The following is a 111,637-nucleotide window of genomic DNA, read 5'->3' on the forward strand; positions in this document are numbered from 1 at the left end:
GATGAACGTCCACGATTCCGAGCGCATCTCCGGCCTGCTCGAACAGGCTGGCTACGTACGCGCGGTGCCCGCCGACGACACCCCGGACATCGTCGCCAATCGGTTCGTGCTTGTGAGTCCTGGCTGCCCTGCGCGGCCGGTGACAGCGCCGACTTCGGCGCCCTCCCTCGACACGTGCCGCGTCGAGGAAGGCTTCCGCATGACCACAGTTATTCCTTCTTTCGCTCATACCGGTCTGGCGCCGGCGCTGCTCACCGCGCTGACCGCGCAGGGCATCACCGAGCCGTTCCCGATCCAGACGGCGACGCTGCCCGACTCGCTCGCCGGCCGGGACGTGTTGGGCCGGGGTCGTACCGGCTCCGGCAAGACCCTCGCCTTCGGGCTCCCGCTGCTGTCCCGCACCGCCGGCCGTAAGGCCCGGCCGGGCCGCCCGCTGGCCCTGGTGCTGGTGCCGACCCGTGAGCTGGCCCAGCAGGTCACCACCGCGTTGGCCCCGTACGCCCGCGCCGTCGGGTTGCGCTGCGCCACCGTCGTCGGCGGGCTGTCGTTGCAGCGGCAGGCGGACGCCCTGCGCGCCGGCGCCGAGGTGGTCGTGGCCACCCCCGGGCGGCTGCACGATCTGATCAACCGCGGCGACGCCCGGCTGGACCAGGTCGAGATCACCGTGCTGGACGAGGCCGACCAGATGGCCGACATGGGCTTCCTGCCGCAGGTCACCAAGCTGCTGGAGCAGGTCGCGCCGCAGGGGCAGCGGATGCTCTTCTCCGCCACCCTGGACGGCGGCGTGGACCGGCTGGTCCGCCGCTTCCTGAGCAACCCGGTCACCCACTCGGTCGACCCGGGCACCGCCACGGTCACCGCCATGACCCACCACGTGCTGCACGTCGACGCCGCGGACAAGCCCGACGCGCTGACCCGGATCGCCGCCCGTGAGGGCCGCACCATCCTGTTCATGGGCACCAAGCACCGCGCCGACCGGCTCGCCCGCCAGTTGCTCTCCAAGGGCGTCCGCGCGGCCGCACTGCACGGCGGCAAGTCCCAGCCGCAGCGCACCCGCATCCTGGAGCAGTTCCGCAACGGCCAGGTGACCGCTCTGGTGGCCACCGACGTGGCGGCCCGGGGCATCCACGTGGACGGCCTGGACATGGTGGTCAACGTGGACCCGCCGGCCGAGGCGAAGGACTACCTGCACCGCGGCGGCCGGACCGCGCGGGCCGGCGAGTCCGGTTCCGTGGTCACCCTGGTCCTGCCCGAGCAGCGCCGGGACGTGTCGCGGCTGATGGCGGTTGCCGGCATCCGACCCGAGTCGGTCCAGGTGCGTCCGGGTGACGGGGCGCTGGCCCGGGTGACCGGTGCCCGCGAGCCGTCCGGTGTGCCGGTGACCATCGTCGCCCCGCCGGCGCCGGCTGGTCGGGTCCGCACCGGTGGCGCAACGGTCGCCGACGGCGCCGGGCGTCCGGCCCACCGCGCGTCGGGTCGGTCGCGTCGCCCGCGTCGCCCGCGTACCGTCTGATCTTCTGCGCGTCGACCGACCCGCCCCGCTTCGGCGTGGCGGGTCGGTCTGTCTGCGGTGGGTGGCGCGGTGGCAGGCGCCCGGCCGGCCGGGCGCGAGCGACCGACACCTCCTGACCGCGCCTTTGCTCTGCACCCCGATAGGCACCGGTCGCAGACCGTAGCCGTCGCGTCCGCGGGTGCAGAGCAAAGGCGGCGAGCACGGTGTCCGCTCCTCCTGGCCGGCCACGCCGCTCATTCGATACGGCGACCACACCGCTCAATCGGTAGGCCGACCAAACAAACCGCTCAGTCGGTTATCAGCCTCGGCTGGGTCGGCTGGCCGATTGTGCCCCGGCTGTCCGTGCCCGAAGCTGTCCAGCGGGGGAGAGTCGGGCGGGGGGCTCGGCTCGGGAGGGGTGACCATGGCGGGCGAAGCCGGCTCGGGCGCACTGCGCGAACTGATCCTGGTGGTCGCGGTCGCGCTCGCCGGCCTGGTGCTCGCCATGGTCGCGGCCTTCGTACCCTGGCACGCCACCCCGGCGGGTAACGCTCCCGCCAGCCTGGTGGAGCTGCGCGGCCCCGAGGACCCGGGTCTCGGCCCGGTGGTCGTACACGTGGGCTGAGCGGTGGCCGGTCGACTGGTGCAGGCCAGCGGCAGGCCCGGTCAGGATCCGTACGAGGTGTGGTCGGGTCGGCGGGGCACCGACCCGACCACATCGCCTCCGCCGGTTCAGGTGGTGGGGGCGTGGTCGGTCGAGTGGTGGGTGAGCAGGTTGGCAAGGGTGGTGCTGTCGACCACCGTGGCGATCGCCCCGTGCACCGCCAGCCAGACGTCGGTCAGGCCCGCGGCCACTCCGTGGTAGCCGGCGCGCTCGGCCGGCAGACCGCGCACCGTGGTGAGCGAACCGCCGACCGCGCGCAACACGTCCCCGACGGTGATCTCGTCGGCTGGGCGGGTCAGGGCGTACCCGCCGTCGGCGCCGCGATGACTGTGCAGCAGACCAGCCCGGCGCAGGTCGAGCAGGATGCCCTGGAGGAAGCTGAGCGGGATGTCCTGCACCTCGGCCAGGCTGGCCGCCTTGACCAACTCGCCGCCACCACCACCGGCGGCGACGGCGAGCATCGCCCGGAGCGCGTAGTCGCTGCGCGCGGAGACGTACACCGCTCAGTTGCCCGCCTGGTCGAGCACGCCCCAGCGGCGCCGGATCGCCTTGTCCGCCGCGCCGAACGCGGCGTCCACGCCGAGACCGAGCACCAGGATGACGATCATCGTGGAGAGCAGCCAGGGTGCGTCGGACAGTTCGCGGGAGTAGGTCAGTTGGGCGCCGAGTGAGGTCTGCGAGATGCCGACCACGATCAGCTCACCGGCCATCAGGCTGCGCCAGGAGAACGCCCACCCCTGCTTGAGGCCGGCGACGATCGCTGGCAGGGCGGCCGGTGCGATGACGTACCGGTAGAGGTTGAGCCCGCGGGCACCCAGGTTGCGACCCGCGCGCAGCAGCAGCGGTGGCACATAGTCCACACCGGAGATCACCCCGTTGGCGATGGACGGCGCGGCACCGAGGACCACCACGAAGAAGATCGCCTTCTCGCTCAGCTCGAACAGCAGGATGGCAAGCGGGAACCAGGCGATCGACGGCATGGTCTGCAACGCTGTGATCATCGAGCCGATGGCGGCCCGGAGCACCTTGGAGCGGGCCACCGCCAGGCCCAGCAGCAGGCCGACGGCGACCGAGAAGACGTACCCGACGGCGGCCCGGCGCAACGTGGTGACCAGGCCCTCCCAGAGCTGTGGGCCCTGGGCCTGGGCGATCAGCTCACGGCCGACTGCCAGCGGCCCCGGCAGCGAGTACGGCGGCTTCCACCCGGACCAGACCACGAGCTGCCAGGCCGCGATGGCGATGGCGAGCGCCGCCAGCTTGGGCCAGGTGGCCGCCCAGAACCGGGCGCCCCGGGAGACCTCCTTGTCCCGGCCGGCGATGTCCAACGCGTCCAGGCCGGAGATCTGCGCGTCGGTACGCGCCGAGCCGGTGAGGATGTCACTGGCCATGGCGGCCCACCTCCGTACGGAGCCGCTCGGTGACCTCGGCGGCGATGGCGGCGACCTCGGGAGAGTCGATCCGTCGTGGGCGCGGGATGTCCACCTCGGCGGAGTAGATGATCCGACCGGGGCGGCTGGAGAGCAGGATGATCCGGTCGGCCAGTCGAGCGGCCTCGCGGACGTTGTGCGTCACGAAGAGCACCGAGAGCCTGCGTTCGGACCAGATCCGTTCCAGCTCGTCGTGCAGGATGTCCCGGGTCATCGCGTCGAGTGCGCCGAACGGTTCGTCCATCAGCAGCACCGGGGTGTCCAGGGCCAGCGTGCGGGCCAGCGCGACCCGCTGCCGCATGCCACCGGAGAGCTCGTGGGGGCGCTTGCGGCCGAAGTCGGCCAGGTGCACCGTGCGCAGCAGCTCGGCCACCCGCTCGCGGCGCTCGGCCCGGGGGAGTCGGCGTAGCTTCAGCGGCACCTCCACGTTGCCCTCGACGGTCAGCCAGGGAAACAGCGCCGGTTCCTGGAACATCAGCCCCGGGTTGGCGTCGCCGGCCAGCCCGATCTGCCCGCCGCTGGGCCGGTCCAGCCCGGCGACCAGGTTGAGCAGGGTGCTCTTGCCGCAGCCGGACGCGCCGACCAGGCAGACGAACTCGCCGGGCGCGACGTCCAGCGACACACCGTCGAGAGCCAGGACGGCGCTCGTTCCCCGTCCGTACACCTTGGTCACGCCGGAGAGCGCGACCGCGGTGGTCGCGCCCTGCGGCGTCGTCGTGGTCGACGTCATGGCTGGACGACCTCGGGCTTGCCCTGCGCCTTGAGGGCCTTGTTGAGGTACGTCAGATCGTAAAGGCCCTTGAGGTCGACCGGTTCGGTCAACTTGACCTCGACGGCGTGGTCGAGGCCCGCCTTCAGCGAGGAGGGGATGGGGTCGTTCGTGAATTCAAGCGTCGGCCACGCCTGCTTGATCAGCTTCAGGTCCAGCGGCTTTCCGGTGATCTTGCCGATCGCGTCGGAGATGGCCTGTTGGGCCTCCTCGGGCTTGCTGTTGACGAACTCGTTGGCGGCCACCTGGCCGTCGACGAGCTTCTGCACCACGTCCGGGTGCGCCTTGAGGAACTTCGTGCTGACCAGCAGGTTGGTGATGACGAACTTCTTGTCCGGCCACAGGTCGCGCTCGTCGACAAGCACCTTGCCGCCGGCGTTGAGCAACCGGGAGACGAACGGCTCGGGCACCCAGGCGCCGTCGATCGCGCCACTGTTGAACGTCTCGACCGTCTGGGCGTTCTCCTGCGGCACGATCTTGACGTCGCCGCCACCCTCCTTGGTGGTGGTCAGACCCTGCTGCTTGAGCCAGTAACGGATCGCCACGTCCTGGGTGTTGCCCAGTTGCGGGGTGGCGATCTTCTTGCCCTTCAGGTCCTGGGCGCCGGTGATGCCGGGCTTGACCACGAGCGCCACGCCGCCGGAGGCCGCGCCGGAGATGACCCGGACGGCTTCGCCCTTGGACTTGGAGAAGGCGTTGACCGTCGGGTTCGGACCGATGTAGGTGGCGTCCAGCGCGCCGGAGAAGATGGCCTCGATGGCGGCCGGGCCGGCGTTGAAGGTCTTCGGGTCCAGCTTGACGTCCGCGCCGAGCTTTTCGGCGAAGATGCCCTTCTCCACGCCGACGACCGCCGGCGCGTGGGTGATGTTGGGGAAGTAGCCGAGACGCAGCGTCACCGGGCCGCCGGAGCCGCCACCCGAGCCATCGCTGTCGTCGCCGCACGCGGCGGTGCTGCCCACAGTCGCCGCCCCGAGGGCGGCAAGAGTGGCCAGGGTGACCAACCGGCGCAAGGGGAGCCGTCTCATCGTCCATCCAATCCGCAGTATTCCTACTTAGTTGGTAGGAAGAGTGGGCCAGGCCGTGGTCAGCGTCAAGGGCCATCCACATGCCGGGATGCGGTGTCTCAGTTATGTCGGTATTTCCTACCAGCTTGCTAGGGTAATCGGCACTCGGTGATCGGCAGAGAGGCGACGACGCGATGACCTTCCACTGGTTCCTGCCCACCTCCGGCGACGGCGACCAGGTCGGCGCCGCCACCGTCACGGCGGGTGCCGCCCGGCACGACCGCGCCGCCACAGTGGCGTACCTGGCCGAGGTCGGCCGGGCCGCCGAGACGCACGGCTTCACCGCCGTCCTCACACCCGTGGGCGCCGGCTGCCCCGACCCGTGGATCGTCTGCGCGGCGATCGCCCAGCACACCGAGCGGCTCGGCATGCTTGTCGCCGTCCGGGCCGGCTTCGCGCTGCCCACCCTGATCGCCCAGCAGGCCGAGGCGTTCCAGGCCGTCTCCGGTGGCCGGCTGTCGCTAAACATCGTGACCGGCGGCGATCCCGCCGAACAGCGGGCGTACGGCGACTTCCTCGGGCACGACGACCGCTACGCGCGCACCGCCGAGTTCATCGAGGTGCTCCGCCGCGCCTGGGCCGGACGGCCCTTCGACTACACCGGTACGCACTACCGGGTCGACGGCGGCGGCCTGGCCACCCCGCTCGCCGAGCAGCCACCTGTCTACTTCGGGGGCGCGTCCCCGGCCGCCGAGACGGTGGCCGCCCGGCAGGCCGACGTCTACCTGATGTGGGGTGAGCCGCAAGCGTCGATAGCGGCCCGGGTGACCCGCATCCGGGGCCGCGCCGCCGAACACGGCCGCACCCTGCGCACCGGCCTGCGGCTGCACGTCATCGCCCGGCCCACGAGCGCCGAGGCCTGGGCGGAGGCCGACCGGCTGCTGGCCGGGATGAGCACGCAGCGGATCGTCGCCGCCCAGGCCAGATTCCGCCGGATGGACTCCGTCGGACAGGCCCGGATGACAGCGCTCAACGCCGGCCGCACCGACGGGCTCACCGTCGCACCGAACCTGTGGGCCGGTGTCGGCCTCGTCCGCGAGGGTGCCGGCACCGCGCTGGTCGGCAGCTACGCCGAGGTGGCGGCCCGGATCGACGAGTACGCGGCGCTCGGCGTCGACGAGTTCGTCCTCTCCGGCTGGCCGCACCGGGAGGAGGCCGAGCGGGTCGGCGCCGAGGTGCTGCCCCTCGTCACCGCCCCGGTTTCGGCGGCTCCGCTGAGGTCGCGGGTGGTGGGGGTGCCGACGCGCTAGGGTCGACTCCGTGCCTGCGCGGAGATCCAGAATTCCAGCGACGAAGTATCCGGTCGAGCGGTTCACCCTCGACAACGGCCTGCGGGTGGTGCTCACCCCCGATCGCAGCGCCCCGGTGATCGGGGTGGCGGTGGTCTACGACGTCGGCATCCGCTCCGAGCCGGAGGGACGCACCGGCTTCGCCCACCTCTTCGAGCACCTGATGTTCCAGGGCTCGGAGAATCTGGAGAAGCTGGCCCACTTCCGGCACGTGCAGGGGGCGGGTGGGACGTTCAACGGCTCCACCCACCTGGACTACACCGACTACTTCGAGACGCTGCCGAGCAACGCGCTGGAACGCGCGCTGTTCCTGGAGGCGGACCGGATGCGCGGCCCCCGACTGACCGAGGAGAACCTGCGCAACCAGGTCGACGTGGTCAAGGAGGAGATCCGGGTCAACGTGCTCAACCGGCCGTACGGCGGTTTCCCCTGGTTGACCCTGCCACCTGTCATGTTCGACACCTTCCCGAACGCGCACGACGGCTACGGCTCCTTCGACGACCTGGAGTCGGCGACCGTCGCCGATGCCGCGGACTTCTTCCGCCGCTACTACGCCAGCGGCAACGCGGTCCTCGCCGTCAGCGGCGACATCGACGTGGCGGAGGCGACCGAGCTGGTCACCCGGCACTTCGGCGACGTGCCGGCCCGACCGGCGCCGGTCCGGCCCGACTTCACCGAGCCTGAGCTGACCACCGAGCGGCGCACCTCGTACACCGATGCCCTGGCGCCGCTGCCGGCGGTCGCCGGGGCCTGGCGGGTGCCCGACCCGATCACCGACTTCGCCGGCTACCTGCCCTACGTGGTGCTGGCCGAGGTGCTCACCGACGGTGACGCGTCGCGGCTCGTCGAGCGCCTGGTGCAACGGGACCGCACGGTGACCAGCCTCGGCGGATACCTCGGCTTCATGGGCGACCCCTTCGACGTCCGCGACCCCACCGCGCTGCTGTTGCAGGCGCACCTGCCGCCCGGGGGCGACGTGGACAAGGTGCTGCGCACCATCGACGAGGAACTGGACAAGCTGGCCACCGACGGGCTGACCGACGGTGAACTGGCCCGCACCCAGGCCCGGATGGCGACCCACCTGCTGCGCGACACCGACGCGGTGCTCGGCCGGGCACTGCGCATGGCCGTGCTGGAGCAGCAACGCGGCGAACCGGGCCTGCTCAACGAGCTGCCCCGGCTGGTCGGCGAGGTCACCGAGGAGCAGGTCCGGGCCGCCGCGGCCACCCTGCGTCCGGAGCGCCGCGCCGCGATCGAGGTCATTGCCGGAGGCGCCCGATGAGCACGACCACCGTTCCCGCAGGGCCGCGTACGCTGCCGCCGCTCGGCCCGACCCGCAAGCTCAAGGTGCCCAAGCAGGCCGAGCGCACACTGCGCAACGGCCTCACCGTGATCGCCGTACGCCGGCCCGCCGTGCCGCTCGTCGAGCTGCGGCTCTGGGTCCCGTTCGGCCGGGTCCACCTGGCCCGCGGCGCGATGCTCTCGCAGACCATGCTGTCCGGCACCGAGTCGATGACAAGTGTGCAGATCGCCGCCGAGTTGCAGAAGGTGGGCGGCGGGCTCTCCGCGGGCGTCGACCCGGACCGGCTGATGCTCTCCGGGGCTGGGCTGGTCACCGGCCTGGACCGGATGCTGGAGCTGCTGGCCGAGGTGCTGACCGGCGCCAGCTACCCCAGCGACGAGGTCGCCACCGAACGGGACCGGCTCGTCGACCGGATCCAGGTGGCGCAGAGCCAGCCGGCGCACCTGGCCCGGGAGGCGCTGCTGAAGCGGATCTACGGCCGGCACCCGTACGCGACGCAGACCCCGGAGCCCGGCCAGATCCGCGCCGTCCGACCGGCGGCGCTGCGCACCCTGCACCAGGAGCGGGTGCACCCGGCCGGCGCGCAGTTGGTGGTGGTCGGCGACGTACAGCCGGAGAAGGCCCTGGACGCGGCCGAGCGGGCGCTCGGCAGCTGGGCCGGCGCCGGGCGCGTCGCCGAGCTGCCGGCGACTCCGCCGCTGGAGCCGGGGCCGCTGCTGCTTGTCGACCGACCAGGCTCGGTGCAGTCCTCGCTGCGGATCGCGCTCCCGGCGGTGCCCCGCACCGACCCGGACCACGCCCCGCTGCAACTGGCGAACCTGATCTTCGGTGGTTACTTCTCCTCCCGTTGGGTGGAGAACATCCGCGAGGACAAGGGCTACACGTACGGCCCGCACTCGGGCATCGAGCACTCCGTGGCCGGGTCGGTGCTCGTCGCGTCCGCCGAGGTCGCCACCGAGGTCACCGGGCCGGCGTTGCTGGAGACGACGTACGAGCTGGGTCGGCTGGCGTCGCTGCCGCCGAAGCCCGAGGAGTTGGAGCAGGCTCGCCAGTACGCCCTGGGCACGCTCCAGCTCGGCATGTCCACCCAGGCCGGGTTGGCGGCGTTGACAAGCGCGTACGCGGGCAACGGGCTGCGCCTGGACTTCCTCGCCGAGTACGCCGCGAGGTTGGCGAAGGCGAGCATCGACGACGTCGCGCGGGCGGCGGCCCGGTACCTGGCTCCGGCTCGGGCGGCGATCGTGGTGCTCGGCGACGCCGAGCGGGTCACGCCGGGGCTGGCCGCGCTCACCACGATCCGTACCGAGCCGCTGTCGTGAACGAGCGCAGCGGAGCGCTGGCGTGAGCGAGCGTAGTGAGCGAACCATGAGGCTCAGCAGCGGAGCGTTGGCGTGAGCGGGGAGGCCGCGCCGCCGTTGGCCCGGTCCACACTGGATCGGGCGGCACACCGGCGGGGCGACGCGCAGTGGTTGACCGAGGCGTGGCTGCGTGCCCGGGTGCTGGTGCTCGACTCGTCCGACGAGGGTCGGACGCTTGCCCGCGCCGACACCTCACCTCCGGCGCTCGTGCTGTTCGCCGCGGCCGACGTGCCGGCCGGGTCGGAGTCGACGGCGATGTTCCTCGGTGTCGAGCCGGACGGGGTGCCGGTCTTCGCGGTCGACGCACCGCTGCCGGAGCTGCCGGGGACCCGGGCGGTCCACCTGCGCGAGGTGGGTCACCTGCTCGCCGACCGGGAGGCCGGCATCTTCACCACCGCGTTGGCGCTTGTCAACTGGCACACCCGACACGGCTACTCGTCGGGCACCGGGGCGCCGACCGCCATGGACGAGGCCGGTTGGTCCCGGGTGGACCGCAACGGTGGGCGGATCTGGCCGCGTACCGACCCGGCGATGATCGTGCTGGTGCACGACGGCGTGGACGGCCCGGACGGGCGCTGCCTGCTCGGCAACAACGCGAGCTGGGCGGGCACCCCGGATGGCCGGCGCTACTCGTGTCTGGCCGGCTACGTCGAGCCGGGCGAGTCGGCGGAGGCCGCCGTGCTGCGCGAGGTCCGCGAGGAGGTGGGCATCGGGATCGAGCGCATCCGGTACGTGGGCAGCCAGGCCTGGCCGTTCCCCGGCTCGCTGATGCTGGGCTTCCTGGCCACCGCGAATCCGACAGATCCGGTGCGGGTCGATCCGTCGGAGATCGCGTATGCCCGGTGGTTCACCCGCCGGGAGATCGGGGCGGCGCTGGCCGGGCAGACGGTCGATGTGGGTGACGGGGCCCGGCTGATCCTGCCCCCACCGTCGTCGATCGCGTTGTTCCTCATCCACCGCTGGCTCGACGGTTGGGTGGACGACGCGGCCCGGTGAGCACGGTCCCGGCCTGTGGCCGCCGTTGCCGCGGCGGTCACAGGCCGGGAACACGGGCCGTCATGGTCGGCGGTGCGTGAAACGCGGCGGGGGAGCCGGTCCGACCACGACGGACGTCCGGTGGAATCAGGTGCTGGTGCGGCTCGGTCTGTTGCGGAAGGCGGGCCGGGGCTCGCTCAGCGGCAGGACCTTGACCCGTTGCCTGCCGGCGCGGACCGCGCCGACCGCGGCCAGGGCCCGGGCAAGCAGCAGTGCGGCGTCCCGGTCCTCGGCGTGCACGATCTGGCGTCGTGGCTCGGGCGCGGTCATCTCGTCGCGGAGTCGGTGGCCGTCCGCCCAGGCGGCGGCGATGTCGCCGTCGGCGACGGCGCGGATGTCGGTGCGAACGATCAGGAACCGCATGAGGGTCTCCGGATGAACCGCGACGGATGAGCCAGTGTGGAAGTTCCACGTTCTCGACGGCCATGTTACGCCGCGTGAACATCCCAGCAATGCAAACGCGCCTATCGGTTCTGAGCCTCGTCCGATCATCCGATACCTGCTCAGCGGGCTTGCGCCCGCAACGAGACGGGGCCGCCGGCAGTGTGCCGACGGCCCCGTCCCGGTCACCGGTCAGTTCAGATCGAACTGGCCGCCCTTCGCTCCGGCGATGAAACCGAGCCATCCGGCCCGATTGAACAGCAGCACCGGGCCGCCTCGGTCCTTGCTGTCGCGCAGCGCGACGGCGGACGGGCCGGTGCCCAGGGGGGCGACCTCGACGCAGTTGGAGGTCTGGCTGCGTGTGCTGGTACGCCACGGGGCGTCCGCCAACGAGCGGACGGAGGCGGACGGAGTGTTGCGCATGTCGTTCATGGTTCTGCTCCTGGTGTGAACCGATCCGATGGGACGAGTGGTGTCGCACGTCCCGACGGATGGGCCCCCGTGGATCACCGTTCCGTCAGCCGCCCCGAATCCCGACGGCGTTGGGTCGGCGCCGTTGCCGGCCCGAACGCCACTGTGGATGGGGGCACCGCCTCGGTCAGCCGTCCCGTCGACTCGATCAGCCAGGAGAGCGTTTCCGAGGCGGTTAGTGCCGCCGTGCATAGCCACTCGAACACCACTTTATAGCTATTTAGTGTGATTGCGTCGGTCGACATGACGTCGGTGAACCCCCCTTCGATGGCCAATGTCTCCGGATCGAGCGGATCGGCGAACCGGTAGACGGAGAAGGCGGTCGGCGGAAGGTACCAATTGCCGACCGGGGTGTCCCGCAGCAGCACGTGCAGCGTCACGTTGGGCAGCAGGGCCAGCTCGCAGAGCTGGACCAGTTGCTCGTGCAGCACCTCGGGTGGTCCGGCCCGGTTGCCGAGGGCCGCCTCCTCCAGGACCGCTGTGTAGCGCGGCGCGTGCGGCTCCCGGGTCAGCAGCAACTGACGGGCCATCCGGGCCTGCACCTCGGTGTCGGGCTCGTCGCTGGGCTCCGGTTCACCGGCGCCCGCGCCGACCTCGCGAGCCGAGACGATCCGGACCTTCGCGTACCCGGGGGTCTGCAACAGGCCCGGCACCAACACCGGGCTGTACTCGCAGATCTCCGCGCAGCCCGCCTCTAGCTCGGCCCAGCTACGCTGCTGCTGCGTCATCACCGGGAAGTTCTTCAACCAGCCCCGCATGTCGCCGGCCTCGCCGGCGATCCCGAGCAACTCGGTGTGCAGTGCCTCGTCGGCCCCGTACAGGGCCAGCAGAACGCCGACGTCCTGCGGGTCCGGTCGGCTGCGGCCGTTCTCCAGGCGGGACAGTTTGGACGCGGACGCCCAACCGATCCTCTCGATGACCTGGTCGCCGGTGAGGCCCGCAGCCTCGCGCAGGCGGCGCAGTTCCAGGCCCAACCGTCGGCGACGCATGATCGGGCTGGGTGCGGCAGGAGGCACAGTGTCCTCTTTCCCGTCGACCGCCGCAGACGCGACGGTAACTGTATGAAATTCGCCCCCCACGGCCAGTATGGACGGCGCGACCGGCGTCGGAGGTTCCGGCGGGGGCGTGTCTTACAAAATCGGACCACGGGATCGCCGGATGACGACGGACCTGCGGTCGCAGCCCCGCCGACCACGCCCACCCGGGCACGCCATCCCCGCCGGAGGGACCCATGCGCACGGTTTTGCGCCGACCCGACTTCCGCCTGCTCTTCGGCGGCCTGCTGGCCAGCATGACCGCCGAGTCGATCCTGCTGCTCGCGCTCGCCATCTGGGTCAAGGATCTGACCGGCTCCAACGGGCTCGCCGGCGGCACCATCTTCGCCGTCGTCGCGCCGATGACGCTGGCACCCGTGATCGGCTGGTTCGTCGACCGCTACCCACGCCGGCGGTTCTTCGTCGCCGCGAACGTGGTCACCGCGGCACTGCTCACCCCACTGTTCACCGTCGCGGACGCGGGTGATGTCTGGGTCGTCTACCTGGTGGCAGCCCTGTACGGGCTGTCGTCGATCACGCTCGGCGCGGCGCTCAGCGGGCTCATCCGGGAACTGGTGCCGGTCGAGCTGCTGGCGGAGGCGAACGGCGTGCTGCAGACCGTACGTCAGGGGATGCGGTTGATCGGTCCGCTGGCCGGCGCGGCGCTCTACGCGGCGCTCGGCGGGTGGGCGCTCGCCGGAATCGGCATGGTCGGATTTCTGACCGCGGCGGTGGTGGTGAGCGCGTTGCCCACCCCGCAGCAGGCGCCCTCGACCACGCGACTGCGCTGGCCGGCCGAGTTGGGTGCCGGGCTGCGGCACCTGGTCGGCGAGCCGGCCCTGCGTCGGGCCCTGCTCGGCTACGGGCTCGGGTCACTGGTGATGGGCTTCAGCGAGTCGCTCATCTTCGCCTACGTCGACCAGGGGCTGAACCGCGACGCCGCGTTCGTCGGTGTGCTGGTCACCGTGCAGGGCGTCGGCGGACTGCTCGGCGGGCTCTGCTCACCGGCGCTCGTCCGCCGGCTCGGAGAGGTCGGCACACTTGCCGCCGGGGTCGCCTTCTTCTCCCCAGCCGCGCTCGTGCTCTCGTACCCCGATCTGCGGCTCGCCTTCGCGGCCGTGCTGCTGGCCGGCGTCTCCCTCCCCCTGACGATGGTGGGGCTGCACACGCTCATCCAGCGCCGGACCCCGCCGACGCTCGTCGGCCGGGTCGCCGCGGCCACCCAGGCGGTGGTCAGCGGGCCGCAGGCGCTGTCCATCGGGGCGGGCGCCTTGCTCGTCGGTTTCCTGGACTACCGGATGCTGTTCGCGCTGGTCGGGATGGCCACCCTGGCGGCCGGCAGCTACCTCTGGCGCGGCCGGCACCTGAGCGCCCCGCCCGGCGCCAACCCGCTCACGCCGCCGACCCGTCCGACCGGCCCGAGGGTCCCCGCACCCCGGCGACCGGTCGAGGACGCCGAGGGGCCGGTGTCGACCGGCACCCACCGGCGACCGCCAGCGTGACGGATACCTGACACGACGAGCGGCCGCCCCGCAGGGGCGACCGCTCGTCGAGAGTGACAGGGCCGGTCAGGCGTCGAGGGTCTCCAGGTGTTGCTTGACCTGGGTGATCGAGGGGTTCGTCAGGGCGCTGCCGTCGGCGAAGCGCAGCGTCGGCACCGTCTGGTTGCCGCCGTTGACGCTCATCACGAAGTCCGCGGCCTTCGGGTCCTGCTCGATGTCGACCACCTCGTACCCGATGCCCTCCCGGTCGAGCTGCGACTTCAGCCGGTGGCAGTAGCCGCACCAGGGGGTGGAATACATCGTCAGCATCCTCGGATCCTCCAACTCCTCCGGCCGCGGCTTGCGGATCAAGCCGAGGCTGTTCGCTGCAACGCTCGGAGGAGCTGAGATGATTCCTGGTTGTGGTGGTTCACTCAGCGTCGGAACAGGTGCTCGCCGGGCTGGACCCGGAGCAACGCTCCGCGGTGACCGCTCCCGCCGGCCCGGTCTGCATCCTGGCCGGCGCCGGCACCGGCAAGACCCGGGCGATCACCTCCCGGATCGCCCACCGGGCGCTTTCCGGCGAGATCTCCTCCCGGCACGTGCTCGCGGTCACCTTCACGGCCCGCGCCGCCGCCGAGATGCGGAGCCGGCTCACCGTGCTCGGGGTGGGCGGCGTGCAGGCACGCACGTTCCACGCGGCGGCGCTGCGCCAGGTGCGGTACTTCGCGCCCCGGCTGCTGGCCGGCCGCGCCATGCCCGAACTGCTGGACAGCAAGGTACGGCTGGTCACTCTCGCCGCCGCCCGGGTCGGCCTGCGCACCGACCGGGCCGCCGCCCGGGACCTGGCCGGTGAGATCGAGTGGGCCAAGTCGTCGCTCGTCGAGCCGTCGGACTACGTGGTGGCCGCCGCCCGCGCCCTGCGCGACACACCGCACGAGCCGGCGAAGGTGGCCGACGTGTTCACCGCGTACGAGCAGCTCAAGCGCTCCAACGGGGTGATCGACTTCGAGGACATGCTGCGGGCCGCGGTGTGGGGCATCGAGGAGCACCCGGACGTCGGCGAGCAGATCCGCACCCAGTACCGGCACTTCGTGGTCGACGAGTACCAGGACGTCAACCCCCTCCAGCAGCGGTTGCTGGAGGCCTGGTTGGCCGGCCGCAACGACCTCACAGTGGTCGGCGACGCCAGCCAGACGATCTACTCGTTCACCGGGGCGACCTCGGCGTACCTGGTCGACTTTCCCCGCCGGCACCGGGGCGCCACGGTGGTCCGGCTGGTCCGCGACTACCGCTCCACCCCACAGGTGGTCGGGCTGGCGAACGCGGTGATCGCCCAGGCCCGGGGCACCGAGGCGCGGCTGCGGCTGGAGTTGAGTGGGCAGCGCCCACCCGGCCCCGAACCGGACCTGCGGATCTTCACCGACGAGCCAGCCGAGGCGAACGCGGTGGCCGCGCGCTGCCGGTCACTCATCGACTCGGGTACGCCGGCGAAGGAGATCGCCGTGCTGTTCCGGGTCAACGCGCAGTCCGAGGCGTACGAGAAGGCGCTCACCGAGGCCGGCGTGCCGTACGTCGTGCAGGGCGCGGAGCGGTTCTTCGAGCGGACCGAGGTGCGCCAGGCGATGGTCGCGCTGCGCGCCGCCACCCGGTCGATCCCCGGGGAGACGCCGCTGCCGGCCGCCGTCGTCGAGGCGCTCACCGCGGTCGGCTGGGCCCCGGACGCGCCTCCGGCCGGCGGCGCCGCCCGCGAGCGGTGGGAGGCGCTGTCCGCGCTGGTCCAGCTCGCCGAGGAGTACGCGGCCACCCCCGAGGTGGTGCCGATCGGCGAGGCCGCGTCGGTGGAACGCCCCGTCACCCTCACCGACTTCACCGAAGAGTTGGCCCGTCGGGCCGCCCAGCAGCACGTACCGACTGTGGACGGGGTGACCCTCGCCTCACTGCACTCGGCCAAGGGGTTGGAGTGGGACGCGGTCTTCCTGGTCGGTCTCGCCGAGGGCACCCTGCCGACCACCTACGCCAAGACCGTCGAGCAGGTCGAGGAGGAACGCCGGCTGCTCTACGTCGGCATCACCCGCGCGCGGCAGTGGCTCTGGCTGTCGTACGCCGCCGCGCGCTCGCCGGGCGGACGAGCCCGGCGGCCGTCGCGGTTCCTGCCCCAGCTCGACCGCTCCGGCGGCACCGAACGGGCCGGCGCCTCCACCGGTCCCGCGCGTCGCCCCGAGCGACGCCGGACGCAGATCGTGTCCTGTCGGATCTGTGGCGCCACCCTGCTCGCCGGCCCCGACCGCAAACTGGGTAGGTGCCCCACCTGCCCGTCCGACATCGACGATGAGCTGCACGAACGGCTGCGCGAGTGGCGGCAGCGGGTGGCCGGGGCGCAGAAGGTCCCGGCGTACGTGGTCTTCACCGACGCGACGCTCGTCGCGTTGGCCGAGCGGCGGCCCGGCCGGCCCGAGGAGTTGATCGCCATCGCCGGTATCGGCCCCCGCAAGCTGGGCCTCTATGGGGAGTCGGTGCTGGCCCTGGTGGATGGCGCGGGGGTGGACGACGTCTGCCCGGAGAAAACTTTCGAAATCGAGTCGTAAATTCGTTTGCCCTCGCCCCGGCGCGAGGAATAGCCTCAGAACACACCACGCGAGCGGCGCCATTCCGGCTGCTCACGGGGGTTGGTTCAGTCGATTCGAGGCACGTGAGGGAGGTGGTTCCCGTGAAGATCTTCACCTATGAGCGTCTGGCGGCGATGCCGTCTGTCCACGCTCCGCTGTCGGCTGTCCGGGTGGCCCTTGCGGCCGCACGACCGTCGGTTCCGCAGGTGCACCAGGTTCAGGCCGAGCTGACCCTGACCGTCGCACCAGTCGGAGTCGAGGGGACCAGTGGCTCCACCACGGGCAATGGCATCCAGGTCACGAAGAAGCGCATGGATGTCCGCGGCGTTCCACCTCGAGGTAAACCGGTCTGACCATCAGACACCGGCTCACCTCGAGGCCGCGGAACCCGCTTACCGGGATCCGCGGCCTCAGTTTTTTGCCCGTCGTCAGTACGTCGGAATGCGATCCACGAGATCGAAGTGAGAGAGAGGTGACCGGGAGATGAGTCTGGCGTTGGCCCCCCTCGACGTGAGCGTCGAGATGGAGGCGAACCTGCCCTGCCGGAAGTTCGACCCCGACCTGTGGTTCTCCGACTCGCCTGCCGAGCTCGAGCTGGCCAAGTCGCTCTGCGGGGACTGCCCGCTGCGCGTCGAGTGCCTGGCCGGGGCGGTGGAGCGAGCGGAGCCGTGGGGCGTCTGGGGCGGCGAGATCTTCGAGCGTGGCGCGGTGGTTCCGCGTAAGCGGCCCCGTGGCCGTCCACGCAAGGAGGACGTCGCCCGTGACGCCGAGCTTCGGGTCGAGGCCGAGGCGCGCCTGGCGGCCAGTGGGCTGTCCGAGGTGCGTGGCGCGGTCCGGCTGGCAGCCTGACATGTTCCCGACCCGTACCGACTACGCCGGTGGCACACCGGCAGTGAGCGAGAAGACGATGTTCAACCTTCCGACTGGAGCCTTCGAGATGCAACTACTCCACGAAGCGTTGTCCCGGGCTCGAATGCGTCGGCCTCAGGCCGGTCGTACCACCACGAGCACTGAGGCAACCCGATCCGCCCGTACCGTCGCCATGAACAGCCGCAACCAGACGGCTCGTGACCTGGGCGTTCTCTAGTACCACCCCACACGGAAGGGCGGGTGCCGACCGGCACCCGCCCTTCCTGACGTGGTCAGGCGACCGGCGCGAAGCCGGGCAGCCAGCGTTCCAGGATGCTGCGGTACGGGGCCTTCGCCTCCAACTGACAGAGCACCCCGATCGACCCGAGCGTCACCCGGTGGATCAGCAGGTACGACGGCGGCAGGTTGAGCTGCCTGCTCAGCTGGTAGGTGGGGGAGCGGGGGCTGGCGAGTCGGCCCGCCTCGCCCCGCAGCCAGGCCCGGGTGAACCGGAACCCGTCCGCCGCGATGGGCTCAAGCATCGGGCGGATGAAGTCGAGCACCCCCTCGGCGTCGATCTCGTCGGTGGCGCCGATGAAGCCCTCTGACCGCAGCCCGGCCACCACCCCGTCGGCGTCCCCGCGCAGGGCCAGCGCGGCGATGCGACCGATCGGCTCTGGGGTGCCCTCCGGCATCCGGGCCACCGCACCGAAGTCGATCACCCCGAGCCGGCCGTCGGGCAGCAGCCGGAAGTTTCCCGGGTGCGGGTCGGCGTGCAGCAGCCCGGCCCGCTGCGGCGCGGAGAGGTGCAGGGTGGCCATCAACCGGCCCGCCTCGTCCCGCTCCTCCTCGGTGCCCTCCCGGATGATGTCGGCCAGCGGGGTGCCCGTCACCCACTCGGTGACAAGCACCCGGGGCGCCGCGTTGATCACCTTTGGGATGTAGATCTCCGGGTCGTCGGCGTACGCCTCCGCGAAGGCGCGCTGCGACTCGGCCTCCAACTCGTAGTCCAGTTCCTCGGTGATCCGCTCCCGCAACTCGACAAGGAGCGGCTTGACGTCCAGGCCGGGCTGGATGGCCCGGAACATCCCGCCCAGGCGGGAGAGCTGCTTCAGGTCGGCGAGCAGCGCCTCCCCGGCGCCGGGATACTGGATCTTGACGGCCACGTCGCGGCTGTTCGGCGCGCCCGACTCGTCGAACCCCGGCTCACGCCACCGTGCCCGGTGCACCTGGCCGATGCTGGCCGCGGCAGCCGGGACGTCGTTGAACTCGACGAACCGGTCCCGCCAGTCCGGGCCGAGCTGCTCGGTCAGCACCTTGTGCACACTCGCCACCGGCAGCGGCGGCGCCGCCTCCTGGAGTTTGGTGAGCGCCTGGCGGTAGGGCGCGGCGATCTCCTCCGGCAACGCGGCCTCGAAGACCGACAGCGCCTGGCCGAACTTCATCGCCCCGCCCTTGAGCTGGCCCAACACGCTGAACAATTGCTCGGCGGTGCGCTGCTGGATCTCCGCGGAGATCACGTCGGAGGCGATCCCGGTGACGCGCTTTCCCATGCCGAGAACGGTCCGACCGGCGAAGCCGAGCGGCAGGGCGGCGAGCTTGGCGGTGCGGGACACGGCGCGGCGCGGGATGTCGGTCACCCGGTCATTGTTACCGACCGGAGGGCCCCCCTGCTGCTCTGCGGCCGGGCTGGTGCGGACACTCGCCCCCGGGAGCACTCACACGCCGGGTGCGGCGGCCAGCCCCGACGACGGAAACGGCCCGCCCCGGTGATCTCCATGGCCGCGCCAAGCGTCTCCGGCTGCCCGCCGTCGAGCTGCGTCAGTGCCTCGGCCAGCGCGTACCCGATGGCGGCGAGCAGCGTCCCGGTCGCGCCGGCGGCCACCGGGTCGGCGGCGGCGAGTTGGGCGGCGAGCCGCGGCCAGTCCGGGTCGCGGTCGGCCCGGTGCAGGTCGACGCAGTGCAGGCAGGGCCCGGCGGGCGGGCAGACCAGCGGCCCGATGACCGGTACGCCCTCGCGCAGGGTGACAAGCAGGTGTGGCTGCCGGCGTTGGGCGAGGCCGGCCGCGAGCAACGCGGGTGGGCGGTCCGTGCCGAGTTGGATCACCAGGTCCACCCGACCGGCCCGGACCGGCTGGGTGCTGGTGCCCGGCGCGACGCGGTCAACCGCGGCCCGCACCGCCGGTGCCAGCGGATGGCCCAGCTCGGCGGCGGAAATGCCGGTGCCGACCAGGTCGACGGGGCGCACCGGGCCGGTGAGGAGGGGGACCACCTGCCCGACGCCGGCCTGCGCCAACGCCACCGTGAGCGGCCCGCCGAGCGCGCCGGCGCCGGTGAGCACGACTCGGGCGGCCCGTCGTCGACGCAGGACCTGGGCGGGGGTGCCGGGCAGCCGAGCGGCGGCCAGGGCCAGCGCGCCGGCCTCCGCGGTGAGCCGGGCGCGGACTGGGCCGGCCAGGTCACGGGGGAGCAGGCTGTGCGCGGGCACCAGCAGGCCGGCCGCCCGTAGGGCGTCGAGCAGGGTGCGCGCATCGTCGCTGGTGACCTGGGCGGCGGCCGCCCGAGCCAGCACAGCACGCTCGCTGTGGGTGCCGTCGAGCAGGTCGAGCAGGTGGGCAGCGCGCGGGTTGGCCAGCTCCAGCAGCACCGCCGGCCCGGGGCCGACGCCGAGCTGGAGGGTGTGCCGGTCTCGCCAGAGCCGGTTGAGGCCGGGCAGCAACGTGGGGCGGGGCAGAACGGTGCGGCTCATGGTCACCAATCGTGATCGCATCTTCGCGTTCGGTCGATCGTTGTCCACAGGCGCGCAGGGCGCTGTCCAGCGTTGTCCACAGGGTTTGCCGGGTTATCCACAGCCTGCCGACGAGGCTGTCGGTCACCCGACAGCCCCTCGACCTCCGAGACGGCAACGGGGCGGGGTCGCCATCGGCCACCCCGCCCCCGCCACTCGTACAGGTCAGACCTTGGCCTTGCCCAGGATGCGGTTCACTGTTGTTCCGCATACCGGACACTTGCCCTTGGCCATGTTCATCCCGGTCTTCGAGACCTCCACGTGCCCCTCGAAGTCCCTCTTCTCCTTGCACTTCACGCAGTAACCGTTGTAGGTCGTCTGGGCCTGGTCGGCCACGGTGCCCTCCTCGTCTCGTCCGCCGGTCATTGCCGTCCCGGCGGGGTGCCCGGCGGCGGGCCACACGGGGCGCCGGCGCTGGGTCTCACTCCACGGCCACCTTCGTGACCGCTGGTCCGCGGACCCTACCCAGGTCTGGGCGGTTCCATGTCAGCTGTGCATCGACACTGTGAGCTAGTCGACGTCGAGAGTGTGCATGGCGAAATAGGTCGGATAAGTCAGTTTGGCGGGGACACGCCGACCAAACCCCCACAGACACCCGTGCGAGTGGCCCCGCGGGGGCATTCGGCACCGTGATCACCTACGGTGGGGAGGTGTCGCGTACCGACGCCCTCGGTGTTCACGAAGGGTGACGAGATGGCGCGATGGCGTTGTCGTCAAGAAATTTTCGGGACGCCGAGCGACCAATCACCATTTTCCGGGCGCGTGTCGTGTGGTTGACTCTTGCGGACCCCTGGTCAGTACGCATTAGCTTTCCTTCGTGACACGTAGCCGAGGCTGCGCGGGCCAGTGATGGCGGGGACGCGCAAGCCGGTCGTCGAGGTGCGGCGCAGTCAGCGCCGGCGACGCACGGTGTCCGCGTACCGTGACGGTGAGCGAGTCGTCGTCCTCATCCCGGACCAGTTCTCCCGGGCCGAGGAGAGCGAGTGGGTCGACCGGATGCTCGCCCGGCTCGCCGCCCGGGAGGGGCGCCTGGCCCGCTCCGACGCCGAGCTGCTGGCCCGCGCCACCCGGCTCATCGACCTCTACCTTCCGGGGTACGCCACGAAGGCGGTACCGGCAAGCGTCCGCTGGGTCACCAACCAGAACGGCCGATGGGGCTCCTGCACACCTGCCGACCGCAGCATCCGGATCTCGCACCGCGTCCAGGAGATGCCCGAGTGGGTGATCGACTACGTGCTGCTGCACGAGCTGGCGCACCTGATCGTGCCCAGCCACAACGCCCGGTTCTGGGCGTTGGTCGGTCGCTACCCCAAGGCCGAACGCGCCCGCGGCTACCTCGAAGGTGTCGCCGCCGCCTCCGGCGCCCCGGTCCCGACCTGATCCAGGCCCCCGCGCGATCGGGGTGTCGCGCGGCGAGCATGTCGGGGTGCCGCGCGGCGAGCATGTCGGGGTGTCGCGCGGCGAGCATGTCGGGGTGTCGCGCGGCGAGCATGTCGGGGTGTCGCGCGGCGAGCATGTCGGGGTGCCGCGCGGCGAGCACCTCGGGGTGTCGCGCCGAGACCCTGGGCGCCGAGCATCCGACCCCGGCTGAGGCGCGATCGGCCTAGATCCACTCGCCTTTCTGGATACCGCGCTATCGAGGCCGCCGGGACACCGCGACTTCAATGAGGCCGAGTCGATAATGCCGTCGAGCCGCGCCAGTGTGCTTCGGGCGGTGCCGCCGAACGGTCCGGCGCGGATGATTTGGGCTGGTTTGGGGTGGCTCAGGTAGATGGGTCGGGCCGGGTGGAGCAGCCGCGCGGGGTGGGGCGCTAGGGTCGAGGGATGGCGCGACGGGTGGTGGTGGCGTTGCTCGGGCCGGTGCACTGGTCGCCGCCCGGCGTCGACCTGGCGGAGTGGCGAGCGGCTCTCGCGGAAGACGTCATCGACCTGCTCGCCACGCTCAACGAGGTGGAGATCGCGGTCGCGGTCACCCCGGCCGACCGGGCCCTCGCCGACGCGCTGGTCTGGCCCGGCACGGCGGTCCACGAGGTGGCCGAGCCGACGCCGAACGCCGTGTTCGCCGCTCTGGACGGCTACGACCAGGCGGCCGTGCTCGTCGGCGACGTGCCTGACCTGCCCGCACTGACCGTCGGCAAGCTGCTGCGCCCGCTCACCACCCGACCCGTCGCGGTGGCTCCGGTCGACGGCGGCGGCCCGGGCCTGCTCGGGGTGGCTGTGCGGCTGCCCGTGCCGGGCTGGCTACCCCCGCTGAACCTGGACACGGCAACGCCGACGGACGTCCGTTCCGGTGCCCCTCGACCGGGGGATGTGGCGGTCACCGCCGGCTGGCGGCGACTGCGCGGCCCGGCCGACCTGGCCACGTTGGACCCGGCCTTCGAAGGTTGGGAGGCGACCCGCGCCCTGCTCTCCGGCTCCGGTCGACCCGCCTGACCAACACGCTTCCTGACCGAGGGCCGTCACCTGCTGCCCAGCCAAGGCCACCTGCACGCCGGGTGCCCGCCGTCGAGCAGTGCGGGCACCCGGTCTCAAGCGTCGCTGACCCAGGAGCGCGCGGCTCTAGGCGTCGCTGGCCCAGGGGCGCGGCTCCAGGCGTCGCGGGCCCAGGGGCGCGGCCCCGCGTCACGGGCTCAGGCGTCACGACCCGGGTCTCAGGGCTTGACGTCGCCCTCGCCATCGGTCTCGTCGGACGGACCCGACGGACCGGGCTGACCCGACTGGCCCGGGGCCTTCTCCTCGGCCCCACCGGGAGCGGTGAAGTCGAAGCTGTCCAGCTCGCTCAGGTCCATGTCGTTCATCGCGAAGGCGACCGGGTCGGCGAAGTCGTCGTCCGAGGGCAGCAGGTCCGGGTGGCCCCAGACGGCGTCGCGGCCCTCGATGCCGCGGTGCTCGGTGAGCGCGGCCCAGAGTGCCGCGGCCTCGCGAAGGCGACGCGGGCGCAGTTCCAGGCCGACGAGTGCGGCGAAGGTCTGCTCGGCGGGGCCGCCAGCGGCCCGGCGGCGGCGGAACGCCTCACCAAGCCGGACGACGTTGGGCAGCCGGTCGCTGGCGGCGCTGTCCACGACGTGGCAGACCCAGCCCTCGACCAGGGCGAGTGCGGTCTCCAGCCGGGCCAGGGAGGCCTTCTGCGCCGGGGTGTCCTCCGGGGTGAAGATGCCCTCCAGGGCGATCGCCTGCATGGACTCCGGGTCGGTCGGGTCGACCCGGCCCATCGCCTCCTCGATCGCCTCCCGGTTGACCCGGATGCCCGAGGCGTACATCTCGACGGCGCTGAGCACGTGCCCGCGCAGCCACGGGACGTGCTGGAACAGCCGCTGGTGGGCGGCCTCGCGCAGCGCCACGTAGAGGCGGACCTCGTCCTCGGGAAGTTCCAGGCCCTCGCCGTACGCCCGGATGTTGGCCGGGATCAGGGCGGCCGTGCCGGCCGGGCCGAGCGGCAGCCCGATGTCGCCGGCGGAGAGCACCTCCGCGGCGAGCGAGCCGAGCGCCTGGCCGAGCTGCCCGCCGAAGAGCGCGCCGCCGAGGGTGGCGACCATCGACTGCATCGGGCCGAGCTGGGCACGCGCCTCCGGTGGCACCAGGTCGCCCATCGCGCCGACCATCCGGCTGGCGACCGGGTCGCAGAGCTTGCGCCACACGTCGAGCGTCTTGAAGATCCACTCGTTGCGGTTCCAGGCCACCGGCGACTGGATGCCCGACGGCCACGCCGAGGCCGGCTCCAACCACAGATCGGCCAGGCGCAGCGCCTCCTGGACCGCGTTGCGCTCATACGGTGACACCGCCGGGTCGCCGGCGGCCGCGAGTTGGCTGGCCGCTACCTGCCGGGCCAGGTCCCAGTTGACCGGCCCGCTGCCCGGCGCGGAGAGCAGGTGCTGCAACTGCGACATGAACTGCTGCATCTGCGCGGGATCGTTGGGGTCTGGTGGTTGCCCACCCGGGAGCGCGAAACCGAACGGAATATCAGGCACGACGTCTACGGTACGCGGACCGCGCCCCAGGTCGCCGCCGCTGGCGTTGCGCTGAGGGCGAAGTCGCGTGGCGCATCCGGCAGGAGGCGTCCGGCCGGTCGGTACGCTCTGCGGCATGAGACGTCGTGGCCTGACGGTCCTGCTCGGTGCCCTGTTCACCGCCCTGCTGAGCATCGGGGTGCTGCGGGTGCCGATCCCGTACGTGGTGCTCGGCCCGGGCCCGACGGTCAACACCCTCGGCACTGCCGACGGCAAGGAGGTCATCCAGGTCTCCGGGCGGGAGACCTCGACCTCCGCCGGCCAGCTCCGGCTGACCACGGTGGGGGTGCAGCCCACTGTGCGGTTGCGGGGGGCGATCGCGGGCTGGTTCTCCGACGACGAGGCGGTGGTGCCGCGTGAGCTGGTCTACCCGCCGGGGGAGTCGACCGAGCAGGTCGAGCAGCGCAACGCGGAGGACTTCAAGGCGTCGCAGACCAGCGCGGAGACCGCCGCGCTGCGGGAGCTGGGCTTTCCGGTGCAGGTGGTGATCAAGACGGTGGCCGGGGACGGTCCGGCGGCCGGGGTGCTGAAGGCCGGCGACGTGATCACCTCTGTCGACGGTCAGCCGGTGCCGGTGGCCGCGAAGGTCACCGAACTGGTTCGGGCCAAGCCGGCGGGCACGGCGTTGACCATCGCCTACACCCGCGACGGCGCGCCGGCCACGGCCACTGTGACAAGTCGTGAGCAGGATGGCCGACCGCGGATCGGTGTGGAGATCGATCAGCAGCAGCCGCACCCGTTCACCCTCGGCATCGACCTGGGAGACATCGGAGGGCCGAGCGCCGGCCTGATGTTCGCCCTGGGGATCGTCGACAAGCTGACCCCGGCCGATCTCACCGGCGGCCAGATCATCGCCGGCACCGGCACCATCGACGACGAGGGCACCGTCGGCCCGATCGGCGGGATCGCCCAGAAGTTGGTCGGCGCGAAGCGCGCCGGCGCCAAGGTCTTCCTGGTGCCGGCGGACAACTGCGCCGAGGCCGTGCGCAATCCGCAGCCCGGTCTGCCGCTGCTGCGGGTGGGTTCGTTGGACGAGGCGATGACCGCCCTGGAGACGTTGCGCGCGGGGGGTCAGCCGACCCGTTGCTGACCGGTGTGACCGTGCCCCGACACGCTCAGGAACACCCCGTACTCTGGGTGCCTGGTCGGAGCCGATCACATCGAGCGTGCGGAGCCAACAGTGGTCATGCGTAGCAGCAGCCCCCTGCCGAGGATGAGCCGGCGCGGTCGCGTCACCATCGCTGTCCTGGTCGGGGTGTTCGTGCTCTTCACCCTGCTCGGCTGGGGTGTTCAGGCGTGGACGGACTGGCTCTGGTTCGACGAGGTTCGCTACACCGAGGTCTTCACCGGTGTGCTGGTGACCCGACTGTTGCTCTTCCTCGCCGTCGGTCTCGGCATGGCGGTGGTCGTCGGTGGCAACCTGTGGCTGGCCCATCGGCTGCGCCCGCGACTGCGTCCGCACTCGGTGGAGCAGGCGACGCTTGAGCGTTACCGGATGGCGCTCAGCCCACGACTCGGCACCTGGATCGCGCTCACCGCCGCGGTGGTCGGGCTCTTCGCCGGCCTCTCCGCGCAGAACCGGTGGAGCCAGTGGCTGCTCTTCCGCAACGGCGGTGACTTCGGGGTCAAGGACCCGGAGTTCGGGGTGGACATCGGTTTCTACGTCTTCCAGTTGCCGTTCTGGCGTTACCTGCTCGGGGTCGCCTTCACCGCTGTGGTGCTCGCCGTGATCGGCGCGCTGGCGGTGCACTACCTCTTCGGTGGGGTCCGCCTCCAGGGCGTCGGGGACCGGATGAGCAACGCGGCCCGCGCGCACCTGAGCAGCCTGGTCGCGGTCTTCGTGCTGTTGAAGGCCATCGCGTACGTGCTGGACCGGCGGGCGATGCTGCTTGAGTACAACGAGGGCGCCAAGTTGTACGGCGCCGGCTACGCCGACGTCAACGCGTTGCTGCCGGCGAAGGAGATCCTGGCCTACATCTCGATCGTCGTGGCGATCGCGATCGTCGTGTTCTCCAACGCCTGGATGCGGAACCTCGTCTGGCCGGGGATCTCGCTTGCGCTGCTCGGTGTGTCCGCGGTGGCCATCGGCGGCATCTACCCCTGGGCGGTGCAGACCTTCGAGGTCAAGCCGAGCGCCAAGGACAAGGAAGCGCCGTACATCCAGCGCAGCATCGACGCGACGCGGGCGGCGTTCGGGCTGGGAGCCACCCAGACGACCCCGTACGCGGCGAACAACCTCACCCCACCGGCGAACCTGGTCACCGACACCTCGGTGGTGTCGAACGTGCGACTGCTCGACCCGCAGTTGGTGAGCGAGACGTACACCCAGCTTCAGCAGGTGCGTGGCTTCTACGACTTCGGCCCCAAGCTGGACATCGACAGGTACGGGGTGAACGGGAAGGTCTCCGACTACGTGGTCGGCGTCCGGGAGATCAACTACGGCGAGCTGACCGACCAGCAGAACACCTGGATCAACCGGCACACCGTCTACACCCACGGCTACGGGCTGGTGGCCGCCCCGGCCAACCAGGTGGTCTGCGGCGGGCAGCCGTTCTTCGTGTCCGGCTTCCTCGGCGAGAAGACCCAGGAGGCGTGCTCCTCCCAGACCGAGCAGATCCCGGCCAAGCAGCCGCGCATCTACTACGGCGAGCGGATGGCGGCCGACGACTACGCGATCGTCGGGCAGTCCGACCCGAACAAGAAGGCCGAGTTCGACAGGCCGGTCGGCGAGGGTGGCGGCGAGTCCTACACCTACACCGGCGAGGGCGGCGTCAAGATCGGTTCCTTCACCCGCCGGCTGCTGTACGCCATCAAGGAGCAGGAGTCGAACTTCCTGCTCTCGGAGGCGGTCAACAAGGACTCCAGGCTGCTCTACGTGCGTAACCCGCGGGACCGGGTGGAGAAGGTCGCGCCGTTCCTCACGCTGGACGGTGACCCGTACCCGGCGGTGGTGGACGGTCGGGTGCAGTGGATCGTCGACGGCTACACCACGGCGGCCACCTACCCGTACGCCGAGCGGGTCAACCTGCAGACCGAGACCACCGATGAGTTGACCAACCGGGGCACGTTCCAGTTGGCCCGGGAGAACGTCAACTACATGCGCAACTCGGTGAAGGCCACCGTCGACGCGTACGACGGCACCGTGAAGCTCTACGAGTACGACGACACCGATCCGGTGCTCAAGGCCTGGAACAAGGCGTTCGGCGGTGACCTGGTGCTGCCGAAGGCGGACATCCCGGTCGAGCTGACCGAGCACCTGCGCTACCCGGCGGACATGTTCAAGGTGCAGCGCAACCTGCTCACCAAGTTCCACGTGACCAACCCGGGCGACTTCTACTCCGCTCAGGACTTCTGGCAGGTGCCGACCGTGCCGGACGCTCCGGACAGCGGCCAGAAGCAGCCTCCGTACTACCTGTTCACCCAGTTCCCTGGGCAGGAGAGCCCTCGATTCCAGCTCACCGCCGCGGTCACCCCGAACGGCCGGCAGAACCTGGCCGCGCTGATCTCCGGGTCGTACGTCGACGGGCAGCCCCGGCTGGAGGTGCTGGAGTTGCCGGATCAGACCCGGATCTCCGGCCCGGTGCAGGTGCACCAGCAGATGACGAACAACGCCAACATCCGCCAGCAGCTCAACCTGCTCTCCAGCAACCAGGCGCAGGTGCAGTACGGCAACCTGCTCTCGTTGCCCTTCGCCGACGGCATGCTCTACGTCGAACCTGTCTACGTGAAGAGCAACCAGCAGGACGCGTACCCGCTGTTGCAGAAGGTGCTGCTCTCCTACGGTGACGGTGGCTCCTTCGTGGCGCTCGCCGACAACATCAACGACGGCATCAAGCAACTGGTCGAGCAGGGTAAGAAGGCCGGGCAGGGCACGTCGCCGCCCCCGACCACCGGGGGCAACCCGACGACGCCGACGCCCAGTGGGAGCGCCACGCCGACGCCGACGCCGAGCGCCAGCACCCCGCCTCCGACGGGCGACCTGGCCGTCGCCGCGGACCGGGTGCAGACCGCGATCACCGAGGTCCGGGCCGCGCAGACCTCCGGTGACTTCGAGCGGTACGGTCGTGCGCTCAAGACGCTTGACGAGGCGCTTACCGCGTTCCAGCAGGCGCAGCAGGCCGCCAACCCCACCGGAACGCCGAGCGGTGGCGCCTCACCGTCGGCGAGCGGCAGCCCGAGCGCGGGCGGCTGAGCGCACTCGCCGGGCGCAACTCTCGGAGCCCTCGTCGTCGGACCTCCCGGTCCGGGCGACGGGGGCTCCGCTGTCGTCCGGCCACCTGCCCGTCCGTCGCCTCCCCGAAAGGTCGGGGCGGACCGCAACCGGTGACACCGGTCGGCCGTCCTCACATCGACGGGGTGGAACGAGGGGGAACAGTCTTGCGGGACGCGCAGAGCTTCGACGACTTCTACCGCAGCACCGCGCGGCGGATGGCGAGGTACGGCTATGCGGTCGTGGGCGACCACAGCGAGGCGCAGGACCTGGTGCAGGAGGCGTACACCCGGGCCTGGCGGCACTGGGGTCGGCTGGCGGCGCATCCCGCGCCGGAGGCGTGGCTGCGGCTGGTGGTGTCCCGGTTGGCGACCGACCGCTGGCGGCGACTGCGCACCCTGCGCGGAGCGCTCCGCCTGGCGGGGCCCCCACCCGCGGTCGGGCCGCCCACAGAGGACAGTGTGCTGCTGCTCCAGGCTCTGCGCCAGGTACCCGCGAACCATCGGCAGGCGTTGGCTCTGCACTACCTGTTCGACATGTCGGTGGAAGAGATCGCCCGTGAGGTGGGCGCGCCCGTTGGCACGGTGAAGTCGTGGCTCTCCCGGGGCCGGTCCCGGCTCGCCGCGTTGCTGCCCGATCTCGCCGGCGTGGAACTGGAGGCCAACGATGTCGCGTGAACTCTCCGACTGGTATCAGCGCCTCGCCGCCGACGCCGACGCTCGCGACCTGGCCGTTCCCGGCGTACTGCGGCGGCGGGCGGACCGGAGGGCCCGGCTGCGTGCGGTCGGGGGCTCCCTCGCCGTGGCGTTGCTGGCGGGAGGCGTGGTGATCGGTACCTCGCTGGTGTCCAAACCGCCGCCTGTCCCTTCGCCGGCCGTCAGACCGACGACCCCCGCGCCGAGTGCGACTGCCGGCTCACCGTCGCCGTCGGCCCCGCCCACCACGCCCGGCCGACCCCCGAGTTCGTCCCCCGCGTCTCCGCAGGTCACCGGCGGGTCGCCACCCTCGACTCCGGTCAGCATCCCGGATCGGGCGTTCTTCAACCTCCCGCCGGCGAACCGGACCGACACCGCGCCGAAATTCGTGGACCGGGACGTGCTGCCGGGGCTGTGCGGCGCCCGCTACCCGAGCGACGCGGCGATCGTGCAGCGTCGGACCCGGTCCCTGGTCTTCAAGCTGCCGGAGGACAACATCGACGGGAACGCCCCGGACGGCACCTACGCCCACACCATCACCATCTACCGGGCCGGGCGTGCCGACGATGCGATGAACGAGCTGCGCCGGGCGGTGCGCGACTGCCCGGAGCAGGGACGGCCGGCCGGTGACGCGTCGATGCTGACCAGGCAGCGGCTGCTCAGCACCACCGGGTACGGCGACGAGTCGGTGCTGTTCGAGATGCGGGAACCAAATGTGGACATCAACGGTGACCCGACCGGCGGGGAGAACGTCCGGTTGGTTCGGGCGATCCGGATCGGCGACGTGGTGACCGTCCTCTGGGAGATCGGCTGGGAGAGCGGGTCCAGCCCGCGGGCGCAGGTCGACGCGGACAGCCGCCGCGCGGTCACCGCCATCCGGGCGTGGCTCGACTGATCCGTGCCGGCCCGCGATCCGGCGGATTCGGATGTCGTTTTGCGGGGCCCGGGGGTGGTGCGCTACGGTTAGCGAGCCGACGCGGGGTGGAGCAGCTCGGTAGCTCGCTGGGCTCATAACCCAGAGGTCGCAGGTTCAAATCCTGTCCCCGCTACGAGAAACATCGAAGGCCCGTCTCCGGTTCACCGGAGGCGGGCTTTCGACTTTCCCGACGTCTGCCGGCCGCTGCTCGGAAAATCGGGCGTTGGCCTGCTCGCTGGCGTCGGCAGTGACCCCACTGATCATCGCCGAACGGGATGGGTTAAGGTTAACCAGTCGACGCGGGGTGGAGCAGCTCGGTAGCTCGCTGGGCTCATAACCCAGAGGTCGCAGGTTCAAATCCTGTCCCCGCTACCACCGGCAGTGCAAAAGATCCGGCCCCATCCGTGGGGCCGGATCTTTTTTGTGCTCTCCGACCGGAGGAGTGCCCCCGTGGGGGCCGACACCTCGCGGGCGCCGGCCCCACCCGGTTGCTACCGGAAGCCGTTTCTTGCCGGAGGGTTGCGGGAACGTTGCGCCCGGTCGGGGTGCTTGCGGATGTTCCGGTCCCGTGGTTCGGCGCGTACCGACGTGCCGAGGTTGCGTCCTTCGGCGAGGATGGGCACATGTCTTCATTCGGTAAGTGGTGGGGCCGGCTCAGCGCGGTCCTCGGTGCGGCCGTACTGGCGGTCTTCGTGCCCGTCGCGGCCTGGGCGTCCACGGGCACCGGCGAGGTGGTCGTGGAGGCGGCACGGCGGCGGCGCGGCGGCGGCGGCTTCGGCGTTCTGAGCCTGCTCTGCTGCCTGGTGGTGGTCGCCGTCATCGTGTTCCTGGTGCTGCGCCTGACCCGCAACCGTCGGGGTGGCCCGCCGCGCTGATCAAGCGGCCCGTCCCGATCGGTTCGTCGACGGCGGCGGGCCGTGAGCCGGCCACCGGTGGGTCACGCCGCCAGTGCGGCGTTGGCCTGGGCGATGAAACGTGAGGCGGCCGCCCGGGTGCCGACCCGCTTGACGCGGATGCTCTCCGCGGTGGCGACCAGCAGGGTCCGCACCTTGGCGTGCCCCTTCGGGGGTGGCGCCGGGGCCGGCCCGAGCTGGTCGGCGATGGACGCGCCGAACGCGGCGGCCCGCTGCTGGGCCGGCTCGGTGATGCTGCCCTCGGCGTAGCGGCGGACGGCGAGACTGGCGTTCAGGCCACGTTCGTGGCCGAGGACGGTGCCGGCCTCGCCGTTCGTGGTCAGAAAATTGATCACGTCGGTGACGGTGTCCGGGTGGCGGGTGCCCCGGAACGCGGCCCAGAACATCGACGCGCGCGCCCACTGCGCACCGATCGGCCCCGGCAGGCCGACCACGCCCAGCTCGGCCTCGGTGAGCCGCTGCAATTCGGGCAGTTGGTGGGACCACGCGAATGACGCGGCGGTCAACCCGGTCACCACCAGTTGCCGGGACGGCTCGCCGCTGTCGGCCTGCTCGACCAGCGCCGCACCCGGGGTGGCCCGCACCCGGCGGGCCCGCTGCCACAGCTCGAACCAGGCGATGAGCTGTTCCACGCCGAAACCGAGCTGCTTGCCCCGGTACAGTTCGCCGCCCTGCGACCGCAGCCAGAGCCAGAGCGCCCGGTAGTCACCGGACCCGTCCATGGTGCCGGCCACCCTGCCCTCGCTGGCCTCGGTGACCTGTTCCGCCCAGGAGACGTACTCGGCCCAGCTCATACCGGCGCGCGGCTCCGGCACCTGTAGCTCCCGCAGCAGGTCCCGGTTGAAGACCACACCCGCGTGGGTCTGCCCGCCGGCCACCGCCATCGTCCGCCCCTCCACCGTGCCGTAGCGGATCAGGCCCTCCGGCAGGCCCCGCAGATCCAGACGGTGGTCGGCGACCCGGTCGGTGAGGTCGAGGATGATCTGGCGCTGGGCGTACTCGGTGAGCATGGCGTCGTCGATCTGGACCAGGTCCGGTACGTTCCCACCGGCCGCCTGGGTGGCCAGTCGCTCGTAGTAGCCACCGGCGCCCTGCCAGGTGACTCGGAAGGTGACCCGCGGGTTGCGATCCGAGTAGAGCCGCAGCACCTTCTCGGTGAGCTCGGCACGCCTGGCGCCACCCCACCAGAAGACCGACAGCTCGACCGGCCCGTCCTGGGTCGACGTGGCGGCGCCGTCGCTGCATCCGGCCAGCCCGCCCGACGCGAGCAGCGGCGCACCGAGCAACGCGGTGAGCACTCGGCGTCGGCCCGGGTCGGCGCCGAGGCGGTCGAACGGCTGTCGAACAACGGGCACGGGGGTCTCCTGGACCTGCGGGGGCGGCGGTCGGACCATTCACGCAGGGAGCGCACGAAGGTGTCAACGTCCGTCCGGTCACCCCCCGGCGCGGGTGGTCGAATCAGGCCTTCCGATCTCGCATGGTGTACTAGGGCGCGTGGAACTTCTGCACTCGGGCAAGGTTCGGGACGTCTACGCCGACGGCGACGACCTGATCCTGGTCGCCTCGGACCGCATCTCGATCTACGACGTGGCGCTGCCGACGCCGATCCCGGACAAGGGTCGCCTGCTCACCGCACTCTCGCTCTGGTGGTTCGAGCAGCTCGCCGACCTGGTGCCGAACCACGTCATCTCGGCCACCGACGTGCCCGCCGAGTTCGCCGGGCGGGCGATCCGCTGTCAGCGGCTGGACATGCTGCCGGTCGAGTGCGTCGCTCGCGGCTACCTCACCGGCGGCGGCCTGCGGGAGTACGAGCGGACCGGAGCCGTCTCCGGAGTGCCACTGCCCCGAGGGCTGGGCGAGGCGTCGATCCTGCCCGAGCCGATCTTCACGCCGTCGAGCAAGGCGCCGATGGGCGAACACGACGAGCCCATCACGTACGACGACGTGGTGGACAAGGTGGGCCAGGCCACCGCGGAGCGGCTGCGGCAGATCACCATCGACGTCTACCGGCGCGGCGCCGAGCTGGCCGCCGACCGGGGCATCCTGATCGCCGACACCAAGATCGAGTTGGGGTGGGCGCCCGACGGCACCCTGGTCCTCGCCGACGAGCTGCTCACCTCCGACTCGTCGCGGTTCTGGCCGGCCGAGTCGTACCAGCCGGGCCGCGTGCAGTTCTCCTACGACAAGCAGTACGTGCGGGACTGGGCCACCAGCGGCGGCTGGAACAAGCAGCCCCCGGCCCCGGACGTGCCCGACGAGGTCGTCGAGGCGACCCGCGCCCGCTACGTCGAGGTGTACGAGAAGCTGACCGGCAACCGCTGGGAGTGAGCGCGGCGGCACCCAGAGGATCATGGATGGGCGGGGTGCCGCACGTTGATAGCCTGCGGCCTATGGCATCCGGTCGTTCCGCGTCTCCGCCTCCCGGTGACTACGTCTCCCGGATGGCCCGACGGCCGCGCTGGCAACGGGTTCTGGTGCTGGTCCTCATGGTCCTGGTCGTTCTGGCGCTGCCCGTCGGCATCGGCCGCAACGTGATCGGCGCCGAGCGGGTGAGCATCCAGGTCGAGTCCTGTGACCTCGGCGGTCCGAAGGCGACCGAGCGGTGCCGCGGCACCTGGAGCATGTCCGACGGGCGTGTGGTCACCGGCCCGGTGGGCGGCGGTTCGCCGCGTGCCGGCGAGCGGGTCGACGGCTGGGCCAACGGGACGCGGGCCACCGTCAGCCTGATGGCCTGGCTCATCGCCCCACTGATGGTGGGCTCGGCGCTGGTGGCGGCGATGGTGGCGCTCGCCGTCGTCTTCCTGCGGGCGGGCGTGCAGCGGGTGCGGCGCGGCCGCCGACCCGCTCCGGGCGGGCCCCCGGTGAGCGACGTCGAGCGCTGACGCGGGCTCAGTCCACCCAGTCCAGGGTGCGCTGCACGGCCTTGCGCCACTGGCCCAGCTCCTTCTCGCGCAGCTCCGGGGCCATCGCCGGCTCCCACTGCGCGTCGGAGCGCCACTGCGCCCGCAGGGTGGCCAGATCCGGCCAGAAGCCGACCGCCAGACCGGCCGCGTACGCGGCGCCCAGGCAGGTGGTCTCGGTGATCCGGGACCGGATCACCGGCACGTCGAGCACGTCCGCGAGGAACTGCATGAGCAACCCGTTGGCGGTCATCCCACCGTCCACCCGGAGTCGGCGCAGCGCCACGTCGGAGTCGGCGTCCATCGCGTCGACGACCTCGCGGGTCTGCCACGCCGACGCCTCCAGCACCGCCCGCGCCAGGTGCCCCTTGGTGATGTAGCCGGTCAGGCCGGCGATGACGCCGCGCGCGTCGCTGCGCCAGTGCGGGGCGAACAGCCCGGAGAACGCCGGCACCACGTAACAGCCGCCGTTGTCGTCCACGGTGCGGGCCAGATCCTCCACCTCGGCGGCCGTGGAGATCAGCCCGAGGTTGTCCCGCAGCCACTGCACGAGCGAGCCGGTGACCGCGATGGCGCCCTCCAGGGCGTACGCCGGGGGTTGGTCCTTGATCCGGTAGGCGACAGTGGTGAGCAGGCCGTGCGTCGACGGGACCGGGCTGGCCCCGGTGTTGAGCAGCAGGAAGCTGCCGGTGCCGTAGGTGCACTTCGCCTCGCCCGGCTGGAAGCAGGTCTGCCCGAACAGGGCGGCCTGCTGGTCGCCGAGCGCGCTGGCGACCGGCACCCCGGCGAGCACGCCGGTGGCGGTGCCGTACACCTCGGCGGAGCAGCGGATCTCCGGCAGCATCGCCGCCGGCACGCCCATCGCGTCAAGCAACTCCGGCGCCCAGTCCAGGGTGGTGAGGTCCATCAGCATGGTCCGGCTGGCGTTGGTCACGTCGGTGACGTGCGCACCGGTCAGCTTCCAGATCAACCAGCTGTCCATGGTGCCGAAAAGCACCTCGCCGCGCTCCGCGCGCTCGCGCAGGCCGTCGACCTCGTCGAGCAGCCAGCGCAGCTTCGGCCCGGCGAAGTAGGTGGCGAGCGGCAGGCCGGTGCGGGCCCGGAACCGCTCCTCGCCGTACGTCGAAGCCAGCTCGCGCAGCAGCGGCCCGGTCCGGGTGTCCTGCCAGACGATGGCGTTGGCCACCGGGCGGCCGGTGGCCCGGTCCCAGACGACCGTGGTCTCCCGCTGGTTGGTGATGCCGACGGCGGCCAGCCCGGTCGGGTCGGTGCCGGCGGCCCGCAGCGCCTCGGCGACGACCTGCTGGACGTTGTCCCAGATCTCCTCGGCGTCGTGTTCGACCCAGCCGGGTCGGGGGAAGATCTGCCGGTGTTCACGCTGGGCGACGGCGACGACGTCCCCGGCCGAGTCGAAGACGATGCACCGCGAGGAGGTGGTGCCCTGGTCGATGGCGGCGACGTACTGGGGGGTCACCGCAGCACCGTACCCAAAGCGGCAGCATGCTGCGACCGGCGTCACGGCCGGGTACGGCCCGCGGCCGTCCGCCGGCAGTCGTGTCGCCTACGATGTGCGAACGTGCGCGACATCGCCGTTTTCAGTGGAACCGCCCATCCCGACCTGGCTGCCGAGATCTGTGCCCACCTCGGGGTGCCGCTGCATCCGGTGCGGGTGTCCCGATTCGCGAACGACTGTCTGGAAGTGCAGTTGCAGGCCAATTGCCGGGAGCGCGACGTCTTCCTGATCCAGCCGCTGGTGCCGCCCGTGCAGGAGAACCTGGTCGAGCTGCTGTTGATGATCGACGCCGCCCGGGGCGCGTCGGCCGGCCGGATCACCGTGGTGCTGCCGCACTACGCGTACGCCCGTTCGGACAAGAAGGACGCGCCACGGATCTCGATCGGCGCCCGGCTCGTCGCCGATCTGCTCACGTCGGCCGGGGCGGACCGGGTGCTCGCGATGACGCTGCACTCGCCGCAGGTGCACGGCTTCTTCAGCGTTCCCGTGGATCACCTGCACGCCTTGCGCGAGCTGGCCACCCACTTCCGGCGCTACGACCTGACTGACACAGTGGTGGTCTCCCCCGACCTGGGTAACGCCAAGGAGGCGGCGGCCTTCGCCCGGCTGCTCGGCACGCCTGTCGCGGCCGGGGCGAAGCAGCGGTTCAGCGACGACCTGGTCAAGATCAGCGCGGTGATCGGCGAGGTGACCGACCGGGACGTCATCGTGCTGGACGACGAGATCGCCAAGGGCAGCACGGTGATCGAGTTGATGGAGCACCTCCGCGGCCTGAAGGTCCGCTCGATCCGGCTGGCCTGCACGCACGGGCTCTTCTCCGGCGACGCGTTGCGGCGGCTCAGCGACCAGGACGGCGTCCTGGAGATCGTCTGCACCAACACGGTGCCCATCCCGGACGAGAAGCGGGTGCCCACTCTTCAGGTCCTGTCGGTGGCCCCGGCCCTGGCCGAAGCCATGCGCCGGATCCACAACGGGGAATCCGTCTCGGCGCTGTTCGCCTGAGCCGGCCGGCGCGGGCGCGGGACCTCAGCGCGGGGTGTGGCCGTGCTGGACGAGGCCGGTGGTGATGCGGACGGTGGTGCCGGCGGTGCTGGTGACGACCTCCATGGCGTCGGTCAGCTCGCGGGCCAGCCAGAGGCCCCAGCCGCCGGCGGTGTCCGTGGCTGGTCGAGTGCGGTCGCCCAGCCGCTGCGGACTGATCCCGTGCCCGTGGTCGGCGACCTCGCAGACCAGCAGCTCCGACTCGTGCCAGAGCCGCAGCCATCCGCATCCGCCGCCGTGCCGCACCGCGTTGGTGATCAACTCGTTGATCGCGAGCACGAAATCGTCGAGCCGTTGACCGGTGAGCCCGCAGGCGTGCGCGCAGGAGGTGACCGAGTGTCGAATCTCGGTCACCTTGGCCTTGTCGAAGGCGTCGGCGATCAGGGCAGGTTCGATGGGCACAACCGTACGCGGTGCGTGCGGATCTGCGTTCGTCATGGGCCCGTCCCGGCGGCGGATCTCGGAGTATTTCGGGGCTTTTCCACCGTACGTCAGGGTTCTCCGAACCGCACTCGCTGCTCGCCGCGCTACCGGCCGCATGTGGCATCGTGACGGCCATGCCGTCGCCGCCAGGTGGATTCGAGGTGCCGCTGTGGCGTGCGCTAGCGGTGTTCAGGCTGGCGTCCCTGGCGTACGTCTGCGTGCTCGCGGTGCGCGACGCCGACCGGTACGCCCACCCGTACGCCGTCGGCGCCCTGATCCTGGTGATGATGACCTGGACCGGCGCGACCGCGATCGGGTACGCCCGGCCGGCCTGGCGCCGCTGGCCGCTGCTGCTGGCCGATCTCGCAGTGGTGCTGGCGATCGTGCTGACCACCCCGTGGGTGGTCGGTCGGGCGGCGCTCGCCACCGGCGTACCCACCATGGGGGTCGCCTGGATGGCCGGCCCGGTGCTGGCCTGGGCCGTCTCCGGCGGCCGTCGGCGGGGCACGGTCGCCGCGCTGCTGGTCGCCGGAGCGGACCTGGCCACCCGGGAGCGGATCGGCCAGTCCTCGTTCACCGGGGTGATCCTCATGCTGCTCGCCGGGGTGGTGGTCGGGCACGTGGCCCGTCTCGCGGCGGCTGCCGAGGAACGGCTGCAACGCGCTGTGGAGTTGGAGGCCGCCACCCGGGAGCGGGAACGACTGGCCCGGGGGATCCACGACTCGGTGCTCCAGGTGCTGGCGCTGGTGCAGCGGCGGGGCGCCGACCTGCCCGGCGAAGCCGGCGAACTGGCCCGGCTGGCCGGCGAGCAGGAAGCCGCGTTGCGGGCGCTGATCGCCGGCACCGGCCCGGCCACCGCAGTGGCCCTGGACGGACCCGAGGCCGCCGCGGTGGACCTGCGGACCCTCCTCGGCCGGTACGCCTCACCGGCGGTGGCGCTCTCCGCCCCGGCCACCCCGGTGCCGCTGCCGCGCCGGGTGGCCGGAGAGTTGGCAGCCGCGACCGGCGCGGCGCTCGACAACGTGGGGCGGCACGCCGGCGGACGCGCCTGGGTGCTGATCGAGGACGAGGGGGAGACGGTGACGGTGTCGATCCGCGACGAAGGGCCGGGCATCCCGGACGGCCGGCTGGCCGAGGCCGCCGCTCAGGGCCGGCTCGGCGTGACCCAGTCGATCCGGGGTCGGGTGGCGGAACTGGGCGGGACGGTGCGGATCGCGTCCGCCCCCGACGCCGGCACCGAGATCGAGCTGACCGTGCCCAGGGCGCAGCGATGAACCCCACCCGGGTCATGGTGGTCGACGACCATCCGATGTGGCGGGAGGGCGTGGCCCGCGACCTGACCGAAGCCGGATTCCTGGTGGTGGCGACAAGCGGCGAGGGGCGACAGGCCATCCGGGTGGCCGCCGCCGCCCGGCCCGACGTCGTCGTCCTCGACCTGCAACTGCCGGACATCTCCGGCGTCGAGGTGATCCTCGGGCTGCGCGCGGCGCTGCCCGACGTGCGGGTGCTGATGCTCAGCGCCAGTGGCGAACAGCAGAGCGTGCTGGACGCGGTCAAGGCGGGGGCCACCGGTTACCTGGTGAAGTCGACAGCGCCCGCGGAGTTCCTCGACGCGGTCCGCCGGACCGCGGCCGGCAACGCGGTCTTCACCCCCGGCCTCGCCGGGCTCGTCCTCGGCGAGTACCGCCGGCTGGCCGCCGGGCCGGGGCAGGGCCCCGACCCGACCGGCGGCGCGGACCCGGCGACGCCCCGGCTCACCGACCGGGAAACCGAGGTGCTGCGGCTGGTGGCGAAGGGAATGTCGTACAAGCAGATCGCGCAGCGGCTCGGGCTGTCGCACCGCACGGTGCAGAACCACGTGCAGAACACCCTGGGCAAGCTCCAACTGCACAACCGCGTCGAGCTGACCCGGTACGCCATCGAGCGCGGCCTGGACGACTGACCCCGGTCAGACCGAGCGCGGCGGCTCCGTCTCGTGGATGGCCAACTCCTCCGCGGTCGCGCCACCGCCAGCGGAACCGGCGTCGTACGCCACCGAGTCGGTCTCCTGGTCGGTGTGCGACCCCTCGTCCGGCTCGACCAGCCGACCCACAGTGGCGTCGGCCACCGTGCCGAGCTGACCGTGGTCGTAGAGGGAGACCGGTGAGTTCGGGTCCGAGGTGGGCCCCGGGTCCATCACGTCGGCGTCCAACTGGGCCTCCGCCGCGGCTTCCAGATTGTCCGCCTCGAAGGCGATCTTCGGGTCGATCGTCCCGGCCAGCGGATCGTCGGCCGGGCGCTCGTAGACCTCGCGGTCGAGCTTGTAGTCCAACGACTCACCGTCGAGCTGCTCCTCGGCGGTCGTCCCGAACCGGTCCACCGCCACCGGCGTCCGATCGCCGGGGAGTTGGGCCGGGTCCGGGCCGTCCGCCTCGCGCCCGGTGAGCACGTCGTCGTTGGCGGTCGAGTCGTCGTCGGCGGTGTCGGGCAGACCTTGCGCCTCGGTGTCGGACACGGGGGTCGGGTACTCGTTGTCGCGCATGTCTGATCACTACCCGCTGCCCTCCCGCCATAACCGGAGCAGCGCAGGCTGTGCGTTGCGGAAACCGGCGGCGGAGGCGAAACGCCGCATCAGCTCAGGTGCGCGACCTCGTCCTCCGGGTGCAGCGCGCACCACACGACCTTGCCGTCCGGTAGGGCGCTGCTGCCCCAGCGACGTGCCACCGTGTCGATCAGCAGCAGGCCCCGCCCGCCGATCCGGTTCGGCGGCGACAGCCCGGCGAACGTCGGCCGACGCGCGGAGTAGTCGCGCACCGCCAGGTGCAGGGCGTCGTCCTGGGGAGCCAGCCGTACCGTCATCGGGGTCCGCGCGTGCGCCACCACGTTGTTCACCATCTCGGTGATCGCGATGCAGGCCGGGTCGACGAGCATCGCCATGCCCCAGCGTCGGCAGCCGGTGGTGACCAGATCACGGGCCTGCCGGGCGGCTCCCACCACCGGGGCCAGTTCGGCGGTGAGCACCGCCGCCATCGGTGCCACCGCGACCGCGACCGCGGCCAACGCGCTGGCCACCGTCGGCCAGGTCGGCACACCGGCCACCATGATCGGCGGGGCCGGTGCCCCGGCGTCCACCTGCTCGGGCCGGTCGACCGTCGGGTCGCACAGCAGCAGATCCACAGCGGGCCAGTCGGCGACCTCGCGGCGAACCTCGGCGAAGACGGCCCGCCCCGCCGGGTCCACGACCCGCAGCCCGGTCACGTCGGCCACCACCGGGCCCGGTCGGTTCCACAGACAGGCGAGCAGCGCGCCGCGTACCGCCTCGGCCGCGGCGGCGTCGAGCGTACCGGTCAGCCGGACCACCGCCGACGAGTCGTCGATCTCCACCAGACAGCTCGACATGATCGCCTCATTGTGCGCGTCGGTGACGGTTCGCGCATTCGGGCGCTCGATGCCGGCCATCAGGGCGCCAACCGGGACCGGCGGTTGATGGCCGCCATGGTGCCGACCGCGGTGCCGGCGGCGGCGAGACCGAACGCGGCGGTCATCCGCACCAACTGACGCCGTCGACCGTTCCAGCCGCCGTCGCGGTGGGCCTGCCCGTCGGCGTCGAAGACGTTGCCGCTGCTGTCCACCCGCGCGCCCGGACCGAACTGCGCGCGGTGCGCGTACCAGCCGAGGGCGCGTTCCACGAGCGCGGGCGCCAGCCGCCACTGGAGGGCGAGCAGGCGGGCAGCCCCACCGGCGTACGCCTCGCGGCGGGGCCGGCGCAGCACCCGGACGATGGTCTCGGCGACCACCTCCGGTGGGTAGATCGGGGGCGGTGGCATCAGTTCCCGTCCGCTGTGGTTGCCCGCGTGCCGGAAGAACGGGGTGTCGATGCTGGCCGGCAGCACCGTGCAGACGGAGATCTGGCCGCGACCGGTGACCCGCAGCTCCTGTCGGACGGTGTCGGCCAACCCACGGATGCCGTGCTTGGTGGCGTTGTACGCCGACTGGTACGGCATGGCCACCTCGGCCAGCACCGAGGCGTTGTTGACGAGCACGCCGCCGCCGGCCGCGCCGAGGTACGGAAGAGCGGCCTTGATGCCGTGCACCGCGCCGAGCAGGTTGACCTCCAGCACCCGGCGGAACTCGGCGACCGGAATCTCGTCGAACAGGCCCACCGCGCTCACTCCGGCGTTGTTCACCCAGGCGTCGATCCGGCCGAACTCCGCAGCCGCCCGATCGGCCAGCCGTTGCACCGACTCCAGGTCGGTCACGTCGGTCGGCACGACGAGCGCCCGGCCGCCCAGCTCCAGGCAGCGCAGCGCGACCTGGCGGAGGGCCGCCTCGCTGCGGGCGGCGAGCACGACGGCTGCGCCCCGGCGGGCCAACGCGTACGCGGTGGCCGTGCCGATCCCGCTTGACGCGCCAGTGATCACCACGGTCGAATCGTCGAGGCTGCGGGTCAGCGGCATTCCTGAGCGGTACCCCCGCCCGGGCCTGGTCATGCCAGGTACCGATTGTCGATCTTCGTGAGAACCCGTGTGGTGTGGTCAATGTGGTTGCCGTGGCGCAAGCGTCGGCGGCACTCGCGGGCACTGTTCCCGATCTGCCAGGTTTCGACTCCCGCTCCCGAGGTTAATGGGACGCTCTGAACGGGAGGACCACTGCCGAGGAAAGATCGCAGGGAGGTGACCCATGCGCGTCAGCCTCGTCTGCGCGCACGCCAGCTCATACCGCCATGCCGACGGCCCACCGGTCGGCACCCGGCAGCACATCGCACGGGTCGCCGCCGAGTTGGCGGAGCGGGGCCATGACGTACGGCTGTACGAGCGCCGGGACGACCCCGGCCTGCCGGCGACTGTGAACGTCGACGGTTACCAGGTGCTCCAGGTGCCCGCCGGCCCGCCCACCCCACTACCCACAGCGAAACTCATCCCGTACGTCACGGAGTTCGGGCGCTGGTTGGCCGACTCGTGGTCCGGCGCCTGGCGGCCCGAGGTGGTGCACGGGCACTACTGGGTCGGTGGTCTGGCCGCCGCGCACGCCGTTCGGGAGACCGACATCCCGGTGGTGCAGACGTTCCACTCGCTCGGCGTCGAGCAGGCGCGCCACCTGGGAGGCCACTACGACGGGCCGGGGGAGCGGATCACGTTGGAACGCGCCCTGACCCGGGCCGTCGACATCGCCGTCGCCCAGTCGAACGACGAGGTCGACGAGCTGACCCGGATGGGCCTGCAACGCAGCTCGGTCGCGCTGGTGCCGGCCGGGGTGGACATCGAGCAGTTCCAGCCCGACGGCGAGGCGGCGCCGCGCGAACAGCGGGCCCGCATCCTCTCGGTCGGCTCGCTGTCCCCGGGGCACGGCCAGGAGGACCTGATCCGGGCGATGCGACTGGTCGGCGACGCCGAGCTGGTGATCGCCGGTGGGCCGCCGGCCGACCAACTGGCCAACCATGCCGAGGCGCGGCGGCTGCGGGAGCTGGCCGAGCAGGTAGGCGTCGTCGACCAGGTACGGCTCGTCGGAGCGGTGCCGCACGACCAGATGGCCACCTGGTACCGCTCGGCGGACGTGGTCGCCTGCACACCGCACTACTCCTCGGCCGGGCGGGTCTCCCTTGAAGCGATGGCCTGCGGGGTGCCGGTGATCGGCTACGCGATGGGCGGCCTGGCGGACGCCGTCGTGGACGAAGTCACGGGCCGCCTGGTGCCCCCCGGCGACGTGCGGGCGCTCGGAGTCTCGCTGCGCCGGCTGCTCGCCGACAACGCCGGCCGGTTCGCCTACGGCCACGCCGCGGTGGACCGGGTGCGCAGCAGCTACACCTGGGAGCGCACCGCCGGCGCGCTGGAGCGCCTCTACGAGCGGGTGGTGAGTCGCCGCAAGCCGGTCGAGGCCTGAGCGGGCCGGTCGGGCGGCCCGGTGTCTCAGCCGGGCCGCCCGGCGACGAGAATGGCCTGGTCGCGGCGGCGCGCCACCGCCCGCTGCTGTTGCGGCTCGGCGTAGCGGGTCAGCCCGATCACCGCGGCCAGGGTGACCAGGAAACCGGCAGCGGCCAGCCACTCCCGGCCCGGCCAGATCTTGTCGTTGAGCAGCAGCAGGCCGACGATCGCGGCCGGCACCGCGCCGGCGGCGTCCATCGCGGCGACCGCGGCGGTCGTCGAACCGCGCTGCATCGCCAGACCGAGGAGAAGCTGACCGACGATCGAGTGGGCGATCAGCAGGTAGAACAGCGGGTCGGCGAGGAACGCCTCCGCGGACGGCGCGGACGCCAGGGGGCGGGCGGCGACCGCCGCCGAGCTGAACGCCAACCCGGCAAGCGAGCCGAGAGCCACCGACCCGGGTGCCCCGCAGAGCCGGACGGCGAACACACCGAGCACCGCGATGACGCCGAGCGCCACCAGCAGGGCGATCGAGCCGGCGGCGCCGAGCTGCTTCGAGGGGGCCGGCCGGGCGGACAGCACCAGAGCGGTGATCCCGGCGAAGAGCAGGGCCAGCAGCACCACCTCCGCCACCGGCAGCCGCCACTTCAGCACCAGCACGCCGAGGATGGCGGTCACACCGAGCCCGGCCGCGACGCTCGCCTGCACCAGGAACAGCGGCAGGTCCCGGCGGGCCAGGAAGGCGAGCACGAACCCGCCGATCTGGCAGCCCAGGCCGACCAGGTACGTCCGGTGCCCGGCGAGACGCAGCAGCAGGCCCGGGTCGAAGGTGTGGTGGACAGTGGTGCGGGCCGCGGCCACCGACTGGAGGAGGTTGGCGAAGCCGTACGCGACGATCATCGCCGCGAGAAAACACCAACCGGAGGAGACCACCTGGCGAGGATAGAGGTTGGCGGGGGTCAGCGCTCGGCTGGTCGATCGAGGCGGCTGAGGATGTCGGGGTGCAGCACACCGTTGGTGGCGACCACGCTGCTGTCGGTGCCCGGCGCGCCGGCCGGAGCCGGTCGACCCCGCAGATCGGTGACCGTGCCACCCGCCTCGGTGACGATCGGCACCAGCGCCGCCACGTCCCACAGTGACAACTCCGGTTCGACCATCACGTCCAGTGCGCCCTCGGCCAGCAGCATGTAGCCGTAGAAGTCGCCGTAGGCCCGACTGCGCCACGTGGCCCGCATCAGGTCCAGCATCGCGTCGAGCCGCCCGGCGCGCTCCCACCCGTCGAGCGACGAGTAGCAGAAGCTGGCATCGGCGATCTTGTGCACCGCGGACACCCCGATCCGCTCGCCGGCCGTGGGGCCCGGACCGGCGTACGCGCCCGCGCCCGCGCTCGCCCACCAGCGCCGGCCCAGCGCCGGTGCGGACACCACGCCGACCGCCGGCCGGTCACCGTCGTAGAGCGCGATCAGGGTGGCCCAGACCGGCACGCCCCGGACGAAGTTCTTGGTGCCGTCGATCGGATCGATGATCCACCGACGGCCGTGCGGGGCGCTGGCCGGCTGCGCGCCGTACTCCTCGCCGAGCAGCCCGTCGGTCGGCCGCTCCGCGGTCAGCAGGGCGCGGATCTCCCGCTCCACGGCGGTGTCCGCGTCCGACACCGGGGTCAGGTCGGGCTTGGCCTCCACCCGCAGGTCGAGCGCGCGGAACCGGGCCGTGGCGATGGCGTCGGCCCGGTCGGCGAGCAGGTGGGCGAGGGCGAGGTCGTCGGCGTACCCGGTCATGCCGGCAACCTAGCCGACGCCCGTCGGCTCACTCGTCGGGCCCGCGCCGGTCACCCTCCCCGGGGCCGCGCTGGTCGCTCTCGCCGCGCGAGTCACCCTCGCCGGCGCGGGAGGCGAGCAACCGGCGGTACGAGGCCAACCGGCGCGGGTCGGCCTTGCCGGCGGCCACCCAGGCGTCCAGCCCGCAGGCGGCCTCGTCGGCCGTGTGCTGGCAGTTGGGCGGGCAGTCGACGGTGCCCTCGACCAGGTCCGGGAAGCCGTGCAACAGGCTGTCGGCCGAGACGTGCGCCAGTCCGAAACTGCGGATCCCGGGAGTGTCGATGATCCAGCCGGGATCGGTGTCGACGCCGGGCACCGGTGGCAACCGCAGCGCCACCGCGCTGGTGGAGGTGTGCCGGCCACGGCCGATCGCGCTGACCACGCCGACCGCGCGCAGGGCGTCCGGGACGAGGCGGTTGACAAGTGTCGACTTGCCCACCCCGGAGTGCCCGACCAGCACCGACACCTTGCCGCTCAGCAGCGCGCGGAGCGCGCCCAGGTCGGAGTCGGGACGGTTGAGCACGTACGGCAGCTCCAACTCGGTGTAGTAACCGAGCACCTCCTCCGGCCCGGCCAGGTCGGCCTTGGTGAGGCAGAGCAGCGGCTCGACGTCCGCGTCGTACGCGGCCACCAGGCAGCGGTCGATGAAACCGGTGCGCGGCGGCGGGTCGGCAAGCGCGCTGACGATCACCAGTTGGTCGGCGTTCGCCACCACCACCCGTTCCAGCCGGCCCTCGGCGGTGGTCTCGTCGTCGTCGGCGGTGCGGCGCAACACCGAGCGGCGCTCGGCGATCCGGACGATCCGGGCGAGAGCGCCCTCCGCCCCGGACGTGTCCCCGACCAGGCTGACCCGGTCGCCCACCACCACCGACTTGCGGCCCAGCTCACGGGCCCGCATCGCGGTCACCGTGGGCAGTTCGGCCCCCACCACGCCGCGCTCGGCACCGGCCAGCACGCACTGGTAGCGCCCCCGGTCGACGGCGATGACGAAGCCGTCCACCGCGTCGTTGTGCTGGGGTCGGGTGCGCGTACGCGGGCGCGACGACTTTCCGGGTCGGACCCGTACGTCGTCCTCGTCGTACTCCCGCCGCTTGGTCGCCAGGACCTGTCCTCTTCTCGCGTCAGCTCTTGCCGGTCACCATCGCTGACCATAGTGCCGGGAACTCGGGCATGGTCTTGGAGGTACACCCCACGTCGTCCAGCTCGATGCCGGGAACGGCGAGCCCGGCCACCGCGGCGGCGTGCGCCATGCGGTGGTCGTGGTAGGTGCGGAAGATCCCGCCGCGCAGGGGGCGGGGCCGGATCTCCAGCCCGTCCGGCGCCTCGGTGATGTCCGCACCGAGGGCGGTGAACTCGCGTGCGAGCGCGGTCAGCCGGTCGGTCTCGTGGCCGCGGATGTGCCCGACGCCGGTGAACACCGACGGCGAGTCGGCAAGCATGGCCAGCGCGGTCAGCGCCGGGGTCAGCTCGCTGACGTCGGAGAGGTCGGCGGTCAGGCCGTGCACCACGCCGGTGCCCCGCACCGTCAGCCCGGTGGTGGAGAGGGTGACCTCGCCGCCCATCCGCTGCAGCAACGAGCGGAGTTGCTCGACGGGCTGGGCGCTGCTGTGCGGCCAGCCCTGCAGGGTCACCTCACCGCCGGTGACCAGGGCGGCGGCGAAGAACGGCACCGCGCCGGAGAGGTCCGGTTCGATCTCCCAGCCGCGCCCGGTGAGCGGGCCGGGCTCGACGGTCCACACGTCGGGGGTGCTGTCGTCGACGGCCGCGCCGGCGGCCCGCAGCATCCGCACCGTCATCCGCAGGTGCGGCGCGGAGGGCACCGGAGGACCGACGTGCCGCACCACGACGCCCCGGTCGAAACGCGGGGCGGCCAGCAACAACGCGGAGACGAACTGGCTGGACACGGACGCGTCGATCACCACCTCCCCGCCGGTGACCCCACCGGTGCCGAACACGGTGAGCGGCAGGCTGCCCGTGCCGGTGACGTCGATCCGGACGCCGAGCGAGCGCAGTGCGCCGACCAGCGGCCCGAGCGGCCGGGTGCGAACGTAGGGGTCGCCGTCGAAGGTGACCGGCCCGTCGGTCAGCCCGGCCACCGGCGGCACGAACCGCATCACGGTGCCGGCCAGGCCCACGTCGACGTGTGCGGGGCCGACAAGCGGGTGCGGCCGGACCAGCCAGCGCTCGTCGTCGCTGATCGACACGTACGCGCCCATCGCCCGCAGGCCGGCGGCCATCAACTCGGTGTCGCGGGCCCGCAGCGGCTCGGCAAGCGTCGACGGTCCGGCGGCCAGCGCGCTGAGCACCAGGGCGCGCGCGGTCATCGATTTGGACCCGGGCAGGCGCAGCGTCGCCGCCACCGGGTTGGACGCGGTCGGTGCGCTCCACGGCTGTGGTGGCCGGGTCGCGGTCAGATTCCCCACGGTTACATTCTGCCGTGTTGGCCGGCCGGCGGCAGGAAGCGGTGGTCGTACTCCCGGTTGGCGGGACAGCCGGCGGGGGCGGGACGCGTTAGCGTGTGGTCCATGTGCGGCAGGTACGCGACGACCCGGAGCTCCGGTGAGCTGAGCGCGCTGTTCGAGTCGTCCGACGACACCGACGGCCTGCTCCGACCGGATCACAACGTCGCGCCGACCGACCCGGTGCCACTGGTCCGGGTCAGCCCCGAGGGGCACCGCAGCCTCTGTGTCGGTCGCTGGGGTCTGCTGCCGCACTGGTCCCGGTCTCCCGCCGGGGCGGCCCGCATGATCAATGCGCGGGCGGAGACGGTGGCCACCAGTCGGGCGTACGCCGGGTCGTTCTCCCGTCGCCGCTGCCTGGTCCCGGCGGACGGCTGGTACGAGTGGGTCCGTCGGCCCGACGGTGGGCGACAGGCGTACTACATGACGCCCAGGGACGGCTCGGTGCTCGCCCTGGCCGGCATCTGGTCGCTCTGGCAGTCCGAGGCCGACACCCGGCTCACCTTCAGCGTGCTGACCACCGCGGCGCTCGGCGATCTGGCCGAGGTGCACGACCGGATGCCGGTGCTGCTGTCGCCCGAGCGCTGGTCGTCGTGGCTGGCGCCGACCGACGAGCCCGAGCGGCTGCTCGTCCCGACGTCGGCGGAGCGGCTCGCGGGGTTGGAGATCAGGCCGGTGGGGGCGGCGGTGGGCGACGTCCGCAATGACGGGCCCCGATTGACCGCCCGGGTGTCTGTGGAGCCAGCGGTGACGCCGCAGGAGCTGACCCTGTTCTGAGACCGACCGACGCACATCGTCAAGCGCCGATTTGCCAGGGTTGCGCGCGATTCGTCTCCTGGCCGTTCAGTCATGTTCTCGGCAGACCCTTGTCTCGGCGTTGTGAAGTGCGATAGAACACAGCGCCGGTAGTGGCTGTCGATTCGCACGGGGCGAACGACGTCCACCGATCTTGCCGGTCCCACGGGGGAGGTGGGTGGATGACACGGGCGCGTATGCCTCGCCCGCACGAGGTGGCTGCGGCGCGGCGAGATCCGCGACTGCTGCGGGCCGTGCGGGAACGGCGACAGGACGACGCGTGGCGCACCAGAGGCACCTGTCAGAGCGTCGATCCGGAGACATTCTTTCCGGCACCGAACGAACCGGCGGACGCCGCCGTCGCGCTGTGCCGCAGTTGTGATGTGCAGGGGTCCTGCCTGGCCTGGGCCCTCGACGTCGGTGACTGCCACGGGGTGTGGGGTGCCACCACACCGCGCGAGCGGCGGGCGATGCTCGTCGCCTGGCGTGGCGAGGTCGATCCGGCCCCGGACGCCGTCGACGACGCCGGCCCGCCTGTGCGGGATCGGTTGCTCACCCTGGTCCCGTTGAGCTGATCAGTTCACCCGGCCCGCACCCGTCGCCGGTCAGGCGGCGCAGAATGGGTCGGTGCTGCCCAGCGACGAGATCGACACCCCGCGTGGTCCGGCGCGGATCGACACCGACCTGCCGTCCGGTCCGGCCACCGCTCTGCTCGTGCTCGGGCACGGCGCGGGCGGCAGCGTCGACGCTCCCGACCTGCTCGCGGTCCGGGACGCGGCGGTCGCGGCCGGCCTGGCGGTGGTGCGGGTGACCCAGCCCTACCAGGTCGCCGGTCGACGTGCGCCGGCACCGGCAGGTCACCTCGACGAGGCCTGGACGGCGGTGCTCGCCGTGCTGCGTGACCGGCACGCCGACGTGCCGACGGTGCTGGTCGGTGGCCGTTCCAGTGGCGCTCGGGTGGCCTGCCGCACGGCCCGTGCGGTGGGTGCGGCAGGTGTGGTCGCGTTGGCCTTTCCGCTGCACCCACCCGGGCGGCCGGAGCGCTCGCGGGCCGCCGAACTGGACACCGGCCTGCCGACGCTCGTCGTCAACGGCGACCGGGACCCGTTCGGGACACCGGAGCCGGGGCCGACCGTGCGCGTGGTGACCCGTCCTGGGGAGACGCACGACCTGCGGCGGGATCCGGGCGGCACCGCTGCCCTCGTCCGGGACTGGCTGCGCGCCCAGGGCTGGGCGCCCACCTGATCCGGTCGACCCCCGGCGCGCCCGGGCGACCGTTTCCGGTGCCGGGCGCGGGTCGTTGCATCCGATGGTGCCGCCGGCCCGATCCGGACCGGCGACACCAGTCCTCCCAGGCCCTTCCTGGTCCCAGCGCCGGCCGCCGCCGGGGCCGGGACCAGGAACGGGAGGCCACCCGGAATGCCCCAGTGGTCATCTCGCGTTACTAACCCCGGACGACTTTTCTGCGAGGGGGGTGACCGGTGCCGACCGAGACACGAAGCCTGCAACGGGACGAGCGGGACGCCCGGCAGCTCAAGCGGCTGCTGGATGCTCCGGATTGGCCCGCGACGGCGGGACCGGGCGGGGTGGGTGCGGTGAGCACTGGCACACCGGCCGGAAGTGAATCTGCGGGCAGGTCCGTGCGCGTATCCTCGGCGGGAAAGCATCCGACGCGAGGGGATGTGCGGTTGACCACCGAGAAGACGGACGAGCGCAGGGCCCGATTCGAGCGGGACGCGATGCCATTCGTCGATCAGCTCTACGCTGCTGGGCTGCGGATGACACGCAACCCGGCGGATGCCGAGGACCTGGTCCAGGAGACGTACCTGAAGGCGTACGCGGCCTTCCACCAGTTCGAGCAGGGCACGAACCTGAAGGCCTGGCTCTACCGGATCCTGACCAACACCTACATCAACTCCTACCGCAAGCGGCAGCGCCAGCCGATCCAGGCGCCCACCGAGGAGATCACCGACTGGCAGCTTGCCGAGGCCGAGTCGCACACCTCCAGTGGGTTGCGCTCCGCCGAGACAGAGGCACTGGACCGGCTGCCGGACAGCGACGTCAAGGAGGCCCTCCAGCAGTTGCCGGAGGAGTTCCGCCTGGCCGTGTACCTCACCGATGTCGAGGGCTTCTCCTACAAGGAGGTCGCGGACATCATGGGCACGCCGATCGGCACGGTGATGTCGCGTCTGCACCGGGGCCGTCGTAATCTGCGCAAGTTGCTTGAGCGCTACGCCGGGGAGCGGGGCTTCAGTGCGGCCCGCTCGTCCAAGGGCTCCACCGCTGCCGCCGGCCGGGAGGTGTGACGTGAGCTGTGGGGAGCCGCACGAGACGGATTGCCGCGAAGTCCTCGCGGAGGTCTACCTCTACCTGGATCTGGAGTGCGCCGACGAGCGGCGCTCGCTGATCCGGCACCACCTGGACGAGTGCGGGCCCTGCCTGCGCGAGTACGGGCTCGAGCAGGAGGTGCGGGCGTTGGTGGCTCGGTGCTGCGGCAACGAGACCGCCCCGGACGAGCTGCGCGAGCGACTGCGGGTGAAGCTCACCGAGCTGGTGGTCTTCGAGACGAGTGATTCCCGCGAGCTGGCCGACTGAGCGTCGGCGCGGCACAGCGTCAAGACCGGTGGCCCGGGTCGTTGTCGACCCGGGCCACCGGTGTACCCGGCGTCGGCCGGGTCGAGCTGATCGGTGACGGGCCGCCGGCCCGTCGACCCGTTCAGGAGTTGGGACGCTTGCCGTGGTTCGCGGCGCTCTTCTTACGAGCCTTCTTCTTCCGGGACTTCTTCGCCATGCTGACCTCCTCGTGATTGGGGCGGATCCGTACTGCCCACGACCTCGGCGTCGGTGCACCCACCGGCGGCCCGGCATCGGGTCCGACCCGCTGATGGTAGTGCGGTCGACACCCGCCTCCTTTCCCCGGGGCGGGTGCGCCATCCCGGCCGTGCCGCTGCGCGTCCACCGGCGGACGTCGCATGATTGGATACGTCGGCAGGCACATCGCGAAAAGGGAGGGCCCGGACATGGCCGAGGAGATCCGCGCCGAGATGGTGGCGAACGTCTGGAAGGTCGTCGCCACGGCGGGTGACACCGTGGCCGAGGGCGACACCCTGGTGATCCTCGAGTCGATGAAGATGGAGATTCCGGTCGTCGCCGAGTCCGACGGTGTGCTCGAACAGCTCGCGGTCCACGAGGGCGACGTCGTGCAGGACGGCGATCTCATCGCGGTGATTGCTTGACCGGCGTGCGGGTCCGTCCGGCCGAGCCGGCCGACTTCCCGGCGGTGGCCCGGCTGACCGTGGCCGCGTACGAGGCGGACGGCCAGCTCAAGGGCGAACACGGGTACGGCGAGGTGTTGGCGGACGTGCCGACCCGGGCCGCCAGCGGCGCGGTGCTGGTCGCGGTCGACGAGGTGACCGGGGCGGTGCTCGGCTCGGTGACCTTCGTGCTGCCGGGCACCCCGTTCGCCGAGCTGTCCGGGCCGGGCGAGGCGGAGTTCCGGATGCTCGCTGTCGACCCGGGCGCCCAGGGGCGGGGTGTCGGTGCGGCACTGGTGCGGGCGTGCGTCGCGCGCGCGGCCGGGCTGGGCTGCACGGCACTGGTGATCTGTTTCCGGGCCGGGCTGGCCGATACCGCGTACCGGCTCTACTCGCGGCTCGGGTTCGTGCGCGCACCGGAGAAGGACTGGTCGCCGATGGCGGGCGTGGACCTGCTCGGTCTGCGACTGGACCTGACGCGCGGCTGAGCCGCCGACCGATCAGCCCAGACCGGCGGCGGACACGTCGCGGTCGCTCACGTCGGCTTCGGTGCCGATGGCGGCCAACAACTCGTCGGCCACCTCCAGGGCGATCTTGCGGCGTTCGTCGTCGCCGATGTGCGGCGCGCGGACCGCGAACCAGCTCGTGTGCACCGCGAAGATCGAGAGCGCGGCGCGAAGCTGGGCGGCGGGGGAGTCGTCGCCCCGGCAGAGCGCGTCGGCAAGCGCCAGCATCCGACCGCGCATCTGTTGGCCGGCGGAGAGACTCTTGAGCGCGGTCTGGTTCTGCTCGAAGAAACGCATCACCGACGGCTGGGTGCCGTCGAACATCGTGTCCGCGTACCGGGAGATCAGCTCGCGGCGGGTGTCCAGGGTGGCGGGCTGCGTCGCGGCCCAGGCGTTCAGCTCGTCCATTCGCTCCAGCCGGTCCTCGACGAAGCTGGCGACGATGTCGTCCTTGCTCTTGAAGTGGTAGTAGAGCGCCGCCTTGGTGACGTTGAGGCGCTCGGCGATCTCCCGCAGCGAGGTCTTCTCGTACCCCTGCTCGGTGAAGAGTTCGAGCGCGACGGCCTTGATCCGCTCCCGCGTCCCGCCTGTGCTCTCTCTCACCCACGCCCCCCAAATGGCTTGACCGCATCTTCCTACCCAACTTACCGTGCGGCTAGTAAGGTGACTAGCCGGGCGGCAAGTAAGTATGGCAATTTTCAGGGGGAGCTTACCCATGACTCAGGCAACCCAGGCCGGCGTACGACCCAACAACATCCGGGTCGTGCTGTTCGGGCTGATGATCGCGATGATGCTCGCGATGCTCGACAACATGATCGTCAGCACCGCGCTACCGCGGATCGTCGGCGAGTTCGGCGGCCTCAACCACTTCACCTGGGTGGTGACCGCGTACGTCCTGGGCACCACCGTCTCCACCCCGATCTGGGGCAAGCTCGGTGACCTCTACGGCCGCAAGTCCGTCTTCCTGACCTCGGTCGTCATCTTCCTCGTCGGCTCCGCCCTCTGCGGCATGGCCGGCTCCGGGATGCTCGGCGGCCCGCAGGACGGCATGGTCCAGCTCATCGCCTTCCGTGCCGTGCAGGGTCTCGGCGCCGGTGGGCTCATGGTCGGCGTGATGGCGATCATCGGTGACCTGGTCCCGCCCCGCGAGCGTGGGCGCTACCAGGGCATGATCGCCGGCATCATGGCCATCGCCATGGTCGCCGGGCCGCTGGCCGGTGGCTTCATCACCGACCACCTCTCCTGGCGGTGGGCGTTCTACGTGAACCTGCCGCTGGGCGGGATCGCGCTGCTCGTGTTGATCACCACCATGCACCTGCCGAAGTACCGCACCGAGCACCGGATCGACTGGCTCGGGGCCGGGCTGCTCTCCATCGGCATCACCGCGATCGTGCTCATCACCACCTGGGGCGGCAACGAGTACGACTGGACGTCGCCGCAGATCCTCGGCCTGGCCGTGCTGGGCGTGCTCACGTTGGTGGCGTTCGGTCTGGTGGAGCGCCATGTCCAGGAGCCCATCCTACCGTTGGCGCTCTTCGCGAACCGCAACTTCGCGCTGATCTCGGTGATCGGCTTCCTGCTCGGCTTCGCGATGTTCGGCGCGATGAACTTCCTGCCGCTCTACCAGCAGACGGTGCAGGGGGCGTCGGCGACCAACAGTGGTCTGCTGCTGCTGCCCCTGATGTTCGGCATGCTCGTCGTCTCGCTTGTCATCGGCCGGGCGATCACCAAGAACGGTAGGTACCGGGCGTACCCGATCGTCGGTGGCGTCGTGATGACGGGAGGCATGGGCCTGCTGTCCATGCTCGACACCGACACCAGCAAGCTGATGTCCTCGCTGTACATGATCGTGCTCGGCGTCGGCATGGGCTTCCTGATGCAGACGTCGATGCTCATCGCCCAGAACAGCGTGGAGCAGAAGGACCTCGGCGCGGCCAGCGGCGCGGCCACCTTCTTCCGGTCGATCGGCGGCTCGTTCGGCATCTCGCTGTTCGGCGCGATCTTCGCCAACCGGCTGGCCAGCTCCGAGGGCGGTCGGGCCTTCGGCGGCGAGTCCGGCGGCGCGGGGATGGACCTGGAGAAGCTCAAGGACCTGCCCGCCCAGGCGCGTGAGCTGGTGCTCGGTGGCCTCTCGGACGCGATCTCGCACGTGTTCCTCTGGGCGGTGCTGTTCACCATCGCGATCCCGGTGCTTGCCTGGTTCATCAAGGAGATCCCGCTGCGTACCGCCAACGAGGCGCCGCCGCAGGCCACTCCGGAAGAGGAAGCCGAGATCGCCCTCGGCAAGGCAGCTCCGGTCGCCTGACCCGACCTCCGCACCGCACGCCGCGTCGCCCCGTCCGGGTCGGCGCGGCGTGCCCCGTTTCCCGCGACCGCGCGCCTAGCGGGCGCGGGCGCCGAGCAGGCGCTGCCAGAGGCGGCGTAGCGGGTTACGGGGACGGGGGAGTTGGGGCGAGAGGGTGCCGAGCAGTTCGGTGGCCAGTGCCGCGCTGGCCTTGTCCAGCTCCGGGACGGCAAGCGCCAGGTGGGCGAGCGAGGCGGCGATCGGGACCGGTCGGGCCCGAGCGACGGCGGCCGCGTCGGCGAGCCGCTCGGCCACCACCCGGGCCACGTCCGACCGTACGGAGGGATCCACCCAGGCGGCCGTGACCAGGGCGAACAGCGCCGCCTCGGTGACCCAGTCCTCGACGTCCCAGATCAGGTCGAGCAGCACGCGGCGCCGGGTCGAGCCTTCCCACGGCTCGTCGGTGCGGTGGTGCAGCAGGCCCAGGCAGGCCCACACCTGCACGCCACGGACCCACATCGACGGGTCGTGGGCGGCCAGCAGTCGACCCACCGCGTTGGCCGGCGCCGCCGGCGGGTGCACCAGCAGGCCGAGCAGGTCCGTCACGTCGAGGCCGGCGAGGCCCACCGCCGCGTCGTACGCCGCCGGTGGGTGCGGCCACGCCGGGTGGGCGAGCTGACCGATCCGTTCGACAGCCGTCGCCGAGGGCGCCGGTAGTGCGGGCGTGGGCATGTTGTCCGCGTAGTGCCACAACCGCTGGGCGGACGCCCGCCGGGGCTCGCGCGGGTCCGGCTCCGACGAGCCGACGACGTCGATCCGCAGTCCGGGGGCGGTGGACGTCGCCGTTCGGACGGCGCTCGGCGGGGCTGCGGCGGGCAGGCGTACGGCGTTGCCGGATCCGTTGTCGTCATCGGCCACCGCCTGGCGCATCGCGTCGACCAGGGGACCGCCGGCCGGGGTCAGTTGGCCGAGCCAGGGTCGGCCGCGGCAGCACTGGGCCAGGTCACCATGCTCGTGGCTGTCGTCGGGGTGGTCGCGGACGAAGTCGGCGAGCGCGACCAGGTGGGCCAGGTCGCCGTCGCGCAGGTGCCGCAGCCGGTGGGCGGTGTGCACCGCGCAGTCGAAGGACGGGTCGCGCGCCAGCGCCCGCTCGGTCCACTCCAGCGCCTCGTCCAGCCGGCCGATCTCGGCCAGCGTGCCGGCGATGTCCGCGTAGATCGCCAGGTCGTCCGGGTCCAGCTCGACGGCCCGACCGAGGGCGGCGAGGCCGTCGCGGGTCCGGCCCGCGCTGCGGTACGCGTACCCGAGCCAGACCTCGCCCATCTTCGAGGGTTGTGCGCGTACCCCTCGGGTGGCCCACCGCACCGCCAGCGCGGCCTCACCGAGCCGCCGGGCCAGCGCGGACGCCGCGCCCAGCAGCAGGCCGTGCTCGGGGTGGACGGTGGCCGCGTTGCGGGCCAGTGTGAGGTACGGCGTGAGGGCGCCCCGGTCGACCCGCGGCACCGGGTCCGGCAGCGCGGCGCAGACCTGCATGAGGATCCGGGCGATGTGCTCCGGGTCCAGCCGTTCGGCCAGCTCGGGCGCGGTGACCCAGGGAACGCCCGCCCACTGGGTGCCGGGCGCGTACGCGGTCGCGGCGGCCAGCAGCTCCAGCCCCTCGGCGGGACGGCCGGCGGTGGCGAGCAGGTGGGCGCGGGCGACGACCGCGCCCACGAAGGTGTGATGGGTGATCGGGAACAGGCCGAGGCCACCGCCGCTGACGGCGGCGAGCCGGGCCAGGGTCTCGTGCACCTCCGGGAGGGTGGGGGCCTGTGCCAGCGCGCCGGCGAGGTGGCCGGCGGCGTGGTGCAGGTCGCCCTCGTCGAGTGCCAGCCGGGCCAGCGCCAGCTCCTCCGTCGCGGAGAGCGCGGGGTCGTCCGTTCCCTCGGGCACGTCGTCCTCTCGTCGCTGGGCCAGGCCGGGTGCAGCACACCAAGCTTAGTTGATATTGAGATCAACTGGTGATCATCTGCGCACTCCTGCTCGTTCGATTGCTGAGATTCCGTTAAAAGTGCAAGACTGAGCAAGAATCGCGCGGCAACCGCGCAGGGGGAGGGGTTTCCGTGACACGTGCAGGGGTCGGCATGGCCGCCGACATCGACGAGCAGCCGGCTGGTTACGCGCGCCTGCTCTCGGCCGCCAACGCCGCCGAGATCGCCCGGGTGGCGGCGGTCATCGCCGAACGTCGCCCACGGCACGTGGTCTTCACCGCCCGCGGCACCTCCGACCACGCGGCCCTCTACGGGGCGTACCTGACCGAGATCCGGCTCGGCCTGCCCGCCGGGCTCGCCTCGCCAAGCGTCGTCACCCTGTTCGGGGCCCGACCCGACCTGTCCGACGCGCTTGTCGTCGGGGTCAGCCAGAGCGGCGGCTCACCCGACCTGGCCGAGGTGTTGCGCGCCGCCCGCGCCTCCGGCGCGCTGACCCTCGCGGTGACCAACGCGCCAGAGTCGCCGCTCGTGGACGTGGCCGAACTGAGCGTCGACATCGCCGCCGGGCACGAGCGGGCCGTGGCCGCCACCAAGACGTACACCGCCGAGCTGCTCGCCCTGCTGATGCTCGTCGAGGGGATCCGGGCCGGCGACGGCGTGCTCCCCGCCGCCGAACGGGAGGCGCTCGACGCGCTGCCCGAGTTGGCCGCCCGCACCCTGGCCGACGACACCCCGGCCCGGCTCGCGCCGCGCTACCGGTTCGCCCGCCAACTGGTCACCACCGGCCGGGGGTACGCCTACCCGACCGCCCGGGAGGCGGCGCTGAAACTGATGGAGACCTCGTACCTGCCGGCCCTCGCCTTCTCCGGTGCCGACCTGCTGCACGGCCCGCTCGCGATGACCGATCCGGAGGTCCCGGTGCTCGCCGTGGTCGGCTCCGGGCCGGGGGGACGCTCGATGGGCGAGGTGCTGCCCCGCCTCGGCGAACGCCGCGCCGACGTCGTGGTGGTCGGCTCCGCCGACGTGCCGGGCGCCACCCGGCTGGCCGTCCCCGAGGTCGACGAGCGGTACGCCCCACTGTTGGACATCCTGCCGTTGCAGCGGTTGGCGCTGGCCCTGGCGCTCACCCGAGGCGAGGACCCGGACGCGCCGCGCGGGTTGAAGAAGGTCACCGCGACGATGTGAGGGGCGGCGTGGGACCCTGGTCACCGTGTCCACGCTGCGCGACCTCGCCGAGGAGCACACCCATCTCCGTCCGGCCGACATCGACCACCTGCACCGCATCGCCGGCGACTGGCAGTTGCTCTCCGATCTCTCCTTCGCTGACCTGCTGCTCTGGGTGCCGGTCGACGCCGACGGCACGTTCCTCTGCGTCGCCCAGGTCCGCCCGACCACCGCACCGACCGCCTACCAGGACGACCAGGTGGGGCGGATCGTCGGCGGGCCGGAGGTGGCCCACCTGGGGGTGGCGTACTCCCAGGGCCGGATCTGGCGGGAGGGCGACCCGGTCTGGTACGGCGACGTGCCGGCCCGGCACGAGGCGATCCCGGTCCGGCTGCGCACTGCCGAGGGGGAGGCCGGTGAGGTGATCGCCGTGGTGGGGCGGGACACCAACCTCTCCACAGCCCGTACGCCGAGTCAGTTGGAACTCAACTACCTGACCACGGCCGACGACCTGGCGCAGATGATCGCGGACGGCACCTTCCCGCCGCCGCGGCACCCGGGCGAGACCACCTCCGCGCCCCGGGTCGGCGACGGTCTGGTCCGGCTCGACGCCGGCGGCAAGGTCACCTACGCCAGCCCGAACGCGCAGTCCGCGTACCGTCGGTTGGGCTACGCCTCCCATCTCGTGGGCGAGGATCTGGCCGCGCTGCACCGCCGGCTGGCCGGCGACCCGCTGGACGGCACCGAGGCGGCGAACGGCATCCTGGCCGCCCTGCGCGGTGAGGCGCCACCGCGGCGGGAGATCGACGCCCGCGGCGCCACGATGCTCACCCGGGCGCTGCCGTTGATGCCCGCCGGAGTGCCGATCGGTGCGCTCGTGCTGGTCCGGGACATCACCGAGGTTCGCCGCCGGGACCGAGCACTGATCACCAAGGACGCCACGATCCGGGAGATCCACCACCGGGTGAAGAACAATCTCCAGACCGTCGCCGCGCTGTTGCGGTTGCAGGCCCGCCGGGTGTCCATGCCGGAGGCCCGCGTCGCGCTTGAGGAATCGGTCCGCCGGGTCGCCTCGATCGCCCTGGTGCACGAGACGCTCTCCATGTCCAGCGACGAGGCGGTCGAGTTCGACGGCATCGTGGACCGGGTGGCGAGCGCGGCGACCGAGGTCGCGGCGACCGAGGTGAGCGTCGGCATGCGTCGACGGGGCAGCTTCGGTGTGCTGCCGGCGGAGATCGCCACCTCGCTGGTGATGGTCCTCAACGAGTTGCTGCTCAACGCGGTCGAGCACGGCTTCCCGCCGACCGACGAGGCCGACGAGCCTCCCGCACCTGCCGCCTCGGGCATGGTGCCGGTCGTCACCCCCGAGGGCGATCCGACGCAACGCCCCGAGGTGGTGGTCTCAGCGCACCGTTTCCGCAAGATGCTGCACGTCTCGGTTACCGACAACGGGCGCGGGCTGCCGCCGGGCTTCGACGCGGAGCAAGCCAGCCGGCTCGGCCTCCAGATCGTCCGGGCCCTGGTCACCGGGGAGCTGCGCGGCACGATCGAGCTGCGGGCCGGTGCCAACGGCGGCACCGAGGCCGTGCTTGTCGTCCCGCTGGCCCGCAACGCCCACGACGGACGCTCGCAGGCTTGAGCTGCCTCCCGTCTGGTGGGGTCGCGCCGGGGAGCGGATATCAGAATGAGCGTGATGCCTGTGAGTCATCTTGATGACTCACAGGCATCACGCTCATCGAGGTGGGCGGGCCCGGCCGCCGGCCGGCCCATGGTGGCCCGGTCAACGGTCGGGGCGGCTGGTCAGCAGGGCGACGGTCAGGCCGGGGCGCGGCCAGACCTGGGTGACGGTGAACTGCGCGCGGAGCGCGTCGCCCTTGGCCCCGGTCACGGCGGCCAACGGCTCGGCGTGCCGGCCGGAAATGACGAGCCACACCCGTGCCGTACCGGCCAGGCACTGCGCCGGTTGCGGACACTCGGCCGCCCACAGGTCACCCCGGTGGACCTCGTCCTCGGTGACCAGCACGTCCCGTGGTGGGTCGTCGAGGTGGTACTCGATGCCGAGGTCGAGGAAGAGCCAGCTCTGCCGGGGTGAGTAGACCACCGCGTCGCCCGGCCGCTGACCGTCGGCGATCACCCGTGCCGCGCCCGCGTAGTCCACCGGCGCGCTGCGCGGCCATTCGTGGGTCCGCCGCAGCGCCGCCTGGTCGGGAAGGCCGAGCAGCCCGGCCAGGACCACCACGGCGAGCGCGCCCGGCACGGTCACCGTGGCCAACGCCGCGCCCGCGAGCAGGCAGGCGAAAGGCACCACGAAGACCAGGTACCGGGGCACCCACAGCGGTACGACCTCGCCGGCGGCGAAGAGCAGCAGCACGGGCAGCAGCACCGCGCTCACCGGCAGCAGGGCACGACGCCCGAGTCGGGCCGCGCCCAGCGCGGCGACCCCGACCAGCAGGCCGCCCACCACGCTGCTCTGTGCCACGCCACCGGGCAACGCGGTCAGGTCGTCCAACCCGACCAGGTTGACCCAGTTGAGCTGCCGGGACCGCTGGGCCTGGGCCTTGAGCAGCAGGGGAGCGACAAGCAGCGCGACCGGCACCACGGTGATCACCCACCGCCACACCCGCCGGTCCCGCTCGGCAACGCGGTGGTCCCGGGTGGCGACGCCGGCCTCGCCGGGGCCGCGCCACCAGGTGAGCAGGACGACCAGGCCGTGCGCGGCGAGCAGGGTGAGCGCGATCAGGTGGATGAGCCCGAGAGCGGCGACGGCGGCGGCGTAGCCGGCCCAGCGGGCCCAGCTCGGTCGGCGGAGTGCGGCCACCAGCAGCAGGGTGGCGAGCACCGCGAGCATGGTGGCCAACGCGTACGGGCGGGCCTCCTGCCCGTAGCGGGAGGTGCCGGGGAGCACCGCGAACAGCAGCCCGGCGAACAGGCCGGTGCGCCGGTCGACGAGCTGCGCGCCGAGCACGGCGAGCAGCCCGGCCGCCACGGTCATCGCCAGCACGGCCGGTGCGCGCAGGGCGACAGTGGAGTCGCCGAAGACCGCGGTCCAGCCGTGCATCAGCAGGTAGTACGGCCCGGTGGCCGCGTCGATGGTGCCGGCCAACCGAACCAGGTCGCCGGGCGACCGGCTGGCCGCGCTCCAGGTCGCCAGCTCGTCGCGCCAGAGCTGGGCGGATCCCAGCCCGGTCACTGTCACCGCCAGGGTCAGCAGTGCCGGGGGGAGCCAGACCGGTACGCGGCGCAGGTGACCCCACGCCGCGCCGGTCGACTCGGACAATCTGCCCACATCCCGAGCCTGCCACGGTCCTGCCGTTCGTGGTGTCAGCCGGCCGCAGGCGGTGGGCGCCAGGCGGGCATCACGTCGTTCGGCCGGGCCGTCTTCGCCGGATCGCGCTCGACGAGTTCGCCGAGTACGGCATCGATCCGCTCCATCAGCTCGTCGTCGAGTCGCACCGCGGCGGCACCGGCCGTCTCGGTGAGCTGCCCGGGTCGGGACGCGCCGACGATCGCGCTGGACACGGTCGGTCTGTGCAACACCCACGCCACCGCCAACTGGGCCATCGTGCAGCCGGCGGCCTCGGCGATCGACCGGAGCTGGCGGACCCGGGAGAGCAGCAGATCCGAGGAGTAGCGGGCGATGAACGACCCGCCGAATCCGTCGGTGGCCCGGGAGTCGTCGGGCGGGCGTCGGCCGGGCTCGTACTTGCCGGTCAGCACACCCATCGCGAGCGGCGCCCAGGCGAGCTGACCCAGCCCGAGTTCCGCGCTGGTGGGCACCACCTCCGCCTCCACCACCCGCCACAGCATCGAGTACTGGGGCTGGTTGGCGATGAACGGGACGTGCAGGTCGGCGGCGAGCCGCAGGCCCGCACGCAGTTGCGGAGCGGTCCACTCGGAGGCGCCGACGTAGAGCACCTTGCCCTGGCGGACCAGGTCGGCGAAGGCGAGCATCGTCTCCTCAAGCGGCACGCTGTCGTCGTACCGGTGCGCCTGGTAGAGGTCGACGTAGTCGGTGCCCAGCCGGCTCAGCGAGGCGTGGCAGCTCTCGATGATGTGCTTGCGGGACAGTCCGGAGTCGTTGGCCGCCGGCCCGACCGGCAGGAACACCTTCGTGCACAGCTCGATCGAGCTGCGCCGGACGCCACTGAGCGCCCTACCCAACGCCAGCTCGGCCCGCCCCTGGGCGTACCGGTCCGCGGTGTCGAAGGTGGTGATGCCCGCGTCCAGGGCGGCGGCCACGCACGCGCCCGCCGCGTCGTCGTCGAGCTGGTTGCCGTGGGTGACCCAGTTGCCGTACGCGACCGCGCTGACGCGCAGGCCCGACCGGCCCAGTTGCCTGTATTCCATGGCAGGATCCTCAGGCGGTCGCCCGCTGTCGCCGAACTGTTCGAACGTGGTCGAATCTGTCGGTGATCGAGGTCCAGTTCACGTCGGACGACCTGAGTCGGGTCCGGTTCGTGCACTCGCCGCTTGCCGAGCTGGTGGCCAGTTCCTGGGCGCTGCGAAAGCCCGCGAAGTACTGGATGCACCGGCCCTGGCGGGAGCGTGCCGAGCGGCTGCTGCCCGGTGCCGGCCTGGAGCCGCTGCTGGCGGTGCTCGCGTCGTCGAACGGGTATGTGCCGGACTTCCTCACCCCGATCGGGGCGGCCCCGAATCTGTCGGCCGAGCTGCGGGCGGTCGCCAACACCGACCCGACCCGGGTACGGCGGCAACTGGACCGGGCCGGCGCGCCCCGGCTGGCTCCGGACGAGCTGGTCGCGCAGCTCCGTCGTTACTTCACCCTGTTGATCGCGCCGGACTGGCCCCGGCTGCGGGCGCTCGCGCTGGCCGACATCCGGCGGCGCACGCTGCTCGCCGCCGAGCAGGGCGGGCGGACGCTGCTCCGCGAGCTGCACCCGTTGATCCGTTGGGACGGCACGGCGCTGCGGGTCGCCGTCGGCACGACCCGGCCGAACGGTCTGGACGGGTACCCGTGGACGCTGTTGCCCACCGCGTTCTCCGGGCCGACGGTGCACGCGATCATGGAAGGGGACGCCGGCCCGGCCCTCTGCTACCCGCCCGGCGGGTTGGGCGGGCTGTGGACGTCGCCGCCGCCCAGCGCCGCGCTGGGCGCGCTGCTGGGCAGTACGCGGGCGGCGGCGCTGTCCCTGCTCGACACCCCGTTGAGCACCGGCGAGCTGGCCGCGATGTTGGGTCTCGCGGCGGCGACCGCGTCGCACCACCTCACCACGCTGCGGGACAACGGCCTGATCGCCGGCGTACGCCAGGGGCGGGTGGTCCGCTATGCCCGAACTGTCCTTGGTGACCAGCTCGTCGACTAGCCCTCGCCCGTGATGTGGGATCCAGCACGTGGACATTGGCCGGCCCCCATGGGGTGTGGCAGCATGGGGCCCATGACCGCCGCAGTCGTCCGCCGCTTCGTGGCACGTCGCCACGTCGATTACGGCCGCGTGCGCAGCGCGATCTGTCCGGCCTACTGACGACGCCCGACCAATCTGTCTCGGGCGCGCTCCGCGCCGGCTGTCTGAAGACACCGTTGTCCCGCCCGCTTCGCCGGGCCGGCCGCCGCGCCCCGCGTACCCCGAGGCACAGCAGACAACGGAGGACGCCGCGATGGCGGTCAGCAGCATCCCGGCCCGTTCCGAGGACCCGACGGCTCGCCCGACCCGAGCGCCGCGCCGGCCACGGGGTGAGGGTCAGTGGGCGCTCGGCCACCGCGAGCCGCTCAACCCCAACGAGCGGATCAAGAAGGACGACGACCCGCTCAACGTCCGGGCCCGCATCGAGAACATCTACGCGCACCGTGGCTTCGCCTCCATCGATCCGCAGGATCTGCGCGGCCGGTTCCGCTGGTGGGGCCTCTACACCCAGCGCAAGGCGGGCATCGACGGCGGGCGCACCGCCGTACTGGAGCCGCACGAGCTGGAGGACGAGTTCTTCATGCTCCGGGTCCGCATCGACGGCGGTCAGCTCAGCCTGGCCCAGTTGCGGGTGATCGCGGACATCTCCCGGGAGTTTGCCCGGGACACCGCCGACATCACCGACCGGCAGAACATCCAGTACCACTGGATCCGGGTCGAGGACATGCCGGAGATCTGGCGTCGGCTGGAGTCGGTCGGTCTACAGACCACCGAGGCGTGCGGCGACTGCCCGCGGATCGTGCTGGGCAGCCCGGTCGCCGGGGTGGCCCGCGACGAGCTGATCGACCCGACTCCGGCGACCGACGAGATCGTCGCCCGGTACGTCGGCGACAAGCAGTTCTCGAACCTGCCCCGCAAGTTCAAGACGTCCATCTCCTGGCTTGTCGACACCCCGTACGAGTCGAACGACATCGCCCTCCTCGGCGTCGACCACCCCGAGCACGGCCCCGGCTTCGACCTCTGGGTCGGTGGCGGGCTGTCCACCAACCCGATGCTCGCCCAGCGGCTCGGGGCCTGGGTGCCGCTGGCCGAGATCCCCGACGTCTGGGCCGGCGTGGTCGGGATCTTCCGCGACTACGGCTACCGCCGGCTGCGCAACCGGGCCCGGCTGAAGTTCCTGGTGGCCGACTGGGGCGTGGAGCGTTTCCGGGAGGTCCTGGAGAAGGAGTACCTGGGCCGTACGCTGCTCGACGGTCCCGCCCCGGAGCTGCCGGCGAAGCCGATCGACCACGTGGGTGTGCACGAGCAGGCCGACGGGCGGCACTACGTGGGGGCCGCCCCGGTGGTCGGGCGGGTCTCCGGTGGGCAGCTCGCCCAACTGGCCGACGTGGTCGAGGCACACGGCAGCGACCGGGTGCGGCTCACCCCGTACCAGAAGCTGCTGGTGCTCGACGTGCCGTCGGAGCGGACGGAGTCGCTTGTCGACGCGCTGCGCGGCATTGGCCTGGAGGCCCGGCCGTCGGCCTGGCGGCGCGGCACGATGGCGTGCACCGGCATCGAGTACTGCAAGCTCGCCATCGTCGAGACGAAGGCCCGCGGCGAGGAGTTGGTGGCCCGGCTGGAGCAGCGGCTGCGTGACTTCGACGCGGACATCTCGATCCACATCAACGGCTGCCCCAACGCCTGCGCCCGCACGCAGGTCGCCGACATCGGCCTCAAGGGGCAGCTCGTGGTGGGCCCCGACGGCCGGCAGGTGGAGGGCTTCCAGGTGCACCTCGGCGGCGGGCTGGGGATGGCCCAGGGGCAGACGGCCGGCTTCGGTCGCAAGCTGCGCGGCTTGAAGACCACCGCCGACGAGCTTCCGGAGTACGTGGAACGGCTGGCCCGCCGCTACCTGGCCGGCCGGAGCGAGGGCGAGACCTTCGCCAACTGGGTGATCAGAGTCGACGAGGAGGCACTGCGGTGAGCAGCGAGAACCGAGCGGCACCTCTGTACTGCCCCTACTGCGGCGAGGAGGACCTGCGGCCGCACGAGGCGGGGCACGGCGCCTGGGAGTGCCACGCCTGCACCCGGGTCTTCTCGGTGAAGTTCACCGGGCTGCTCTCGCGGGCGGTGACCCGATGAGTCTCGTCTCCGCCGCGAGCCTGCGCCTGGTCGGGCCGGGCGCTCAGACGTCGACCGACCCGGCCGGGCGCAACCCGGACGAGCTGCGGACGCTCGCCGAGCAGGCGGCCCGGGAGCTGGAGGGCGCCCCCGCCCTGGAGATCGCCCGCTGGGCGGCGCAGACCTTCGGTGACCGGTTCTGCGTCACCAGCTCGATGGCCGACGCCGTGCTGGCCCACCTGGTGTCCCGGGTGGCGCCCGGGGTGGACGTGGTCTTCCTCGACACCGGCCTGCACTTCCCCGAGACGCTCCGGGTGCGCGACGAGGTGGCCCGCACGCTCCCGGTGAACGTCCGGTCGATCCGGCCCCGGCTCACCGTCGGCCAGCAGGACGGCCAGTACGGGCCCCGGTTGTTCAACAAGTCGCCGGACGACTGCTGCCAGTTGCGCAAGGTCGAGCCGTTGGAGCGGGCCCTGTCCGGGTACGACGCCTGGGCGGCGGGTCTGCGCCGGGACGAGTCGCCGACCCGGGCCAACACGCCGGTGGTGACGTTCGACGCGCGGCGCGGCAAGGTCAAGGTCAACCCGATCGCGGCCTGGTCGCAGGGGGACGTGGACGCCTACATCGCCCGCTGGAACGTCCCGGTCAACGAGCTGTTCAAGCAGGGCTACGGGTCGATCGGCTGCTGGCCGTGCACCCGACGGACCAAGGCCGGCGAGGACCCGCGGGCCGGCCGGTGGGCCATGTTCGAGAAGACCGAGTGCGGGCTGCACGTCTGACCTCACCGGCGACGACCCCGACCGGCCCAGGTGCGGCCGGCGGGGTGGTTCCGGTGGTGCTCGTCGCGCACGGCAGCCGGGATCCACGAGCGGCCGATGCCACCCGGGCACTCGCCCGGGCGGTGTCGGCGGCCCGGCCGGGCACACCGGTCTGGGCGAGTTGGCTGGACCACACCGAGCCGGGGCCGACCGAGGTGCTGCGCGGCCTGGCGGCGGCCGGTCACCAACAGGCGGTGCTGGTGCCGCTGCTGCTGACCGCCGCGTACCACCATCGGGTGGACATTCCTGCTGCGGTCAGCGCGGCGGTGCGGGCCGAGTCACCACTCGCGGTGCGGGTGACCGACGTGCTCGGCCCGGCGGACGGCACTGTCGACCCGGGGCTGCTTGCCGGGCTGCGCCGACGGCTCGCCGAGGTGCGGCCGGGCCGCTTCGACGCGCTGGTGTTGGCCGCGGCGGGCACCCGGGACGCGCGAGCACGCCGCTCGGTCGGTCAGGTCGCGGACGCGCTCGGCGCGGAGTTCGGGGTGCCGTGTCGGGTGGCGTACGCCTCGGCGGCTCCACCGGCGGCCGGTGTGGCGGTGTCCCGGCTGCGGGCGGCCGGCGCACGGCGGGTCGCGGTGTCCGCGTACTTCCTGGCGCCGGGCCTGTTCCACGACGCCGTGACCGAGGCGGCTCGGGCGGCCGGCGCGGTGGCGGTGTCCGCCCCGTTGACCGATGCGCCGGAGCTGGTCAAGGTGGTGCTGCGCCGGGTCGATGACGTGTCGTCCGGCCGCGTGGTGGCACCGGCGGGCTGAACCTGTGGCGGACAGCGGAACGCCCCGGTGGGCGGACCCACCGGGGCGTACAGCGGTGTCGTTGGGATCAGGCGGAGTGAGCGCGCAGCACGCGGAGGCCGCCGCGCCGCTTGACAGCGCGCCGCTCCTCTTCGCTCATTCCGCCCCAGACGCCGGCGTCCTGACCCGACTCGAGTGCCCACTGCAGGCACTGGTCGGTCACGGAGCAGCGCCTGCAGACGGCCTTGGCCTGCTCGACCTGCAGGAGAGCCGGCCCGGACGTCCCGATCGGGAAGAACAGCTCCGGGTCCTCGTCGCGGCAGACAGCATGGTGACGCCAGTCCATGGCGGCAACACTCCTCATTCTGGATGGGTGGCAACAATTGCTTGGTCGTGCTTTTCCTATATGCATCCGCAGTGCCGATGGTGACGGTTAGCGTCCGTCTATTCGGCAGTGCGTGAGCAGGCGGTTAGCGCCGGGGACCTGCTGGAACAGCTCAACCTGACGAGCATATCCAGGCAATGTCCCGGTAACTCAAGTTCGCTTGTGAATACTTTCACGAACAGTCGTGATGTCAAGGGTGACGCTCGGAAAAACTCCGGGCGGTGAGCAAGCCCACAGCCTGTTTGTCCGGTTTTCGGAGCTTTCCCGATTACCCGCCGTGCCACAGTCGAGGATCAATATAGTACAGTCCGCGTGACATTGCTGACATTTCCGGCACCTGCCCCTCGGTGTGGCGGTGACCCGTCGATGCGGTTGCGGCCACCGTGTCGACCTAGGGCAGTACCCGAGACCTAGCAGATTACTCTCAGTGCGGCGGGAACGGAGGTGAATCTGACTTTCTCCCGCTCGCCAAGATAGTCGCCGTCCAACTGGAACGCCTGCGGACGGCTGGAGAGCAGGGTGAACTCCGCCGTGTCATGGAGTCGTAACACCTGCCGACCGCGCGGATCCGGCTGCCGGGACAGGAACTGCGTCACTGTCCGTGTTGTGCTAGCCACCCGGAGCTGACGCAACGCCAGCACATCCAGCCCGAGGTCGAACGACGCCGCCGGGTTCGGGTTGACCTCCCGGTCGCCCAGGTACGTCCACGGTGCCGTGTTCTGGATGATGACGGTCGCCAGCTCGGCCTCGGCCGGCTCACCCGGACGCTCCAGGACGATCGCCGGATGCCGCCGGTCCGAGGCGAAGAAGTACTGGTTCATGATCGAACGCAGATAGAGCGTCGGCGTGGACACCCGACCCTTGCGCCGGGCCTGCTCCACCCGGTGGATGACCGCGGCGTCCAGGCCGAAGCCCGCGCAGAAGGTGAAGTAGCGGTCGTCCGCGCGGCCCAGCCCTACCGTCCGGCTCCGGCCCAGCCGCAACCCTTCGAGGATCATGCTGGTCGCCTCCGGCCACTCCCGGGGCAGACCCAACGCGCGGGCGAACACGTTCGTCGAGCCGCCCGGCACGGTCGCCAGCGCGGGCAGCCGCTCGGCCAACGGCGCGTCGTCGGCGCGGGATGGTGGGTTGGCCGTCATCAGGCCGTTCACCACCTCGTTCACGGTGCCGTCGCCACCCAGGGTGACGACCAGGTCGACGCCCTCCGCCGCGGCCTCCCGAGCCAACGCCATCGCGTGCCCGCGCCGCCGGGTGTAGCGCACGCTGAGGTCGACTTCGCTGCGCAGCGCCCGGACGAGCACGTCCCGGCTGCGTTCGCTGGTGGTGGTGGCCTTCGGATTGACCACCAGGACGGCGTGCATGGGCGGCACTGTACCTCCCGGTAGCCCGGGTATCGTGGCGCGCGTGACCATCGACTCGGCCCCGTTTCCCGTCACGCTCCGCTGGGCGGTCCGGCTGCTGTGGGCGGAGGCGGCCGTCGTCGGGCTGATCGCCGCATGGCTGGTCTGGGCCGACCTCACGGCCAGCACCACCGACCTGTCGTCGGCGTTGCTGGTGACCGCGTTCGCCGTCGGGGCCGCGGTCGTGCTCTGGGCGCTGGGCCGCGCCCTGTCGCGCCGCAAGGCGGGCGCCCGCGCGCCGGCGATCGTGCTTCAGCTGATGCTGCTGCCGATCGGGTGGTTCATGATCCAGGGCGGGTTGGGCTGGCTGGGTGTGCCACTGATGGCGCTCGGCCTGGGCGTGGGCTGGCTGTTGGTGAGCCCCCCGACGACCCGGGCCCTCGGCTTCGAGTGACCGACCCGGCGGGCCGAGTCGGTCAGTAGCCGCCGGAGCGGCGGGTGAGCAGCGCGATCGTGGCCCGACCGTCGACGGCCGTGGCGGATGCCGACGTCGTCAACGCGGTGAGCACCTTCCAGGCGAAGGACGACTCGGCCGGCAGCGTGGCGCCGCGCACGGTCGGCACTGTCACCTCGACTGTCAACGCGTCCTCGGTGACCGCGAAGCGGCACTCCAACTCGGCATCGCGGGTGGCGATGGCGAGCAGCATGGCGCACGCCTCGTCGACAGCGATCCGCAGATCCTCGATCTCGTCAAGCGCGAACTGCAACCGGGCCGCGAGACCGGCGGTGGCGGTGCGGAGCACGCCAAGGTAACCGCCGTCGGCGGGCACCGTGAGGTGCACCACGTCGTCGTCGATCGCTGGCTGGCCAGTCAGTTGAGTCACGCCTCATCCCCCCGGTCGGGGACTCTACCCGGTCGGTCGCCCGTGCGCGTGCCAGCGGTGGTGGCCTGGCCGGCAAGCGCGTGCAGCGCGTCGCCACTGAGCCGGTAGGGAACCCACTCGCTCATCTGCTGTGCGCCGATCGAGGCGTAGAACCCGGCGGCCGGGTTCCAGTCGATCATCCACCACTCCAGCCGCCGGTAACCGCGTCGTACGCAGATCTCGGCCAGGGTGGCGAGCAGCAACCGACCCGCCCCGGAGCCCCGGGCGGCCGGCCGGACGTAGAGGTCCTCCAGGTAGATGCCGTGCACGCCGGCCCAGGTGGAGAAGTTGAGGAACCACAGCGCGAAGCCGATCGGCTCGTCCTGCTCGTCGACCGCGACGTGACCGAAGAGCGCAGGCGCGGGACCGAAGAGGGCCGAGGCGAGCTGCTCGACGGTGAGGTGGCACTGGTCGGGAGCCCGTTCGTACTCCGCCAGCTCGTGCACCATGGCGACGACGGCCGGCACGTCCCCGGGACGTGCCGGCCGGATCGTCGGGATGACCGGTACGGTCACGCCTTCTTGGTCTCCCAGAAGATCTTCGAGATGTCGTCGATCTTCGAGAGCAGCTTGTCGGCGGTGGCCGGGTCGAGGCTGCCCTTGACGCCACCGGCGCCGGCGAGCTTGGTGGCCTCGTTGAACAGGCTGTGCAGGTTCGGGTACTTCTCGAAGTGCGGCGGCTTGAAGTAGTCGGTCCAGAGCACCCAGAGGTGGTGCTTGACCAGCTCGGCGCGCTGCTCCTTGATGATGATGGCGCGGGTGCGGAACTCCGGGTCGGTGTTCGCCTGGTACTTCTCGCAGATCATTTTGACCGATTCGGCCTCGATCCGGGCCTGAGCCGGATCGTAGACGCCACACGGCAGGTCGCAGTGTGCGCTCGCCGTGAGGCGGGGCGCGAGGATGCGCGGAAATCGCATCAGGATCCTCCATGGGAAGTTTGCGATGATCAAAGGCGACATTACTCCTGGGGATGCTTTCCGAACGGACGGAGGTGAAACCCGTGGGCACCGATCACCCGGCTGAGGCGGCCCGACTGCGCGGGCCGTTGACCGCCGTGCTGGTGGTCGGCCCGTCCATGGCGCCGACGTTGCGGCACGGCGACGCGGTGCTGGTCCGCCCCGGTGGTCGCCGGATCCGACCGGGGGACGTGGTGGTCGCGGTCTTCCGGACCCGTCCCGACCTGCTGGTGGTGAAGCGGGCGGTCCGGCAGCAGGACGGCGGCTGGTGGTTGCGCGGCGACAACGACCTGGTCACCGACGACTCCCGGGCGTACGGGGTCGCCGACGTACGGGGGCGGGTGGTGGTCCGCTACTGGCCCCGCCCCGGTCGGGTACGTCGTCGCCGGTTATGACCCCGCTCACATCCCGCTGGGGGTGTCGACACTATGCTCGGAAGTGTCCGGGTGACCCCCCGCACCGCGTGCCACCGCTCGCCGCCCACCTCGCGGCCAGGCCCGGCCGCCTCACATCTGCTCGACAGATCCTGGAGTCACCACCATGTCGTCGTCCACCGTGGACCCCGCTGATCCCGTCTTCCTGCTGCACCGGGGCGGCAAGATGGCCGTCACCTCGACCGTGCCGCTGACCAGCCGGGAGGACCTCTCCCTGGCGTACACCCCGGGGGTGGCCCGGGTGTGCGAGGCGATCGCCGCCGACCCCGCCCTGGTGGACGACTACACCTGGGTGTCGCACACCGTCGCGGTGGTCACCGACGGCTCGGCGGTGCTCGGGCTCGGCAACATCGGCCCACGTGCCGCGCTGCCGGTGATGGAGGGCAAGGCGGTGTTGTTCAAGCAGTTCGGTGGGGTGGACGCCGTGCCGGTCTGCCTGGACACGCAGGACGCGGACGAGATCGTCGCCGTGGTCCGGGCGCTGGCCCCCTCGTTCGGTGGGATCAACCTGGAGGACATCAGCGCCCCGCGCTGCTTCGAGATCGAGCGCCGGCTCGACGAGGCGCTCGACATCCCGGTCTTCCACGACGACCAGCACGGCACCGCGATCGTGGTGCTTGCCGCGCTGCGCAACGCCGCCACCCTGCTCGACCGCAAGCTCGGCGACCTGCGGGTCGCGGTGAGCGGTGCGGGTGCGGCAGGGGTGGCCGTGACGAAGATGCTGATCGCCGGGGGCGTCAACCCCGACCAGGTGGTGGTCTGCGACTCCAAGGGCATCATCGGCCGGCACCGCACCGAGCTGACCGGCACCAAGGCCGAGTTGGCGGCGACCACGAACGCCGACGGCCGCCACGGCGACATCAGCGAGGCGCTGCGCGACGCCGACGTGCTGATCGGGGTCTCCGGCGGGCAGATCCCCGAGGCCGCGGTGGCGCGGATGGCCCCCGGCGGGATCGTGTTCGCGCTTGCCAACCCGACCCCCGAGGTGCACCCCGAGGTCGCCGCCCGGCACGTCGCGGTGGTCGCCACCGGGCGCAGTGACTACCCCAACCAGATCAACAACGTGCTGGCCTTCCCCGGGGTGTTCCGCGGTGCCCTGGATGCCGGCGCGACCCGGATCACCGAGGCGATGAAGGTCGCCGCCGCGGACGCCATCGCCGGCGTGGTGGCCGAGTCGCTCACCGTCGACGCGATCGTCCCGTCGCCGCTCGACCCGCGCGTCGCGCCGGCCGTCGCCGCGGCGGTCGCCGAAGCCGCCCGCCGCGACGGCGTGGCCCGCCGCTAGCCCGCCCGGGCCGGGGGCGCGCAGGCGTGGCATGCGCCGCGCGCCTTCTTAACGGGCGCTCAGCTTGTTACCGTGCCGATCATGCGTGCCGCCTTTGCCTCCCGCTTCAATGACGCCGACCCGCTCACCGCACTCACCGTCGGTGAGCGGCCCGAGCCGACCCACCCGGCCGACGACTGGGTGACCGTGCGGTTGCGGGCCACCTCGCTCAACCACCACGACCTCTGGTCGCTGCGCGGGGTGGGGCTCACCGAGGCCCAACTGCCGATGATCCTCGGCTGCGACGCGGTGGGACTCGACCCGGAGGGCCGCCCGGTGGTCGTGTACCCGGTGGTGGTCACTCCGGGTGACCCGCGCGGGGTTTCCATCCTCTCCGAGCACTTCGCCGGGACCCTCGCCGAGCGGGTCGCCGTACCCCGATCGAACCTGATCCCGCTGCCCGACGGCATGGCGGCGACCGACGCGGCGTGCCTGCCCACGGCCTGGCTGACCGCGTGGCGGATGCTGACCACCAAGGGCCGCGTCGCGGACGCCGACAGCGTGCTGGTCCAGGGCGCCGGGGGTGGCGTCGCCACCGCGGCCGTCGCGCTCGCCGTCGCGATGGGCAAGCGGGTGTACGCGACAAGCCGCGACGCCGTCAAGCGCGACCGGATCTCGGCGCTCGGCGCCACCGCCTTCGAACCCGGTGCCCGGCTGCCGGAACGCGTCGACGTGGTGATCGAGACGGTTGGCGCGGCCACCTTCGACCACTCGCTGAAGTCGGCCGCGCCGATGGCCCGGATCGTGGTCTCCGGCGCGACCGCCGGGCACGAGCCGACGGTCAACCTGCGTCGGCTCTTCGCGATGCAGTTGGAGATCCTGGGCACCTCGATGGGCACTCCGGGTGAGCTGTACGAGCTGCTGGCGTTCTGCTCCGACAACGAGGTGCGCCCGGTGGTGGACAGTGTGATCCCGTTCAGCCGGGTCGAGGACGCCTTCGCCCGCCTGCACTCGGGCGACGCCTTCGGCAAGGTCGTCATCGACCACACCGCCTGACGCCTTCGTCGCCCTGGTCGGGCGGGCGGGGCTCAGAGGTGGTCGTCGAAGGTGGCGATGTCGCCTCGGGTTGCGTCGGTGGAGATGCGCTGCTTGGCCGCCGCGTCGCCGTACAGCGACCAGCGCAGGAACTCGACCGACGTGTCCGACACGACCCGCAGCGTCGCGCCGTCGCTGAGCAGCGCCCGCCCGTGATCACCCTTGGGCAGGCTCAGCATCGCCTTGGGCCAGGGCACCTTGTCGTACGCGGCCTTGCCCGCCGCGTACCCGACCACCTCGTCCAGCTCACCGTGCACGAACAGTTGCGGGGCGGCCGCGCCGGCGAACGCGGTGCCCACACCGAGCGCCGTGCCCGCGAACACCACCCCCGCGTCCAGCCGCTCGTCCCGGTTGGCGGTGAACAGCCCGATGGTGGTCACCCCACCCGCCGAGTGCCCGGCCGCGGCCACCCGCTCGCCGTCCAACCGGCCGCGCAACGCGTCGCCGGCCCTGCCGTCGAGCGCGAGCACCTGGTCCAACGCGTACGACACGTCGGCCGGCTGGTTGAGCACGTCGAGGACGTTGTTGTCCGCGCCCCGGGAGGTGTGCGGGAACGTCGGCGCGGCCACCACGAAACCCGCCGCCGCCCAGCGGGTCAGCAGCGTGGCGTAGTCGTCCGGCCGCCCACCCAGACCGTGACTGAACATCACCACCGGGAACCGGCCCTCCGCGGCCGCCGTCGACCGCCTGGCCGCGCCGCCGGACTGCCCGGCCGCCGGGTACCAGAGCGTCGTCGGCAGCGCGCGGCCGTCCCGGTTCAGCTTCAGTTGGCGTACGCCCACCGCGAAAGAGCGCTGCGGGGCCTTCCCGGCGGGGACCTGCGGTGTCGGCGTGGCGGTGGCCTTCGGCGCCACCGGCGGCGCCTGCCCGCTCCGACTCGGGCGGGCAGGCGCTGAGCAGCCAACCAGACCGGCCATCAGCACGGCGCTGGCCATCAGTGCGGGAGTGACGCGACGTGGCATGAATCCGATTGTGCCCTGCCCGGCGGACCCGACCCGGGGGCTTCGGCGCGCTGTGCCCACCCGGTCACCCGGCGCTGCGTCCCGGCGCCCGGCTCACTCAGGCCGCGGCACGGTCGGCGAGGGGGCGTCGCCGCAGCGCCGTGTCGGTAAGTGCGGGCTTCGGGAAGGCGGCGTTCGGGTCGTACCTGTTGGTGCCGGGCGGCACGATCTCGTCGATCCGGTCGAGGGTCGCGTCGTCAAGGGTGAGCGTGGCGCCCTTGAGCAGGTCCTCCAGTTGCGGCATGGTGCGCGGTCCGATGATCGCCGAGGTGACGGCCGGATGGGCCACGGTGAAGGCGATGGCGAGCTGTGGAAGCGTGCAACCGATGCTTGCCGCGAGGTCGACGAGCTGCTCGACGGCGTCGAGCTTGGCGGCGTTCTCGGCGATCGTGGGATCGAACTGCGCCGGCCGCAGGGCGGCCCGCCCGGTCGACAGGTCGACGGGCTGGTCCCTGCGGTACTTCCCGCTGAGAAACCCGAAGGCGAGCGGGCTCCAGACCAGCACCCCCATGCCGTAGCGCCGGCAGACCGGCAGGGTAGACGCCTCGACGCCGCGGGCCAGGATCGAGTACGGCGGCTGCTCGGTACGCAGGCGTCCGAGGCCCCGGCGCTCGGAGACCTGGTGCGCCTCGACGATCTCCTCGGCGGGGAACGTCGAGCAGCCGAAGGCGCGGATCTTGCCCTCGCGGACGAGGTCGGTGAGCACCGAGAGCGTCTCCTCGATGTCGGTCGAGGGGTCGGGGCGGTGCACCTGGTACAGGTCGATCCAGTCGGTGTCCAACCGCCGGAGGCTCCCCTCGACCGCCTTGAGGATCCACCGCCGCGAGTTGCCACCCTGGTTGGGGCCCTCGCCCATCGGGAAGTGCACCTTGGTGGCGAGCACGACGTCGTCGCGGCGCCCGCGCAGCGCCTTGCCCACGATCTGTTCGGACTCGCCCCGCCCGTACATGTCGGCGGTGTCGATGACGTTGATGCCCTGGTCGAGGGCGGCGTGGACGATGCGGACGCAGTCGTCGTGGTCGGGGTTGCCGACGGCACCGAACATCATGGTCCCGAGGCAGTGGGTGCTCACGTCGATGCCGGTGCCGCCGAGGGTGCGATAGCGCATGTCGATGCTCCTGAAGGATGCAGTGGTGATCACCTGGCACGCTAGGAGCTGGAGTCGGCTCTAGGTCAACCCTCGTTATCCTGCTCGGCATGGCTGAGGTCGCCGCGGGTCTGAGCATCGGACAGGTCGCCGAACGCACCGGCTTGAGCGTGCACGCGCTCCGCTTCTACGAGCAGCAGGGCATCTTCGTCAGCCCCGTACGCCGTGGGGCTGCCGGGCGTCGCGTCTACAGCCAGGACGACGTGGACTGGCTGGAGGTCTGCATCATTCTCCGCGCCTCCGGCATGCCGCTGCCCGCGCTTCGCCGCTACACCGAACTCGTTCGCGAGGGCGCGGGCAACGAGGAGGAACGACTCGCGCTCATGCGTGAGCACCACGGGCGCGTCACCGACCAGATCGGCCGGCTCGCCCAGTCCCTGGACCTGATCACCTTCAAGGTCGGGGTGTACGAGGACCTGCTCGACCAGAACGGTCAGGTGTGACGGGTCGACCCGACCCCATGGTGTGGGCGGGGTCGGTGCGTCTGGACCGGCTTCGCTAGGGTCACCGGCATGCCTGAGAACTACACCGACCCCAGTGGCAACACCGAGGCGTTCCGCGCGTTCAGCCAGACGCCGGAGGCCGCCGCGCCGGCGGAGCCGCCGTCCCGCCTGCCGCTGATCATCGGCGCGGCGGTCGTCGTGGTCGTGCTTGTCGCCCTCGTCGTCTGGCTCGCGAGCTGAGCGTGCCGTCAGTGGCGGGCGACCACGTCCCGGGTCTGCCGGGCGATCTCCCGTTCCTCGTCGGTACGGATGACACAGACGCTCACCTCGGCACCGTCGGGTGAGATCACCCGGTCGCCCGTGCCGTCGTTGCGGGCCTCGTCGACGGCGATGCCGAGCCGGTCCAGGCCGGCCAGCGCGGCTGCCCGGACGGGCGCGGCGTGCTCGCCCACCCCGGCGGTGAAGGCGATCGCGTCGACGCGGCCGAGCAGCGCGTAGTACGCCCCGACGTACTCGGTGATCCGCCGGCAGTACACGTCGAAGGCCAGCTCCGCCGCCCGGTCCCCGGCCGCCCGACGGCTGAGCACCTCGCGCATGTCGTTGGCGCCGGTCAGCCCGAGCAGGCCGCTGCGGTGGTTGAGCAGGTCGTCGATCTCGTCGACCGACAGGCCGCCCTCCCGGCGCAGGTGGAAGATCACCGTGGGGTCGAGGTCGCCGCTGCGGGTGCCCATCACCAGCCCCTGCAACGGGGACATGCCCATCGAGGTGGCGACGCTGCGACCGTTCGCCACCGCGCAGGCGCTGGCACCGTTGCCCAGGTGCAGGGTGATCGTGTTGAGCTGCTCGTACGGGCGGCCGAGCAGTTCGGCGGTGCGACGGGACACGTACGCGTGCGAGGTGCCGTGGAAGCCGTACCGGCGGATGTCGTACCGCTCGGCGACGTCCCTGTCGATCGCGTACGTCGCGGCGGCCTCCGGCAGGGTGTGGTGGAACGCGGTGTCGAAGACGGCGACCTGGGGGACGTCGGGCAGCGCCGCGCGGGCCACCTCGATGCCGGCCAGGTTGGCCGGGTTGTGCAGCGGGGCGAGCGGCACCAGGTCCTTGATCGCGGCCAGGACCGCGTCGTCGACGAGCACCGGTGCGCTGAACGTCCGGCCACCGTGCACCACCCGGTGCCCGACCGCGGTCAGCCCGCTCAGGTCGAGCCCGTCCAGGATCTGCCGGACCGCGCTGGTGTGGTCCGCCGGACCACCACCGGGCTCACCGACCCGCTCGACGGTGCCGTGGTCGAGCACCCGGTCCCCGTCGTAGTGACGCCACTTCACCGACGACGACCCGCAGTTGAGCACCAGCACCCGACTCATGAGGCCTCCTCGGTGGCCGCCTGGATGGCGGTGATCGCCACCGTGTTGACGATGTCCGGCACTGTCGCGCCGCGGGACAGGTCGTTGACCGGCCGGCGCAGACCCTGCATGACCGGGCCGACGGCGACCGCCCCGGCGGAGCGCTGCACCGCCTTGTACGTGTTGTTGCCCGTGTTCAGGTCCGGGAAGATGAAGACCGTGGCCTGGCCGGCGACCGGGCTGCCCGGCAACTTCGTCGCCGCCACCGCGGGGTCGATCGCCGCGTCGTACTGGATCGGCCCCTCCACCAGCAGGTCGGGCCGGCGCTCCCGGACCAGGGCGGTGGCCGCGGCGACCTTCTCCACGTCCTCGCCCGCGCCGGAGCTGCCGGTGGAGTACGACAGCATGGCCACCCGGGGTTCGATGCCGAACCGGGCGGCGGTGTCAGCCGACGAGATCGCGATGTCGGCGAGCTGCGCGGCGTCCGGGTCGCGGTTGACCGCGCAGTCGCCGTAGACCAGCACCCGGTCGGCGAGCAGCATGAAGAAGACGCTGGAGGCCACCGAGACCTCCGGCACGGTACGGATGATCTCGAACGCCGGTCGGATGGTCGCGGCGGTGGTGTGCGTGGCGCCGGAGACCATGCCGTCGGCCCGTCCGGTCGACACCATGAGGGTGCCGAAGTAGTTGGGTTGGGCCACGATGTCGTGCGCCAGTTCGGCGGTGATGCCCCGGTGGGCGCGCAGCCGCGCGTACTCGGTGGCGAAGTCGTCCCGCCACCCACTGGTGACCGGGTCGACCACGTTCGCGTCGCCGAGGTCGATGCCCAGTTCGCGGGTTCGCCGGGCGATGTCGTCCGGGCGGCCCAGCAGCGTCAGCTCGGCCACCCCGCGGCGCAGCAGGATCTCCGCCGCGCGCAGGATCCGCTCGTCCGTGCCCTCCGGCAGCACGAGGTGCCGGGGCTTCGAGCGGGCCCGGTCGATCAGCTCGTTCTCGAACATCAGCGGGGTGACCCGGGTCGACCGGCTGACCCGCAGCCGGCGAGCCAGGTCGTCAGTGTCCACGCAGCGCTCGAACGCGCCGAGCGCCGCCTCCACCTTGCGCGGGTTGGCCGTGCTGGGCCGACCCTCGATCCGACTGGACGCGGCCACCGTGTCGTAGCTGTCGCTGGGCACCGACAGCACCGCCAGCCCGGTGTTCAGCCCCTGCACCAACCGCATGACCCGGGGGTCCGGCTGTTCGCCGAGCGTGAGCACCAGCCCGGCCACCGACACCTGACCGGCCACGTGCGCGGCGCTCGCGGCCACGAGCAGGTCGGCCCGGTCCCCGGGGGTGATCACCAGGGCGCCTTCGGTGAGGTGGTCCAGCAGGGTCGGCACGTGCGCCGCGCCGACCACGAAGTCCAGCACGTCCCGGCTGAGCGCGGCGTCGTCCCCGGCCAGCAGGGTGGCGCCGAGCGCCGCCGCCACCTCGGCCACCGTCGGCGCCGACACGCTCGGCACCTCCGGGATGGCGTACGCGGGGACCGGCAGGTCGGGCAACGTCATCGGCTCGGACACCCGGTTGGCGATCACCGCGAGCACTGTCGCGCCCAGGTCGGCCAGATCGTGGTACGCCCCACGCACCGCCGCCGCGACGGCCGCCGGCTCCTGCTCGTAGCCGTCCACCACCGGCACCACCACACTGCCGAACTCGGTGGCCAGCCGGGCGTTGAAGGCCAGCTCGCGGGGGTGCGCCGGGTCGCCCGGCTCGTCGAAGTCGCTGCCCACCACGACCACGGCCGGGCACTGCCGCTCCACCGCCCGGTACCGCTCGACGACTGTGGAGATCAGTTGCTCACGCCTGCCGTCGGCGACGAGCGCCGCAGCCTGGGCGTAGGTCGCCCCGGCCAGCTCGGCGAGCGGAAGCTCGACCCGGTAACGCTCGCTGAGCAGGGCGAGGATCGGGTCCGGCCCGGTGTCGGCGACCAGCGGGCGGAACACGCCGATCCGCCCCACCTGGCGGGACAGCAACTCCGCCAACCCGAGAGCGACAGTCGACTTGCCCCCGCCCGAACCGACGCTTGTCAGGTACACACTGCGAGCCACACGCCAACCCTAGAAGGTCGTGCGTGTGACAAGTCTGGTGGGCGGAGAAGGGGACCCCCGGATTGTGCGTGTCGTCGGCCGGTCGACGAGGTGTTCAGGTCCTCCTTTGCTCTGCTGCCCTCCGCGCACCACCCGGTGCCCGGATATCGGACGGTCGGCGTCGCCTCCGTGGGTGCAGAGCAAAGGAGGCGATACCTGGGTGTCGACCCGTCGCCGGCAGCGTCAGGACCGTCCTGGCCGAGTGGTCACGAGGTGCCGGGTGGGGGGTCAGGCGTCTTCGTCGTCGGGGTCGTCCAGGCGGGCCAGGTAGGTGGCGAGGCGTTCGATGGGGGTTTCGAAGTCGGGGTTGAGGTCGACGAAGTCGCGTAGGCGTTCACCCAGCCACTCCAGGGTCACCTGCTCGTCGCCCCGGCGCTCGACAAGTTCCTCGATGCCACGGTCGGTGAAGTACATCGGGTACGTCCTCCTGCTCGGCCCGGCGCGGGCCGGGCGGGTGGGTCGGTGGGGTCGTGGACCGACGCGAGCCGGGGCAGGACCGTGGTGAACGGCCCTGCCCCGGCTCGCGTGGCGCGGTCAGGTCACGGGCGGGGGAGAGCTGCCTCGATCAGCGCGTTCTGCTCGACCTCGTGGGTCTTGGCCGAGCCGACCGCCGGGGCGGCCGCGGCCGGGCGGGAGATCCGCCGCAGCCGGACGTCCGTGAGGTGCTCCAGCAGGTTGAGCGCGACGAACGACCAGGCACCCTGGTTGGCCGGCTCCTCCTGCACCCAGGCGAAGTCCTCCGCGTTCGGGAACTGCGCGAGGGCGGCCCGGATCTCCTCCACCGGCAGCGGGTACAACTGCTCGATCCGGAGGATCGCGGTGTCGGTGACGCCGCGCTCCTGCCGGGCCTGGAACAGGTCGTAGTAGACCTTGCCGGAGCAGAGCAGCACCCGCTTCACCGCCTCCGGAGCCGGGGCTGCCGTGTCGCGCAGCACCGGCTGGAAGGTGCCGGTGGTGAAGTCCTCCACCGAGGAGACGCAGAGCTTGTGCCGCAGCAGCGACTTCGGCGTGAACACCACGAGCGGCTTGCGCTTGGGCGACAGGGCCTGGCGGCGCAGCAGGTGGAAGTAGTTCGCCGGGGTGGTCGGGATGGACACCCGCATGTTGTCCTCGGCGCACATCTGCAGGAACCGCTCGGGCCGGCCGGACGTGTGGTCCGGGCCCTGGCCCTCGTGGCCGTGCGGCAGCAGCAGGGTGACGGCGGAGCGCTGGCCCCACTTCACCTCGCCGGACGAGATGAACTCGTCGATCACCGACTGGGCGCCGTTGACGAAGTCACCGAACTGGGCCTCCCAGGCGACCAGCGCGTTGATGTTCTCCACCGAGTAGCCGTACTCGAAGCCCATCGCCGCGTACTCGCTGAGCAGCGAGTCGTGCACGAAGAACCGGGAGCGCTCGCCGTCGCCGGTGAGCGACTTCAGCGGCAGGTAGTCGTCGCCGGTGCGGGAGTCGACCACCGAGGCGTGCCGCTGGACGAACGTGCCGCGACGCGAATCCTGCCCGGCCAGCCGGACGGTCACCCCGTCGTGCAGCAGCGCCCCGAGCGCGATGATCTCGCCGAAGCCCCAGTCGATGTTGCCCTCGACGGACATCTTGGCCCGCCGGTCCAGCAGTTGCTGGATCCGCTTGTGCGGGGTGAAGCCCTCCGGGAGGTTGATGTGCGCCTCGCCGATCGCCTTCACCACTGACGCGTCGGTGGCGGTGTCGACCTGCGGCTCCGGCTCCTCCTCCCGGCGCGGCCGGTTGAGCTGCCGGGGTGCCGAGGCGGCGTCCCGGGTGGCCTTGAAGACCTTCTCCAGTTGCGCCTGGTAGTCGCGCAGCAGCTCTTCCGCGTCCTCCACGGTGATGTCGCCGCGACCGATCAGCTCCTCGGTGTAGAGCTTGCGCACCGAGCGCTTCGAGTCAATGATCTTGTACATCTGGGGGTTGGACATCGACGGGTCGTCGCCCTCGTTGTGCCCGCGCCGGCGGTAGCAGACCATGTCGATCACGACGTCCTTGTTGAACGTCTGCCGGTATTCGAAGGCCAGCCGCGCCACCCGGACCACAGCCTCCGGGTCGTCGCCGTTCACGTGGAAGATCGGCGCCTGGATCATCCGGGCCACGTCGGTGCTGTAGAGGCTGGACCGGCTGTATTCCGGGGCGGTGGTGAAGCCGACCTGGTTGTTGACCACCACGTGCACGGTGCCGCCGGTGCGGTAGCCGCGCAACTGCGACAGGTTGAGCGTCTCGGCGACCACGCCCTGCCCGGCGAACGCGGCGTCACCGTGCACCGCCAGCGGCAGCACGGTGTAGCCCTCAAGCTTGAGGTCGATCCGGTCCTGCTTGGCCCGGACGATGCCTTCCAGCACCGGGTCGACGGCCTCCAGGTGCGACGGGTTGGCGACCACCGACACCTTGACCGAGTGCGCGCCGTCCGGGGTGGTGAACTTGCCGTTCTGGCCCAGGTGGTACTTCACGTCGCCGGAGCCCTGCGTCGAGCGCGGGTCCAGGTGACCCTCGAACTCCGAGAAGATCTTCTCGTACGGCTTGCCGACGATGTTGGCGAGCACGTTGAGCCGACCCCGGTGCGCCATGCCGATGACGACCTCGTCCAGCCCGCCCTCGGCGGAGGATTCCAGCACCTCGCCGAGCAGCGGGATCAGCGACTCGCCGCCCTCCAACGAGAAGCGCTTCTGGCCCACGTACTTGGTCTGCAGGAAGGTCTCGAACGCCTCGGCGGCGTTGAGCCGGTTGAGCACGTGCTTCTGCTCGTCGGCGGACGGCTTCTCGTACTTGCGCTCGATCCGTTCCTGGATCCAGCGCCGCTCCTCCGGGTCCTGGATGTGCATGTACTCGATGCCGACGCGGCGGCAGTACGAGTCGCGCAGCACGCCGAGGATCGAGCGCAGCTTCATCCGCTGCCGGCCGGCGAAGCCGTTGACCGGGAACTCGCGGTCCAGGTCCCACAGGGTGAGCCCGTGCTGGAGGACGTCCAGGTCGGGGTGCTTGCGGATCTTGAATTCCAGCGGGTCGGTGTCGGCCATCAGGTGACCGCGCACCCGGTACGCGTGGATCAGCTCGTGCACCCGGGCGGTCTTGTTGATCTGGCCCTCGGAGTTGACCGCGACGTCGCGCATCCAGCGCACCGGCTCGTACGGGATGCGCAGCGAGGTGAAGATCTCGTCGTAGAAGGCGTGCTCGCCGAGGATCAGCTCGTGCATCACCTTGAGGAACTCGCCGGACTGCGCGCCCTGGATGATCCGGTGGTCGTACGTGCTGGTCAGCGTGATGATCTTGCTGACGGCCAGCTCGGCCAGGGTGGCCTCGGACATCCCCTGGTAGGGGGCCGGGTACTCCATCGCGCCCACGCCGATGATCGCGCTCTGCCCCTGCATCAGGCGCGGCATCGAGTGCACGGTGCCGATGCCGCCCGGGTTGGTGAGCGAGATCGTGGTGCCGGAGTAGTCGTCCATGGTCAGCTCGTTGCGCCGCGCCCGCCGGACCACGTCCTCGTACGCCTGCCAGAACTGCCGGAAGTCCATCTGCTCGCAGCCCTTGATGGAGGGGACCACCAGGTTGCGGCTGCCGTCCGGCTTGGCCAGGTCGATGGCGATGCCGAGGTTGACGTGCGCCGGGCGGACCATCGCCGGCTTGCCGTTGGCCTCGGCGAAGGAGTTGTTCATCTCGGGGTGCTGGACAAGCGCCCGGACCAGCGCGTAGCCGACCAGGTGGGTGAAGCTGACCTTGCCACCGCGCCCTCGGGCGAGGTGGTTGTTGATCACGATGCGGTTGTCGACGAGCAGCTTGGCCGGGACCGCGCGCACGCTCGTCGCGGTGGGCACGCTCAGCGAGGCGTCCATGTTCTGGACGATCTTCGCGGCGACGCCACGCAACGGGGTGGTCTGCGGGCCGTCGGCGGTGGGGGCGGCGGCCTTGGCGGCCGGCTTGGCCGGTGCGGCCTTCTCCGCGGTGGCCTTCGCCGGAGCGGCCTTGGCCGGTGCCGACGGCGCGGCGGCCGGCTTGCTGGCGGCGGCCGGCTTGCTGGCGGCGGCCGGCTTGCTGGTGGCGGCCGGCTGCGCGGTGGCGCTCGGCTGGCTGACCGCTGCGGCGGCCTCCGGCTGCCCGTCCGGCTCCGGCGCGGCGGGCGGCTTCTCCGCCGCCTCAGCCGTGCGCGGTGTGGCCGCTCCGGGCGCCGGTCGGTAGTCGGCGAAGAAGTCGTGCCAGGCCGAATCGACACTCGTTGGGTCGGCGAGGTACCGCTGGTACATCTCCTCGACGATCCACTCATTCGGGCCGAAACCCGCCAGTGGGTTCTCCTGCGAAGTCTGCTGGGTCGACACGGCCGGTAATCGCCTCTTTCACGCGGGTTGTGTGGCACGCGGTGTGTCCCTCGTGCCCGATTAGGAGCACGGACTGGACGGCTCCCAGGCTACGCCGTACCGATCCCGCAGGCATTTCAGCCTCGGTCCCGTGGCCGGTTTCACAGAAGGTGCCAGAAGTTCGGCACTGCCTGCGCGCACCGTGTCGAACTGGTAACACCCGGCCGGTGGCACCGACCCCGGAGCGGCTGGTCTGTCGTCGCCGCCCCGGGGTCGCAGACGCCGTCAGGCGATGTCGCGCCGCCGAGTGATCAGGACTCCGACGACCCCGCTGACCAGCGCGTAGCCGATGAGCACCAGGGCGCCGACCCACCAGGCCGGCACCATCTCCGACCGGCCTTCGGTGATCATGACCTGGGACGCCACCGCGGGCCAGACCACCTGCCACTTGAGCACCGCCTCGCTGTCGAGCACGTTCGACAGGAGCAGGAACAGCAGACCCACCACCTGCGTACCGACCAGGTAGAGCACCGCTGCCGTGATCACCGCGCCCAGCTGGTTGGTGATCAACGTGCCGATGCCGACGCCGAGGATCGTCCAGATGGCGTACGCGAGCAGGTTGAACAGCAGCGCCCGCTGCACCGGCCACTCGCCAAGCTGGCTGCCGTAGTCGTTGAGGGACAGGAAGATCGTGCCGGCCGCCAGGTCGATGAGCGTGGTCACCAGCCAGAACATGAAACCGAGCAGGCTGGCGGCGATGAGCTTGCCGACGATGACCGAGGTCCGCCGCGGCGTCGTCAGGAACGTCGTGGTCGCGGTCTGGTGGAAGAACTCGTTGGTGACCATCAGGATGCCGATGAGCATCACGAACATCAGCCCGAGGTACTGGCCCGAGGTGTAGATGTTCGCCGCCTGCGCTGCCGGTGTCGACTGCTCCGGGCTGGCGCCGAACTCGCCGCCGTCGCCGCCGAGGACGGTGACGGCGTACCAGGCGTTGAACGCGAAGGCCAGGGCGATCGACAGGAACGCGCCGAGGGCCAGCCACCACCAGGTGCTGGTGGTGCGGATCTTGAGCAGTTCGGCTCGGACCAGGTTCATCGGATGCCCGCCTTTCCGGCCGTCAGCTCCAGGAAGACCCGTTCCAGGTCGGGTCGTTCGGTGGTCAGTTCGTGCAGCTCGACGCCGGCGGCCAGGGCGGCCCGGCCGATCGTCGGGGCGTCCACCCCGGCGACCAGCAGCACCCCGTGCTCGTCGGTGTCGACGGTCGCCGACTGCGCCTTCAGCGCCGCGGTCAGCGCCTCGGCCTGCGGAGTGCGGACCCGGACCCGGGCGCTCTGCGCCATCGAGCCGAGGACCTGGTCGACCGGACCCTGCCGGACCAGTTGCCCGGCCGCGATGATCACCACGTCGTCGGCGAGCAGCTGCATCTCCGACAGCAGGTGGCTGGAGACCAGCACGGTGCGGCCTTCGTGGGCGAGGTTCTTGAGGAAGCCACGCATCCACCGGATGCCCTCCGGGTCGAGCCCGTTGGCGGGCTCGTCCAGGATCAGCACCCGGGGGTCGCCGAGCATCGCGGCGGCGATGCCCAGCCGCTGCTTCATGCCCAGGGAGTAGCCCTTGAACTTGCGCTTCGCCGCCGGGGTCAACCCGACCAGGGCGAGTGCCTCGTCGGCCCGCTGCCGGGGCAGCCCGGCCGCCGCGCAGATGACCCGCAGGTGGTTGATGCCGGTGCGACCCTTGTGCGCGCTGGAGGCTTCCAGCACCGCGCCGACGTGCCGCAGCGGGTCGGTGAGGTCGGTGTACCGGTGACCGCTGATGGTGGCCGTCCCGGCGGTCGGCGTGACCAGGTTCAGCAGCATGCGCAGCGTGGTGGTCTTGCCAGCGCCGTTCGGGCCGAGGAAGCCGGTGACCCGCCCCGGCGCCACCGTGAAGGACAGGTCGTTCACCGCCCGTACGTTCTTGTACTGCTTTGTCAGACCGGACACCACGATCTGACCGTCGCTGGTGGGGCTTCGCTGCCCGTCAGTCATCGTTCTCCTCCCGTGTGCGGCGTCGAGGTACGCCGTGGCACAGCGTGACGGCCCGGGGCAACAAGGTCAATCAGGCGCGGTCCGTATGTTCGCCTCCGCCGCAGGGCGGAGACGCCTCCGCCCTGCGGACGACGGACCGGGGTTCAGCTGGCGATCCAGGTTGCCCGGGCCGCGCCCAGCAGCGCGCCGTCCGGTGCGTACAGGCTGGTGTGCACGAGCGCCTTGCGCCCATCGACGCCGACCAACGCCCCGGTCACCACGCAGTCGTCGCCCGGCTCGGGCAGCGCGGAGACCACGGCGGCGATCCGACCCAACAGGTACGGGCGGCCCGGCGCGAGCACCGTCCAACCGCCGGGGCAGTCCAACGCCGCCCAGATCGTGGCCGCGCCGACCCGCTCGGGCACCCGGAACGGCGCGGCGGTCCGCCCGTCCGGCAACCGGCCGGGGAAGATTCGCAGGCCGTCCGTCCGCTGCGGCCCGCAGACGTAGCAACCGGGGAACGGATGCTCGACCAGGCCGGGGTAGCGGGCCGCCGCGGCCACCGCGGTGTCCAGGTCGACCGGGGGTACGACGACGTCGACCACGCTGGTCGGGCGCACCTCGGCCACCAGTTCGCCGGCCGGGTCACGGACCTCGCCGTCGGTGAGGCTCAGCTCGGTGTCCAGTGGTGGCGGTCGGCGCAGCGTCACCTCGACCACGCTCGGGCCGCCCGCCTCGGCGGCGAACACTCCCGCGCTCCAGCCGCCGTTGCCAGAGCCGGGTGGCCCGTTGTAGCGGGACTCGATCCGCATCGTCGACCTCCGGTGGGGCTTGCCGGCGTCGTCGCCGGTTCGTCGCGCAGCCTCGCACGAGCACCGGTGGGACGCATCTGCCGGCCGGCGTTCATCCTGCCGACACCAGTGGTCCGAGTGAATGGCAACCCGAGCACTTACACAGATCCCATGGCCGTTCTGCATGCCGCTGGCGCACCCCTGAAGACCAGCGGATACACCCTGCTGATCGCCGACGACCCCATCCAGGTCGCGGCCGCGCAACGCCTGCGTCACGAGGTGTTCGCCACCGAGCTCGGCGCCACCCTCCTCCCCGGTGCGGCCGGGCTGGACGTGGATCCCTTCGACGCCCACTGCGACCACCTGATCGTCCGCGAGGACAGCACCGGCGAGGTGGTCGGCACGTACCGGCTGCTGCCGCCGGGCCGCACCGACCGGCGGTACGCCGAGGACGAGTTCGACCTCGGCGCGCTCGATCCGCTCCGCGACGATCTGGTCGAGGCGGGCCGGTCCTGCGTGCACCCGGACCACCGCTCCGGCGCGGTGATCAATCTGATGTGGGCGGGCATCGTCCGGTACCTGCACCTGCGGGGCTCCCGTTGGCTCGGCGGCTGCGCGTCCGTGCCGGTGGCCGACGGTGGGCGGACGGTCGCGGAGGTGTGGACGCAGGCCCAGGCCCGGCACCTGTCCCCGCCGCCGCTGCGGGTCCGCCCGCTGCGGCCCTGGTTCGCCGAGCCGGCCGCCGGAGCGGGGGTCGCCGCCGATCCGACCGGCCGCGTCGCGGTACCACCGCTGCTGCGTGGCTACCTTCGGCTGGGCGCGTGGATCTGCGGTGAGCCGTCGTACGACAGCGACTTCGGCTGCGCGGACTTCTACGTGCTCTTCTGCCTGGACCGGATGAACCCGCGTTACCTGCGGCACTTCCTGGGCGAGGCGCAGCGGTGAGCGCCGTGCCGCACGACCTGTGGCGGCCGTCGTCGGGTTGCGACGACGGCTGCCTGCCGCCGGCCGGCGAGGTGCCCACCGTGTCGGTGGCCCGTCGGGTGCTGCGGTTGGTCGCCGTGACCGGCATGCTGCTGGCCGGGGTCGCCCTGGTGGCGCTGCTGCCCGTGCTGCCGGTTCGGGAACGGCGGGCGGCGGTGCGGGGTTGGGCCCGGTGCACCGCGCGGGCCTTCGGCGTCCGGCTGGTGATCCGGGGTCGGCTGCCCCGGAGGCGGGCGCTGCTGGTCGCCAACCATGTCTCGTGGCTGGACATCCTCGCGGTGCTGGCCGTCGCGCCCACCCGGATGGTCGCGAAGCGGGAGATCAGGTCCTGGCCGGTGTTCGGCCTGCTGGCCGCGGCGGCGGGGACCGTCTTCGTGGACCGTGCCCGGCCGCGCGCGCTGCCGGCCATGGTCGGCCGGATCGCCGACACGCTGCGCGCCGGCCGGTCGGTGGCGGTCTTTCCGGAGGGGACGACCTGGTGTGCCCGCGCCGGTGCCGCCGACTGTCGCCCCGGCGGTGGTTTCCGGCCCGCGACGTTCCAGGCGGCCATCGACGCGGGCAGCCCGGTGGTGCCGCTGCGGCTCGCCTACCGCTGCGCCGCCACCGGTACGACCACCACTGTCGCCGCCTTCCTCGGTGCGGACACGTTGCTGCGATCGGTGCTCCGGGTGGTGACGGCGCGGGAGCTCGTGGTGTCGGTGACGATCGCCGCGGCGTTGCATCCGGACCGTGCCGCCGACCGGCGGTTGCTGGCTCGGGCCGCCGAGTCGGCCGTACACCTGGTGCCCGCGGCGGGGGCGGGGCCGGAGACCCGGCTGCACCCGCTGCCCACGGTGCCCCCGGGGTTGCCGGCGGTTCCCGTGCCGACGCCGGCCGTCGGAGGTGGGCTGGATCTGGCGGCCTGAGGCGGCGCACCCGGCCGCCGGTAGGAGACGGCACCTCACGACCTGTCTTGTGGTGTCGCGATGTATCGCGTTACTGTGCTCCCTGTCGGGCGCGTGTCTGCGCGCCGTCGAGAGGGGACGCCATGGCCGGATGGACTGTCGAGAGCCCGCAACGGCTCACCGTGGACGGGCCGGTCACCCGGCTGGACGTCCGCCTGGTCAGTGGGCGGCTCAACGTGGTCGCCGCCGACGGCCCGACCCGGATCGACGTCACCCAGGTCGGTCGCCGGCCGGTCCTGATCGACCATGCCGACGGCCGGCTCAGCATCCGGCAGGAACGCGGCCGGAGCTGGTCGGACGTCCTGCGGTGGTTCCGGATGTTCCACCGCTATCCGCGGGTGGACGTCTCCGTGGCCGTGCCCGCCGACGTCCTCGCCGACCTGGGCCTGGTCGCGGGCTCGCTCGTCGCCTCCGGCCTGCGCCGGCAGACCAGGGCTCACGTCACCTCCGGCCAGATCACCCTGATGGGGCTGCGGGGCAACACCACCGCGCACATCACCTCCGGCCCGGTCGAGGCGCTCGGCGTCCGCGGTGACCTCTCCCTGGAGACGGTCTCCGGCGAGGTGATCATCGCCGACAGCGCCGCCGAACGGGTGCGGGCGCGCACCGTCTCCGGTGCCATCACCTGTGACCTGGACAATCCTCGGCACAGCGAGATCCAACTGACCACGATCTCGGGCAGCATCACCGTCCGGGTCCGCGAGGACAGCGACCTCGCCGTCCAGCTCCAGACCGCCGCCGGCCGGATCACCAGCGGCTTCCCGCAGGTGCGTGCCTCGACGTTCCCGCAGTCCAACTGTGCGGGGGTGATCGGCGCCGGCAACGGTAAGCTCTGGGCTTCCGCGACCTCGGGGAGCATCGCCCTGCTCGCCCGAGCTGTCGACCACGATGGGGAGGAGCTGCCGTGACCGCCGTGTTCAGTCACGGGCGGCTCCGGCTCTACCTGCTCAAGCTGCTCGACGACGGTCCGAAGCACGGCTACGAGCTGATCCGCCTGTTGGAGGACCGCTTCCTCGGGCTCTACGCGCCCAGCGCCGGCACCATCTACCCCCGCCTGCAACGGCTCGAAGTCGAGGGTCTGGTCAGCCACACCGCTGCCGGCGGCCGCAAGACGTACGACATCACCGACGCCGGCCGCGCGGAGCTGCGCCAGCGGGCCGGCGAATTGGAAGCGCTCGAGGCGGACATCGCGGCCTCGGTGGCGGACCTCTCCACCCTGGCCGGTGAGATCCGCAGCGAGGTACGCGGCTCGGTTCGCGACCTCAAGCGGGAGCTGAGCGAGGCCACCCGGCAGACCCGGCGCACCCGGTGGGACGCGCCCGCGCCGCCGCCCCGACCGGCGTCGACCGCCGGGCCGCAGGCGGAGCTGCTCGACGAGCTCGACAAGCGGCTGCACGCGTTCAGCGCCGAGGTGGGCCGGTTGACGCGCGCCCGGCAGTTCAGCGACACCCAGTTGCGCACCGCGATCCGGCTGCTCGACGGCGCCCTGGACGGGCTGCGCCGCCTGCTGCGCTGACCGGCGTCGCCGCACGGCTGTGACTCACAGGTTTTTTCCAGGAAGCGTCCAGCGGCGGCGCAGTGATGTCACCGATGATGGGCGCATGCCCGCTACCCAGACCGAGGCGCGACTTCTCGTCGTCGAGGACGACCCCAACATCCTCGAACTGCTCTCCGCGAGCCTGCGCTTCGCGGGTTTCGACGTGGCCACCGCCACCAGCGGGAGCGCGGCGCTCAACGCTGCCAAGGACCACCGGCCCGACCTGGTGGTGCTCGACGTCATGCTGCCGGACCTGGACGGCTTCGAGGTCATCCGGATGCTGCGCGAGGGCGGCACGCGTACCCCGGTGGTCTTCCTGACCGCTCGGGACGCCACCGACGACAAGATCCGCGGGCTGACCCTGGGTGGTGACGACTACGTCACCAAGCCGTTCAGCCTGGAGGAGCTGACCGCCCGGATCCGGGCCGTGCTGCGCCGCACCACGACCGGCGGGCAGGCGCCCTCCCGGCTCACCTTCGCCGACCTGGAGTTGGACGAGGAGACCCACGAGGTGCACCGGGCCGGCCAGCGCGTGCAGCTCTCGCCCACCGAGTTCAAGCTGCTGCGCTACCTGATGCTCAACGCCAACCGGGTGCTGTCCAAGGCACAGATCCTCGACCACGTCTGGAACTACGACTTCCGTGGTGACGACAACATCGTCGAGTCCTACATCTCCTACCTGCGACGCAAGGTCGACACCACCCAACCCCGGTTGATCCACACGCTGCGTGGCGTCGGGTACGTGCTGCGCAAGCCGGCGGCGTGAACACGGTCCAGCAGGCGAAGGGGCGGCTGCGGGGCGTACCGCTGCGGGTCAAGCTGGTGACCGCGGTGCTGCTGCTCGTCGCCGCGGCCCTGCTGGTGATCAGTTCGCTGACCACTGTCTTCCTGCGCAGCTACCTGGTCGCCCAGGTCGACACCGAGTTGAGTGGCTCGGCCCGCAGCATCGACAAGGTCGTCACCGCCCAGCAGGGCAGTGTGGGATTTCCGACCGACTACCTGCTGGCGGTCATCGACCCGATAACCGGCCGGGAAGTGTTCTACGACAACAAGCGCTTCGTGCTGGACGACCTGCCACCGATCCCGTCGGACGCCGCCGGCTTCGAGAAGCTGGAGGGCAAACCCTTCACCGTCCGGGCGCGGGACAGCAAGGTGCGCTGGCGGATGCTCTACACCCAGCTGCCCAACGGTCAGCCCCTGGCCATCGGTCAGCACCTCACCGACGTCGACCTGGCGGTGAGGCGGCTGGTCTGGATCGACCTGCTGGTCGGTGGTGCCGTGCTGATCATGCTGGCCTCGGTGGGTGCGGCGATCGTCCGGACCAGCCTCAAACCGCTTGTGGAGATCGAACGAACGGCCGCCGCCATCGCCGGCGGCGACCTGAGCCGACGCGTGCCCGACCCGGAGGAGGGGCAGGCCGAGCCGACCTCCGAACTGGGCCGCCTCTCCCGCGCGCTGAACGCGATGCTCACCCAGATCGAGGCGGCGTTCACCGCCCGAGCCGCCTCGGAGATGTCGGCGCGGTCGGCGGAGAGCTCCGCCCGGGACGCCGCCTACGCCGCTCAGGCGTCCGAGGCGCGGGCCATCCGCTCCGAGGAGCGGATGCGGCGGTTCGTCGCGGACGCCTCGCACGAACTACGGACACCGCTGACCACCATCCGTGGCTTCGCCGAGCTGTACCGGCAGGGCGCGGCCCGGGAGCCCGAGCAGACCGCCGGCCTGCTGCGCCGCATCGAGGACGAGGCGGCCCGGATGGGGTTGCTGGTGGAGGACCTGCTGCTGCTCGCCCGGCTGGACCGGGAACGGCCACTCGCACTGACGCCGGTGGAGCTGCCGGTGCTCGCCTCCGACGCCGTGCAGGCCGCCCGGGTGATCGCCCCGGACCGCCGGATCGAGTTGGAGATCGAGCCCGGATCGGGTCCGCTCGTCGTCTCCGCCGACGACGCCCGGTTGCGTCAGGTGATCGGCAACCTGGTCACCAACGCGCTCACCCACACCCCGCCGGACGCCGAGATCCGGGTGCGGTTGCGGGCCGAACCGGGAGGCCGCGCCGTCATCGAGGTGGCCGACAGCGGTCCGGGCCTCTCGCCGGAGCAGGCGGAACGGGTCTTCGAGCGGTTCTACCGGGCCGACGCGGCACGGACGCGGCGGGCCGACGGCAACACCGGCACCGGCCTCGGTCTGGCGATCGTGGCGGCGCTGGTCGCGGCCCACCACGGCTCCGTCGAGGTGGCCGAGACACCCGGCGGCGGGGCCACCTTCCGGGTCCGGCTGCCGCTGCTGCCCCAGGTCGACGAGGTTGGCGAGTGACTTTCAGCCAACTTCCAGGACGGTTCCAGGTTGATTGCAGTGCCGAGGGAGAAGGTAGTGCCATGACCGAGTACGAGTCCGACCCGCAGCGCCGGCCGGCCCCCACCGACGCCGAGCCGTCGCACCCCACCGCCGAGCTGCCGCGCGACGAGCGCGCGCAGTCCGACTCCCCGACCACTCCCATCCAGGTCGTGTCGACCACCGGTGACGCGCAGGCCACCGGCGACACGCACACCACCGGTGACACGACGCAGGCCGCCGCCGTCACCGAGGCCGCACCCGCCGCCTACGGCGAGCAGCCGGCCAGCACGCCGCCGGCCACCGCGCAGCCGACCGGGTACGAGCCGCCGGCCGCCACCCCCTCCGCGCCGCCGTACCCGGTCTCCGGCTACCCGGCACCCGGCCAGTCGGCTTACCCCGCGCCCGGCCAGTCCGGCTACCCGCAGCCGAACGCCGGCCAGTACCCCGGCGCCCCCTGGTACGCGGGCCAGCAGTCCGGCTGGGCCGGCGGGGGGCAGCCGGGCGTGGCGTACCCGCAGCACCAGCAGCACGCCCAGCACCAGCAGCACGCCCAGCACCAGCAGCACGCCCAGCACCCCGGGCAGCACGCCCAGCACCCCGGGCAGCACCCGGGTCAGCCGGTCCCGCCGTGGGGTCCGCAGGTCGCGCCGCCCGGCAGCGGCCCCCGGCCGAGCCGGATCGCCAAGTTCGCCGGTGCCGGCGTCGCCGTGTTCGCGCTGATGCTCGGCTCCGGCGTGGCCGGTGGGGCGCTCGCCCTCGCTCTCGACGGCGACAGCGGCGGCGTAACCCGCACCTACACCGCGGCACCGGTGCTCAACAGCGCCGACCTGCCGAAGATCGCCGCGTCCGTGCAGGACAGCGTCGTCTCGATCACCACCGGCAGCGGCGAGGGTTCCGGGGTGGTGCTCACCGCCGACGGCTACGTGCTGACCAACAACCACGTGGTCGCCTCCGCCAGCGGAGACACCGTCCAGGTGGTCTTCGCCGACGGCACCAAGGCACCCGCGAAGATCATCGGCACCGACCCGAAGACCGACCTGGCCGTGGTCAAGGCCGACGGGGTCACCGACCTCAAGGCGGCCACGTTCGGCGACAGCGACGCCATGCAGGTCGGCGACCAGGTGCTCGCCCTGGGCAGCCCGCTCGGCCTGCAGGGTTCGGTGACCTCGGGCATCCTCAGCGCCCGGGACCGCACCATCCGGGCCGGCGAGGGCCAGCAGCAGGACCCGACCCAGCAGAGCGAGCCCGTCAGCTCGATCTCCGGTCTGCTCCAGACCGACGCGCCGATCAACCCGGGCAACTCCGGCGGCGCGCTCGTCAACACCCGGGGTGAGGTGATCGGCGTCAACACCGCCATCGCCACCTCGGGGCAGAGCACCGGCAACATCGGGGTCGGGTTCGCCATCCCCAGCAACAAGGCCAAGGACGTCGCCGGCAAGCTCCAGCGCGGCGAGAAGGTCAGCCACCCGTCGCTCGGGGTGGGCGTCAACCAGGCCGAGGGCGGTGGCGCGCTCGTGGCGTCGGTCGCACCGGGCAGCCCGGCCGAGAAGGCCGGCCTCCAGCGCGGCGACGTCGTCACCCGGTTCGGCGACAAGCCGGTCAACGACTCGGACGACCTGGTCGGCGCGGTGCAGGCCGGCAAGGTTGGCGACCGGGTCGAGGTGCAGTTCAAGCGGAACGGCGCCGAGAAGTCGGTGACCGTGACGCTCGCCGAGACGTCCTGACAGATATCTGAACAACCTGCTTCCTCCCTCCGGCGGCGGGTGGCGGGGCCGAGGGGGTCGGCTCCGTCACCCGCCGCGCTTTTCCGCCCCGGACGGCGGTTCACCCGATCGGGGTGAACCGCCGTCACCCGGTTACCCGGCAGGTTTCGGTGAGCGAGTCTCGGCGACCGAAACCGGGGGTGGGTGCCATGACCGGGGTGGTGGACGTCCGCGACGACCAGCGGATCCAACGCGACGTCCTGGCGGAGTTGGCCTGGGACGCCCAACTGCAACCGAACGAGATCGGCGTGACCGTCGACCAGGGCGTGGTCACCCTGACCGGGTACGTGGACGGTGCCGCCCGCGGTTGGGCCGCGACCCGGTGTGCCCAGCGGGTTCGCGGCGTACGGGCGGTGGCCGACGAGATCGAGGTGCGGCTGCCCGGCACTCCGGGGCGTACCGACGCCGAGATCGCCGTCGCCGCCTCCCGTGCCCTGGAGTGGGACAGCTTCGTGCCCGCCGAACGGCTCGACGTGACGGTGTCCAACGGCTGGCTGATGCTGCGCGGTGAGGTCGAGTTCGGTTGGCAGCGGCGGGCCGCCGAGGGGGAGGTGCGCCGGCTCGACGGCGTACGGGGGCTCACCAACCTGATCGAGGTGCGGCCGCAGACCCCGCCGGTCGCCGAGCGACTGCGCCAGGACGTCCAACGGGCGCTGGCCCGCACGATCGGTGCCGATCGGGTGACCGTCGAGGTGGACGGCGACACCCTGGTCCTCGCCGGGGTGGTCCGCTCCTGGTGGGAACGCGACCAGGTCGAGCGGGTCGCCTGGTGCGCGCCGGGAGTGCGCGTGGTGCACGACCAACTCCTGGTCGGCGGGTGAGCGTCCGCCTTGTCCGGTTTACCCGGGACGCCACCGGGAATCCGCCGCCGACCACGCCGGTCGGCGGTCACGCCGTACCGGGGATCAACGGGGGAGGACTCGTGGCCGTGAACCATCCGCCCGCGGGCCGCCCTCCGGAGCGGTCGCTGCGCATCGCGATGGTGGTTCCGCCCTGGTTGTCCGTGCCGCCACCCGGCTACGGCGGCCTTGAGCAGGTCGTCGCCGCCCTGGTGGACGCGTTGAGCAGCCACGGACACGCGGTGACCCTGTTCGGCGCCGGCAGCGACCACGGCACCGACGCCGACGGCTTCGTCTCGACCGTGTCCGAGGTCCAGTACGAACGGCTCGGCGAGTCACTGCCCGAGCTGGCCCACCTGGCCCGGGTGAACCGGCTGATCACGGCCGCCGACTTCGACGTGATCCACGACCACACCACGATCGGCCCGCTGTTCGCCGGCCGCCGGGCCGTACCGACGGTCGCGACAGTGCACGGCAACCCCGTGGGGGAGTACGGCGACGTGCTCAGCGAGATCGACTCGGGTGTCGCCCTGGTGGCGATCTCGCACGCCCAGCGCCGGCTGAACCCGACCCTGCCCTGGGCCGGCACTGTGCACAACGCGCTGGACATCCGCGGCTTCCCGCGCAAGACCGCGCCCGGTAAAGGGCCGGTGCTGTGGCTGGCCCGGTTCAGCCCGGACAAGGGCCCCGACGTCGCCATCCAGGCCTGCCGGGAGGCCGGGTTGCCCCTGCTGCTCGCCGGGAAGTGCAACGAGCCGGCCGAGCGCCGCTACTACGAGCAGGTCGTCGCCCCGCTGATCGACGAGGACGTGACGGTCGTGCTCAACGCCGACCGTGCGGCGACGCTGCGGATGCTCGTCGACGCCCGTTGCCTGATCATGCCGATCCAGTGGGACGAGCCGTTCGGCATGGTCATGTTGGAGGCGATGGCGACCGGGACACCTGTGGTCGCGCTCAACCGGGGTGCGGTGCCGGAGCTGGTCCGGCCCGGGGTGACCGGGCTGGCCTGTGCGCACGCGGCGGAGCTGCCCGCTGCCCTGCGCGCCGCGGAGCAGCTCGACCCGGAGGACTGCGTGGCGCACGTCGCGCGGAACTTCTCGGTCGAGCGGATGGCGTACGGCTATGCGGAGATCTACCGGCGTTTCGCCACCGGCGGTCACGACGTACGGGAATCGGCCCGGGTCTCGGTCCGCTGACCCGGCCCGCCGAGGCGTCGCCGTCGGTCAGACCCGGGCCATGCCCAGCTCGGCGATGGCGGCGTCGAGTTGCTCGGCGTACTCCGGACTGATGCCGCCCTCGCCGAGGCGGACCGCGACCTTCTCGCGCAGCCGGGCCACCGGTGGTGCCAGCTCGTCGCGGCCGGAGCTGACCGCGGCGGTCAGGTTGCGTAGCTCGTTGCGCAGGTCGAGGCCGACGTCGCTGCGGATCTCGCCGGCGTTCAGCCCTGCCGCGATCAGCTCGTCGACCCGGTTGGCGGCCTCCACGAGGGTGCCCGGATCCGAGGTGGGCGATGCGGTCCTCGGCCCGGCTGGCGGTGCCGTCGTCGGCTCCGGCGGGGTGGCGGCCGGCGTGGCGGTCGTCGGAGTCGTCACCGGGCCGGCCGAGGGCTGCGCCCGCCGGGTGGGCTGCCGATCGGGCAGCAGCGACACGCCGATCAGCGCCACCGCGACCGCCAGGACCACGGGTACCAGCAGCAGCGCCAGTCGCCGTCGCGACCACCGCGACCCTGCCGCAGTCCCGCCGTCGGCCGTCTCTCCGCCGGCCGTCTCGCCGGGCGTTGTGCCGAAGGCGGCCGTCTCGCCGGGCGTCGTTCCGAAGGCGGCCGTCTCGCCGGGCGTCGTTCCGAAGGCGGCCGTCCCGTCGGGCGTCGTTCCGAAGGCGGCCGTCCCGTCGGGCGTCGTTCCGAAGGCGGCCGTCCCGTCGGGCGTCGTTCCGAAGGCTGCCGTCCCGAGGGCTGCCGTCCCGAGGGCTGCCGTCCCGAGGGCTGCCGTCCCGGAGTCGGCCGGAACGGCTACGGGCTGCGGCGGCAGGGGCCGGGCGGGCACCTGGACGGTCGTGGGTGGCGGGTCGGCCGACACCGACTGGTCACGAAGCGTGTTGGCGACCTGTCGGGCGGTCGGCCGGTCCGCCGGGTTCCGGGCGAGGCTGCGCAGGCAGATCCGGGCCACCGCCGGGGGCAGCTCCGGCAGCTCGGCAAGCGTCGGCGCCGGACCGCTCGCCAGCGCGGCGCTGAGCTCCTCCCAGGTCTCCGCCGGATACGGGACCCGGCCGGTGAGTGCCTCGTGCAGCAGCACGCCGAGCGAGTACACGTCGGTGGATGGCTGGGCCGGTGCACCGTCGAGCCGTTCCGGGGCGACGTACGCCGGAGTTCCGAAGGTCCCGCCGTCCTCGTCCTCGTCGGGCGCGCCGATCCGGGTGGCGATGCCGAAGTCGAGGACCTTGACCCCCGAACCGGTCATCATCACGTTGGCCGGAGTGATGTCCCGGTGCACGATGCCGAGCCGGTGTGCGGCGGCCAGCGCGTCCGCGACCTGGGCGCCCACCTGGACCGCCTCGGCCCACGGCAACGGCCCCTCGGTGAGGCGCAGCTCCAATTCCTCGCCGCTGAGCAGCTCCATCACCACGAACGAGGTGATCGAGCCGTCCGGTGCGACAGTCTCGCCGTAGTCGTGCACCGAGGTCACGTGGGGGTGCACCAACTGGGCGGCAGCCCGAGCCTCCTCCCGGACCATGCCCCGGAATCGCGCGTCGGCGGCCAGCGACGGGGCGAGCACCTTGAGGGCGACCACCCGGTCCAGCACCTCGTCGTGGGCACGCCAGATCACGGACATGCCGCCAGCGCCGATCTGGTCGAGAAGTCGGTATCTGCGGGCCAGCAATCGGCCCGGATGCAGTGCTGCCTTCACCAATCGCACCTGCCTCAGGGGTGGGAGCGGTATCAGGTTGCGCGAATGCCTTCGGCCTGTCAACGCCGTCACCGGCTCCGGTCGCCGGGCGGCGTCTGGCGTGCGCCGACCGCCCGACGACGGCGGCCGGCCGGTCGGCTGCGGGCCCGTGCCAGGATGAGGGGCATGGCGGCGGGACCTGTGGCGTTCGTGCTCGGCGGCGGGGGAGTGCTCGGTGCGGTCGAGGTGGGCATGCTGCGCGCGTTGTTCCGCGCCGGCATCCAGCCCGACATGGTGCTCGGCACATCGATCGGCGCGGTGAACGGCGCGCTTGTCGCCGCCGACCCGTCGGAGGCGGTGACCGACCGGCTGGTCCGGCTCTGGGCCTCCCCGGAGGCGAGTGAGGTGTACGGCGACTCGGTGGCCCGGCAGTTGCGTCGCTTCGCCGCCCGTACGCACCTGCACTCACCCCGGCCGCTGCGCCGCCTGCTGGAGACCGAGCTGGGGGAGGACACCACCTTCGCCGAGCTGCGGGTGCCGTTCCGCTGCTGCGCCGCGCACATCGAGCGGGCCGCCGAGCACTGGTTCGACAGCGGTCCGGTGGTGCCGGCGGTGATGGCGTCGGCCTCGGTGCCGGGCCTGCTCCCGCCCATGGAGATCAACGGCGCGCACTACGTGGACGGCGGGATCGTCAACTCCATCCCGATCGGCGAGGCGGTGGCCGTCGGTGCCCGCCGGATCTACGTCCTGCAGGTGGGTCGGATCGAACGCGAGCTGACGCCGCCCCGACGACCGTGGGAGATCGCGCAGGTCGCGTTCGAGATCTCCCGCCGGCACCGCTTCTTCCGGGAGATGGCCGCGCTGCCCGAGGGGGTGGAGGTGCACGTCCTGCCGACCGGGGGGCTGAACCCACGGGACGACACCCCGTGGGCGTACCGGGACATGGCGGCGGTGGGGCGGCGGATCAGCCGGGCGTACACCGCCTCCCGGCGCTACCTCGCCACCCACGCGGAGCGGTGATGCCGCTGCCCCCCAGGTGGCTACGCCGGTTGCTGTTCGCCCCCGCCGTGGTGCTGCTCGCCTTCGTCGTGGTCACCACGTTGCCGGTCTGGGCGCTCCTCGCCGCGGCCGCGTCACCGCTGGTCCCGGGTCGGTTGCGCCCGCTGCGGCTGCTCTGGATCGGTTGCGTCTACCTGGTCTGGAACGCCGCCGCGCTGCTCGCGCTCTTCGTGCTCTGGGTCGTCTCCGGCTTCGGCTGGCGGGTCCGGTCCCCGGCCTTCCAGCGCGCACACTACGTGCTGGCCGGCTGGTTCCTGCGGGTGCTGTTCTGGCAGGCCCGATGGACTCTGCGGTTGCGGATCGACGTGGTGGGCACCGACCCGGACACCGCGCTGCCCGGCCGGCCCGAGCTGGTGCTCTGCCGGCACGCCGGGCCGGGCGACTCGTTCATCCTCATCCACGGCCTGGTCAACTGGTTCAACCGGGAGCCACGGATCGTCCTGAAGGACAGCCTCCAGTGGGACCCGGCGATCGACGTGCTGCTCAACCGGCTGCCCAACCGCTTCATCGCGCCGACGCCGGAGCGCGGCGAGGAGACGGTACGCCAGGTCGGGCACCTGGCCGCCGGCCTGGACGACAACGACGCGTTCGTCATCTTTCCCGAGGGCGGCAACTTCACCCCCAAGCGACGACTGCGCGCCATCGCCCGGCTGCGTTCCCTCGGCCTGGAACGGATGGCCCTGCGCGCCGAGCGGATGCGCCACGTCCTCGCCCCGCAGCCCGGCGGGATGCTCGCCGCGCTGGACGCCGCCCCGGACGCCGGGGTCATCTTCGTCGCCCACACCGGACTGGACCGGATGCTGACCGTCGCCGACGTGTGGCGGGAGCTGCCGATGGACAAGCAGATCGTGATGCGGTTCTGGTCGGTGCCACCGGAGGACGTGCCGGTCGGACGGCAGCAACGCATCGACTGGCTGTTCGACTGGTGGGCGCGGATCGACGAGTGGATCGCGGCCAATCGATGAGCGTGCGTAGCGCGGCCTCGCGGTCGCGGGCGAAAAGCCGGCTCGAAGGGATGGTGCCGCGTAGGGTGCGGGCGTGGATCAGATCTGCGTGGTGACGACGGTGGTGGATGCGCGTTCGGTTGCCGACGTGCTGGCGGCCGCGGCCGTTGCCGGCCGGCTCGCCGCCTGTGCACAGGTGGGCGGTCAGGTGGACAGCACCTACTGGTGGCGGTCCGGAGTGGAGACCAGCTCCGAGTGGTCGGTGCAGTTCAAGACCGCACCGGACCGGTTGGCCGCGTTGGTGGACCAGATCCGGGTCAGCCATCCGTACGAGGTGCCGGAGATCCTGGTGTCCACTGTGGACAGCGGCCATCCCGCGTACGCGACCTGGGTGTACGAGCACACTCGACCCTGAGTACGCGGACTCTGGGTTGCGCCCGGGTCGGCTGCCGATGATGGCCGGGTGGATGACACCCGCTATCCCTGCCCAGCCTGTGGTGCACCGGCCGACCTGAGCACCGGCTGCGCCGGCTGCCGGCGTGCGCCCGATCCGATCGCCGCCGAGGTGTTCCGGTTGGGCCGGGAGGTCGCCCGGCTTGAGCCGGAGGTGGAGCGCGCCCGTCGCACGTACACCGAGCTGGCTGGACGTCTGTCGGCCACGTCGCGGCGGCGGGCCGAGCTGGCGGCGGTCGTCCGCGCGGGGTTGGCCGCCTCCGCGCCGGCGCGTCCCGTGCCGGTCGGGCCGGTGCCGGCCGGCGGCCCAGGTGTCACGGCGGATGCGGCACCGGGTGCGGCGGAGACGTCCACCCGGACGGTCCAGGGACTGCTGTTCGTCCTCGGTGGACTGCTGCTGGGCACCGCGGCGGTGGTGTTCACGGCGGTGGCCTGGGCGGCGGTGGGGGTCGGTGGGCGGGCGTCGATCCTGGCCGCGTTCACCGCGCTGATGCTGGCCGTACCGCTGCTGGCCGTGCGGCGGGGGCTGCGCGGCACGGCGGAGACGTTCGCCGCGGTCGGGTTGCTGTTGGTGGTGCTTGACGGTTACGCGGCCTGGTCGGTGGACCTGGCCGGGGTGGCCGGCTGGCCCGGCAGCCGGTACGCCGCGCTGGTCGGGGGGGCCAGCGCGGCGGTCGCCGTGGCGTACGGCAGGTGGAGCGGGTTGACCGGGCCGTGGTTCGCCGCCCTGCTGGCCGCCCAGCCGGTGGTGCCGCTGCTCGCCGTCGCGGCCGAGCCGGATGCGGCCGGATGGGCGCTGGCCCTGCTCGCCGTGGCGCTGCTGGACTTGGCCGTGCTGGTCGTGCTGCGCGGCCGGGACGGCGTGGCGCCGCTGGTCGGCCGGGTGGTGACGGCAGTCGGTCACGTGAGCGCGCTCGTCGGTGCCGCGAGTTGCGCCCTGGTTCCGCTGGTCCTGGGGCGGGCGGCGAGCTCGCCGCTGCTGGCCGGGTTGCCGCTGTTGCTTGTCGCGCTGACCGGGCTCGCTGCGGCCTGGTTGGTCGGCGGACCGGCGCTGCGGGCGGTGGCCGCCGGGTTGCTGGTGCCGGTGCTCGCCGCCGCACTGCTGCGCCCCGTGGTCGAGCTGCGGCCAGCACTGCTGCTGATCGCGGCGGCGGCGGTGGCCCTCCTGCTGGCCGGGGCGGTGCGGCTGCTGCCTGGCGCGGTGGGGCCAGGGCTGCCGGTGCGGGAGTCGCCGGGGATGGCCTCCGGGGCGGAGGTCCCGGTGCGGGAGTCGCCGGGCTCGGCCGGGCCGGCGGCGTCCGGGCGGCAGCTTTCCGCGGTGGTCGGGTCGGGGGTGGTGGGTGCCGGGGGTTGGCGCACCGGCCCGCGCGCCGGTGCGCTGCTGGTCGCGGCCGGTACGGCCCAGGTGGCCGCGCTGATCACCGCCGTGCTCGCGGTCGCGGCGGTGGGTCGCTCGCTGCCGCCGTGGCGCGGGGCCGGGACGGGGCCCGACCTGGACTGGGGTTGGCAGTTGGCGCCAGCCGCGGCGTTGGCGCTCGGTGCGACGGTGCTGCTGCTGCCCCGGCGGGTGCGAGCGGTGCTCGCCGTGCCCGGCGCGGTGGCGGTGCTGTTGGCCCTGCCCGCCGGCTGGGCGGCCCCCTGGCCGGCGGTGGTGGCCGTCGACCTGGTCGGCGGGGTCGCGCTGCTGGTCGCCGTGTTGGCCCGCCCGGCGACCCAACCTGCCTCGCTGCTCACCCGCGCGCTCGGTGGCGCAGTGCTGCTCGGGCACGGGTTGCTTGTCGCCCTGGCCACCCCGACCGGCGCCCTGGTGGCGCTCGGCAGCACCGCCGTGGTCGGGCTGGCACTTGCCGCACGACGGGGCGTCGGGCCGTACCGGCCGGTAGCCGGTGTGGGGCTGCTTGTCGGGCAGCTCGCGTTGCCCGGGGTCGCCGCGGTGGCGCTGTTCGCCGCGGGCGCGCCCCAGTGGTGGCAGGCGCGGCTGGCACTTGTCGCCGCCGGGCTGCCGCTGGTCGCGGTGCTCGCGGCGCGTCGGCACCGGATGGAGCTGACCGGGTACGCGGTGACCGGTGCCGTGGTCGCGGTGACCGTGCCCGGACTCACGCCGCTGGTCGTGGCGGGGAACGAGCCACCTGCGCTGTACGCCGCGCTGGCGGCGCTGGGCGTCGCGCTCGTCGCCCGGTGGGACCGGCCGGCGACCGGCGACCGGGAGCCTGCCCGGCGGGAGCGGCCGGTCACCGGCGACCGGGGGCCTGCCCGGCGGGGCGTGCTGGTGGCGGCGGGGGGCGGGCTGGCGGCGGTAGCGGTCCTGGCGGCCCTGCCGACGGTGCTTACCGCGTTCGTGTCGCCGTACGGCGGTCGGGGTCGGGTGTGGTCGGGTGTGCCCACGATCGTCGCCGACCCGGTGGCGCTCCCTCGCGGGTTGGCGCTGGCCGTGCTGGCGGTGGCCGTCGTGCTGGCCGGTCGAGGGTTCCGCCCACGGGTGTTGCCCGCGCTGCCGTTCGTCGCGGTCGCCCTGCCGGTGCTGCTCCTCGCGGTCGGCACACCGTGGCCGGTGCTGCCGGCGGCTGTCCTGCTCGCCGGGTTGGCCGCGCTGCTGCTCGCGGCGCTTGCCACGCGCCCGGCGCTCGCACCGGTCGTCGTACCGGTGGGGGCGGTGCTCACCGCCTCCGGTGTGGCGGGGCTGCTGGCGACCCGAGCCGGGACGCTCGCCGCGCAGGGAGCGCTGCTGGTGGCGGCGGTTGTCGTCGCCGTCGGGGCGCGCGTGGTCGAGGTGCGGGTCACGGGATGCCTGGCGGCGGTGGGGGCGGCGTCCGCGCTGGCGGTGACCGCCCCGCTCGCCGGAGGGCTGCCGCTGCGGGCGGCGGCGTACCCGCTGCTGGGGGTGGCCGCGCTGGTGCTGGCCGTCGCCACGGTGGCGTCGCGGCGGGAGCGGGTCGGGCGGGTGCTTGACGCTGCCGCGCAGGCGGTGGCGCTGGTGGCGGCGGTGCTCGCCGTCGAGGTGGCGCGGCACCTCGCCACCGTCTGCGTGCTCTGGGGCGTGGCCGTGGCGCTGCGGCTGCTGCGCCGGGGTGAGCCGGCCGGCCGACGGTGGGCGTTCGCCGGCATCGCCGCCGGCAGCGAGTTGCTCGGGGCGTGGGTGCTGCTGGTCGCCGGCGGCGTGACGGTGTTGGAGGCGTACACCCTGCCGGCCTCGGCGCTGGCCCTCGGCGCGGGTCTGCTGGCGCTGCGTACCCGGCCGGGGTTGACGAGCTGGCCGGCCCTCGGCCCGGGGCTTGTCGCGGCGCTGCTGCCGAGTCTCGTGTCGGTGTTGGCCGGGGCGGACCCGCAGCCGTGGCGGCGACTGTTCCTCGGCGCGGCGGCCCTGGGCGCGGTGCTTGTCGGCGCCACCCGTCGATGGCAGGCGCCGGTGCTGCTCGGCGGGGGCGTGCTGGCGCTGTTGGCGTTGCACGAGGTGGCCCGGGGTTGGGACCTGCTGCCCCGGTGGATCTACCTCGGTGTGGGTGGGCTGGCGCTGGTCGGGCTGGCCGCGACCTACGAGCGGCGGCGGCGTGACCTGGCTCGGTTGCGGGCCACGGTGGCCCGGCTGGGCTGAGCCGAACCATCGGGGGTAGTGCTCGCCCTACCCCCGATTCGGGGGTTGTCAGGGTTACTCAGCGCTACTGCTTGACGGGAGACTTGACGATAAGCCCGAACCGCCCCGGTTCAGGCACAAGCGGATCGGGAGCAGCAATGGCGCTCGGAGCGGTGGCGGAACCGCCGGTACGACGGCGAGGCAGTGACTACGCACAGTTGTCCCGGAGGATCAGCCAGGCGGGCCTGCTGGAGCGGCGCCCCGGCTGGTACGTCACCCGCATCACGCTCACCCTCGGCGCGTTCGTGGCCGGCTGGGTCGCCGTGTTCCTGCTCGGCGACTCGTGGTGGCAGTTGCCGCTCGCGGCGTTGATGGCGCTGGCCACCACCCAGGTCGCGTTCCTCGGGCACGACGCCGGTCACCGTCAGATGTTCCGACGTCGTGGCCCCAGCGAGCTGGTGGGGCTGTTCGCCGGCAACGTGGCGGTGGGGATCAGCTACGGCTGGTGGGTCGACAAGCACAACCGGCACCACGCCAACCCGAACCACGAGGACGAGGACCCGGACGTCGGCGCGGGTGCCCTGGTGTGGACGCCCGAGCAGGCCCTGGAGACCCGGGGGTTCGGCCGTTGGATGGCTCAGCGGCAGGCGTACTTCTTCTTCCCGATGCTGCTGCTGGAGGGTCTGAGCCTGCACGCGGCGAGCATCAAGGCGATCGTCGGCCGGGAGGACGGCAAATACGCCGTCCCGATGCGGCACCGGGCGGTCGAGGCGGCGCTGCTCGTCGCGCACACCGTCGGCTACGTGGCGCTGCTGTTGGCGGTCATGTCCCCGGTCAAGGCGCTGCTCTTCGCGGTCGTGCACCAGGCGCTGTGGGGCCTCTACATGGGCTGCGCGTTCGCGCCGAACCACAAGGGCATGCCGATGCCGACCGCCGAGGACGAGCTGGACTTCCTGCGTAAGCAGGTGCTGACGTCCCGCAACGTGCGGGGCAGCCGACTGGTGGACACCACGCTCGGCGGGCTCAACTACCAGATCGAGCACCACCTCTTCCCGAACATGCCCCGGGCCAACCTGCGCCGGGCCCAGCCGATCGTGCGCGCCTACTGCGTCGAGCAGGGCATCCCGTACGCCGAGACCGGGCTGGTCGAGTCGTACCGGCAGGCGCTCGGTCACCTGCACGAGGTGGGTCGGCCGCTGCGCGGCTGAACAGCACGGCCGCTGAGCGGCTGACGCGATACTGATCGGTGGGGCGGCATCTGGTGATGCCGCCCCACCGCCGTGTCTGGACAGGTTGCTCGCTGGCCTCGGGTGGAGCCGGTGGCACGGTGGCGTGTCCGGCTCGTCGGGCGCGCCACCGGTAGGGTCTGGTCATGGCAGACCTGCTCACCGCGGACGCGGTGCGAGAAGAGCTGGGCCGGTTGCCCGACTGGTCGGGTGACCCGACCGGCATCGGTCGTACGGCCGAGCTCGGCAGTTTCCCGGCGGCCATCGCTGTGGTGGACCGGGTGGCGACGGTGGCCGAGGAGCTCGACCACCATCCCGACATCGACATCCGATGGCGGACCCTGACCTTCCGCTGTGTCACGCACTCGGCCGGTGGGGTCACCCACCGGGACATCGAGCTGGCCCGGCGGATTGACGACATCGTCCGGAGTGCGGCATGAGATTCGAGATCAGCAAGGTTCTGGATGCCATCGAGGGTCGGGTCTGCACGGACCCGTCGCTGGCCCGAGCGGTGCTCGACCTGGCCGAGGTGATCCGCTACCAGGACATCGACGGCGGTCGGCCGGCCAGCCTGCTGCGCCTCGGCATGGTCATCGACGCGCTCTCCCGTGAGTTGGAGGAGGACAGCGTCCAGGTCTACGCGGTGGTGCACCGGGCGCTGCTCTCCGACGCCGACCTGACGTCCAACGAGCGGATGGTGGTGCGCCGCTGGGCCGACGACGGGCTCGTCGAGGTGCTCGACAATCCGGGGGACCGGATGTTGGAGGTCGCCGACCTGCTGGGGTTGCCGGTGCTCAGTCGGGTCCGCTTCGACGGGTTGCGCGGGCGGTTCCCGTGGCTCGTCGAGCAGCCCGGTCGGGTGGTGGCCCCGGTGCCGGGCGCCGGCGGGCCGGCGTTCATCGCGCATGTGGGCGGCGGGCACGCGCCGGTCGCCGGCAAGCGCTCGCCGACCGGGGCCAAGCTGCTGGCCCGGCAGTGGCGCTGCCCGGAGTCGGGGTGCGCGCTGTTCGGCGGCGGTGGTGGGGGCGGCGCGTTCGCCGACCTGGCCGGGGGTGCGGATCGCAGCCCGGCCGCGCAGCCGCCACCCGCGCTGCGCAACGGGGTGCCGACCTGCCCCCGACACGGGGTGCGCCTCGGCGACGGCGGTCCACGGCCGCGTACCGAGGTGCTCGCGGTGCGCGTCGGTGGCCTGGTCCGGCGGCGGTTCGTGCTCAGCGAGGAGCAGCCGGTGGTGGCCGGTCGGGCTCCCGAGCAGGACGGCGGGATCATGCTCGGGCAGTGGCTCAACGACGAGGCCCGGCGGTGGATCAGCCGCGGTCACGTCCAGTTCGAGCTGCGGGTGGGCGAGGTCATCGTGACCGACATCAGCACCAACGGTTCCGGCATCCGTCCGTCCGGCTCGATGACCGAGTCGGACCGGATTCCGCTGGCCCCGCAGCAGTCCCGGGTGCTCGGCGAGAATGACATGGTGGAGCTGTACCCCGGGGTGCAGATCGGCCGTGCCGAGGAGTTGCCGACCGGCGCCCCGTTCACTCCCACCTCGGTGATGGCCGAGGCCCCGACGATGGCCATGCGGCTCCCACGCCCCTGACCCGTCCCGCCTTGCCCTCCGCCCGGCCTCGCCCCGAGATTCGAGCAGGAACAGGGAAAGTGCTGCCTCACGCGCATGTGAGGCAGCACTTTCCCTGTAGTTGCGCGGATCTTGACCGGCGCGGTCCGTCAGCCGGCCAGCACCTCGGCGAGCGTGGTCACCGCCAGGTCGATCTCCTCCTCGGTGATCACCAGCGGTGGGGCGAGCCGGATGGTGGAGCCGTGGGTGTCCTTGGCGAGCACGCCGCGCTCGGCGAGCCGCTCGCACGCCTCCCGCCCGCTCATCAGCGCCGGGTCGATGTCCAGACCGGCCCACAGGCCGCGGACGCGTACCCCGACCAGGCCCTTGCCGACCAGCCCTTCCAGGCCGGCCCGCAGCCGCTCGCCCAGCTCGGCGGAGCGGCGCTGGAACTCGCCGGTGGCGAGCAACCGGACCACCTCGATCGCGACCGCGCAGGCGAGGGGGTTGCCGCCGAAGGTGGAGCCGTGCTGGCCGGGCTTGAGCACGCCGAGCACGTCGGCGTTCGCGGCCACCGCGGAGACCGGCACGATGCCCCCGCCGAGCGCCTTGCCGAGCAGGTACATGTCCGGCACGACGCCCTCGTGGTCGCAGGCGAAGGTCGCGCCGGTACGCCCCAGACCGGACTGGATCTCGTCGGCGATGAAGAGCACGTCGCGCTCGGTGCAGACCTGGCGTACGCCCGGCAGGTAGCCCTCCGGCGGCACCACCACGCCCTGCTCGCCCTGGATCGGCTCCAGCAGCACGGCCACTGTGTTCTCGTCGATCGCGGCGGTCAGCGCGTCCAGGTCGCCGTACGGCACGACGGTGAAGCCCGGGGTGTACGGCCCGAAGTCGGCGCGCGCGTCCTCGTCGGTGGAGAAGCTGACGATGGTGGTGGTCCGGCCGTGGAAGTTGCCCTCGGCGACCACGATGTTGGCCTGGCCCGGGGTGACCCCCTTGACCTGGTAGCCCCACTTGCGGGCCACCTTGATCCCGGTCTCCACGGCCTCGGCCCCGGTGTTCATCGGCAGCACGAGGTCCTTGCCGCACAGCTCGGCCAGCTCCCGGCAGAAGTCGGCGAACTGGTCGTGGATGAACGCCCGGCTGGTGAGCGTCAGCCGGTCCAATTGGGCGTGCGCGGCGGCGATGAGCTGCGGGTGCCGGTGGCCGAAGTTCAGCGCGGAGTAGCCGGCCAGGCAGTCCAGGTAGCGCTTGCCGTCCACGTCGGTGAGCCAGGCGCCCTCCGCGGACGAGATCACCACCGGCAGCGGGTGGTAGTTGTGCGCCGTCCACCGTTCGGCGTCCCGGACCGCTCCCGGCGTCCGCAGGATGTCATCCACGATCACTTGTTTGCCTTTCCCTGACGGAGTCGCAGTGTGCAGCACTTCGGTCCGCCGCCGGCCTTACGCAGCTCGGACAGGTCGACACCGATGGTTTCGTAGCCCCGGTCGCGCAGCTTGGCGGCCAGGTCGGTGGCCTGCGCGGGCAGCACCACGTGCCGTCCGTCGCTGACCGCGTTCAGCCCCAGCACCTCGGCGTCGGCCATGGTGGCGTGCACCGCGTCGGGGAAGAGCCGGCGCAGCACGGCCTGGCTGCCGGGGGAGAACGCTTCGGGCAGGTACGCCACGGTCCGCTCGTCGAGCACGGTCAGCGCGGTGTCCAGGTGGTAGAAGCGGGGGTCGACCAACTGCATGGTGATCACCGGGTAGCCGAAGACCTCCTGCAACTGGGCGTGCGAGGCGTGCGCCGTGCGGAAGCCGGTGCCGGCAAGCAGGTGGTCGCCGGCCAGCAGGACGTCGCCTTCGCCCTCGTTGACGTGCTTCGGGTCGTGGATCTCGAAGCCCGCGTCCTCGAACCAGGCCCGGTAGGCCGGCGCCTCGTCGGCGCGCTGCGGGTCGCGGAACTGGACGGCCATCGCCTTTCCGTCGATCACGGTGCCGCCGTTGGCGGCGAAGACCATGTCGGGCAGGCCGGGCACCGGAGTGATCTCCTCGACGGTGTGGCCCAGGTCGAGGTACGTCTGGCGGAGCTGCTCCCACTGCCGGACGGCCAGCGCGGTGTCGACCGGTGTGCTCGGGTCCATCCAGGGGTTGATGGCGTAGTCGACGGCGAAGTACGTCGGCCGGCACATCAACAGGCGCTGGCTGGTGGCGTCCATCGTCATTGTCCTGCTCCCAGGGGTCGGGCGCGCCCGGCCACCGTGGCCCACGGGCTGGCGCCGTTGCTCAACGCTATGCGGCCCTGGCGGCAGGATCCACCAATGAGAGTTGCGCGGACCGAACATTCATTGCGTCTGAGGGACCAGCAGGAGCGATTCGTTGTGCCAGCGCGTGCCGCGCCCGGCTCCGGGGTGCGCGGGTCGTGGCCGGGCGGCGCGGGCCGTGATCGACTCGGGTTCCGGGAAAGCGCGGTATTCGAGCGGTCGGGACACCCCGACTTTCCGGAAGCCGAGTGGACCACGGCCCGGAAAGACTTCAGGGGCGGCGAACCGCCGCCCCTGAAAGGGTGTCGCCCGGCCGGTGAACCACCGGGTGGTCGGGCTGCCGGCGAACCGCCGGCTGTTCGCCGGTGCATCACCGGCGAGCGGAACAGTGCCCGCTAGAAACGGTCGACAAACTGTGAGTCAAGCCACTCCCGGAAGCGTTGCACCCAGTCGCCGTCGGTGGTCGGCCAGTCGAACTGCCCGGTCATCGCGAGCACTCCGATCACCACCGCAGCCAGCCCGATCAGCACGCCGAAGAGCGCGTCGGTCTTGCCGGCGACGTGCCGGCGGCGGGTGGCCATCAGGCCGAGCACCGCGAGCACCGCGCCGAACGCGCCGAGCCCGATGCCGTACCCGGCGAGCGTGCCGGTCAGCACGAACAGCGCACCGGCGACGGAGACGATCAGGCCGAGGGTGGCGAGCAGGCTGGCGCGCGGCTTCGGGCCGCGGGTCACCGGCGGCTCGGGCGTGGTTTCGCCCGGGGTCGGGTCGACCGGGCGGTCGGTGGTGACCCGGTCCGTCGGGTCGGGCCGGCGGGTGGTGCTGTCGAGGTCGGCGTCCCGCTCGGCGGTGCCCGCCATGGTCGGGGCGGTGCGGGACTCGGTCGCGACCGGGGTGACGGTCCGCGAGTCTGCCTCCACCGGGCGGGCGGCGGCGGTCCGGGGCTCGGTCGCCACCGGACGGACGGTGCCGGTGCGGGGCTCGCTCTCGACCGGGCGGGCGGTGGCGGCTCGGGCCACCGCGGCCCGCTCGGCGGCACGCCGCTCGGCCTCGCCGAGCTGCCCGCTGGGCGCGGTGGCGCTGCGGTACGTCGTCTGGTCGGCGTCCCGGTCGGTGACCACCGGTCGGCCGGCGACGTCGTCGGACCGGCCCGCGTCGGTGGCCGTGCTGGCCCGGTCGGCGACCGGGGTGTCGGGGCCGTCAACGCGGCCGTCGAGGTTCTCGTCCCGCGTCGGTGCCGGCTCGGACCGGCGGGACAGCGAAGGAATCCTGACCACTACACACCTCCTGATAAATGCGTGGTGGCCGATGGAAGGGGTGGCACCCACGCGGTTCGGTCCTGAAATACCCACCTGGGCGTTTCCTGACACCAATCCCGGGTACGGGGTCGCCACGCGTGGGTCTCGGTCACCGGCGGGCCGGGCCGACCTGCGGGGCGGGGAGCAACCGCACCCCGGCCTGCTGCACGAACACCTCCCGCCTGTCGACGGCCAGGCCCTTGCCATCCAGTACGTAGCCCGTCAGCCAGACCCATCCCTGGTAGGTCGGGCGCGGGTCGATGCTCACCAGTCGAAGCAGCAGCGCCCGCTCGCCGGCGAACTGCACCGAGCACGCCGCGCCGATCAGCAGCAGGTCGCCGGGTCTCCACCCGGTCATGTCGGCCAGTGGCCGCGGTTGATCGGGATGCGGTGGCGGGCCCGGCAGGGCAGGTCGCCGCCGCAGCGGCACACGGTGCGCCAGCGCACCCAACTCCACACCGGCCGGTGTCGGCGGGCGAGGGTCAGTGCGGTTACCAAGAGGTATTCGTTGTACGACACGCGCATGGCGCCGTCCTTCCGAGGAATAGCGTCCACCGGCTTGTGCTGACGCTATTCCCGGCACTGTTTTCGGGGAGGCGCCAACGCGTGACAGCATGTTCCACGCCGGCCACCTTGTGCAATCCGCACAGCCGCCCTAACGTCATTCCGTATTGACGCACGAGGAATGGAAAAGAATTGCGTGCGGGGTGAAACATCCGGTGTTGCAGGAGGGATGCGGTGATGTTGCATGACGGATGAAACAAGCGGGTCCACGGTGCCTCGGCGACAGCTCGGGCGGCTGCTCACGCAGCTCCGCGAGGATGCCTCGGTGTCGCTGGACGCCGCCGCCGAAGCACTTGACTGCTCCCGGCAGAAGGTGTGGCGCATCGAGAAGGGGCTGGTCCCGGTGCGGGTGGTGGACGCCCGGGCGATGTGTGCTCTCTACCGGGTGCCGGACGCTATGGGCGAGATTGTGGCCGGGCTCGCGAAGGAGACTCGCGCCCGGGGCTGGTGGCATTCGTACGGCGATGTCGTCCCGTCGTGGTTCTCGCTGTACGTCGGCCTGGAATCCTCGGCAACGCTGATTCGCCGATACGACTCGGAACTGATCCCCGGACTCCTGCAAACCCGGGAGTACGCGAGCGAGCTGTTCCGCCGGAAGAACCCGACCATGCGCCAGGAGGATCGGGAAAAGCTGGTGGAGGTCCGGCTGCAACGGCAGGGCATCCTCGTGCGCCGGCTGCCCACCGCTCCCACCCTGCGGGTCGTCCTGAGCGAGGCCGTGCTGCGGCGCACCATTCCCGACCGCCGGGCGATGGCCCAACAGTTGCGACACCTGCTCGACGTGGCCGCACTGCCGACGGTGAGTCTGCGGGTCCTGCCGCTCGCGGCCGGTCCGCCGTTGGCCAGCGAGACCGGCACCTTCGTCCTCCTGGACTTCCCGCAGGCGTTCGGCAGAGCGTCCACCGAGCCGACCACCGTCTACGTGGAGAACATCACCGGGGCGCTCTATCTGGACAAGCCGGCCGAGGTGGCCGCCTACGAACATGTCTGGTCGGACCTGGAAGCCCTCGCCTCCGGTGAGGCAGAATCAGAGAAAATGATCACTTCGATCATCGAGGAGCATCATGACTGACCTTGCCGGTGCGACCTGGCGCAAGAGCACCCGCAGCGGCGGGAGCGGCGGTGACTGCGTCGAGGTGGCCGACAACCTGCCCGGCGTCGTGGGCGTCCGCGACAGCAAGGACCCGAGCGGTCCGGCGCTGACCTTCGCTCCGGCCGCCTGGGCCGCGTTCGTAGGCGGCGTCCAGAGCCAACGCCGGGGCTGACCGTCCCATCCACCTTGATCGACCCGGTCGGGCGGCGCTGGCTATCCTTGGGCCTCGTGCCAGAGGGACACACGATCCACCGCCTGGCGGCCCGGCACGCCGAGTTGTTCGCCGGGGACAAGGTGCACGCCACCAGCCCACAGGGTCGCTTCGCCGACGGCGCTGCCCGGCTCTCCGGCAGCGTGCTGGAGGGCACCGAGGCGTACGGCAAGCACCTGCTGCACCACTACGCCGGTGAGTTGACCCTGCACGTGCACCTCGGGTTGTACGGCAAGTTCACCGACGGGTCGGGGGAGCCGCCCGAGCCGGTCGGTCAGGTGCGGTTGCGGCTCGCCAGCGACAGACACTGGCTGGACCTGCGCGGACCCACCGCCTGTGAGCTGATCACCCCGCCCGAGGTGGCCGCCCTGCGGGACCGCCTCGGGCCGGATCCGCTGCGCGCCGACGCCGACCCGGAGCGGGCGTACCGGAGGATCGCGCGCAGCCCGACGCCCCTCGCGGCGCTGCTGCTCGACCAGTCGGTGGTGGCCGGCACCGGGTTGATCTTCGTGACCGAGGCGCTGTTCCGGGCCGGACTGCCGCCGACGATGCCCGGCCGCCGGCTGACCCGTGCCGGCTGGGACGCGCTCTGGGCCGACCTGGTCAAGCTGATGCGGCTCGCGGTCGAGCACGGCCGGATCGACACCGTGCGCGACGCGCACCTGCCGGAGGCGATGGGCCGGGCGGCCCGGGTGGACCGGCACGGTGGCGAGGTGTACGTCTACCGCCGCCCCGGCGCGCCCTGCCACGTCTGCGGCACCGAGGTCAGCCGCGGTGAGCTGGCCGGGCGCAACCTCTACTGGTGCCGTATCTGCCAGGCCGGTTGACCCGCCGACCGGGTCACCGC

The 111,637-nt window shown here is 72.1% G+C and carries 109 protein-coding genes, 2 tRNA genes and 1 pseudogene; 66 read left to right on the forward strand and 46 right to left on the reverse strand.

All coding sequences use genetic code 11. From position 1 onward, the window contains the following. Positions 1-199 precede the first annotated feature (199 nt). Both AB0F61_RS09210 and AB0F61_RS09215 read left to right on the forward strand, forming a co-directional pair. Positions 200-1,513, forward strand: coding sequence for a DEAD/DEAH box helicase (locus AB0F61_RS09210; RefSeq protein ID WP_357806532.1), 1,314 nt, complete (start codon positions 200-202; stop codon positions 1,511-1,513). 403 nt (positions 1,514-1,916) lie between these two features. Continuing rightward, on the forward strand, positions 1,917-2,117 hold the full coding sequence (locus AB0F61_RS09215) for a hypothetical protein (RefSeq protein ID WP_357806022.1): 201 nt from the start codon (positions 1,917-1,919) through the stop codon (positions 2,115-2,117). Between the two features lie 107 nt (positions 2,118-2,224). Here the strand turns inward: AB0F61_RS09215 and AB0F61_RS09220 are convergent, their stop codons facing one another. The 4 genes from AB0F61_RS09220 to AB0F61_RS09235 are packed head-to-tail and all read right to left on the reverse strand — an operon-like array spanning position 2,225 to position 5,377. Next, positions 2,225-2,656 (reverse strand): Rrf2 family transcriptional regulator, encoded by a 432-nt coding sequence (locus AB0F61_RS09220; RefSeq protein WP_357806025.1) that lies wholly within the window; start codon positions 2,654-2,656, stop codon positions 2,225-2,227. Between the two features lie 3 nt (positions 2,657-2,659). Further along, a complete protein-coding gene (locus AB0F61_RS09225; protein WP_357806028.1) occupies positions 2,660-3,544 on the reverse strand; it encodes an ABC transporter permease in 885 nt (294 codons plus the stop codon). Continuing rightward, positions 3,534-4,313 carry an ABC transporter ATP-binding protein gene (locus AB0F61_RS09230; RefSeq protein WP_357806031.1) on the reverse strand — a complete coding sequence of 260 codons (780 nt, stop codon included), beginning with the start codon at positions 4,311-4,313 and terminating at the stop codon, positions 3,534-3,536. The genes AB0F61_RS09225 and AB0F61_RS09230 overlap by 11 nt, the downstream gene beginning before the upstream one ends. Then, a complete protein-coding gene (locus AB0F61_RS09235) occupies positions 4,310-5,377 on the reverse strand; it encodes an ABC transporter substrate-binding protein (protein ID WP_357806034.1) in 1,068 nt (355 codons plus the stop codon). Before AB0F61_RS09235 ends, AB0F61_RS09230 begins: the two co-directional genes overlap by 4 nt. A 173-nt stretch (positions 5,378-5,550) precedes the next feature. Between AB0F61_RS09235 and AB0F61_RS09240 the strand changes: the two genes are divergently transcribed. The 4 genes from AB0F61_RS09240 (at position 5,551) to nudC (ending at position 10,362) form a co-directional block, all read left to right on the forward strand. Further along, complete coding sequence (locus tag AB0F61_RS09240; RefSeq protein ID WP_357806037.1) at positions 5,551-6,666, forward strand: LLM class flavin-dependent oxidoreductase; 1,116 nt, start codon at positions 5,551-5,553, stop codon at positions 6,664-6,666. A 10-nt stretch (positions 6,667-6,676) separates the two neighbouring features. Beyond that, the gene (locus tag AB0F61_RS09245; protein WP_357806040.1) at positions 6,677-7,987 is read left to right on the forward strand and encodes a pitrilysin family protein; all 1,311 of its coding nucleotides are present in this window, start codon (positions 6,677-6,679) and stop codon (positions 7,985-7,987) included. Continuing rightward, positions 7,984-9,327, forward strand: a complete 1,344-nt coding sequence (locus tag AB0F61_RS09250; protein ID WP_357806043.1) for a pitrilysin family protein — start codon at positions 7,984-7,986, stop codon at positions 9,325-9,327. The genes AB0F61_RS09245 and AB0F61_RS09250 overlap by 4 nt, the downstream gene beginning before the upstream one ends. Positions 9,328-9,399: 72 nt before the next feature. Then, positions 9,400-10,362 (forward strand): NAD(+) diphosphatase, encoded by a 963-nt coding sequence (gene nudC / locus AB0F61_RS09255; RefSeq protein WP_357806046.1) that lies wholly within the window; start codon positions 9,400-9,402, stop codon positions 10,360-10,362. 126 nt (positions 10,363-10,488) lie between these two features. Here nudC and AB0F61_RS09260 read toward each other — a convergent pair whose 3' ends face one another. From AB0F61_RS09260 to AB0F61_RS09270, 3 genes are all read right to left on the reverse strand, one after another. Next, positions 10,489-10,764 (reverse strand): hypothetical protein, encoded by a 276-nt coding sequence (locus tag AB0F61_RS09260; RefSeq protein ID WP_357806048.1) that lies wholly within the window; start codon positions 10,762-10,764, stop codon positions 10,489-10,491. Positions 10,765-10,974: 210 nt separating this feature from the next. Beyond that, on the reverse strand, positions 10,975-11,214 hold the full coding sequence (locus AB0F61_RS09265; protein ID WP_357806051.1) for a DUF397 domain-containing protein: 240 nt from the start codon (positions 11,212-11,214) through the stop codon (positions 10,975-10,977). A gap of 74 nt (positions 11,215-11,288) precedes the next feature. Then, a complete protein-coding gene (locus tag AB0F61_RS09270) occupies positions 11,289-12,269 on the reverse strand; it encodes a helix-turn-helix transcriptional regulator (protein ID WP_357806054.1) in 981 nt (326 codons plus the stop codon). A gap of 215 nt (positions 12,270-12,484) precedes the next feature. Between AB0F61_RS09270 and AB0F61_RS09275 the strand changes: the two genes are divergently transcribed. After that, on the forward strand, positions 12,485-13,789 hold the full coding sequence (locus AB0F61_RS09275; protein WP_357806057.1) for an MFS transporter: 1,305 nt from the start codon (positions 12,485-12,487) through the stop codon (positions 13,787-13,789). A 66-nt stretch (positions 13,790-13,855) separates the two neighbouring features. Here the strand turns inward: AB0F61_RS09275 and AB0F61_RS09280 are convergent, their stop codons facing one another. Further along, the gene (locus AB0F61_RS09280) at positions 13,856-14,098 is read right to left on the reverse strand and encodes a mycoredoxin (RefSeq protein ID WP_357806060.1); all 243 of its coding nucleotides are present in this window, start codon (positions 14,096-14,098) and stop codon (positions 13,856-13,858) included. Positions 14,099-14,190: 92 nt separating this feature from the next. Here AB0F61_RS09280 and AB0F61_RS09285 point away from each other — a divergent pair, with 92 nt between their 5' ends. The 3 genes from AB0F61_RS09285 (at position 14,191) to AB0F61_RS09295 (ending at position 17,226) form a co-directional block, all read left to right on the forward strand. Then, positions 14,191-16,356, forward strand: a complete 2,166-nt coding sequence (locus AB0F61_RS09285; protein ID WP_357806063.1) for an ATP-dependent DNA helicase UvrD2 — start codon at positions 14,191-14,193, stop codon at positions 16,354-16,356. A 122-nt stretch (positions 16,357-16,478) separates the two neighbouring features. Next, positions 16,479-16,730, forward strand: a complete 252-nt coding sequence (locus AB0F61_RS09290) for a hypothetical protein (RefSeq protein ID WP_357806066.1) — start codon at positions 16,479-16,481, stop codon at positions 16,728-16,730. A gap of 130 nt (positions 16,731-16,860) precedes the next feature. Next, positions 16,861-17,226, forward strand: coding sequence for a WhiB family transcriptional regulator (locus AB0F61_RS09295; protein ID WP_328420094.1), 366 nt, complete (start codon positions 16,861-16,863; stop codon positions 17,224-17,226). Positions 17,227-17,519: 293 nt separating this feature from the next. Here AB0F61_RS09295 and AB0F61_RS09300 read toward each other — a convergent pair whose 3' ends face one another. The 3 genes from AB0F61_RS09300 to AB0F61_RS09310 all read right to left on the reverse strand — a co-directional run bounded on the left by AB0F61_RS09300 (position 17,520) and on the right by AB0F61_RS09310 (position 20,350). After that, positions 17,520-18,866, reverse strand: a complete 1,347-nt coding sequence (locus tag AB0F61_RS09300) for an AarF/ABC1/UbiB kinase family protein (protein WP_357806069.1) — start codon at positions 18,864-18,866, stop codon at positions 17,520-17,522. Further along, positions 18,863-19,975: a hypothetical protein gene (locus tag AB0F61_RS09305; protein ID WP_357806071.1), complete on the reverse strand. Its 1,113-nt coding sequence runs from the start codon at positions 19,973-19,975 to the stop codon at positions 18,863-18,865. The genes AB0F61_RS09300 and AB0F61_RS09305 overlap by 4 nt, the downstream gene beginning before the upstream one ends. A 204-nt stretch (positions 19,976-20,179) precedes the next feature. Then, on the reverse strand, positions 20,180-20,350 hold the full coding sequence (locus tag AB0F61_RS09310; RefSeq protein ID WP_167457767.1) for a DUF5679 domain-containing protein: 171 nt from the start codon (positions 20,348-20,350) through the stop codon (positions 20,180-20,182). Between the two features lie 513 nt (positions 20,351-20,863). On the opposite strand from AB0F61_RS09310, the gene AB0F61_RS09315 reads away from it, so the two are divergent. Beyond that, positions 20,864-21,394: a M48 family metallopeptidase gene (locus AB0F61_RS09315; protein WP_357806074.1), complete on the forward strand. Its 531-nt coding sequence runs from the start codon at positions 20,864-20,866 to the stop codon at positions 21,392-21,394. A gap of 444 nt (positions 21,395-21,838) precedes the next feature. Beyond that, positions 21,839-22,447 (forward strand): hypothetical protein, encoded by a 609-nt coding sequence (locus AB0F61_RS09320; protein WP_357806076.1) that lies wholly within the window; start codon positions 21,839-21,841, stop codon positions 22,445-22,447. 218 nt (positions 22,448-22,665) lie between these two features. Here AB0F61_RS09320 and AB0F61_RS09325 read toward each other — a convergent pair whose 3' ends face one another. Beyond that, positions 22,666-23,982 (reverse strand): zinc-dependent metalloprotease, encoded by a 1,317-nt coding sequence (locus AB0F61_RS09325; protein ID WP_357806079.1) that lies wholly within the window; start codon positions 23,980-23,982, stop codon positions 22,666-22,668. Positions 23,983-24,097: 115 nt separating this feature from the next. Between AB0F61_RS09325 and AB0F61_RS09330 the strand changes: the two genes are divergently transcribed. The 7 genes from AB0F61_RS09330 (at position 24,098) to AB0F61_RS09360 (ending at position 30,717) form a co-directional block, all read left to right on the forward strand. Further along, positions 24,098-25,111, forward strand: a complete 1,014-nt coding sequence (locus AB0F61_RS09330) for a PDZ domain-containing protein (RefSeq protein ID WP_357806081.1) — start codon at positions 24,098-24,100, stop codon at positions 25,109-25,111. A 96-nt stretch (positions 25,112-25,207) separates the two neighbouring features. Then, positions 25,208-28,213 carry a UPF0182 family protein gene (locus tag AB0F61_RS09335; RefSeq protein ID WP_357806535.1) on the forward strand — a complete coding sequence of 1,002 codons (3,006 nt, stop codon included), beginning with the start codon at positions 25,208-25,210 and terminating at the stop codon, positions 28,211-28,213. A 185-nt stretch (positions 28,214-28,398) separates the two neighbouring features. Further along, positions 28,399-28,908 carry a SigE family RNA polymerase sigma factor gene (locus AB0F61_RS09340; protein ID WP_357806083.1) on the forward strand — a complete coding sequence of 170 codons (510 nt, stop codon included), beginning with the start codon at positions 28,399-28,401 and terminating at the stop codon, positions 28,906-28,908. Beyond that, complete coding sequence (locus tag AB0F61_RS09345; RefSeq protein ID WP_357806086.1) at positions 28,898-29,821, forward strand: hypothetical protein; 924 nt, start codon at positions 28,898-28,900, stop codon at positions 29,819-29,821. Before AB0F61_RS09340 ends, AB0F61_RS09345 begins: the two co-directional genes overlap by 11 nt. Before the next feature lie 80 nt (positions 29,822-29,901). Further along, positions 29,902-29,975, forward strand: a tRNA-Met gene (locus AB0F61_RS09350). A gap of 165 nt (positions 29,976-30,140) precedes the next feature. Beyond that, positions 30,141-30,217, forward strand: a tRNA-Met gene (locus AB0F61_RS09355). Between the two features lie 248 nt (positions 30,218-30,465). Then, a complete protein-coding gene (locus AB0F61_RS09360) occupies positions 30,466-30,717 on the forward strand; it encodes a hypothetical protein (protein ID WP_357403220.1) in 252 nt (83 codons plus the stop codon). Positions 30,718-30,779: 62 nt separating this feature from the next. On the opposite strand, the gene AB0F61_RS09365 is transcribed toward AB0F61_RS09360, so the two are convergent. Then, the gene (locus AB0F61_RS09365; RefSeq protein ID WP_357806089.1) at positions 30,780-32,111 is read right to left on the reverse strand and encodes an extracellular solute-binding protein; all 1,332 of its coding nucleotides are present in this window, start codon (positions 32,109-32,111) and stop codon (positions 30,780-30,782) included. 139 nt (positions 32,112-32,250) lie between these two features. On the opposite strand from AB0F61_RS09365, the gene AB0F61_RS09370 reads away from it, so the two are divergent. Together AB0F61_RS09370 and AB0F61_RS09375 are read left to right on the forward strand one after the other, a co-directional pair. Continuing rightward, positions 32,251-33,084, forward strand: a complete 834-nt coding sequence (locus AB0F61_RS09370; protein ID WP_357806092.1) for a phosphoribosylaminoimidazolesuccinocarboxamide synthase — start codon at positions 32,251-32,253, stop codon at positions 33,082-33,084. A gap of 62 nt (positions 33,085-33,146) precedes the next feature. Further along, positions 33,147-33,638: a hypothetical protein gene (locus AB0F61_RS09375; RefSeq protein WP_357806096.1), complete on the forward strand. Its 492-nt coding sequence runs from the start codon at positions 33,147-33,149 to the stop codon at positions 33,636-33,638. A gap of 7 nt (positions 33,639-33,645) precedes the next feature. Here AB0F61_RS09375 and glpK read toward each other — a convergent pair whose 3' ends face one another. Beyond that, positions 33,646-35,130, reverse strand: coding sequence for a glycerol kinase GlpK (gene glpK / locus AB0F61_RS09380; protein ID WP_357806099.1), 1,485 nt, complete (start codon positions 35,128-35,130; stop codon positions 33,646-33,648). A gap of 102 nt (positions 35,131-35,232) precedes the next feature. Between glpK and AB0F61_RS09385 the strand changes: the two genes are divergently transcribed. Then, the gene (locus AB0F61_RS09385) at positions 35,233-36,171 is read left to right on the forward strand and encodes a ribose-phosphate pyrophosphokinase (RefSeq protein WP_357806102.1); all 939 of its coding nucleotides are present in this window, start codon (positions 35,233-35,235) and stop codon (positions 36,169-36,171) included. A 24-nt stretch (positions 36,172-36,195) separates the two neighbouring features. Here the strand turns inward: AB0F61_RS09385 and AB0F61_RS09390 are convergent, their stop codons facing one another. Continuing rightward, entirely contained in the window at positions 36,196-36,648 is a 453-nt protein-coding gene (locus tag AB0F61_RS09390; RefSeq protein ID WP_357806105.1) for an ATP-binding protein, read from the reverse strand. 119 nt (positions 36,649-36,767) lie between these two features. On the opposite strand from AB0F61_RS09390, the gene AB0F61_RS09395 reads away from it, so the two are divergent. Beyond that, complete coding sequence (locus AB0F61_RS09395; protein WP_357806107.1) at positions 36,768-37,907, forward strand: DUF5931 domain-containing protein; 1,140 nt, start codon at positions 36,768-36,770, stop codon at positions 37,905-37,907. Further along, positions 37,904-38,575: a response regulator transcription factor gene (locus AB0F61_RS09400; RefSeq protein ID WP_357806110.1), complete on the forward strand. Its 672-nt coding sequence runs from the start codon at positions 37,904-37,906 to the stop codon at positions 38,573-38,575. Before AB0F61_RS09395 ends, AB0F61_RS09400 begins: the two co-directional genes overlap by 4 nt. 6 nt (positions 38,576-38,581) lie before the next feature. Here the strand turns inward: AB0F61_RS09400 and AB0F61_RS09405 are convergent, their stop codons facing one another. The 3 genes from AB0F61_RS09405 to AB0F61_RS09415 all read right to left on the reverse strand — a co-directional run bounded on the left by AB0F61_RS09405 (position 38,582) and on the right by AB0F61_RS09415 (position 41,069). Beyond that, entirely contained in the window at positions 38,582-39,154 is a 573-nt protein-coding gene (locus AB0F61_RS09405; RefSeq protein WP_112583682.1) for a DUF5709 domain-containing protein, read from the reverse strand. A gap of 89 nt (positions 39,155-39,243) precedes the next feature. Beyond that, positions 39,244-40,011, reverse strand: coding sequence for an ATP-binding protein (locus AB0F61_RS09410; RefSeq protein ID WP_357806113.1), 768 nt, complete (start codon positions 40,009-40,011; stop codon positions 39,244-39,246). 59 nt (positions 40,012-40,070) lie between these two features. Beyond that, complete coding sequence (locus tag AB0F61_RS09415) at positions 40,071-41,069, reverse strand: SDR family oxidoreductase (RefSeq protein WP_357806116.1); 999 nt, start codon at positions 41,067-41,069, stop codon at positions 40,071-40,073. A 223-nt stretch (positions 41,070-41,292) separates the two neighbouring features. Between AB0F61_RS09415 and AB0F61_RS09420 the strand changes: the two genes are divergently transcribed. After that, positions 41,293-42,492, forward strand: a complete 1,200-nt coding sequence (locus tag AB0F61_RS09420) for a glycosyltransferase (protein WP_357806119.1) — start codon at positions 41,293-41,295, stop codon at positions 42,490-42,492. On the opposite strand, the pseudogene AB0F61_RS09425 reads toward AB0F61_RS09420, so the two are convergent. From AB0F61_RS09425 to aroA, 4 genes and pseudogenes are all read right to left on the reverse strand, one after another. Next, positions 42,450-43,373 (reverse strand): annotated as a pseudogene (locus AB0F61_RS09425) (hypothetical protein). The gene AB0F61_RS09420 and the pseudogene AB0F61_RS09425 overlap by 43 nt on opposite strands. A 59-nt stretch (positions 43,374-43,432) precedes the next feature. Beyond that, positions 43,433-44,251: a histidinol-phosphatase gene (hisN, locus tag AB0F61_RS09430; protein ID WP_357806121.1), complete on the reverse strand. Its 819-nt coding sequence runs from the start codon at positions 44,249-44,251 to the stop codon at positions 43,433-43,435. A gap of 28 nt (positions 44,252-44,279) precedes the next feature. Further along, positions 44,280-45,290 carry a ribosome small subunit-dependent GTPase A gene (rsgA, locus tag AB0F61_RS09435; RefSeq protein WP_357246681.1) on the reverse strand — a complete coding sequence of 337 codons (1,011 nt, stop codon included), beginning with the start codon at positions 45,288-45,290 and terminating at the stop codon, positions 44,280-44,282. Between the two features lie 121 nt (positions 45,291-45,411). Further along, complete coding sequence (gene aroA, locus AB0F61_RS09440) at positions 45,412-46,713, reverse strand: 3-phosphoshikimate 1-carboxyvinyltransferase (protein ID WP_357806125.1); 1,302 nt, start codon at positions 46,711-46,713, stop codon at positions 45,412-45,414. A gap of 102 nt (positions 46,714-46,815) precedes the next feature. Between aroA and AB0F61_RS09445 the strand changes: the two genes are divergently transcribed. From AB0F61_RS09445 to AB0F61_RS09480, 8 genes are all read left to right on the forward strand, one after another. Beyond that, positions 46,816-47,526 carry an SOS response-associated peptidase gene (locus AB0F61_RS09445; RefSeq protein WP_357806128.1) on the forward strand — a complete coding sequence of 237 codons (711 nt, stop codon included), beginning with the start codon at positions 46,816-46,818 and terminating at the stop codon, positions 47,524-47,526. Between the two features lie 200 nt (positions 47,527-47,726). Then, complete coding sequence (locus AB0F61_RS09450) at positions 47,727-48,119, forward strand: WhiB family transcriptional regulator (protein WP_357806131.1); 393 nt, start codon at positions 47,727-47,729, stop codon at positions 48,117-48,119. A gap of 52 nt (positions 48,120-48,171) precedes the next feature. After that, positions 48,172-48,789, forward strand: coding sequence for an alpha/beta family hydrolase (locus tag AB0F61_RS09455; RefSeq protein ID WP_357806134.1), 618 nt, complete (start codon positions 48,172-48,174; stop codon positions 48,787-48,789). Positions 48,790-49,025: 236 nt separating this feature from the next. Next, positions 49,026-49,850, forward strand: coding sequence for a sigma-70 family RNA polymerase sigma factor (locus AB0F61_RS09460; protein WP_357806137.1), 825 nt, complete (start codon positions 49,026-49,028; stop codon positions 49,848-49,850). Position 49,851: 1 nt separating this feature from the next. Further along, positions 49,852-50,139, forward strand: coding sequence for a mycothiol system anti-sigma-R factor (gene rsrA / locus AB0F61_RS09465; RefSeq protein ID WP_030336658.1), 288 nt, complete (start codon positions 49,852-49,854; stop codon positions 50,137-50,139). 41 nt (positions 50,140-50,180) lie between these two features. Then, entirely contained in the window at positions 50,181-50,351 is a 171-nt protein-coding gene (locus tag AB0F61_RS09470) for a hypothetical protein (RefSeq protein ID WP_357806139.1), read from the forward strand. 213 nt (positions 50,352-50,564) lie between these two features. Continuing rightward, positions 50,565-50,780, forward strand: a complete 216-nt coding sequence (locus AB0F61_RS09475; protein ID WP_357403262.1) for a biotin/lipoyl-binding carrier protein — start codon at positions 50,565-50,567, stop codon at positions 50,778-50,780. Further along, a complete protein-coding gene (locus AB0F61_RS09480) occupies positions 50,777-51,286 on the forward strand; it encodes a GNAT family N-acetyltransferase (RefSeq protein ID WP_357806143.1) in 510 nt (169 codons plus the stop codon). Before AB0F61_RS09475 ends, AB0F61_RS09480 begins: the two co-directional genes overlap by 4 nt. A gap of 12 nt (positions 51,287-51,298) precedes the next feature. Here the strand turns inward: AB0F61_RS09480 and AB0F61_RS09485 are convergent, their stop codons facing one another. Next, positions 51,299-51,907: a helix-turn-helix domain-containing protein gene (locus AB0F61_RS09485; protein ID WP_357806146.1), complete on the reverse strand. Its 609-nt coding sequence runs from the start codon at positions 51,905-51,907 to the stop codon at positions 51,299-51,301. Positions 51,908-52,019: 112 nt separating this feature from the next. Between AB0F61_RS09485 and AB0F61_RS09490 the strand changes: the two genes are divergently transcribed. Beyond that, entirely contained in the window at positions 52,020-53,609 is a 1,590-nt protein-coding gene (locus AB0F61_RS09490; RefSeq protein ID WP_357806148.1) for an MDR family MFS transporter, read from the forward strand. Between the two features lie 75 nt (positions 53,610-53,684). Here the strand turns inward: AB0F61_RS09490 and AB0F61_RS09495 are convergent, their stop codons facing one another. Then, positions 53,685-55,520: a tetratricopeptide repeat protein gene (locus tag AB0F61_RS09495; RefSeq protein ID WP_357806151.1), complete on the reverse strand. Its 1,836-nt coding sequence runs from the start codon at positions 55,518-55,520 to the stop codon at positions 53,685-53,687. Between the two features lie 191 nt (positions 55,521-55,711). On the opposite strand from AB0F61_RS09495, the gene AB0F61_RS09500 reads away from it, so the two are divergent. Beyond that, a complete protein-coding gene (locus AB0F61_RS09500; protein WP_357806537.1) occupies positions 55,712-56,743 on the forward strand; it encodes an SIS domain-containing protein in 1,032 nt (343 codons plus the stop codon). 25 nt (positions 56,744-56,768) lie between these two features. Then, on the forward strand, positions 56,769-58,361 hold the full coding sequence (locus tag AB0F61_RS09505; protein WP_357806154.1) for a histidine kinase N-terminal domain-containing protein: 1,593 nt from the start codon (positions 56,769-56,771) through the stop codon (positions 58,359-58,361). 141 nt (positions 58,362-58,502) lie between these two features. Here the strand turns inward: AB0F61_RS09505 and AB0F61_RS09510 are convergent, their stop codons facing one another. Continuing rightward, entirely contained in the window at positions 58,503-60,008 is a 1,506-nt protein-coding gene (locus AB0F61_RS09510) for a glycosyltransferase family 39 protein (RefSeq protein ID WP_357806157.1), read from the reverse strand. Positions 60,009-60,043: 35 nt separating this feature from the next. Continuing rightward, positions 60,044-61,069: an aldo/keto reductase family protein gene (locus tag AB0F61_RS09515; protein ID WP_357806160.1), complete on the reverse strand. Its 1,026-nt coding sequence runs from the start codon at positions 61,067-61,069 to the stop codon at positions 60,044-60,046. A gap of 62 nt (positions 61,070-61,131) precedes the next feature. On the opposite strand from AB0F61_RS09515, the gene AB0F61_RS09520 reads away from it, so the two are divergent. The 5 genes from AB0F61_RS09520 (at position 61,132) to AB0F61_RS09540 (ending at position 65,758) form a co-directional block, all read left to right on the forward strand. Beyond that, positions 61,132-62,043, forward strand: coding sequence for an ArsR family transcriptional regulator (locus AB0F61_RS09520; RefSeq protein ID WP_357806162.1), 912 nt, complete (start codon positions 61,132-61,134; stop codon positions 62,041-62,043). A gap of 292 nt (positions 62,044-62,335) precedes the next feature. Then, positions 62,336-64,048, forward strand: a complete 1,713-nt coding sequence (locus tag AB0F61_RS09525) for a nitrite/sulfite reductase (protein ID WP_357806165.1) — start codon at positions 62,336-62,338, stop codon at positions 64,046-64,048. After that, on the forward strand, positions 64,045-64,206 hold the full coding sequence (locus tag AB0F61_RS09530; RefSeq protein WP_167393614.1) for a hypothetical protein: 162 nt from the start codon (positions 64,045-64,047) through the stop codon (positions 64,204-64,206). Before AB0F61_RS09525 ends, AB0F61_RS09530 begins: the two co-directional genes overlap by 4 nt. Then, positions 64,203-64,964: a phosphoadenylyl-sulfate reductase gene (locus AB0F61_RS09535; protein WP_357806168.1), complete on the forward strand. Its 762-nt coding sequence runs from the start codon at positions 64,203-64,205 to the stop codon at positions 64,962-64,964. The genes AB0F61_RS09530 and AB0F61_RS09535 overlap by 4 nt, the downstream gene beginning before the upstream one ends. Positions 64,965-65,017: 53 nt before the next feature. Continuing rightward, complete coding sequence (locus AB0F61_RS09540; RefSeq protein ID WP_357806540.1) at positions 65,018-65,758, forward strand: CbiX/SirB N-terminal domain-containing protein; 741 nt, start codon at positions 65,018-65,020, stop codon at positions 65,756-65,758. Positions 65,759-65,825: 67 nt separating this feature from the next. Here the strand turns inward: AB0F61_RS09540 and AB0F61_RS09545 are convergent, their stop codons facing one another. Next, positions 65,826-66,083: a WhiB family transcriptional regulator gene (locus tag AB0F61_RS09545; protein ID WP_007072794.1), complete on the reverse strand. Its 258-nt coding sequence runs from the start codon at positions 66,081-66,083 to the stop codon at positions 65,826-65,828. Between the two features lie 449 nt (positions 66,084-66,532). Next, positions 66,533-67,483 (reverse strand): diacylglycerol kinase family protein, encoded by a 951-nt coding sequence (locus AB0F61_RS09550; RefSeq protein ID WP_357806171.1) that lies wholly within the window; start codon positions 67,481-67,483, stop codon positions 66,533-66,535. On the opposite strand from AB0F61_RS09550, the gene AB0F61_RS09555 reads away from it, so the two are divergent. Continuing rightward, positions 67,482-67,916, forward strand: a complete 435-nt coding sequence (locus AB0F61_RS09555; protein ID WP_357806174.1) for a hypothetical protein — start codon at positions 67,482-67,484, stop codon at positions 67,914-67,916. The two genes, AB0F61_RS09550 and AB0F61_RS09555, sit on opposite strands and share 2 nt — an antisense overlap. Before the next feature lie 22 nt (positions 67,917-67,938). Here AB0F61_RS09555 and AB0F61_RS09560 read toward each other — a convergent pair whose 3' ends face one another. The 3 genes from AB0F61_RS09560 to sodN all read right to left on the reverse strand — a co-directional run bounded on the left by AB0F61_RS09560 (position 67,939) and on the right by sodN (position 69,301). Continuing rightward, positions 67,939-68,346: an ATP-binding protein gene (locus AB0F61_RS09560; protein WP_357806177.1), complete on the reverse strand. Its 408-nt coding sequence runs from the start codon at positions 68,344-68,346 to the stop codon at positions 67,939-67,941. Next, positions 68,343-68,834, reverse strand: coding sequence for a GNAT family N-acetyltransferase (locus AB0F61_RS09565; protein ID WP_357806543.1), 492 nt, complete (start codon positions 68,832-68,834; stop codon positions 68,343-68,345). Before AB0F61_RS09565 ends, AB0F61_RS09560 begins: the two co-directional genes overlap by 4 nt. A 62-nt stretch (positions 68,835-68,896) precedes the next feature. Beyond that, a complete protein-coding gene (sodN, locus tag AB0F61_RS09570; protein ID WP_357806179.1) occupies positions 68,897-69,301 on the reverse strand; it encodes a superoxide dismutase, Ni in 405 nt (134 codons plus the stop codon). Between the two features lie 83 nt (positions 69,302-69,384). On the opposite strand from sodN, the gene AB0F61_RS09575 reads away from it, so the two are divergent. The 3 genes from AB0F61_RS09575 to AB0F61_RS09585 all read left to right on the forward strand — a co-directional run bounded on the left by AB0F61_RS09575 (position 69,385) and on the right by AB0F61_RS09585 (position 72,094). After that, complete coding sequence (locus AB0F61_RS09575) at positions 69,385-69,735, forward strand: S26 family signal peptidase (RefSeq protein WP_357806181.1); 351 nt, start codon at positions 69,385-69,387, stop codon at positions 69,733-69,735. A 145-nt stretch (positions 69,736-69,880) separates the two neighbouring features. Then, entirely contained in the window at positions 69,881-71,059 is a 1,179-nt protein-coding gene (locus AB0F61_RS09580) for an NADP-dependent malic enzyme (protein ID WP_357806183.1), read from the forward strand. Between the two features lie 72 nt (positions 71,060-71,131). Next, positions 71,132-72,094: a zinc-binding dehydrogenase gene (locus AB0F61_RS09585; RefSeq protein ID WP_357806186.1), complete on the forward strand. Its 963-nt coding sequence runs from the start codon at positions 71,132-71,134 to the stop codon at positions 72,092-72,094. A gap of 32 nt (positions 72,095-72,126) precedes the next feature. On the opposite strand, the gene AB0F61_RS09590 is transcribed toward AB0F61_RS09585, so the two are convergent. Together AB0F61_RS09590 and AB0F61_RS09595 are read right to left on the reverse strand one after the other, a co-directional pair. Next, positions 72,127-73,095 (reverse strand): chlorophyllase, encoded by a 969-nt coding sequence (locus AB0F61_RS09590; protein WP_357806188.1) that lies wholly within the window; start codon positions 73,093-73,095, stop codon positions 72,127-72,129. A 97-nt stretch (positions 73,096-73,192) separates the two neighbouring features. Beyond that, positions 73,193-74,242: an aldo/keto reductase gene (locus AB0F61_RS09595; RefSeq protein ID WP_357806193.1), complete on the reverse strand. Its 1,050-nt coding sequence runs from the start codon at positions 74,240-74,242 to the stop codon at positions 73,193-73,195. Between the two features lie 89 nt (positions 74,243-74,331). Between AB0F61_RS09595 and AB0F61_RS09600 the strand changes: the two genes are divergently transcribed. After that, positions 74,332-74,724, forward strand: coding sequence for a MerR family transcriptional regulator (locus AB0F61_RS09600; protein WP_357806196.1), 393 nt, complete (start codon positions 74,332-74,334; stop codon positions 74,722-74,724). A gap of 69 nt (positions 74,725-74,793) precedes the next feature. Beyond that, the gene (locus tag AB0F61_RS09605; protein ID WP_357806198.1) at positions 74,794-74,964 is read left to right on the forward strand and encodes a hypothetical protein; all 171 of its coding nucleotides are present in this window, start codon (positions 74,794-74,796) and stop codon (positions 74,962-74,964) included. Positions 74,965-74,972: 8 nt separating this feature from the next. Here AB0F61_RS09605 and AB0F61_RS09610 read toward each other — a convergent pair whose 3' ends face one another. From AB0F61_RS09610 to AB0F61_RS09640, 7 genes are all read right to left on the reverse strand, one after another. Further along, positions 74,973-76,088, reverse strand: a complete 1,116-nt coding sequence (locus AB0F61_RS09610) for an acetate kinase (RefSeq protein WP_357806201.1) — start codon at positions 76,086-76,088, stop codon at positions 74,973-74,975. Continuing rightward, complete coding sequence (pta, locus tag AB0F61_RS09615; RefSeq protein WP_357806204.1) at positions 76,085-78,154, reverse strand: phosphate acetyltransferase; 2,070 nt, start codon at positions 78,152-78,154, stop codon at positions 76,085-76,087. Before pta ends, AB0F61_RS09610 begins: the two co-directional genes overlap by 4 nt. Positions 78,155-78,421: 267 nt before the next feature. Next, positions 78,422-78,607 (reverse strand): DUF6104 family protein, encoded by a 186-nt coding sequence (locus AB0F61_RS09620; RefSeq protein WP_007464679.1) that lies wholly within the window; start codon positions 78,605-78,607, stop codon positions 78,422-78,424. A gap of 125 nt (positions 78,608-78,732) precedes the next feature. Continuing rightward, positions 78,733-82,515: a multifunctional oxoglutarate decarboxylase/oxoglutarate dehydrogenase thiamine pyrophosphate-binding subunit/dihydrolipoyllysine-residue succinyltransferase subunit gene (locus AB0F61_RS09625; RefSeq protein ID WP_357806207.1), complete on the reverse strand. Its 3,783-nt coding sequence runs from the start codon at positions 82,513-82,515 to the stop codon at positions 78,733-78,735. A gap of 264 nt (positions 82,516-82,779) precedes the next feature. Next, positions 82,780-83,592: an ABC transporter permease gene (locus AB0F61_RS09630; RefSeq protein WP_357806209.1), complete on the reverse strand. Its 813-nt coding sequence runs from the start codon at positions 83,590-83,592 to the stop codon at positions 82,780-82,782. Further along, the gene (locus tag AB0F61_RS09635; protein WP_357806211.1) at positions 83,589-84,524 is read right to left on the reverse strand and encodes an ABC transporter ATP-binding protein; all 936 of its coding nucleotides are present in this window, start codon (positions 84,522-84,524) and stop codon (positions 83,589-83,591) included. The genes AB0F61_RS09630 and AB0F61_RS09635 overlap by 4 nt, the downstream gene beginning before the upstream one ends. 143 nt (positions 84,525-84,667) lie before the next feature. Further along, positions 84,668-85,315: a hypothetical protein gene (locus AB0F61_RS09640; protein WP_357806214.1), complete on the reverse strand. Its 648-nt coding sequence runs from the start codon at positions 85,313-85,315 to the stop codon at positions 84,668-84,670. A 150-nt stretch (positions 85,316-85,465) separates the two neighbouring features. Between AB0F61_RS09640 and AB0F61_RS09645 the strand changes: the two genes are divergently transcribed. The 9 genes from AB0F61_RS09645 (at position 85,466) to AB0F61_RS09685 (ending at position 94,888) form a co-directional block, all read left to right on the forward strand. Then, on the forward strand, positions 85,466-86,239 hold the full coding sequence (locus tag AB0F61_RS09645) for a GNAT family N-acyltransferase (RefSeq protein ID WP_357806217.1): 774 nt from the start codon (positions 85,466-85,468) through the stop codon (positions 86,237-86,239). Next, positions 86,236-87,183 carry a lysophospholipid acyltransferase family protein gene (locus AB0F61_RS09650; RefSeq protein ID WP_357806221.1) on the forward strand — a complete coding sequence of 316 codons (948 nt, stop codon included), beginning with the start codon at positions 86,236-86,238 and terminating at the stop codon, positions 87,181-87,183. Before AB0F61_RS09645 ends, AB0F61_RS09650 begins: the two co-directional genes overlap by 4 nt. Before the next feature lie 122 nt (positions 87,184-87,305). Then, complete coding sequence (locus AB0F61_RS09655) at positions 87,306-88,130, forward strand: DUF4097 family beta strand repeat-containing protein (RefSeq protein ID WP_357806223.1); 825 nt, start codon at positions 87,306-87,308, stop codon at positions 88,128-88,130. Then, entirely contained in the window at positions 88,127-88,738 is a 612-nt protein-coding gene (locus tag AB0F61_RS09660) for a PadR family transcriptional regulator (protein ID WP_357806225.1), read from the forward strand. Before AB0F61_RS09655 ends, AB0F61_RS09660 begins: the two co-directional genes overlap by 4 nt. An 85-nt stretch (positions 88,739-88,823) precedes the next feature. Next, positions 88,824-89,525, forward strand: coding sequence for a response regulator transcription factor (locus tag AB0F61_RS09665; protein ID WP_355033347.1), 702 nt, complete (start codon positions 88,824-88,826; stop codon positions 89,523-89,525). Further along, complete coding sequence (locus AB0F61_RS09670; protein WP_357806229.1) at positions 89,522-91,069, forward strand: HAMP domain-containing sensor histidine kinase; 1,548 nt, start codon at positions 89,522-89,524, stop codon at positions 91,067-91,069. The genes AB0F61_RS09665 and AB0F61_RS09670 overlap by 4 nt, the downstream gene beginning before the upstream one ends. Positions 91,070-91,131: 62 nt before the next feature. Further along, positions 91,132-92,814, forward strand: a complete 1,683-nt coding sequence (locus AB0F61_RS09675; protein WP_357806231.1) for a trypsin-like peptidase domain-containing protein — start codon at positions 91,132-91,134, stop codon at positions 92,812-92,814. A gap of 188 nt (positions 92,815-93,002) precedes the next feature. Beyond that, positions 93,003-93,674: a BON domain-containing protein gene (locus AB0F61_RS09680; protein WP_357806235.1), complete on the forward strand. Its 672-nt coding sequence runs from the start codon at positions 93,003-93,005 to the stop codon at positions 93,672-93,674. 158 nt (positions 93,675-93,832) lie between these two features. After that, positions 93,833-94,888: a glycosyltransferase family 4 protein gene (locus tag AB0F61_RS09685; protein WP_357806545.1), complete on the forward strand. Its 1,056-nt coding sequence runs from the start codon at positions 93,833-93,835 to the stop codon at positions 94,886-94,888. A gap of 27 nt (positions 94,889-94,915) precedes the next feature. Here AB0F61_RS09685 and AB0F61_RS09690 read toward each other — a convergent pair whose 3' ends face one another. Then, entirely contained in the window at positions 94,916-96,598 is a 1,683-nt protein-coding gene (locus AB0F61_RS09690) for a serine/threonine-protein kinase (RefSeq protein WP_357806238.1), read from the reverse strand. Between the two features lie 165 nt (positions 96,599-96,763). Between AB0F61_RS09690 and AB0F61_RS09695 the strand changes: the two genes are divergently transcribed. The 7 genes from AB0F61_RS09695 to AB0F61_RS09725 all read left to right on the forward strand — a co-directional run bounded on the left by AB0F61_RS09695 (position 96,764) and on the right by AB0F61_RS09725 (position 105,421). Then, complete coding sequence (locus AB0F61_RS09695; RefSeq protein ID WP_357806241.1) at positions 96,764-97,597, forward strand: patatin-like phospholipase family protein; 834 nt, start codon at positions 96,764-96,766, stop codon at positions 97,595-97,597. Then, complete coding sequence (locus AB0F61_RS09700; protein WP_357806244.1) at positions 97,597-98,601, forward strand: 1-acyl-sn-glycerol-3-phosphate acyltransferase; 1,005 nt, start codon at positions 97,597-97,599, stop codon at positions 98,599-98,601. Before AB0F61_RS09695 ends, AB0F61_RS09700 begins: the two co-directional genes overlap by 1 nt. Positions 98,602-98,674: 73 nt before the next feature. Beyond that, positions 98,675-98,995: a divalent-cation tolerance protein CutA gene (cutA, locus tag AB0F61_RS09705; RefSeq protein WP_357806246.1), complete on the forward strand. Its 321-nt coding sequence runs from the start codon at positions 98,675-98,677 to the stop codon at positions 98,993-98,995. 48 nt (positions 98,996-99,043) lie between these two features. Then, positions 99,044-102,625, forward strand: coding sequence for a hypothetical protein (locus tag AB0F61_RS09710; protein ID WP_357806249.1), 3,582 nt, complete (start codon positions 99,044-99,046; stop codon positions 102,623-102,625). A gap of 137 nt (positions 102,626-102,762) precedes the next feature. Next, positions 102,763-103,812, forward strand: coding sequence for an acyl-CoA desaturase (locus tag AB0F61_RS09715; RefSeq protein ID WP_357806253.1), 1,050 nt, complete (start codon positions 102,763-102,765; stop codon positions 103,810-103,812). 164 nt (positions 103,813-103,976) lie between these two features. Continuing rightward, on the forward strand, positions 103,977-104,270 hold the full coding sequence (locus AB0F61_RS09720; protein ID WP_357806256.1) for a 4a-hydroxytetrahydrobiopterin dehydratase: 294 nt from the start codon (positions 103,977-103,979) through the stop codon (positions 104,268-104,270). Continuing rightward, on the forward strand, positions 104,267-105,421 hold the full coding sequence (locus AB0F61_RS09725; RefSeq protein ID WP_357806259.1) for an FHA domain-containing protein: 1,155 nt from the start codon (positions 104,267-104,269) through the stop codon (positions 105,419-105,421). Before AB0F61_RS09720 ends, AB0F61_RS09725 begins: the two co-directional genes overlap by 4 nt. Positions 105,422-105,549: 128 nt before the next feature. On the opposite strand, the gene rocD is transcribed toward AB0F61_RS09725, so the two are convergent. The 5 genes from rocD to AB0F61_RS09750 form a co-directional block, all read right to left on the reverse strand. Further along, positions 105,550-106,764, reverse strand: coding sequence for an ornithine--oxo-acid transaminase (gene rocD / locus AB0F61_RS09730; protein ID WP_357806548.1), 1,215 nt, complete (start codon positions 106,762-106,764; stop codon positions 105,550-105,552). Further along, positions 106,764-107,579 carry a dimethylargininase gene (gene ddaH, locus AB0F61_RS09735; protein WP_357806551.1) on the reverse strand — a complete coding sequence of 272 codons (816 nt, stop codon included), beginning with the start codon at positions 107,577-107,579 and terminating at the stop codon, positions 106,764-106,766. The genes rocD and ddaH overlap by 1 nt, the downstream gene beginning before the upstream one ends. Positions 107,580-108,019: 440 nt before the next feature. Then, entirely contained in the window at positions 108,020-108,901 is an 882-nt protein-coding gene (locus tag AB0F61_RS09740; protein ID WP_357806262.1) for a thrombospondin, read from the reverse strand. 130 nt (positions 108,902-109,031) lie between these two features. After that, positions 109,032-109,280, reverse strand: coding sequence for a hypothetical protein (locus tag AB0F61_RS09745; protein WP_357806266.1), 249 nt, complete (start codon positions 109,278-109,280; stop codon positions 109,032-109,034). Next, positions 109,277-109,447 carry a hypothetical protein gene (locus AB0F61_RS09750; protein ID WP_357806272.1) on the reverse strand — a complete coding sequence of 57 codons (171 nt, stop codon included), beginning with the start codon at positions 109,445-109,447 and terminating at the stop codon, positions 109,277-109,279. The genes AB0F61_RS09745 and AB0F61_RS09750 overlap by 4 nt, the downstream gene beginning before the upstream one ends. A 223-nt stretch (positions 109,448-109,670) precedes the next feature. On the opposite strand from AB0F61_RS09750, the gene AB0F61_RS09755 reads away from it, so the two are divergent. Genes AB0F61_RS09755 through AB0F61_RS09765 form a run of 3 tightly spaced genes read left to right on the forward strand, consistent with a single transcriptional unit; the run spans position 109,671 to position 111,617 of the window. Next, entirely contained in the window at positions 109,671-110,558 is an 888-nt protein-coding gene (locus AB0F61_RS09755; protein WP_357806275.1) for a helix-turn-helix transcriptional regulator, read from the forward strand. Further along, the gene (locus AB0F61_RS09760) at positions 110,551-110,751 is read left to right on the forward strand and encodes a DUF397 domain-containing protein (protein WP_357806278.1); all 201 of its coding nucleotides are present in this window, start codon (positions 110,551-110,553) and stop codon (positions 110,749-110,751) included. Before AB0F61_RS09755 ends, AB0F61_RS09760 begins: the two co-directional genes overlap by 8 nt. Before the next feature lie 56 nt (positions 110,752-110,807). Continuing rightward, positions 110,808-111,617 carry a DNA-formamidopyrimidine glycosylase family protein gene (locus AB0F61_RS09765; protein ID WP_357806281.1) on the forward strand — a complete coding sequence of 270 codons (810 nt, stop codon included), beginning with the start codon at positions 110,808-110,810 and terminating at the stop codon, positions 111,615-111,617. The last annotated feature ends 20 nt before the right edge of the window (positions 111,618-111,637 follow it).

The organism is Micromonospora sp. NPDC023888 (genome assembly GCF_040639415.1).
GTDB lineage: Bacteria > Actinomycetota > Actinomycetes > Mycobacteriales > Micromonosporaceae > Micromonospora.

Coding starts and splice junctions, on each gene's coding strand:
- AB0F61_RS09210 (WP_357806532.1), top strand. CDS start 200: ATGACCACAGTTATTCCTTCTTTCGCTCATACCGGTCTGGCGCCGGCG.
- AB0F61_RS09215 (WP_357806022.1), top strand. CDS start 1,917: ATGGCGGGCGAAGCCGGCTCGGGCGCACTGCGCGAACTGATCCTGGTG.
- AB0F61_RS09225 (WP_357806028.1), bottom strand. CDS start 3,544: ATGGCCAGTGACATCCTCACCGGCTCGGCGCGTACCGACGCGCAGATC.
- AB0F61_RS09230 (WP_357806031.1), bottom strand. CDS start 4,313: ATGACGTCGACCACGACGACGCCGCAGGGCGCGACCACCGCGGTCGCG.
- AB0F61_RS09235 (WP_357806034.1), bottom strand. CDS start 5,377: ATGAGACGGCTCCCCTTGCGCCGGTTGGTCACCCTGGCCACTCTTGCC.
- AB0F61_RS09240 (WP_357806037.1), top strand. CDS start 5,551: ATGACCTTCCACTGGTTCCTGCCCACCTCCGGCGACGGCGACCAGGTC.
- AB0F61_RS09250 (WP_357806043.1), top strand. CDS start 7,984: ATGAGCACGACCACCGTTCCCGCAGGGCCGCGTACGCTGCCGCCGCTC.
- AB0F61_RS09260 (WP_357806048.1), bottom strand. CDS start 10,764: ATGCGGTTCCTGATCGTTCGCACCGACATCCGCGCCGTCGCCGACGGC.
- AB0F61_RS09265 (WP_357806051.1), bottom strand. CDS start 11,214: ATGAACGACATGCGCAACACTCCGTCCGCCTCCGTCCGCTCGTTGGCG.
- AB0F61_RS09275 (WP_357806057.1), top strand. CDS start 12,485: ATGCGCACGGTTTTGCGCCGACCCGACTTCCGCCTGCTCTTCGGCGGC.
- AB0F61_RS09280 (WP_357806060.1), bottom strand. CDS start 14,098: ATGCTGACGATGTATTCCACCCCCTGGTGCGGCTACTGCCACCGGCTG.
- AB0F61_RS09295 (WP_328420094.1), top strand. CDS start 16,861: ATGAGTCTGGCGTTGGCCCCCCTCGACGTGAGCGTCGAGATGGAGGCG.
- AB0F61_RS09305 (WP_357806071.1), bottom strand. CDS start 19,975: ATGAGCCGCACCGTTCTGCCCCGCCCCACGTTGCTGCCCGGCCTCAAC.
- AB0F61_RS09315 (WP_357806074.1), top strand. CDS start 20,864: ATGGCGGGGACGCGCAAGCCGGTCGTCGAGGTGCGGCGCAGTCAGCGC.
- AB0F61_RS09320 (WP_357806076.1), top strand. CDS start 21,839: ATGGCGCGACGGGTGGTGGTGGCGTTGCTCGGGCCGGTGCACTGGTCG.
- AB0F61_RS09330 (WP_357806081.1), top strand. CDS start 24,098: ATGAGACGTCGTGGCCTGACGGTCCTGCTCGGTGCCCTGTTCACCGCC.
- AB0F61_RS09335 (WP_357806535.1), top strand. CDS start 25,208: ATGCGTAGCAGCAGCCCCCTGCCGAGGATGAGCCGGCGCGGTCGCGTC.
- AB0F61_RS09345 (WP_357806086.1), top strand. CDS start 28,898: ATGTCGCGTGAACTCTCCGACTGGTATCAGCGCCTCGCCGCCGACGCC.
- AB0F61_RS09360 (WP_357403220.1), top strand. CDS start 30,466: ATGTCTTCATTCGGTAAGTGGTGGGGCCGGCTCAGCGCGGTCCTCGGT.
- AB0F61_RS09375 (WP_357806096.1), top strand. CDS start 33,147: ATGGCATCCGGTCGTTCCGCGTCTCCGCCTCCCGGTGACTACGTCTCC.
- AB0F61_RS09390 (WP_357806105.1), bottom strand. CDS start 36,648: ATGACGAACGCAGATCCGCACGCACCGCGTACGGTTGTGCCCATCGAA.
- AB0F61_RS09395 (WP_357806107.1), top strand. CDS start 36,768: ATGCCGTCGCCGCCAGGTGGATTCGAGGTGCCGCTGTGGCGTGCGCTA.
- AB0F61_RS09400 (WP_357806110.1), top strand. CDS start 37,904: ATGAACCCCACCCGGGTCATGGTGGTCGACGACCATCCGATGTGGCGG.
- AB0F61_RS09405 (WP_112583682.1), bottom strand. CDS start 39,154: ATGCGCGACAACGAGTACCCGACCCCCGTGTCCGACACCGAGGCGCAA.
- AB0F61_RS09410 (WP_357806113.1), bottom strand. CDS start 40,011: ATGTCGAGCTGTCTGGTGGAGATCGACGACTCGTCGGCGGTGGTCCGG.
- AB0F61_RS09415 (WP_357806116.1), bottom strand. CDS start 41,069: ATGCCGCTGACCCGCAGCCTCGACGATTCGACCGTGGTGATCACTGGC.
- AB0F61_RS09420 (WP_357806119.1), top strand. CDS start 41,293: ATGCGCGTCAGCCTCGTCTGCGCGCACGCCAGCTCATACCGCCATGCC.
- hisN (WP_357806121.1), bottom strand. CDS start 44,251: ATGACCGGGTACGCCGACGACCTCGCCCTCGCCCACCTGCTCGCCGAC.
- AB0F61_RS09445 (WP_357806128.1), top strand. CDS start 46,816: ATGTGCGGCAGGTACGCGACGACCCGGAGCTCCGGTGAGCTGAGCGCG.
- AB0F61_RS09450 (WP_357806131.1), top strand. CDS start 47,727: ATGACACGGGCGCGTATGCCTCGCCCGCACGAGGTGGCTGCGGCGCGG.
- AB0F61_RS09475 (WP_357403262.1), top strand. CDS start 50,565: ATGGCCGAGGAGATCCGCGCCGAGATGGTGGCGAACGTCTGGAAGGTC.
- AB0F61_RS09490 (WP_357806148.1), top strand. CDS start 52,020: ATGACTCAGGCAACCCAGGCCGGCGTACGACCCAACAACATCCGGGTC.
- AB0F61_RS09500 (WP_357806537.1), top strand. CDS start 55,712: ATGGCCGCCGACATCGACGAGCAGCCGGCTGGTTACGCGCGCCTGCTC.
- AB0F61_RS09515 (WP_357806160.1), bottom strand. CDS start 61,069: ATGGAATACAGGCAACTGGGCCGGTCGGGCCTGCGCGTCAGCGCGGTC.
- AB0F61_RS09525 (WP_357806165.1), top strand. CDS start 62,336: ATGGCGGTCAGCAGCATCCCGGCCCGTTCCGAGGACCCGACGGCTCGC.
- AB0F61_RS09535 (WP_357806168.1), top strand. CDS start 64,203: ATGAGTCTCGTCTCCGCCGCGAGCCTGCGCCTGGTCGGGCCGGGCGCT.
- AB0F61_RS09545 (WP_007072794.1), bottom strand. CDS start 66,083: ATGGACTGGCGTCACCATGCTGTCTGCCGCGACGAGGACCCGGAGCTG.
- AB0F61_RS09555 (WP_357806174.1), top strand. CDS start 67,482: ATGGGCGGCACTGTACCTCCCGGTAGCCCGGGTATCGTGGCGCGCGTG.
- AB0F61_RS09550 (WP_357806171.1), bottom strand. CDS start 67,483: ATGCACGCCGTCCTGGTGGTCAATCCGAAGGCCACCACCACCAGCGAA.
- AB0F61_RS09565 (WP_357806543.1), bottom strand. CDS start 68,834: ATGGTGCACGAGCTGGCGGAGTACGAACGGGCTCCCGACCAGTGCCAC.
- sodN (WP_357806179.1), bottom strand. CDS start 69,301: ATGCGATTTCCGCGCATCCTCGCGCCCCGCCTCACGGCGAGCGCACAC.
- AB0F61_RS09580 (WP_357806183.1), top strand. CDS start 69,881: ATGTCGTCGTCCACCGTGGACCCCGCTGATCCCGTCTTCCTGCTGCAC.
- AB0F61_RS09590 (WP_357806188.1), bottom strand. CDS start 73,095: ATGCCACGTCGCGTCACTCCCGCACTGATGGCCAGCGCCGTGCTGATG.
- AB0F61_RS09595 (WP_357806193.1), bottom strand. CDS start 74,242: ATGCGCTATCGCACCCTCGGCGGCACCGGCATCGACGTGAGCACCCAC.
- AB0F61_RS09600 (WP_357806196.1), top strand. CDS start 74,332: ATGGCTGAGGTCGCCGCGGGTCTGAGCATCGGACAGGTCGCCGAACGC.
- AB0F61_RS09605 (WP_357806198.1), top strand. CDS start 74,794: ATGCCTGAGAACTACACCGACCCCAGTGGCAACACCGAGGCGTTCCGC.
- AB0F61_RS09610 (WP_357806201.1), bottom strand. CDS start 76,088: ATGAGTCGGGTGCTGGTGCTCAACTGCGGGTCGTCGTCGGTGAAGTGG.
- AB0F61_RS09620 (WP_007464679.1), bottom strand. CDS start 78,607: ATGTACTTCACCGACCGTGGCATCGAGGAACTTGTCGAGCGCCGGGGC.
- AB0F61_RS09630 (WP_357806209.1), bottom strand. CDS start 83,592: ATGAACCTGGTCCGAGCCGAACTGCTCAAGATCCGCACCACCAGCACC.
- AB0F61_RS09635 (WP_357806211.1), bottom strand. CDS start 84,524: ATGACTGACGGGCAGCGAAGCCCCACCAGCGACGGTCAGATCGTGGTG.
- AB0F61_RS09640 (WP_357806214.1), bottom strand. CDS start 85,315: ATGCGGATCGAGTCCCGCTACAACGGGCCACCCGGCTCTGGCAACGGC.
- AB0F61_RS09645 (WP_357806217.1), top strand. CDS start 85,466: ATGGCCGTTCTGCATGCCGCTGGCGCACCCCTGAAGACCAGCGGATAC.
- AB0F61_RS09655 (WP_357806223.1), top strand. CDS start 87,306: ATGGCCGGATGGACTGTCGAGAGCCCGCAACGGCTCACCGTGGACGGG.
- AB0F61_RS09665 (WP_355033347.1), top strand. CDS start 88,824: ATGCCCGCTACCCAGACCGAGGCGCGACTTCTCGTCGTCGAGGACGAC.
- AB0F61_RS09675 (WP_357806231.1), top strand. CDS start 91,132: ATGACCGAGTACGAGTCCGACCCGCAGCGCCGGCCGGCCCCCACCGAC.
- AB0F61_RS09680 (WP_357806235.1), top strand. CDS start 93,003: ATGACCGGGGTGGTGGACGTCCGCGACGACCAGCGGATCCAACGCGAC.
- AB0F61_RS09685 (WP_357806545.1), top strand. CDS start 93,833: ATGGTGGTTCCGCCCTGGTTGTCCGTGCCGCCACCCGGCTACGGCGGC.
- AB0F61_RS09695 (WP_357806241.1), top strand. CDS start 96,764: ATGGCGGCGGGACCTGTGGCGTTCGTGCTCGGCGGCGGGGGAGTGCTC.
- AB0F61_RS09700 (WP_357806244.1), top strand. CDS start 97,597: ATGCCGCTGCCCCCCAGGTGGCTACGCCGGTTGCTGTTCGCCCCCGCC.
- AB0F61_RS09715 (WP_357806253.1), top strand. CDS start 102,763: ATGGCGCTCGGAGCGGTGGCGGAACCGCCGGTACGACGGCGAGGCAGT.
- AB0F61_RS09720 (WP_357806256.1), top strand. CDS start 103,977: ATGGCAGACCTGCTCACCGCGGACGCGGTGCGAGAAGAGCTGGGCCGG.
- AB0F61_RS09725 (WP_357806259.1), top strand. CDS start 104,267: ATGAGATTCGAGATCAGCAAGGTTCTGGATGCCATCGAGGGTCGGGTC.
- ddaH (WP_357806551.1), bottom strand. CDS start 107,579: ATGGACGCCACCAGCCAGCGCCTGTTGATGTGCCGGCCGACGTACTTC.
- AB0F61_RS09745 (WP_357806266.1), bottom strand. CDS start 109,280: ATGACCGGGTGGAGACCCGGCGACCTGCTGCTGATCGGCGCGGCGTGC.
- AB0F61_RS09750 (WP_357806272.1), bottom strand. CDS start 109,447: ATGCGCGTGTCGTACAACGAATACCTCTTGGTAACCGCACTGACCCTC.
- AB0F61_RS09755 (WP_357806275.1), top strand. CDS start 109,671: ATGACGGATGAAACAAGCGGGTCCACGGTGCCTCGGCGACAGCTCGGG.
- AB0F61_RS09760 (WP_357806278.1), top strand. CDS start 110,551: ATGACTGACCTTGCCGGTGCGACCTGGCGCAAGAGCACCCGCAGCGGC.